We start from the raw sequence: 93,901 nt of genomic DNA on the forward strand, positions 1-93,901 counted from the left end.
GCTTTATTACCGCTCTCGGCAACTTCTACCGTAACATTCCAGTCCTTTAGCATTTTGGTAACCATAAACTGGTTAATCATGTTATCCTCGGCAACTAAAACGCGTACGTTTACAAAGGGGGCAAGTTTTTTATCGGTCTTAGGCGTTTTTTCTTCGGTTTTTGTTTTTGTTTTTGATACGCCAAACCAATTGGTAAAGTTAAATATAGTACCCTTGCCAACTTTGCTGCTTACGGTAAGGTCGCCGCCTTTTAGTTCTACCAGTTTTTTAACGATGGTTAAGCCAAGGCCTGTTCCGCCATATTTAACGGCGGTATCCTCTTCTGCCTGCTCAAACGATTCAAATATTTTTGATAGCCTGTCTGTAGCGATCCCTATACCTGTATCTTCCACGCTAAACTTCAGCTTAACCTTATCATTCAGTTTTTGCATTACAGATACCGTTAGCTTTACGTGCCCATGATCGGTAAACTTAATAGCGTTGCTCAGTAAGTTCATCAGGATCTGGTTAATACGTAACGAATCTACCTGTAAACTCTCGGGCACATCGTTATCTATCTCCAGTAAAAACTCAATATCTTTTTCGTCGGCATTAAATTTTAACAAGCCAAATACCGAGTTTACAATGCCACGCAAGTTATTTGGTGTGCGCACAATACTAAACTTACCGGCCTCTATTTTAGAAATATCCAACACATCGTTTATCACCCCCAATAATGAGCGCGATGATGTATCCAGCATATCTAACAGGTTGCCCTGTTGTTCGTTTATAGTCGTTTTACGCATCAGGTTGCTAAGGCCTATAATGCCATTAACCGGTGTGCGCAATTCATGGCTCATATTAGCCAAAAATGTTTCTTTCACTTTTTTACCGTACTCGGCAAGTTCTTTAGACTTGATCAGCTGCTGCTGGTAACTCTTTTGAGGTGAGCTATCGCTAATATTAATGAAAATAGTTTTACCACGGAAAGATGCGCGGCACTCCACCCAGATCACCCTTTTATCAAACGTGTTAAATTGAAACTCAAATACAGAGAAACTGAGGTTATCCTTAATTATATCGCCCAGTTTTTTTCGCAGGTCGGCGCGGTCGGCTTCCACCGCAAGGTCAACAATGCTGGTACCAAACACCTCGGTTTGTTTAAAGCCCAATATGGCTTCGACAGCGGGGTTAATAGTTTTAACACGTAAGCTATCGGCATCAACAGAACAAATGATATCCGCACTGTTTTTTACAACCAGCGCAAAATTTTGCAATTCGTCGTTTTTTTGTTTTATCTCTTCCTGGTGGCGGGCAAGGGTTACAAAAGCATCAACCTTAGCTGATGTAATGTACGGGTCAAGCGGTTTAAACAAGTAATCTACCGCACCGGCGCCAAATCCTTTAACAGCATATTTAGCTTCTTTAGATATGGCGGTAACAAAAATCACCATGATATCTTTAGTACGAGGGTTTGATTTTAGCATTTCTACCAGTTCAAAGCCGTCCATTTCGGGCATTTGAACGTCAACGAGTGCTATGGAAATATTATTATCCCATGCAATTTTGAGGGCCTCATTGGGTGAAGTTGTGCTAAATAACCGGATATCGGTACGTGTCAGCAACGCTTCAAGGGCAATGATATTTTCCTCTCTGTCATCAACAATAAGGATATTAATGGGGGTCATCTAATTATCAATAAGTGAGGTCAATTTATATTTTCGAGCAGTTCAAAAATCTCTTCTGTACGTAAAATATATTCTGCGGCGTTTATGTCAATTGCCGATTGCGGCATTTCTGCCATTTCAGCTTCCTGCGGGTTTTGGGCTATTGTTAATGCACCGTTCTGGCGCAATTTTAAAAGTCCTTCTGCCCCATCCTGGTTAGCTCCTGAAAATAAAACAGCGGTAACGCGCTCTTTATAAACCTCGGCAACACTCTCAAAAGTTACGTCGATTGATGGCTTTGAGTACCATACAGCTTCAGATACATCAAGGCTAAAAAAGCCCCCATATTCTACGAGGGAGTGGTAATTTGCCGGGGCGATATATATCGTATTCCCTTGTATTGGCTCCTTGTCACTAATTTCCCTCAACAACATACGGCTATTTTCTGCGAATAGTTTTTCTATTTCACTAAAAAAATTCTTTTTCCTGTGGATGATGATGATAACCGTTTTATCAAAATTTTCGGGCAGTAATTTCACCAATTTAAACAGCAACTTAAACGAACCCGCCGAGCCTCCCAAAAGCAGTATTTTGGATTGCGCCCAACGTTGTTTTATATTATAGTCAAGAGCCAATTTTTTGGTATATATTTTCTTTTTGGTTGATCACCTTGAATTTTTTTCGGAAAACATCAGAGCGGATAGTTTCTTTATTACCCAGACAAAGGTAACCTAAAGGGCAAAGGCTTTTGTAAAACAGGTCTAATATTTTATACTGAAGCTCGGTTTCGAAGTAAATGAATACGTTACGGCACGATATCATCTGGAACTCGTTAAAACCGGTATCTGATATTAAGTTGTGTACCGAGAATAGCGTATTCTGCTTTAACTCGCTGTGGATAGCGGCAGCATCATACATAATCGTAAAATGATCTGTAAGAGAACCCGGCAGGCCTGTAAACAGGTAATTTTCTGAATAGCTTTTTATTTTACGCAGGCTGTAAATACCTTTTCGTGCTTCGTTTAAAACTTCGGTATTAATATCTGTACCGTAAATGAATGATTTTTTAGCCAGCTTTTCCTCGTTCAACAAAATGGCCAGTGAATAAACCTCTTCGCCGGATGAACAACCCGCGCACCATACCTTTACATGCTGATAGGTTGACAGGTATGGCATCACCTGGGTTTTAAGCGCCTTGTAAAACGCAGGGTCGCGAAACATCTCGGTAACGTTAACCGTAATTTCTTCTAAAAATTGCTGGAAAAAGCTATGGTCGTTGATAAGTACATGCTTCAGGTCGTAAAAATCGAGCTTTTTAAGCATCATTATCCGGCCCAGGCGGCGCTTAAAAGACGCCTCGGTATAATCGCTAAAATCAAACCCGTGGATCTTTTTTACAATATCTATCAGTTCGTTTAGCTGTTCTCCGGTAATCGCGTCTTTAGTAACCAGTCCCTTCATAATTAGTTGTCAAGCCACATCTGCATTAATGCAATTAACCTGTCAATGTCAACCGGTTTTGTAATGTAATCATTAGCACCGGCCGCTATACATTTTTCGCGGTCATCTTTCATCGCTTTTGCGGTTAGGGCTATAACAGGGAGTTTTGCCCATTTGTTTTGCTTGCGTATATGCCTCGTAGCTTCGTAACCATCCATTTTTGGCATCATGATGTCCATCAATACTATATCGATGCCGGCATCTTCTTCCAGTTTAGCTATGGCTTCTTCCCCATCGTTGGCTATTACAACATTAAGGTCATAACTTTCTAAGGCGCTGCTTAAAGCAAAAATATTTCGCATATCGTCATCAACCACCAATACCTTTTTGCCTTTTATACTGTCTTTACCGTTAGCGGTGGTGGTTTTTGCCTTGCCCATGCTTAGATTTGGCGCGGCGTTACCGCTCTCGCTTATCTTGTTCAGGAACAGGTTTACCTCGTCTATCAACCTGTCTGAAGATTTGCTGGTTTTAACCACCATCGCGTTAGCATACTGCATCAACCTGTTTACCGAGTTTTTATCAAGCTCCATAGCGGTGTTAATGATTACCGGCAGGGCGGCAAATTTGTCTATCTCTTTGATCTTATCTAAAAGGTCAAGCCCTGATATATCCGGCAGGTTAAGGTCAAGTATCACACACTGGTACTCGTTTTCATGTAACATCCTAAAGGCCGATTCGCCATCAAAGGCCTGGTCTACGGTGATGCCCTGGCTTTGCATCAGATCTTTAAGCGCCTGGCTTTGCGCCTTGTGATCTTCCACCAATAATATCTGGGTGAACTTGGTACCGCTATTAGCCATAATATCGCCAAACAGTTTATCCAATGTTTCTGTATTTACCGGTTTTTTAAGGAAGCTGATGGCGCCTTCTTTACGCACGCGATTGGCAGCGGCTTCGCCGGCACTCATCAGGTGCACCGGGATGTGCAGCGTTGCTTCGTCCTGTTTCAATTCTTTTAAGATCTGCCAGCCATCTTTACCCGGCAGCATAATATCCAATATTACCGCATCCGGTTGTTGTTCTTTAATGATCTCGACGGCGTTTGTACCCTCGCTAACCATTACAGATTTAAAGCCATGGTCGCGGGCGTAATCCTGCAGGATGATCGCGAAGTTTTTATCATCCTCTACAATTACCACAAACGGCTCGTGGTTCGGGTCGGCTGATTTTGTAACTACAGTATCAAAAAAGTTTTTGGTTGGGCTGTAGCTTTCTACTGTTGGCAGCGCCGCCTCTGCATTTTCTACGTGCTTTGCCTCAAACGGAAGGATCAGCGTAAACTCGCTACCCTCACCCGGCGTGCTGCTCAGGGTAATGTTACCACCCAACAAGCTTGCCAGTTCGCGGCTGATAGAAAGGCCTAAACCTGTACCGCCATATTTACGACTTGTTGAGCCATCGGCCTGTTGGAACGCTTCGAAGATGATCTTCTGTTTATCGGCAGGGATACCAATGCCCGAATCTTTAATTACAAAACCGATGGTGTTTTCGCGCGGGCCGGCAACAGCGTTTATGCTGATGGTACCATGCTCGGGCGTAAATTTAAACGCGTTTGATAACAGGTTTTTAATAACCTGCTCTGTTCTTACCTTATCGGTATAAATAGTGGCAGGTACGCCTGTTAGGTTTGTGGTAAAGTTTATCTTTTTATTGCTTGCAACCTCGGCAAATAACGATTGCACATCACTCAGAATATCAGAGATCTTAGTATTCTCATTCTGCATATCCAGCTTGCCAGATTCTATTTTAGAAAGGTCCAGGATATCATTGATTAGCGTAAGCAAGTCGTTACCGGCATTGAAAATTACGCTGGCGTATTTTATCTGATCTTCTGACAGGGTTAGTGGTTTGTTATCTTTCAAAATTCTGGCCAACACCAAAATACTGTTTAGCGGGGTGCGCAATTCGTGGCTCATGTTAGCCAAAAACTCAGATTTGTACCTGCCGGTAGTTTCCAGCTCGCTGGCTTTAATGGTTATCGACTGGCGGGCCTCTTCAATGGCCTGGTTCTTCTCTTCCAGCAAACTGGCTTTCTCTTCCAGCTCGGCGTTAATGGTGCGCAGTTCTTCCTGCTGTACGCGAAGCTCCTCTTCTGATGCCTGCAACATTTCTGTTTTGTTCATCAACTCTTCGTTGGTAACGCGCATTTCTTCTTGCTGTGCTTCCAGTTCTTCGGCTTGCTGCTGGGTTTCCTCGAACAAGTCATGCATAATGGTGCGCGCCTGTGAGGTGTTAACAGCAATACCAATATCGTTTGCAACCAGTAAAATATAATCCTTAACCTGCTCGGGCACCTGGTCGCGGAAACCAAGCTCGAGCACGCCTTTTAATTTTTTATCAAAGAAGAACGGAACGATAAACGTTTCGATCAATTCGTCCTGCAAAATAGATGTGCCTAATTGCAACTTATCATTTAGCTTACCTTTCACCAAAGCCGATTTACCATCCTTAGCGGCCTGGCCTATCCAACCTTCGGAAATGCGGATAGATTGTTTTAACGCTGATGGGTCGCTGAACGCGTATGAGGCATACAATTCAAGTTTCTCTTGGTTATCATCAAACAGGTAAACGGTACCTGTAAGGGCTTTAGCGTATTTACTAAGTTCCGTCAATATATTTTCTGACAGTTCTTTCTCGCTTTGCTGGCCCTGCATCTTCTCGTTTATGACACCACTACCGGTAAGCAGCCAATTTTTTATCTCGTTTTCGGTAAGTACTTTTCCCAGTTCGATATTGGCTACACGTACTTCTTCCTCCACCTTTTTCTGACGGGCAAAGGTAGACTGGATGTAGTAAAACATGACCACTACGATGAGTATGAAGACCATACAGCCAATAACAATAACAATAATGGCTCGCTCTGATGCTCTATCTGAATCAGCCTTACGCTGTTCAAGTAATGATGTTTCTGTTTCTACAACCTTTTTATTTAAATCCCTGATGCTATCCATGTTGCCTTTACCATTCAAAAACATATGGTTGGCAACCATATAATCCAGCCCTTTTGCTTCGCGGGTTGCCACATTGGTTTTAAGGATAACCAGTTGGCGGTTAACAATCGTTTTAAGGGAGTCTATACGTCTAACCTGCGTAGGATTATCTACAATGAGGGCTGATAGCTGACTTAATGATTCGGTTATTTTCGGTATGGCGTCGTTGTAAGGATCAAGGAAAGCTTTGTTTGCGGTTGCACCGTAACCGCGCATCCCTGTTTCGCCGTCAACTAAGTATTGCAATAAGTTATTAGTAGTTTTGATCACTTTTTGGGTATGATTAACCCAAACGGTATCATCTTCCAACTGCTTTATACTGGTGAAAGAAAGTACACCAACCACTATAACAAGTATTATAGAAAAAGCAAAACCTGCTAATACCTGGTTACGAAATGAAAACTTAAACATAGCGTGAGATAAGATTTTTTGTGATACAAATATGTTTAAAAATATTTGCAGGTAAAATACTATAAACTAATAAACTTACAGGTAGTAATGCGCTTATTTCCCTTGGTTGTAAACACGTTTTTTAGAGGCTAAAACCCCTAAAACAGATAACACCGGGCCGGCAAACAAGACGTACCAACCCCATTTAAAAGCAATTTGCCTGTTAAAGAAACCCTCGATACCTTTAAACGGGATAAAGCTAAAACTTGCTTTAACCTTAAGCAAAGCGGCAACATATAATAATGCTACTAATAATAAGGATGCCCAGGCGGCAATACGGGTAACCTTAGTTTGAATTAGCACCGTACACAACATGCCGATAACGCCTACCAGCATAATCACCATACCGTAGGGTTGGTTTAATTTGTAAACATTCATATTAAACAGGTGAAACGGGCGCAGCATAGGGCAAAAGGTTGCCGCAATTAGTATAACAAACCCTAATAAGGTGATAAGTGACGCGGGGCGCATAGTACGTTATTGTTTTTTGATCTCCATTTTATCGGCAAAGTGGGCGCAATAATCGCGCAGGTCTTCTACGATGTTTTTTTCGCCGGTGGCGCGTAGAAAGGTATCGCCCATGGTTTGCAGGGTTTCGTAGAAGTATCTTTTCATCTCATCTACAGGCATATCCTTAGTCCAAAGGTCTATCTTCAAGGTGTTTTGGTAGCTTTTGTCCCATAGGGAAAGCATCATGGCTTGTACAGGCAGGGCCTCTTTGGTTTGAGAATCGGTAGATTCCCACAATATGGTTTCGGGGATATTATTATCGTCTAGCTGTATGGTTAGCTTTATTTCGGCAGTCTTCATTTAAAGTATTATTTAACAAGGAAAAATATAATGAGCACCAAAGTTATAAAGCTTAACTCTACAATCCATAGTTTTTTGGTCTCTGAGAAGAAATTACGGAAAATTATATCCAACAATGACACAACTATGCCAAACAGGATAAATATAAGGCCGATGGTGCCGCTCCAGTGCTCGTAAGGGCTACCGGTAATTTTAGCGCCATTAATAAAAATATATCCCGACAAGATGAATAATGCCGCAGTAGCAAAATTTAGCGGACTGATCCTGAATTTTGCCCGGTTAGTATCGTTTCTTTTTTGCAGATCGTTGAACTCCGCCATATGTTTTCGCTGGTTTCTTGTTAGCACTGTTAGGTTGTCGTTTCGCTTTTTCAGCGTCAAATTTCTTATGCTGGTTCAGCGTTTTTTTCTCGTGGAAAGCACCTTTAAAATCTGGGTCTTCCTTACGCTTTTGCATATCAATCTCGCGGGCCTGGTCCTGGCGCTCCGCGTAAGGGGTTTCCTCTATAAAAACGCCCTCGGGAATCTTATGCACCGGGATGGTTTGGCGGATTAGCTGCTGAATTTTGGTGACGTAATACTCTTCTGACGGCACAGCAAACGTAATTGCCACACCCGAGTTGTATGCCCTGCCTGTACGGCCAATGCGGTGTACGTAATCTTCAATTACCACCGGCACATCAAAGTTTATTACGTGACTTACATCGCTCACGTCAATACCGCGCGATGCCACATCGGTAGCAACCAGTATCTTCACCTCATCATTCTTGAACGAATTGATAGAGTTGATCCTTGTATTTTGCCCTTTGTTGGCATGCAGCACTTTTACTTCCTTTTCGCCAAACTTGCGGAGCAGGAATTTGAAAACATCCTCGGCAGCTACGCGGGTTTTACAAAATATCATCAGCTTTTTAATATCGCCCTCTTTATCTAACAGGGTTTTAAGCAGGTTTATTTTAGTTTTAACGTTGGGTACGTGGTACAATTGCTGATCTACCGTTTCGGCTGTGGTAGCCTGTGGGGTAACCTCGATAACGGTAGGGAACTCCAGGAAGTTATGCGAAAGTTCCTGGATCTTCTCAGACATGGTGGCCGAGAAAAGCAGGTTTTGGCGTTTAACGGGTACTACCTCTAAAATACGGTTTATCTGCGGCATAAAGCCCATATCCATCATTTTATCGGCCTCGTCCAACACCAAAGTATTAATAGTTTTGGTAACGATGTGACCCGCTATGTAGGTGTCCAGAAAACGGCCGGGAGTTGCCACAATAATATCAACACCCTTTTTAAGGTTCTCAATCTGTGTTTTTGGGCCGATGCCTCCGTAAAGCACCACAACCCTGAGGTCGGTATTTGCTGCAAATGCACGGATGTTCTCTTCTATCTGCATAGCCAACTCGCGGGTTGGCGATACAATTAACGCGCGCGGGCTTTCGCCCTGGGCGTATTTAAGCTTCATTAAAATAGGCAGCACATAAGCCGCGGTTTTACCCGTACCCGTTTGAGCGATACCCATAACATCCTGCCCGTTCATTATTGGCGGGATGGCCTTTTGTTGGATAGGCGTAGCTTCGGTATAACCGGCATCGGCAACAGCATTCAGTATCTGCCGGTTAAATTTAAAATCTTCAAAAGTTACAGCCATAGCCGCAAAGATAAGGTTTTCAAATTAGTCGGGGGTCGGAAGTCCGAAAGTCAGGAAGAAAGCCTGCTTTATCCACAAAAGCATTCAACGATACATTTACCTGTATCATCCGCACCCATTCCTGCGTATAAAGTGCCGGAGGTATATCTTCGCACACTATTAACTGTACAACATGAAAAAACTCTTACTTACTGCTATTATTTCAGTTCTTTTTTTCGGCACTGTAAACGCGCAAATTGGCAAAGGCCACAAATTTATTGGTGGCAGCTTTAACTTTAGTTATGACGAAGATGGCACCTCGCAGAATTACAACTTCGACAGTGGTGTTACCCAGTACTACAACTACAAGATCACCAACTTTAACATCAGCCCCGAGTTCGGCTTTTTTATCGGTGATAAATGGGCTATCGGCATCCAGCCAGGCTACTCAAGGGTATCAGGCACCGAAACTTCAAATTTTTACTCGGCTACCACACCTGCCAGCAATTACAGCTACACCAGTAAGTACCATACTGATATTGTTGGCTTGGCCGTTAACCTGCGTTACTACTGCATGATCAGCGAAAAAGTTGGCTTCTATCCGCAAATGGGCGTGAGCACATCACACGTGGCAAACGATTTTAATAACGGGCACTTTGCCGCATACGCCGGCCCTAACGTGGTTTTTTTCCCGTCACCAAAAGTTGGTTTAAACATGGGTTTCGGTAACATCAGCTACCAGTACAATTATTTAAGCCATGGCGGTTTCTTAAACGCCAGCTTAAACAACAACTTCAACTTTGGGGTAAATTATTACTTCGGACATTAGGGAGAATCAAGATATAATAGTCAAGAATCAAGACATAATTTCATCTTGATTCTGACTTTTTGCTTAATTGTCTTGACTCATAGGGCTTGACTCTTGATTTCTACAACTTGATCTTGTCTTGTTTCCTGCCTCTTGATTCTAACATCCTAACTCTTGTTTCTTCAAAAAAACTATATTTGCCTTTATGGCTACGATCCTCATTAAAAACGCGACGATAGTAAACGAAGGAAAGCAAACCCAGGCCGACCTTCTCATTAAAGACGGTTTTATTGAAAAGATAGACGGGCAGATCAATTCGCCAGCAGATAAAGAGATCAACGCCGAAGGCCTGCACCTTTTCCCGGGTTGTATTGACGACCAGGTACACTTCCGCGAGCCGGGGCTAACGCAAAAAGGTAATATCGCGTCAGAATCTCGCGCGGCGGTAGCGGGTGGCATAACTTCTTTTATGGAGATGCCCAACACCGTGCCCAATACGCTTAACCAACAATTACTGCAAGACAAGTACGATATGGCGGCCAAATCGTCACCGGCCAATTACTCATTTTTTATGGGCGCATCAAACGACAACCTCGACGAAGTTTTGCGTACCGATGCCAAAAACGTTTGTGGTGTAAAGGTTTTTATGGGATCATCAACCGGGAACATGCTGGTAGATAACCCCACCACGCTGGAGCACCTTTTCGCGCAGTCGCCCATGCTGATAGCCACCCACTGCGAGGACGAAGCCACTATCAAAAGCAACCTGGAGCATTACAAACAATTACTTGGCGAGAATATCCCGGTGAGGCTGCACCCAAAGATCCGCAGTGCCGAGGCTTGTTACCTGTCCTCATCAATGGCGGTGGATCTGGCTAAAAAACACAACACCCGCCTGCATATACTGCATATCTCAACCGCTAAAGAAACACACCTGTTTAGTAACGATATCCCATTGGTTGATAAGCGCATAACCGCTGAAGCCTGCATCCACCATTTATGGTTTACCGATGCAGATTACGAAACAAAAGGCAACCTAATTAAATGGAACCCGGCTGTTAAAACTGAAGCCGACCGAGACGAAATTTTGAAGGCCGTTTTAGATGGCCGCATAGATGTAATAGCAACTGACCACGCGCCGCATACCATCGAAGAAAAATCGCAAGTTTACCTACAAGCGCCGAGTGGCGGCCCTTTGGTGCAGCATGCCCTACCCGCCATGCTGGAGCTTTATCACCACGGTAAAATATCTTTAGCGCAAATAGCCGAGAAAATGGCGCATAACGTGGCAACCATCTTCCAGATAGAGAAACGTGGTTTTATCCGCGAAGGCTACTGGGCCGATCTGGCATTGGTAAACCTGAACAGCCCATGGCAGGTGAATAAAAGCAACATCTTGTACAAATGTGGCTGGTCGCCGTTTGAGGGGAATACGTTTAAGGCCAAAGTGGTGAGCACAATAGTATCAGGAAATTTAGTTTACGAGAACGGCAACCTTTTAAACGAGAAAAGCGGGCAAAGAATGACCTTTACCCGCTAATATTATCCAATATCTTTTGTCATCCCGAGCGATAGCGAAGGATCTATTATGCAGCAGACGAGTCTGCGATTAGATGCTTCACATACGTTCAGCATGACAAAAGTGATTGTTAATCTACCGCCACATAAACCTTAGCTTCAATATCTTCAAAAGCTTTATCAGCAGTATCGTATACATCAAAATCCACAGTGTAGGTTCGTTGCAGGTCCGATTGCCAGATATACTGCCAGGTCTCACCAATATTTGCCGGGAACTTACCTGCAGGGGTAAATAACGCATACTTAGCAGCCGGGATGGCCTTACCTACAAACCCTTCGGGAAGGTATTCTATCGATGTAACTTTACACCCTAAAATAGCAGTATAGTAGTCATTATGGTCGCTTTCGTAATCGGTGTAAACACAGTACAATTCGCTACCTTCTTTGTCTTCCAGTTTATCGGCAAAGCTGCCCTGGGTAAATTGCTGCCAAAGGGCGCCAATGTCCTGTCCGGCTTGGCCGTCCTTATTAATTGTACGGATGCTGATGCCCGCAACGTAAAACATGGCCAGATTTGTTGTTTCGTAGTTCATGGGTAGGTGTTATAATTATTTCTCTATCAACTTCTTCAAACCATCAAACATCATTCGCCAGTTGTTTTCTGAGTGCTCTTTTGATGCCTCGTCTTTAATATTATCCTGGGTGATGGTGAGGATGGTAATATCGCCTTTTTCATCCAGTTCGTAGCTAACATCGGCATAATTTTCGGGTTTGTCTTCGGTACCGGCCATGCTGCTCCAGTAGCTGTACCTTACATATTTACCGGCGACTATCTCTTTAATAACGCCCTTATCTTCGTAACTTTTGCCATCCCACTCGCCACTCCAGGTAATCGGGCTGCCCTCCTGCCAGTCGGATTTTTGTACTGTGCCGAAAAAGTATTGCTTTACCAATTCGGGGTCTGTCAAGCCTTTCCAAACCTCAGCAGCAAGGGCTTTAAACTCAATTTTGGTTGTTAATTTTAGTTTGCTCATGATATGTAAATTTAGATGTGTGTAGTGTCTGTTAATTCTCCGCGGATCATTGCCGATTTTATTAGTTCAAAATCGTGCCCCGGTATCTCAAAAAAGCCGAATCTGAATTTAAAGCCCCATGCCTTCTTATTTTCTATAAATTGTAAATGTGGTATCAACGGATCGATAGACGCTTCGGTGCATTTATAAAAATGCACATCGCGGCGGTAGGGCACAAGATCTTCACTCATTTTATGCTGATAGATCTCGACATTTTTCACCTGCCCTATTGCTGTAAAAGCCTGTAGCGGCTCTTTACCGCTATAGGTTTGCTTCGGCGAATAAAATATCACCCAGTCATCGGGGGTTATTTTTTTGAGCGGAGCTTCTTTACCGTGATTGGCCTGCATAAACCCGCCTTCGACACCGCGGGCTATATGATCTTTTGAAGCAACGGCTATCCAATATTTTTGTGGCATAACGTGATGGCTATCTACTTATAATTACAATTATTTTGCCACAAAGAAACGCGGGAGATTGACAACAGTATGTCAGCAGGGGAAAAGAATTCACTATTTTACTCACCCCGACACCGCTTCGCTGGTCGACCCTCTCTGCTGCGCAAAGAGGGTGAAAAGAAAAATGGCGCTTAACCCTCTTCCGCGTAGCAAAGAGAGGGTGGTCGAGCGAAGCAATGACCGGGTGAGTAAACAGACAGTCTAACAGGTTTACATCGACATAGGCACCGCATTTCGCTTCATAATACCTTCGGCTACTTCAACAACCTTATCCTTTATCTTCTGCGGACTGATGATCTCGGCATGGTCGCCAAACATCATAAACCAACGTACAAACCCTTCTACCGAGGTGGTCAGGAAGGTCATTTCGGTGTAGTTAGTGGTATGTTTTTCAGAAACAAAGCCATGGTAAAAACGCTGCTCGTTTATAAAATTGGTAATGCTGCTGTTAACCTTAATTACGATGGTTTCCAGGTGATGTTCTGATGCGGTTTGGGCAAGGTAATCCTTCAATTTTGGGTGGCTGCCTTTAAAGGTATTGTCGGTTTCCTGGATCTCTTGTATTCTGTCGAGCCTGAAATCGCGGTAATCGTTACGCATGCGGCAGTAGGCTATCAGGTGCCAGTAGCTATCCAGGTAAAAGATCCCGATGGGCTCGATATGCCTGTTAGTTTTTGTTTGGGTGTAACCTGCTGTATAATCAATACAAAGCACCTTTTTAGCGGCAATACCATTTAAAATGGTTTGGATATGGTTGTTGTTATTTACCCTGCGCTGGGTTTGGCTTTTAAGCACCTCTATGCTGCCATCCATACCTTCCAACAGGTCCTTTTCGGTTGTTTTAAGTATGGCCCGTATCTTATCCATTGCAGAACGGTGCTGGGCAGTGGTTGATGCATCAGTCATTTTCTCTACAAACTTTTCGGCAGTTAAAAAAGCGGTGGCTTCTTCCTTGGTAAACATAATGGGTGGCAGGCGGTAACCATCTACCAATGAGTAACCTACCCCGGCCTCGCCAATGATAGGTACGCCGGCTTCTTCCAATGACCGCACATCGCGGTAAACTGTGCGCAGGCTGATATCAAACCGCGCCGCGATATCGCTGGCTTTAACAATACGGCGGGTTTGCAGTTGTATTAATATGGCAGAGATACGGTCGATGCGGTTCATAACCACAAAATAAGCAAAAACAAAGTACCTTAGCATAAATGTTAGTTAAATATGGCAGCAGAACCCGAAGATAAGATCATCACCCTGGAGCAATATTACGACCCTATGCTGGCGCACATTATGCGTACCAAACTGGAAGATAACGGCATACCCTGTTTTATTGCCGATGACAATATCATATCGGCCAACCCGGTTTTTAACAACGCCGTGGGTGGCATCAAACTAAAAATATTTGAACGCGACCTGCAACGCAGCCGCGAAATTTTAGCTCAAGGTGGCGACCTGCACGACCAAGACCATTTTGAGATAGACGATGAAACACACTCCCCCGTTATTTGCCCCTATTGCGGATCGAGCAACGTGCGCTTCGGCCCGGCTACCGAGCGTAAGGCACACTGGCTGGTGGCTTTGGTATCGGCCCTATTGGCGGTGCTGCCATTTTATGCCCGCAGGGCATGGCATTGCTTCAATTGCCAAAGGGATTTTGAATAGAGCATTCGGGAATACAATTATGTAAGTACAATTGTATCAAAGCTGATACATTTATACTTATTATTACCCTATCATTATATTTATCGTCATGTACAATCGTCGCAAATTTATCAAGTTAACCGCTGTAACGGCTTCGTTAGCAACGTTATCAAAATATGCTCCAGCTAAAGCTGTTACCATCGCTACCGGCGATAGGCTGCCAATTGTGATATCTACCTGGGATTTTGGTATTGCAGCTAATAAAGAAGCGTGGAAAACGCTTGAGAAAGGCGGCCGTGCGCTTGATGCTGTAGAAGCCGGTGTAAAGATCCCCGAAGCGGATATGAAAAACCATACCGTAGGCCGTGCAGGTTATCCGGATCGCGACGGACGGGTTACGCTGGATGCCTGTATTATGGATGAGTTTGGCAACTGCGGCTCGGTTGCAGCTATGGAACACATCGCCCACCCTATTGCCGTTGCCCGTTTGGTGATGGAAAAAACCCCGCATGTAATGCTGGTTGGCGATGGCGCTACCCAGTTTGCGGTTGAGCAGGGCATCAAAAAAGAAAAACTACTTACCCCCGAATCTGAAAAGGCCTGGAAAAAATGGCTGGTAACAGCTAAATACTCGCCTAAGATGAATATAGAGAATGAGCAGCACCGCCCCGGTGGCAAATACAACCACGATACCATTGGTATGCTAGCTATTGATGCTAAAGGCAACATCAGCGGTGCTTGTACCACCAGCGGTATGGCGTTTAAACTACACGGACGTGTTGGAGACAGCCCGATAATTGGTGCCGGTTTATTTGTTGATAATGAAGTTGGCGGCGCTACATCTACGGGGGTTGGCGAAGAGGTGATCCGTAACGTGGGCAGCTTTTTAGTTGTCGAACTGATGCGCCAGGGGTATTCGCCCGAGGATGCGTGTAAAGAGGCTGTGCACCGCATCATCAAAAAGAAACCGGAGACCGCTAAAGAGATTCAGGTGGGCTTCCTGGCTATCAACAAAAAAGGCGAATACGGTGCTTACGCGATACAGGAAGGCTTTAGCTTTGCCGTGTGCGATGCCAACAAACAAGACTTGCTGATACCCGGCAAAAGCTTTTATAAAGACGACAAAAAATAAACTATAATATCTATAAAACATATTTAAATAATACGTGGTTTCTGTAAATACAACCTACTCCGCTATATGAGCCATAAGCCTTCACCTGTAACACTTGAAGTTTGCGCCAATTCGGTAACCTCGGCTATTGCCGCGCAGGAAGGTGGCGCCATAAGGGTTGAGCTTTGCGAGAACCTTGCCGAAGGCGGTACCACGCCGTCATACGGCCAAATGCTGTTGGCCCGTAAACACCTCCATATAAAACTTTACGTACTCATCCGGCCGCGCCGGGGCGACTTCCTCTACACTGATCTGGAATTTGAAGTGATGCAGGCCGATATCCGCAACTGCATAGAAGCTGGTTGCGATGGCGTGGTGATTGGCATGCTTAGGGCCGATGGAAGCATTGATGTAGAACGCTGTACCGAACTGGTGCGCCTTGCCCGCCAATGGGGCCTGGGGGTTACCTTTCACCGTGCTTTTGATATGTGCGCCGATCAGTACGCTGCCCTTGAGCAGATCATCGAGATGGGTTGCGAACGTATCCTTACTTCGGGCGGCAAAAGTACTGCTATGGAAGGCTCTAATATAATATTGCACCTGATAGAAAAAGCTGCAGGCCGTATCACCATTATGCCCGGCAGCGGCATTACCGAAAACAATGTTGCCGACCTGGTGCATTTCACCAGTGCAACCGAGGTGCATTCATCTGCCCGTATCAATTATGAAGGTGGCATGCAATACAAAAATGACCATATCCTCCTCACCGGCGGCATCACCGATGAATATAGTTTAGATGTTACGAGTGCCGATAAGGTTAAAGCGATATTGGAAGCGGCGAATGGATAAATAATTTAGTGATTTAGTGAATCACTATTTGTCATCCCGAGCGATAGCGAAGGATCTAATTTACATCATGCTTATCAGCTAATATATACCTCATTAAATTCAGTATTAATCATTCAAATCGGTGTAATCAAACAAATTAAAATATCGCCACCGGCAACACCAACTCAATCCTGTTATGTCCGCTGCCGCCAAACAGGTCGGGGTCTAATAAGTAACTGTATCGTATGCCAAACGTTATGTCTGCCTGGTTAAACCACTTGGTATCGAAGAAAATTGCCCCACCTGCCGATCTGAAGTTTGTATTCAAAGGCCTGCCGTCTAATAAAAAATTAGAATCGGTCGCGTGCATATGATCATAAAAGATATTGCCGCGCAGGCGCAGAATATAAAGCAGGTTAGCTACGCCACCGTCCGGATAAGCTATCGGGAAATGGTAACTTGCACAAAACTTGTTCATGTTATCGAGGTTCTCGGTACTGTAACCGTACGCGAAAGGGAAATCATTAGAAAAACCAATGCCATTATTTTGCCCGCGGTGCTGGTATGCCCCGGTTAGAACCAAACTGTGGTTAGGGGCTAACCCCGGAAAATAAAGTGCACCCGTTGTCAATATCTGGTTTGATTCCCTGCCGGTAAGTGATTTTTTATAGCTGATGTTGATGTTCTGCGCAAAACGTGGGTTGATATTTTGTTTTGCCCGTTGGGTTTGGTTGCTGAAGCGCAGCGTGTTGCTCAGATAGGTGTAGTAACTATCCTTAAACAAACTACGGAAAGCCTCCTGGAAAATGTTGCGGCTATAATAAAAACTGCTGCTAACCGATAGCGACGTTGAGTTTTTACCAGCCGAGAGGTTCAGCGGTACCTGTAAGCCCCCGTGAATGTCAGTTTCGTTGTAGTAAATGCTGTTGCCTTTGTAAAACCCGCGGCGATCAAAGGTGTAATCGGCACCAACAAGCAGGTATGGAAATAGGGCGCCGTACGCGGCATCATAACCTATCCGTTTGTAGCCTTCATCCCGGTTATAGCTAAAGGTCAGCTGCGAATCAAATGTATTAAGCACATTATTACCCACCAATTGGATGGAGTAATTAGGATCATCAAAACTTGGGAAGATGCTATGAAAATTAAATAACCCATGCAATTTGCTGTAATTACTTACGGGTAGCAAATCGGGCTTAATAGAAGCTACAAAATTAGCCGCGCTATCGTTTTTTAGCGCGCTGATATTCATATCCGGCAAGGCCGAAAACGCTTGCGTGTTATTTACTGGTGATAGCCCTACATCGGCACGGTTAGCTTGCTGCAAATGATAACCCGAAGCGGTAAAGCCAGTCCAAGCTATTTTATTTTGGCTGACGGCAGATTGGTAATAACCTATAGAACCACCTATTGCAGGGGCACTTACCTCCAACAATTGATTTGTGCCGATGTTAAGTGCAAACAATTTATCGTTAACGCCCGATGTTTTGGTGAAGTACACCACATCGCCCTGCACCTGCGGGAAAGCTATCGGCTCGAAACTAAAGGGTAGTAAATATGTCGTAGAATCCGACTTTATATCAATCAGCGCAAGCGACATTTCGCCCTTGAAATTGCGCACAGCCGAGATCAGTTTGTCATCACCATAAAATTTGGGATAGGTGTAAAATAGGCCAGCCGTGTTTGGCAATTCGGAAATCAATTTACCACTCTCTTTTAACAAATGCAACGTACTCCTTCCCGTCGACGCCACATCAACAGCTACAATCATTTTACCATCTGCACTGTATGCGGGCGAAAAATATTTTGTTTTGCGTGTGATACGGTTCTCCTTGCCGGTTTGCACATCAAGCACCATCAGCTCGTTATAATTGCGGTAACCCCAGCGCAGATCCGGGCGGTATGCGGCGTAGATAACCTTGCCATCGTGGTAACTAAAAAAATTATCGGTGTTGATGCTTTGCGTGGCAATCACCTTTTCCCGGTTACCCGTGCGGATAACAAACTTAGGGATGTGGTTATAGGTGGTCCGCAGATAAATAATGGTACTATCGTTCACATACGCCGGAAATTCCTCGTCGGCTATAAAATGTTGGCGTTTTGCTTTGGGATCGTTATCCTTTACATCGTTTTTATAAACCTGTTTAAAATGGTTAAAGGCCGCATTCCTGAAAGTTTTATAATCGACACCCGCATGCTTTTTAATCGCGCCTTGCAATGGGTAAAAACCCGTATTAAATGCAGCCGCATCGTGCGTTACACCGCGCCAAAAATCGTTTCCGTATTTCTCGCGGCCATAGGCAACAATCATATAACCAAGCGGGTAATGGTTGGGGGTATAATCCAGGTAAGAACCGTTCCGGAGTTTCATCCAGCTATAATCTTTACCGGCAGCCCATAAGGCGCGGAAGCCGTTAAAAAAGTAAGGCAACCGCCCCCTGCCCTGTCGGCTCACCAGCGTTTCGTTATAAACGGCGTCGCCTTCAAAAAACCAATCGGGAACTGATAAAGCGTTGCCTAACGCCTGCCCGCCTTCACCAAACAGGATGCTCAGGCCTTTTGACAGGCCTACATTAAAATTATTGTATTGCTGCACGTGCCTAAACTCGTGAATAGCCAATTGCTCGGGCCATGGCAGGCTGCCTACATCAAAACTGTTTTGCCCGGGCGTTAGGTAAAACTCGCTGCGGAACGGCGCTAAACCCACATAAGCATTTGATATAGTAGTTTGGTTTTGCAGAACAATGCTTACCTGCCTTTGCTTAAAGCCAATGGTTGGTTGTATACTGCGGTTCATTTGTGCAATGGTTTGTGCCACACGCTGCGCTACCGAATCCATTCCCTGCGAATAAATTACCCGCGCCACCGGGGATTTCACCTGTTTCCAGTTGATAGACGGCGGGTTACCACCAAATTGCTGAGCTTTTGCAAGTGTGGCGGTGAATAATAACAGGGGAAGAAGCAGGTGTTTAAACATTGGGCATGAAAATAGCGATTTTGTCTGAAACTCGAATTAAACGAATTTGGTGAATTAACAGAATTTGAAGCCCTTTAGTTCGGCAAATTCGTTAATTATTATAATTCGGGATAAGACAATTGTAAATCCGAAATCCAAATGACACTCCATCCCCTAAAACTGAGTACATTTGCGCTTTGTGATATATTACCATGGCTAAAGTTTCTATCAACCTGGCAACGGGTTCCATACAAAAAGAAGATATTATTGTAGGCATCGACCTGGGTACAACCAATTCCTTGGTGGCCTTTATAGATCCCGATAAAGACCCAAAGGTTATTAATGATACCGGCAAGGGCGTTTTAGTGCCCTCTGTAGTCCATTTTGGCGCCATGGGCGATATCACCGTTGGTAACGAAGCCAAAGAATATTTGATAACCGACCCGCAGAACACCGTGTTTTCTGTTAAGCGTTTGCTGGGCCGCTCTTATGCTGATGTAAAAAACTACCAGGACTTTTTCTCTTACAAGATCATCGACGACGATAGCGAGAACCTGGTGAAAATTAAGGTTGGCGATAAATTTTACAACCCTATCGAGCTTTCGGGCCTGATATTGAAAGAACTTAAAGAACGTGCCGAGCATGCGCTTAAAACCCCTGTAACCCGCGCGGTGATAACCGTGCCTGCCTATTTTAATGATTCGCAGCGCCAGGCAACCCGAGATGCAGGTAAACTTGCCGGGCTGGACGTTTTACGTATTGTGAACGAGCCCACCGCCGCGAGCCTGGCTTACGGCATTGGGCTTGATCCTGAAGAAACCAAAACCATTGCAGTGTATGATTTGGGCGGCGGAACATTTGACGTATCTATCCTGCAAATTCAAAACGGCATCTTTGAGGTGCTGGCCACCAATGGAGATACCTTTTTGGGTGGTGATGATTTTGACCGCGCCATTGCCGATTACTGGATAGAAAAAAATAACATAGATAAAACCGAACTGGCCAATAACCGCGAACTTACGCAAGAGCTTCGCCTGAAAGCCGAGGAAGCTAAAAAAGCATTTGCTCACCAAAGCATTTTTAACGAAAAGATAGGTGACATTTGGTGCACTATTGACCGTAATACCTTTGAGGAACTGATATTGCCTAAAGTACAGCAAACCATTACCGCCTGCCAAAACGCGTTGAAAGACGCTAAACTTACCACTATCGATATCGATGAAGTGGTGATGGTTGGCGGCAGTACACGTACGGCCTTAGTTAAAAAGATGGTGGCTGAATTTTTCGGCCGCCCGGTGCATGATGGCATTAACCCTGATGAGGTGGTTGCCCTTGGTGCCGCCATACAGGCCGATGTTTTAGCCGGTAACCGCAGCGATATTTTACTGCTGGATGTTACCCCGCTATCGCTTGGTATCGAAACCATGGGTGGCTTGATGGATACCATTATTCCCCGCAACTCGAAGATCCCGACCAAAGCAGGCCGGCAATACACTACATCCAAAGATGGCCAGGTGAATATGAAGATCGCTGTTTATCAGGGCGAGCGCGACCTGATCAGCGAGAACCGCAAACTGGCCGAGTTTGAATTGAAGGGCATCCCATCGATGCCGGCTGGTTTCCCTAAGGTGGATATCAACTTTATACTGAATGCCGATGGCATCCTCAAGATCCAGGCTATTGAACTGCGCAGCGGTGTAAAGCAAGAAGTGGAAGTAAAACCGGCCTACGGCATTACCGATGACCTGGTTGAGCAAATGCTGATGGACAGCATCACCCATGCCAAAGACGACGTAAGCGCCCGTATGCTGATAGAAGCCAAAACCGAAGCGGAACAAATAGTGTACGTGGTAGAGAATTTCCTTAAAAAGAACGGGCAACTTTTAAATACTGAGGAAGTAACTGAAACACACATCCAGTTAGAAGCCGTTAAAGCCGCCTTAAGCACGGGCGATAAAGACCTTATACACAGCAAAATAGATGAGCTTAATAATTTTACCCGCCCCTTTGCCGAACGCGTAATGGATGTTGCCATTGCTACCGCGATGAAGGGAAAAAGTATAGAGTAGATCATATACGTGTCATTGCTGCGATAGCATGGGAATGACACGTATTTTTATTCCTCAGATTATTCCAAACTCATTGCCATAAAATGCGTTATTTGTGCAATCTAATCATCAGCACTTGAAAAATATTCTACGCATAGCGGTTTGCCTTACAATGGCCGCATCAACTTTCTCCGCATTTGCACAAACCACTCAACAGGATAGTACTTTAAAACCGGCCACACTGGATAGCGCCCGTTACGATTCGTTGGTCGCCCGTTTAGCCAATGGCGATAAAACAGGTAAATGGCCTGTCAAAAAATCGCCATATCCTAAGGCAGGGGCAATATTGCCTTTCTACCGTGTGGTGGCTTACTATGGCAACATGTACTCGAAAAAGATGGGCGTACTTGGCGAGTATGAGCCACCAGTGATGCGCAGCAAATTATTGGCCGAAGTGAAAGCCTGGGAAGCCGCCGACCCAAAAACACCTGTAAAACCCGCCCTGCATTATATATGTGTTACGGCACAGGCGGATGCAGGACGCGATGGTTTACATAACCTGCGAATGCCCTTTAGTCAGATAGATAAGGCTATCGAAATGGCAAAACCTATCAACGCGCTTGTTTTTCTGGATATCCAGGTTGGCTTTAGCACGGTAGAAACCGAGTTGCCTAAGTTAGAGAAATACCTGAAGATGCCTAACGTACACTTCGGCATCGACCCTGAATTTTCTATGAAGGAAGGTAGCGTACCAGGCAAACGCATAGGTACCTTTGACGCCAAAGACATTAACTACGTTACCAATTACCTGAGCGGTCTTTGTAAAAAATATAACCTGCCGCCAAAGATCTTTGTGGTACACCGCTTTACAAAGCGCATGGTAACCAATTATCAGGACATCAAGCTGAACCAAAACGTACAGTTTGTGATGGATATGGATGGCTGGGGAGGCCCCGATCTTAAAAAAGGCACTTACAAATATTTCGTAGCAGGCGAACCTGTGCAGTTTACCGGATTTAAATTATTTTACAAGAACGATATTAAGAACGCCCCAAAACGAATGATGACGCCTAAAGAGGTGCTTAGCTTAAAGCCCGCTCCTATTTATATCCAGTACCAATAGATTTTTTATATTTGGCTTATGCCACCTGCTTTATCGCCATACCAGCTGCTTAAACTATATGTTACCGGCAACATGCAGGTAAGCGACGAGCAACTGGCTATATTTTGCAGCAAGTTTAGGCAGAAGACAATCACACGGAACGAGATTTTACTGCATGCGGGTGATGTTAACCCTTACTTGTACTTCGTAAATTCGGGTTGCCTGCGGGTTTTCATGCTGGATGTAAACGGCAAAGAATCTACCCGTTTCCTGGTTACCGAAGGCAGGTTTGGCACCGCATTCCCGAGTTTTAATTTGCAGGAACCTTCGCTGGCAGTCATACAAAGCACCGAACCAGGCGAGGTGCTATATATCAGCCATCGCGATTTTAACGATCTGCTGGATAACTTTCCCGGTTGGGAGCATGTTTACCGTTTAGGCCTCGAAAAGGATTATATCGCCTCCATCAAACGGATAGAAAGCTTGATAACTATGGATGCCACACAACGATACAAGTTATTATTGCAAACCAACCCTACGCTTATTCAAAGGCTGCCATCAAAAATTATTGCCGACTACCTCGGCATTTCGCAGGAAACGCTGAGCCGCTTAAAATCAAAAAAGTGAATTATTGACATTTGTCAATAAGCCTCAGGTTTTAAATAGGTTGCTTTGTATATCAAACCAAACACATGAAGCTAAAGCACATCTTATTCCTCATAGTCCTGTTACCTATAACAGCCTTCGGCCAAATTATAATAGGCGAGCAAACCTTTAAATATAACGATACTGTACGCAAGCGGCCGCTAACCACCGAAATTTGGTACCCTACCACCGATAAAAGTAAAGCAGCCAAATTAAAAGAGGGTTTTCCATTTGTCCACGATCCTACCGTTAGGGATGCAAAATTGCCTGTTGCCAAACACCCGCTCATCATGATCTCGCATGGCACAGGTGGTGGCCGCCTCACTATGGAATGGCTGGCAGATATATTGGTGAAGCAAGGCTTTGTTGTAGCGGCTGTAGACCACTGGGGCAATACCCACGATAACAAAATTGCCATTGAGTTTGTAACGCCCTGGCAACGTGCGCAGGATATATCTTTTGTGCTAACCCAACTATTAGCAAACCCCGTGCTGAATAAAGTGATAGACAAGCAACGTATAGGCGCGGCGGGCTTTTCTATCGGCGGCTATACGATTATTGCTTTGGCCGGTGCAAAAATAGACTTAAAGGCAATGGAAGATTTCACCCAAACCCCGGATGGTGCTAAAGAGATCACCATCCCCGAATTCCCTAACCTGATCAATACATTGGACGATGCCGCTATTCAAAGTTCGTTTGATAACAGCCCGCCATTAAAAGACAAACGCATAAAGGCGGTATTTGCTATGTGCCCGGCTGTTGGGCAGGGGTTTATAAAGGCAAGTCAGTTTAGGGATGTAGGCATTCCCCTATATATTGTTGGCGCGCAAAGCGACAGCATAGCGCCTGTTAAAACCAATGCCATGCATTATCATAAACTGATGCCAAGATCAAAATTATATATAGTACCTGGCAGGGCGGCGCACTACGTATTCCTGAACGAAGCCCTTGGCGAACTAAAACAAAACGGCGGTATGATATTTAACGATGGCCCAGGGGTTGATCGCCATGCTATACATGAGCAGGTTGGCGGGATAGCTGCTAAGTTTTTTAAGAACAGTTTGAAGTAGACAGCTAATACTTTTACACTCCATTTGGCTAACGAAGAAAAAAACATAAAAAAAGCCCCGATTTCGGGGCTTTTTTTAGTTGAACAGATCTGTTACAGATTGTCTATTTCTTCCTGCTCTTTTAGGGCAGTTATGTTGTTTTTATCGCTATACTCGTCGGTTTGGTTTGCAAAATCTTCAAGGATGCTTGCAATAGTGTCAAGGTTATCAGCAATACGCTGGTGCATATCGGGCAGGTCTTTTTCTATGCGTTTGTTGCCAAGGTCAATATTGTCTACCTCTATTTTAGCGATCTTTTGTATCAACGCCTGGTTACTGTTTTTTAAGTCTTCTAATTCATGGACGATTTTTTCCATCAATTCAAATTTTCTGATCTTATCCATAGGTATCTTTATTTATATAAACTGTACATAGCCATAACAGTGCCAAAGTATATTTATTTTGGATTTATCGATTATAACTAATAACTTAGTTATATGAAATCTATCTTCTCCCTTATACTCAATTTTGCCGTTTCCACAGCGTGTTTTGCGCAGCAAACAACTAAGCCTGATGACGCCTTGCTATTAGATTATTATCAAAACCAACGCTTTGCCGAGGCGGCAGACTACCTGAAGAAAACGTACACCGAACCAGTAAACAGTACAAAAGCATTGGGGCAACTGGCCTATACATCAAACATGGCCGGGCGTTTGGCAGATGCCGAAGCATATTACCAGCGCATTTATAATATCGATTCCACCAATACCGCTGTATTGCATAGCCTGGGTAGTTTAAACCTGCGCCGCGGCAACAATGCCAAAGCCGAGCTTTATTACAAACGCATTATAGCGCACGATACCACTAACTTTATTGTGTACAAGCAACTGGCTACCATCAGCCACGATAAAAATGATATAACGTCATATATCTTGTACCTGCAAAGGGCAAATCAGCTTAACCCTGCCGAAGCAGATGTAGCATCAGACCTGAGCGATCTATACATCAGTATGAAATTTACCCCGCAGGCCGAGAAAGTATTGACCACCGCTATAACTGCCGACCCGGAAAATATCGTATTGCTAAACAGCCTCATGAAGTTGCAATACTCCCAAAAGAAATGGCCCGAAACGGTTAACACTTGCCTAAAGCTGGTCAACTATGGTAATATATCCGGCCAGGTACTTACTAAGCTTGGCGTGGCTTATTACAATACCAAAAACTATGAATGCAGCATCTCTACCTTTATGAGTATGGACGAGATTGCCCGCAACGAAACCAGTTTTTACTACACCGGCTTAGGCTACAAAGCGGTTAAGGACCAAAACATGGCTATATTTTACCTGCAAAAAGCCATTACCGAAGGCATTTCGCCAAACACGGGCGCTTATTATGGCGAAGTGGCGGATAGTAACGAAAAATTAAAAAGGTTTAAAAAAGCGATAACAGCCTACCAAAAAAGCCTGGAGTTTGATGAATCGCCCATGATCTACTATTCGTTGGCAAATGTATACGATACCAACCTAAAGGATAAGAAGAGTGCGATAAAATATTACAAGAAGTATCTGGCAGGCAAACCCCCTGTAGATAAACAAAAGGGCTTTATAGATTATTCCAAAAGCAGAGTGGCGGTTTTGAGTCGTTAGCGGTTCATCAATCTTGCAACGTACTTACCAATAATATCAAACTCCAAATTTACCACGGAGCCCTCGCGTACGTTGTGCAGGTTGGTATGCTCATAGGTGTACGGTATAATGGCTACCGAAAAATAATTAGGGCCCGAGTTTATAACCGTTAGGCTGATGCCGTTAACACAGATGGAGCCTTTTTCTACCGTTACATTCCCTACTGATGGGTCATACTCAAAAGTGTATTCCCAGCTGCCATCAAGCTCTGTAAATTTGGTACAGGTGGCAGTTTGGTCTACATGGCCTTGTACAATGTGGCCATCAAGTCGGGCGTTCATTTGCATGCAGCGCTCCAGGTTTACAGGTTCACCTACTTTTAGGTGGCCAATGCTGGTTTTGCTCAATGTTTCCGCTATTGCGGTAACGGTGTGCGTATCGTCGGTCAACCCAACCACGGTTAAACAAACACCATTATGCGCTACCGACTGATCTATCTTTAACTCATTAACAATGCCCGATTGCACGGTGATGTGCAGGTTGCCCTGATCGTGGCGTAGATCGGTTACTTTACCTAAGGTTTCTATTATTCCTGTAAACATGCTGCAAAAGTAATGTTTTTTGGATGTGCCAAGTGTTAGCGCAGCTTACATAAATTTAAAGCGGATAGCTTTGGGGCTATCCGCTTTAAATTTATGTAAGCTGCGTATTACTCAATGGTAATAGCCCGCTAACTTTTTTGCCGTTATGCACACCGGTGGTAGCAGGTAAAGTTGATTTAGTGTTTTGGCCCGCTAAGTTTACAATTGATCTTTAAAGATTATTAGCTATAGAAGCAGCTATTTTTTTATCGTTATTGGTATCAAGTACGGTAGCTTTGTTTCTTTTTGGCAAGCCGAATAAAACTATAATGTTAGTGCTAATAGCAACAATCCGGCTACCGATTAAATTTTTTGTGGACATTTTTGGATTGTGATAAGTTTGTTAATTATCACAAAAGCACTTCATTCATAATATTTATACAACTTTATTTCGTTTTCATATATGAGGCGATTGAAATTCAGCACATGATTGAGGATTAATTTATGGCCATTAAAATTAAAATTTGCGCATTACTTAAAACGGCTTTGTAGTTCCACCCGTTTATTGCGCAGGTCCTTCCCTCCTTCCATTACAGATTTTAGGTTGGCGAGGTAAAACGTCCACGCTACTTGGCATTGCACCAGCAAGTTTTTTTCGGGGTCATTTTCCTGCGGGATGCCGGTTTGTTCCAGTTCTATAATGGTTAAGCCATTGCGGGTACTAAAGTTCACGGCAACCACGCTATCGCCGGTAAAGGTAAATTTGATCTCATCCTGCCCGTTGGCTTCTAATATACTTCCTTGTTGCATCACATCGTTACCATAGCCATGCCAGTACCAGATGTAGGTGTCTTCCTTTAAAATTTGCTCGTCGTTACCCCTTAGGCGCTGCGGAACGGTAAAGAAGTCCGCTTTGCGCAGAAACCATTTTTCAAGCCCGGCGGGTGTGCTCCAGGCAAGGTATAGGCTTCGCAGGTCTACATTAAAATCGCCACAAAGTTTAAATTTGGTCCAGCGGGTGTCTTCCATAATAACAAAGGTTTACATACGGGGATTGTATTACATAAAACTAACCATAATACTTTGTGTTTTGCTAATTTGCCATTAAAACTAATTTATGCTGAAGCAAAGCGCGGGGATCTTATTATACAGGTTAACAGACGGGGTATTACAGGTTTTTTTGGTGCACCCAGGCGGGCCGTACTTCCGCAAAAAAGATGACGGTGCGTGGTCTGTTCCCAAAGGCGAATTTAGCGACGATGAGGAACCCCTCGCCGCAGCCCAACGCGAATTTGAGGAGGAAGTAGGCAAAACCATCACCGGCAATTTTATCAAACTACAACCGGTTAAGCAAAAAAGCGGCAAGGTGGTACACGCCTGGGCAGTAGAGGGCGAAATAGACCATACCAACATTACCAGCAACACCTTCGAAATTGAGTGGCCGCCAAAATCCGGCAAGCGCGCCAGCTTCCCGGAGATTGACCGTGCCGGTTGGTTCACTATCGATGAAGCTAAAGTAAAGATGATACCGGGACAGGTGGGAATGATAGAAGAGTTGGAGGAATTGCTCTGAACCGGGGTTAGGCGGATTAGTTCGAAAATCTCCCCTGCCGGGGGAGATTTAGAGGGCTATTTCCTATTTCGAACCCAATTACTTTCCGCGGCAACAGCTGTTTCTGCAACGGATACTTTTTTGCCGGCAAGCAATTTCTCCATTACCAAAGCCGCTATAAGCGCTTCGGTTTCGTTGCCGGTCTCCAGCGACTCGGGGGTGAAATAATTTTTAACGAAGTGGGTATCGAAATTACCGGAGGTGAATGCCTCGTGGCCCATCACAAACCTGCCAAACGGCAATGTTGTGGTGATACCGGTGATGATGTATTCATCGATAGCGCGAATCATGCGTTCTATGGCCTCGGTACGGTCTTTACCATAGGTGATCAGCTTGGCAATCATCGGGTCGTAATAAATGGGGATCTCCATACCTTGCTCAAAGCCATCATCAACCCTAACGCCGGGACCTTTTGGGGTTATATAGGTTTGCAGCGTGCCAATATCCGGCAGGAAATTATTTGCCGGGTCTTCGGCATATACACGCAACTCAAGCGCGTGGCCTTGTATTTTCAGGTCTTCCTGTTTAAAGCTGAGAGCTTCGCCACGTGCTACTCGGATCTGTTCTTTCACCAGGTCGATTCCGGTTATCAGTTCGGTAACCGGGTGCTCTACCTGCAGGCGGGTGTTCATCTCCAGGAAAAAGAAATCGAGCTTATCATCCAAAATAAATTCAACAGTGCCGGCGCCGGTATAATTAACAGAGCGGGCAACGTCGACGGCGCATTTGCCCATCGCTTCGCGGATCTCTGGCGTAAGTACAAAAGACGGCGCTTCTTCTACCACCTTCTGGTGACGGCGTTGCACCGAGCAATCCCGCTCGAACAGGTGCACAATATTGCCATGCGTATCCCCCAATACCTGGATCTCGATATGGCGGGGCGACGAAACATAGCGTTCTATAAAAACAGCACCATCGCCAAAGGCCGAAATAGCTTCGGACACGGCAAGGCCCATTTGTTCTTCAAAATCTTCCGGGGTTTCTACAATGCGCATCCCCTTACCACCACCACCGGCAGCGGCCTTGATCAGAATAGGGAAACCAACCTCCACCGCGCGAAGCTTGGCCTCAGGCACATCGGTAATGGCTTCTTCGGTGCCGGGCACCATGGGGATGTTATATTTTAACGCGGCAGCTTTGGCGGATAGTTTATTACCCATCACCTCCATAGCCTCTGGCGATGGGCCGATCAAGATCAAACCCGCCTCGCGTACCTGCCTTGCAAACGCGGCATTTTCGCTCAAAAAACCATAACCCGGGTGGATGCCTTGCGCACCTGTTTGTTTACAGGCGGCTATAATTTTATCGCCAACAAGATACGATTGACTGGATGGTGCTTCGCCGATAAACACGGCCTCGTCGGCATAACGCACATGGAGCGCATTACGGTCGGCCTCAGAATATACGGCTACTGTTTTGATGCCCATTTCACGGGCCGAACGCATTACACGCAGCGCGATCTCGCCACGGTTTGCTACCAGGATTTTTTGCATAGGTAACAAATGTAACGGATTAACTGTAAAAAAGAAATGCCATTTTAATCGGCCTAAAAACAGCTTAAATGTTCACGTTCACGGCCGTGAACACGATGATAAATTTGCAATTAACTAATAATCAGATTTTTATAAAATACGGCTACTGACAAAATCATACCACCATAACTTTCATTTAAAAAAAACTTGCCGTTAGCAAGTAAAAAAACCGCATACGGTAGCCAGCATGGCGGCTTGTTGGTGACAACACCAACAAGGGCAGAATTTAACTATTGCAAAACCGCGCCACTATTTTTTAAATTGTAAATTTATAAGATTGACATGCGAAGATTAAACAGGTTGGGCACCCGCTACTATATGTTCCTTCTCAATCTTCTTCTGCAATTCTAAGATAGCACCAATAAGCGCTTCGGGCCTTGGTGGGCAGCCTTGTACGTAAACATCAACCGGGATAACCCTGTCAACGCCTTTTACCACATGGTAACCGTGCTGCCAGTATGGGCCGCCACAATTGGAGCATGACCCCATCGAGATCACATATTTAGGTTCGGGCATTTGCTCGTACAGGCGTTTGATGCGCTCTGCCATTTTAAAGGTAACCGTACCTGCAATAATGATAACATCCGATTGCCTTGCCGACGGCCTGGGGAATACCCCAAACCTATCCAGGTCATAAGTAGATGCCATAGCGCCCATCATTTCTATCGCGCAGCAGGCAATCCCAAAACTTAAGGGCCACAATGATGATAGCCTTGCCCAGTTAAGCAGGTCATCCATTTTGGTGATCACAATGCCACCGGCTTCGTTGGTCAGGTCAGGCGTCATTGGCTGGTTTTTTAAATGATGGTTTAAACATAGGCTTCCGCACTTCCTGTGTGATGGTATCGGCAGAGCCGGCAACCGGAGCAGCTATAGCGGCGGCTACAGGATGTATCTCTAAACTAAATTCCCTCACCTTGAAATTGCCTTGCTGTGTGTTTAGGTCGTCATATAATGCTTTCGGGATGCGAGTGTCTGTTTGCGGCAGGGCGGCGTTTGGTTTTATCCAGTCGAGGTCGCCTTTTATCCATACGTAAGCCAGGCCCAATATCAAAATCCCTAAAAAGATGAACATTTCTATCAGCGAGATCCATCCCCATCGGGCATCAATAGCAATAATTTCGCGGTTACCAAAAACCGTTGCCCAGGGGAAAACAAATACCATCTCCACATCAAACAGCAAGAAAACCAGCGCGATAACGTAAAAACGCGAGTTGAAAGGCAACCAGGCATTGCCGGTTGGTTCTTCGCCACATTCGTAAGTAGTTAGCTTTTCGTAATTGGGGTTGCGCGGCGCTAAAAGGCGGTTCACAAAAAACAATCCACCAATTGCAACAACGCCTACAATTAAAAAGATAAGTATCTTTCCAAATTCTGATATTTGCGCAACATCATCCATGACAGCAAATTTAACAAAACAATCAACTTTTGACGCTATAATTATTGGCGGCGGCGCCTGCGGGCTTATGTGCGCGGTACAAGCCGGCTTTTTAGGCAAGCAAACATTGGTATTAGAGAAGAACGATAAAGTAGGCGCCAAGATATTGATAAGCGGCGGCGGCAGGTGCAATTACACTAATTTGTACGCCACTCATAAACAGTTCATATCTAATAACGAGCATTTTAGCCGCTCGGCCCTGGCGCAGTGGACGGTTGACGATACCGTGAACTTTTTTGAAAGCTACGGCATCGAAGGAAAAGAAAAAACGCTTGGGCAGCTCTTCCCGGTGAGCGATAAGGCTAAGGATGTGGTAAATGTTTTTACAAACTTGTGTAACGACCTGGGCCAGGAGATCTGGTGTGATACGGAAGTGACGGCCGTTGAGCAAATTAATGAAGGTTTTAATGTTACGATCATCCGTGGTGATCAACAGCAGGTTTTATTTGCTCCTAAAGTGGTTATTGCCAGTGGCGGCCTGCCAATCCAAAAAATGGGCGCTACGGATTTTGGTCTGCGCGTAGCGCGTAAGTTTGAAATGCAGGTTACCGAAACCTCCCCTGCCCTGGTGCCACTCACCATTACCGGTAAAGACCAGCCCTGGTACGAGCAGCTATCTGGCAACAGTATATTTTGCCGCGTGTGGAACGACAGGGCAAGCTTTGAAGAAAATATCCTATTTACACATTGGGGCTTAAGCGGCCCGGCCATTTTGCAGATCTCATCGTACTGGAAACCCGGCGAACATATATACATCGACCTGCTGCCCGGCAAGGATATTATTGAACTCATCCTACAGGAACGCGAGCAAAACGGCAGGAAGATGCTGCTGGCTTATTTATCTAACCTGTTTACCCGCAAGTTTGCCGAGGCTTTGGTAGATTATATCCCTGCGGATAAAAACCTGGCATCCCTTACCAAAACCGAACTGGAAGACATCAGCATACTACTGCACGAGTTTAAGGTAAAGCCTGCAGGCACCAAAGGTTACGATAAAGCCGAGGTTATGACGGGCGGCGTTGACACTAACGAACTATCATCCAAAACCCTCGAAAGCAAAAAAGTACCGGGCATGTTCTTCGGCGGCGAATGTGTGGATGTTACAGGTTGGCTGGGTGGCTACAACTTTCAGTGGGCTTGGGCAAGTGGGTTTGTAATAGCGCAGAATATTTAGCTTGACGATTAACCACAAAGAACGCGGGGGTGAAAACCACCGGTTACAATGGTTTTTCATTAGGAAGGGCAGTTGTAAGTTTTGGACCTGTGGATGTTCATTTCTTTTCTCTCAAAAGAAACGAACCAAAGAAAAGTCGCGGCCGCGCCACCTTCTGTGAAGGTTAGTGCTTTAGCAGTGCCTGTACTAACCGAATGTGACAATGCCGCATTAGATGGTGCCGTCAGACCCGTCTGGCTCAATTATAAAATTAAAATTTTGTAATCGTTTTATACAGTACTACGGAAGGTGAGTATTAAAGAGCGGTGGGCCGACAAAAAACCGTGGCCGATGGGTAAAGGCCTGTGCGGAGAAGGATTTTTTTGTCTTGATTTTTGTATTACTTTGTCTTGATACAAAGTAATAGCTTTCCACGGCGAATGAGCGGACTAACGTTGATTTAAAACACATCAGCACATAAGACCTCAGCACATTCATTACACCTCTTAAGATTGCAACCTGGTATACGTTGCAAGTGCTCCTTAACGGCACTGTGTAGTAAGAGATTACTTCTTACTTGGTAATGAGGCAATTAAGAGAGGCTTAACCACAACCTACATTATCTACCGGGTTTATCCTCATACCCTGTCCCAAAGTGCATATTGATAAACAAGAAAGGCCGCTAAGAAATCTTAGCGGCCTTTTGATTATAATTTTGTGCCCTTTGTGGTTAAAAAACCAAACCTTATGGTTTCTTTTCTGGGGCAGGTGTTTGTGCTGGCGGCGTGCCTTGTGCAGGCGCGGTTCCTGGTGCAGGCGCCCATGCTGGCTGGCCCGGTGCCGGTGGTGTACCCGGGCGTGGCTGGCGTGGCAGTTCTGATGCCCTTACCACTTCCGGGTGCGATACACCACGGTGGCAGCTATAGCAGTTAATGCTGCTTTCCATTATCCTGTCGGTGCTATCTTTTCCCGCGTGAAAATATTTTTTGTTGATGTCCTGCGTCATTTTATACATTTCGCGGGCCATATCTTTTTCGGGTTTACCGTCTGCAGCAAAATCCATTTTCTTGGTATCCTCGTTACGTACATGGCAAAAGCTACAGCGCGCTCCTAAGGCGTGTTCCCACTCTTCCATCACTTTGTGCATTTCTTCGCCAGTAATATCTTTGGGTAAAACTTTAAGGTTCTTGAACTTCTCTTCGGCAGGTTTTTTTGTGGCAGGTACCATCGCCATAAAAGCTACGGCAGATAAAAGCCCTATAGTTACTATTAATTTTCTGTTGATTGTCATAATTGTGTAAGCGTATGTTTAAACTTCTAATCTAAGTCAATAAATCTGATCCTGCAACATGCCACAATAATATTACCTACCTAATTTAAGAAGGTTCTATCATTTCCATGCTTAGCTCCCAAAGCCTGTCGCGTCCAACATCATTTGTTGCTTCGGCAGATGTATTCGCAGGCCGACTGCTTTTAAAATACTTACCGCTTTGGGCATCAATTCGGGTAGCCAATGCCAGGTAAATAGTGGTTTGCGCGCCGTTCTCTGCCGAGATCATAAATGGCCGCGCTAACGACATCAACAACTTGCCCATACCGCTAAGCCCCGTGCCAAAGCCGGTATTTACCAGCCCCGGGTGCAAGGCAAAAGCACTTATCCCCTTTGTACCATATTTAATAGCCAATGACCGCGTAAAGTATATATTAAATAGTTTGGCGGTACCGTAAGCCTTCCACGCCGAGTATGGCCGCTTGGTCCACTGCAGATCGTTAAAGTTTGGTTTAGCCATGCGGTGCGCTTCAGAACTTACATTAATAATGCGCGCCTGTCCTTTTTCTAACAACGGCAAAAGGCACTGCACCAGTAAAAAATGCGCAAGATGGTTTACCGCGAAGGTCATTTCAAAACCGTCTTTACTTTCTTCACGTTCGGCAAAAATGCCGCCCGCGTTATTGATCAATATGTTTATTGATAGCAGGCTGCTTTTTAAGATCCCGGCTGCATTTCGCACGCTATGCAGATCGGCAAGGTCGCACGGTACTATATAAATATTCCGGTTTTTTGTGGCCGATATAATTTCTTGCTTTAATTGCTCGCCTCTTTCGGTATCGCGTACCAAAAGGTATAGCGCGTGGTCTTTTTTGGCCAGCGCCAAAGCGGTTTCCCTACCGATGCCGGATGTTGCGCCGGTTATAACAGTGGTGGTGATTGGCATAATAAATAATTTTGTATTAAGTACGATTGGTACCCAAATCTAACATAATTTGGCTCACCGGGAAACGGCTGCTTAGCCAACCATTGGGGTCTTAAAACGATAAGTTTTCAAACACAGTATTACGCCAAAAAATTTTGCACAAATATTTTTGTTAAATTCTGTTAATAATCAAGTTTCTTGGTCACTAAATAGGCTGATAGTTATTATCCTTCACAAAAAACGTTTTAAACGATTTAGCGTAAAAGCTATAATCATTGGCCTGCATATATCGGTACAACTCAGATGTAAGGAAAAAGTCGGGGTCGGGCTCACTTTCAATAAGCACGATATTGGGGCGGTATTTACTCCAATCGTTAGATCTTAGGATGTTAAAGTCAAAGCCTTCCGCATCTATTGACATAAAATCTATAACCGTGTTAGTCGGCATATATTTATCAAGAATATTCAACAGCGTATCTGTTTCAATATCTATCATCTTTTCTACACGATGTCCTTTAGCAACAAGGGTATCGGCGTGGCTTTTTAGCAGTGTATTTAATGCACCTTCTTTAAATATATAAAAAGGTAGCCTTTCCTTTTTATCAGAAACGGGTATTTCTAAATTTATATCAAGCGGACGCAATTGTTTAAATATCGCCATACTACCGGGCATCGCGTCAACATTAATACCCCGCCAACCTTTTTTATAAAACTTATAAGTGTTTGAAAAACGTAACGGATGATGCGCGCCAATATCAATAAAAAAGCCGTTTGCCTTATCGTGAAATATACGGTTTAAAATAGCATCCTCCCCTTCCTGCGAATAACACTCATTTAAAAATTCGCTTGGCCTTTCGTATTTAAGCCACTTGCGAAGTACTGTTCTTAATCCCATAGCTGGTAAAAATAGTTTTATTTTAATGAAACTATTCGCAATATTCTTCAAGATTCAGTACGAGAAATAACTTGTTAAATTCTGTTAATTAATTTGCATCATTACGAAATAGTCGTATATTTACGAAATAATCGTAGATAGCAATGGAGAAATTATCACAACAAGAGGAAGAAGCCATGCAGGCCGTATGGCAGGCGGGCACGGGATTCATAAAAGACTTTTTGGACCAGATGGCCGAGCCTAAGCCTCCCTACACCACCCTCGCTTCAACCATAAAAAACCTGGAACGTAAAGGTTTTGTAACCGGCGAAAAACTGGGCAACTCGTTCCGCTATACCCCGGCCATCGTTGAAGAAGAGTATAAAAAACGTTTCATGAGCGGCTTTGTGAGCGACTATTTCAAAAACTCTTATAAAGACCTGGTTACCTTTTTCGCCAACGAAAAAAAGATCAGCGCCAGCGAGTTAAAAGAAATCCTTAACCTGATAGAAAAACCTAAATCTTAATATCATGCCTGCTTTATTCGAATTTCTGTTTAAAGTGAACATAGCCCTGCTGCTATTTTGCGCGGGCTATTACCTGGTGCTTCGCCACCTTACCTTTTACACGCTTAACCGGGTGTACCTGATGGTTGCCATACTGTTTGCAACCCTTTACCCAAAAATTGACCTGAGCGATTTTGCCCAGCGCCACGAAACCCTTACCAAACCGGTACAAACCGTGATACTAAATTGGCAGGCACCGGCACAGAGCCTGATAAAGCCTTTAACCCAACCTAATTATTGGGCCTGGGCTACGGTTATCTTTTGGGCGGGGGCTATCTTCTTAGCCTTCAGGCTGATGATGCAGTTATTCTCGTTATTTCAATTGCACCGCAGATCTAAGTCGGCAACCATTCATGAGCATGATGTAAGGTTGATACAGGGCGAAGCGGCACCATTTTCCTTTTGGAGGAGCATCTATGTAAACCCCGCCAACCACACCCCTGCCGATTTGAAAGCCATATTGCTGCACGAGCAGGTACATGTTAACGGCTGGCATACCATAGATATTTTGCTTGCCGAACTTAGCAGCATTTTCTACTGGTTTAACCCCGGCATCTGGCTGATGAAAAAGGCAGTACGCGAAAACATCGAGTTTATTACCGACAGGAAGATCCTGAACAAGGGCTTCGACAGTAAAACCTATCAATACAGCCTGGTGAACGTGAGTTTTAACGCCAACACCACGCCGGGGATCGTAAACCACTTTAATATTTCAACCATTAAAAAACGTATAATCATGATGAACGCAAAAAGATCTTCGAGGTTTACATTAACGCGTTACGCGTTTGTTGTACCTGCCGTTATTGCATTGCTATTGGTATTTACGCTGTCGAAAGCGGAGATAGCAAAACCCATTACCCACAAAATTGCCTTGGCTATGAAACCGCTAACCCTGGCTATTACACAAGCAACCCAAACTACTTTAGCTTTTGCTGATACTACTCCTGTTAAAAAGAAGGCTCCCTTTGTAACTAAAGCTGATACCATTAAAATAAAACAAAACTTTGCCTTTACTTACGATACTAAACCTGATACAGGCAGAAAGCAAGCCTTTTCGATAAGCTTAGACAAGAGCCACTCTATCGACTCGATGAACGTAGTGTTGAACGGCAAAAAGGTTGATAACACGATATTCTATAAAGTTGACCCCGGCACCATCACCAGCATTAACATCATGGGGCAAAATGATTTGAATAACCTAACAGGAAATAAAAGCATTTTCAATTTTGACAATAAACGGAACGTAATATTTGTAACCACTAAAGACTCGGAAGCAGGCAAAGCATTCGCCGAAAAACTAAACATCAACCGAGTTGATAAGATCAGGCTAAATGGAGTAACCAAAGACCCTAAAAACCTTACCCTTAAAGAAGTTGAAACGATAAATTTATTAGATGGAGTAAAAGGTAAGGTGACTAATGTAAGGATAGTTGCACATGGCAACGCATCAACTATCCCGGCAGACGAGATAAAAGAGATCGTGTTAGACTCGGGAATTGTGCGTGTAAGTTACCCGGCCAAAGGCGTTGCAGGTGTTGAGTACATGTTGCGTAAAGCTGTGGACCCCGTAATTATTGTACAAGGCAAGCCTACATCATTTTCAGCCACCGGGACTTATACTGATGCATCGGCTGTAAAAGAGGTGGTGGTAACAGGTTACGGCACAAAGAACAGAGTGGCAAATATAATTACTGATTATCCAAGGACAACCATGTTAAGACTTGGTAGTATGGACCGCATATCCGACAAGTTAATTGTGATTGACGATAAAATAGCAAGCGAAAAAGAATTGAAAAAATTATCGGCTTTTGATATTGACCGCATGAGCACCAGCAATAGCACCGATACGGTTAAGAAATACGGCGATAAAGCCAAATATGGTGTGGTTTATATCTACACCAAAAAAGGGAAACAATAATAAGATCAGTTAAATTGTTAACCTATTTTAAGGTTGATCGGGCCGAGCCTGGTCAACCTTTTTTTGTCTATTTTGTCATCCTGAGCGATAGCGAAGGATCTATTATTGAACTCTGCAATCGTTTACAGGGCGTAGCGTCAGATGCTTCACTATCGTTCAGCATGACAAACTTTTATTAAATGTTGTTTAACTCGCTTCAGCAAGCTTTTCTTTCTCCAATATCTCTAATAAAGCTCTTTCTGCCCTGTTTAATTCAGACGATTTTACATCCTTATCCTCATCAAGTTCCCGGATATACTTAAATATAGAACCTTCTTCGTAGCTTTTTATAACAGTTGGGTGCACGTAATATTTTTTGCACACTGTCCGGGTATTACCCAGGTTAATGGCTACCTCATCCAGCACGCTTACGATCTTCTTTTTACATTCGGATATCGTATCAAATTCCCCGGCTTCCTTAAAGGCATACAACGCGCTCACGCTGCCCGCCCAGGTACGGAAATCTTTAGCGGTGAAGTCCTCGCCCGTAATTTGTTTCAAATAGGTATTGATATCCCCGGAACCTATGGTGCAGTGGGTATTATCATCATTATAATATTGAAACAACTCCTTGCCGGGGATGTCCCGGCATTGCTTAACCAGTTTCGCAAGCTTTTTACTTTGCAAGGCAATTTTATGCATCACCCCTTTTTTGCCCTTAAACTCAAACTTCATCTGGTTACCTTCTATCTTCACGTGCTTATCCATCAGGGTGGTTAAACCAAAGGAACCGTAAAGTTTTTTGTATGATTCGTTTCCTACACGGATGCTGGTGAGTTCCATCAGGCGCACCACAAGGGCAACTACTTTTTCATGATCGAGCTTAGGGCGGGCAAGGTCTTTATCAATTTGCTCGCGAATAGCAGGCAAGTGCGATGCAAAAGTTTGCAGGCGGTGATATTTAGATTGATTGCGGATCTTGTTCCAATGCGCATGGTAACGGTATTGCTTGCGCCCTGCGGCATCTGTGCCTGTAAATTGCAGGTGCCCGTTGTCATATGGCGAGATCCACACATTGGTGTAAGCCGGTGGGATAACCAGTTTATTGAACCGCTCTGCCAACTCCTTATCCTTTACCGTTTTGCCGTCGGCATCAAGATACGACCAGCCCTTGCCACTTTTTTTGCGGGTATAGCCGGGGGTAGAATCTGAAACATAGCGCAGGCCTACCGCCTTAGCAGTAGATTTTGGGTCGCGGCCGATTTTTTCGAGTTTTTTTACGAGGCGGTTCATGTGTAAGATACAACATGAGTTTAATGGATAAGTTTTAAGTTGAATCACTTGAGAAATTATTAGTTACAATACCTCTCAATCAATCTACTTAGACGCCCATTTCTGATCGCGATTTTAGCGAAAAAATTAAATAAAGGCTCCGCTACCTTTTTAAATCCTACCATTTTTGAATTGCTTAAGTAAACAAATAGCACCAGGTCTAAAAAAGATTTTGGTGTCCCGGCATTGCTTGCAAAGCCGTCTTCAGCAAGCCCCTTTAATATAAAAAGGGCGTTCTCGAAGTTCTTGTTGCCCGGATCAATAGTGACGGTTATAACACATTCTTCATCAGAAACATTGTGATAATAGTGTTTTTCGCCCTCTTCTATGGTCGCGATATCCCCGATGTTCAAATGTAGAACGTTTTTACCTTTTCCAACTTCCAGCGTACCCTTTAAAACTTCAAACGTTTCTGAAAACAACGTATGGTAATGCCAGGGAGTTTTTTCGTCCGGTAAAATATTCAATTCCAGCTTACTTTGTTTGTGGCTGTTTACAGAACTGATTAATTTAATTAATCCCTGGTTTTTCATAAGGTTGCTTTTTTGGGTTTGGTTGCCAATAAAATAATCCCAAATACGGCGCAGATGACGATAGCGATAATATGTGGCATGGCTTGAATAACACCGTTGTAGCTTTTGCTAAGCACAACAAGCATATCGTTTACAGGAATTATAGTGCCGGCTAATAATGTCACCCCAACGGCCCGCCTTTGCTTCATCAAAACAAAAGCGCACAAAAGCAGCCCGGAAAATACATCCCTGATACCTTTAGTGTAGTGAAGGGAATAATCGCCATGTGCGCTAAAATGAATGCCGAATCCGGCTGTTGCCGCTTCGGGAGATAAAAAGAACCGGACTCCCAGGAAAATCATTCCCAGCCCTAATAAAAATGCCATCGCGTAAGAAACTTTTGTTGTCATGATATTTTGTTTTAAATATTGAAACAAAATTACCGTGGCTGCAACAAGCGTTCATGCACCTGGGTTAACAAATTTAAAGCTGAGTGAAAATTCTTTTACGGATACGGCTAAGCGATTGCGGCTTAACACCCACAAATGATGCGATATGGTATTGTGACACCCTTTGCAGGATGTCGGCATGATTACTTAAAAACCGCTCGTAGCGTATTTCGGGGGTTTCTGTATGTAATGAGTCGATATCTTTTAGCAATTGTAAAAAAACTGATTCAATGGCAAGCCTGCCAAAACGTTCCCCTTCATTAACGTTGGCATATAATGATTGCAGGCCGGCATGCGATATCACTAAAATGACACTATCTTCTAAAGCCTGGATGATTTTGGAAGATGGTTCCTGCGGGAGGAAGCTTTCGTAATTACATACAAAATTATTTTCTTGCGAAAAGGCGTATGTTTTCTCCTCCCCATCATGATTGATGTAGTAACGTAGCAACCCCTTTGTAACATAGCCTACATGTTTGCAAACCCGCCCTTCCTCTAAAAAAAAGTCGCCTTTCTTATACAACTTTTCCTTAAACAAAGATTTTACCATGTCAATCTCTGCCGGGCTAAGCGCTATCAGCTGTTGCATGTTAAAAAGTAAACTATCTATCATTTCCGGGAGTATGTTGAATCGGTGTTAAATAGAATCAGGCTTCATCAGATATTTAGCAGTGTTGCCGGGGCCGAAACCGTACCCATTTTACAATTACAACTTTAGATTATAATCCTTTCATAACATCTACCACGTACTCTACCCCTTCGGCCTGCACATCCAAATGCGTTACAAAACGGATGCGGTGGGTATCGGTGCTGCTTGCTTTAATGCCTTTGTCGGCAAGTTTAGCAAGGATAGCGGCAGCGGGTTCAACGGTATCAAATAAAACAATGTTAGTTTCCACAGGCATAACGTTGGTTACCCAGGTACATTTGGCAAGTTCCTGGCCTAAGATGCGGGCGTGGGCATGGTCTATCTTTAAACGCTCCACGTGGTGATCTAAGGCATAGATCCCTGCCGCGGCAAGGAAACCGGCCTGGCGCATTCCGCCACCCAAAACTTTACGGATGCGGCGGGCGTACTTGATCGTCGCTTTATCGGCCAGCAGAACAGAGCCAACCGGCGCGCCCAATCCCTTTGACAGGCATACGGAGATACCATCGAAATGCTTCCCATAATCAATAGCTTTATCGCCCGTATGGGCAAGGGCATTAAAAACGCGGGCTCCATCAAGGTGTAGTTTTAAGCCTCGTTGCTTGCATAGTTCGGCAATTGGGCTGATATGATTAAGCGTGTAGCAACTGCCACCGCCTTTGTTAACAGTATTTTCTAACACCACCAGGCTGGTGTGCGGATAATGTATATTCTCGTCGTTGATCTCCGGCGCTATCATCTCTGCGGTTATTATACCCCGGTAACCGTTCAGCAACCTGGTTGATACACCCGAATTGAAGGCGATGCCCCCTCCCTCGTAACGGTAAACGTGCGCGGTTTGGTCGGCAATCAGTTCATCGAGTGGCTGGGTAAAACATTTAATGGCTATCTGGTTGGTCATGGTGCCCGACGGGCAGTAAATGGCGGCTTCCATCCCAAACATTTCTGCAGCTTTTTGCTCCAGGGCGTTCACTGTTTCGTCCTCGCCAAACACATCGTCGCCAACTTTGGCGCCCCACATGGCCTCAAGCATCCCCGGGGTTGGTTTAGTTACGGTATCGCTGCGCAGATCAACTGTTATCATGTCAAAAAATGGTTTATATTTGGTTTCAAATCTAAACCATTTATGAAGAAAATTTTACTCCTGCTTTGTATTTTAAGCATTACAATTTCGGCAAACGCGCAATTATTTGGCAAGCACTATAGCGAAGGCTTTTATTACGACTTTATCGGCGTAAAGCATACCGGGCTTATTTCGTGGTCGCCGCCCCAAAAATCCATATTTGGCGGCAAGGGCGATAATATTTATTTTAAAACTGATAAAGCAGCGGATAGGATAAAATTAAAAAACACTGAGTTTAAGGCATTCGCCATGAAAAACGATAGCGCCATGATGGATAGCTTTTTTGTAACTACAAACAAGGAATTTGAAAAAGCGCCGTTCTTACACGTTTTATTAAATGGCGACGTTAAGATATACAGTTTTACAATGGTATCATCAAACGGCGGAGGTATGACGCCGGGTGCGGGTGGGTTAATGTATATGACCCCAACGTATTCGGGCACTGATAATAAATACTATTATGGCACAGACCCTGATCATGTGACAAGATTGGAAAAAAAGAACTTTATAGAAGTTATGAGCCAGGCCCTTGCCAGCAAAGCATACGTTGTTAAAAAAGTTCAGGATAAAACTTTTAAAATAGGTAAGCTAAAAGAACTGTTGTATTTCTACAGAACAGACAATTATCCAAAATCGATGTTGGATTAATTAAACAGAACAATGCGCAAAACAATACTTATCCTCCTAATGCTTGCAGGCTCGTTCACTGCCAACGCGCAGGGCCCTAACCGCGAATGGTACGAGGGCAGGATTTACCATACCAATGGCGAGATCTTCGATGGGCTTATCTCCTGGGTTCCACCGCACAAAGGCGAATACGAGGATGGCGACATGGTACTTTACCGCAGGGATGAAATGGCCGAAACTATTCCCGTTCCCTATTACAAAGTGAACGCTTTTATTATGGGTGACGACAGCATCGTGGTATCACATAACGTATTGTTTAAAAACAGCCCGTTTATGACGGTGGTATTAGATAATCCCACCAAACTTTACACCAATAAGGTAACCAGGAACGGTTTCCCGCTGATGATTAACACAGGCGGTTTTACCGGCAGCTTCGGCATGGGTGTTGGCTTAGGCACATCGGTTGGCGGCGGCGTAAAAACTATATATTACTATGGCAAAACGCCAGATAAGGTAACAAAGTTAGAGAAGAAACAATTTGTTGAGGTGATGAGCGACCTGATGGCCGACAAACCGGAGGTGGTGGCTAAAATTAAAGATAAAACTTTTCGTTATGGTGATATGCAGGACCTGGTAACTTATTACCTAACCGGGCAAATGCCAAAAAGATCATATGACAACTAAGTATAAAAAGCATTTATTTTCGGCAGCGTTTATGGCGCTGTTTATATTATTATCAGGCCAAAAAGCAAGCGCGCAAAAATGGTTGCCCGGCTATTTTGTTGACGTTAAGGGTGTAAAAACAAATGGCTACATCCATCCCAACCCGGGCGGCCGCGGCCCTATTGCCGATGAGGGTTTTATTGAATTTAAGGACGAGGAACATTCCACAGCCTATTACCTCAGCACCAGCGATCTGCAAGCCTTTGTTGCGGGCAGGGACAGCTTTGTGGTAGCCCATGCCCCCGGTAACGAAACCTGGGCAAAAAAGGAATTTGACTTTGTGCGCGTAGCTGTAGACGAGCCTATAAAAATTTATGCTACCCGCGGCGCAGGCAGTGGCGGCGGCGGTGGCAAAAAAGTGCAGGTTGCGCCATCTGTTGGTTTTGGTACAGGTACTTACGGCACATCATACGGCGGTGGCGTGGGTATTAGCATTGGCGGCAATGGCGGCGGTGGCAATAAAGGCAAATTATATTATTACTATGGCAGCAGTACAGCCAGTATGCAACACCTTACCAACGCGAATTTCATAGATGTAATGAGCGAGGTGATGGGCGACGAGCCCGAGGTGGTAGACCAAATAAAAGCCAACCATTACGGTATTGGCAATATTGAAAAACTTATCGTTTATTTTAACAAGGTTAAGGCATCTCACCGGTAAACATTGGTCTTCCTTATTTCTTTAAAACTTTTAAGAATGTTGTGTGTCCTTAGTAAATAAATTAACCCCGCATAATGCCCGATATAAAGCCGACCCCTGAAAAACCTTCAAAAGAACTCACCTATATTGAAAAAGTATGGCATACCGTTGCCATTGTAGCCCTGCTTGTAGTAGCCATATTAATTGCCCGCGTTGCCTTTAATGTAATACTGATGATATTGGCAGGAGCGCTAATATCTGTTTACTTCCACGGCCTTGGCGATATGATAGAGCGCAAAACCAAATGGAACCGTAAGGTTTGCATGGCAATTTCTGTTGGTGGCTCTTTCCTGCTACTGGTTACGCTGCTGTGGTTCATGGGCACCACCATACAGGGCCAGATAGCTATTTTAAATGAAAGCCTCCCCGAAACCATCAATAACTTTAAGGCAAAGCTTGGCGGCAGCCCGCTTGGTTCTAAAGTGTTAGAGTACTTTAACGATGATGGCAACAGCGATAAAATGTTTACTACCGCGCGTAGTTTTTTCAGTACCAGCTTTGGGGTATTAGGTAACATTTACATCATCATGTTCCTGGGGCTCTTCTTTTCTACGCATCCATCGCTTTATAAAGACGGTATCATCAAACTGTTCCCCGGGAAAAACAAGCCCATGGCAAAAAAAGTTATCGACCGTATTAGCCAGGCTTTAAAAGGATGGTTAAAGGGCATGATGCTTTCTATGGTGCTGATATTTATTATGATAAGCACAGGCTTAACCGTTATTGGCATCCCGGTGGCGCTTGTACTTGCCTTGTTAACGGGCCTTTTGAAGCTTATACCAAACTTTGGCTCGCTGGTTGCAATGATACCCGGCGTACTGCTCGCTTTAACCCAGGACCTTAATACCGCCATCATCGTGGCTTTGCTTTACATTGTATCGCAAACCATTGTAAGTAATATTGTTACGCCGCTTATACAGAAAAAGATGATCAATATCCCGCCTGCCTTAACCATCATTAGCCAGGTACTAATGGGCGTCCTGTCCGGTGTATTGGGTATAATCTTGGCCGTTCCACTCCTTTCCATCATCATTATTTTAGTAGATGAGATCTACGTCAAAAAAATAAATCCCGAGGAACCGGATAACAACGAAGTAGGCAGAAAAACGGTAAATAGCGACTGATAGATTAGTTAGCAAATATTCTAAAAGAAAAAGGCCTGTGCATCAAAATTGACATACAGGCCTTTTTACTTTTAACTTAAACTTTGACTTATTGCCCCTGCGCCAGGGTATAACCAATTTTACCGTCAAACTTCATCAGGAACTCAACAGAGCAAACTTTAAAGTCATCAGAAAGGTCGGCAGCGATAAGCAGGATCTCTTTCTGGGTGATCTCGGTACCGTCCTTCTTTTCAAAACGGATGCGGTATTCGTTCACCAACTCGGTAAATATAGAGCCGGTTGGCCATACCTGCGTACCACGGTTAGAGATCATCACCAACTGGAAGTTATCCGTTTGTTTGCGTTTTGCAAGCTCGGCAAGTTCGTTTGGCTGTTTGCTCGATTCTACAAAAACATCCACGCCTACCATTTCTTCGGTAGTGGCTGCTTTGGTAACGGTTAATTTATTTTTTAGGGGATGATCGTGGTTTGCTTTCACTTCCATATCTGGCTGGCCAATAACCGCCCCTATCGCCGGGATGTGGCCAAGGTTAGCGATAACGGCATCAGCAAAAGTTTCTGTATTGGCAGCTTCGGTAGCTTTGTCACCAAAATCACCGGTGTGTATGCCTTGTTCAAGCGTGTATAGTAACGAGTTTTCGATATTGGCAGCGGCGGTGGTAAAACCTAAATAACGCAGCATCAATATACCCGATAGCAATAACGCAGTAGGGTTTGCAATACCACGACCAGCAATATCCGGCGCGGTACCGTGTACAGCCTCAAAAATGGAAATATTATCGCCAATGTTTGCAGATGGTGCAAAACCAAGGCCGCCAACCAAGCCGGCACAAAGGTCAGATACGATATCGCCCTGTAAGTTGGTTAAAACGATAGCCTGGAATATCTCCGGGCGCGAAACCAGTTTCATACAAAGATCATCCACAATAATATCAGATGATTCGATATCTGGGTATTCGCGTGCTATTTCATAAAACGTTTCCAGGAACAAGCCGTCTGTTAGTTTCATGATGTTGGCCTTGTGGCCGCAAGCCAGTTTGGTATAACCTTTACGGCGCGCCATTTCAAAAGCGTAACGGATAACCTGGGCCGAGCCCGGGCGGGTAATGATACGGCGGCCAACAGCAACGTCGTTGGTCAGCAAGTGCTCGATGCCCCCGTAAGTATCTTCAATATTTTCGCGAACGATGGTAAGGTTAATGGGGATGCCTGCTTTAGAGAAAACGGTATCAACACCGTTAAGCGAACGGAAATCGCGCTGGTTAGCATAAGTATTCCACACCTTGCGGGCGGTAACGTTGATGCTTTTTACGCCTTTACCTTTTGGGGTTTCCATAGGGCCTTTAAACAGCAGACCTAAACGCTCAATGGTTTCTTTTGCCTGTGCGGTCATCCCGGTGGAGTGGCCTGCATCAAAGTAAGATTTGCCCATTTCTACATACTCATAATCGAGCTGTACGTTTGCGGCTTCAAATATGCGGAGCACGGCGGCCATAATTTCGGGGCCTATACCGTCACCTTTTGCTACTGCTATTTTGGTTTTCATGGATGATAATATGTGGTGTGTAAAAACGCTGCAAAGGTAGGCTTTTTAGGCCTATCTGTAAAGGTTTTAACAGTTATTGTGATGTAATTGTGACGATAAAAACAGTAAATAGAAAGCTTATTTTAAGATTTTCGTCAAGAAATAATTCTTCAACCGCTATTTAAAAGATTTAGGTAAATTTGTAGCCTATACATGAAAGCATTTTACGGCGATTTAAAATTAGGGATATTAGGCGGCGGCCAGCTTGGGCGCATGCTGATACAGCAGGCAATAAATTATAACGTTACCGTTAAGGTATTAGACCCCGACCGTGAGGCCCCCTGCCGCCGGCTTTGCAACGAGTTTGTTGTGGGTTCGCTTAGCGATTATGAAACCGTTTACAACTTTGGTAAAAAGGTTGACCTGCTTACCATTGAGATAGAAAAGGTTAACGTTGACGCTTTAGAACAACTGGAAAAAGAGGGTATTGCTGTTTACCCGCAATCGCGCATTATCCGATTGATCCAGGATAAAGGCCTGCAAAAGCAATTCTTTAAAGAGAACGACATCCCAACGGCCGAGTTCCAGGTGATCTCATCGCCCGAGCAATTGAAGACAAGCCATATCCCATTCCCATATATCCAAAAGTTACGCCGCGATGGTTACGACGGCAAAGGCGTTTACCGCGTTAACAACGAAAGTTCATTGGCCAATGCCTTTACCGAACCAAGCCTTATAGAGCGCCTCGTAGATTTTGAAAAAGAGATAGGCGTAATAGTGGCCCGTAACGAAAGCGGCGAAGTTAAAACCTTCCCGCTCGTAGAAATGGAGTTTAACCCCGAAGCTAACCTCGTTGAGTTTTTGATCTCGCCCTCTACCCTGCCTTTCGAGGTACAAATGGAAGCCGAGAACATTGCCAAACGCATTGCCGAAACGCTAAACATAGTAGGCATCCTGGCTGTAGAGATGTTCCTGACCAAAGACGGGCAGATGTTGGTGAATGAACTTGCCCCGCGCCCGCATAACAGCGGCCACCAAAGCATCGAGGGCAACGTAGTATCCCAATTTGAACAGCACCTGCGCGCCATTTTTGACCAGCCACTGGGCGATACTGCCTGCCTTAGCAACGCCATTATGGTAAATATTTTAGGCGAAGCCGGCCACGAGGGCCCTGCTGTTTACCAGGGAATAGAGAAAATCCTAAAATGCGCCGGCGTGTACGTACACCTTTACGGCAAGGCATTAACAAAACCGTTCCGTAAAATGGGGCACGTTACGATAATAGACAGTGACAGGGAAAAAGCGATTGAAAAAGCACGTTATGTGCAGCAGACGCTGAAGGTAGTAAGTTAGAAAGTTAATGGTTGATGGTTCATAGTTCATGACAAAAAAATAAACAAGGTTAATGGCATTTAGATTTGAAGACCTGCAAGTTTGGCAAAAAGCTATGGACTTAGATGAACGAATAAACCAGCTGAGTAAAACATTTCCTAAAGACGAAGTCTATGTTTTAACTTCGCAAATCAAAAGAGCGGCCGACTCCGTTGTTTTAAATATTGCCGAAGGGTCTACCGGCCAGAGTAAAGCTGTGTTCAAATTGTTCCTAAACTACTCTCTTCGCTCTGCTATTGAAGTAGTTAGCTGCTTGTTTATAGCTAAAAGAAGGATATATTTAGACGACACATCTTTTCAAGATTTTTATACCGATTATGAAGTGCTCGTCAAAATGATAACCGCACTTCGAAACTCATTATAATTTTTACTATGAACCATCAACCATCAACTATAACCGCTCTTCAACCAAAAATCGCCATTATAATGGGCAGCAAGTCAGATCTACACATTATGCAAGATGCTGCGGATGTTTTGAAAGAACTGGATGTAGAATACGAAATAACTGTTGTATCGGCACATCGCACGCCCGACAGGATGTTTAGCTACGCCCGTGCTGCTGCAGATCGTGGTATTAAGGTAATTATTGCCGGTGCCGGCGGTGCGGCGCATTTGCCGGGGATGGTGGCATCATTAACGCACTTGCCTGTTATTGGCGTACCCGTAAAATCAAGCAATTCTATCGATGGCTGGGATTCTATCCTGAGCATTCTGCAAATGCCAAACGGCATCCCGGTGGCAACGGTAGCCTTAAACGCTGCGAAAAACGCAGGGATCCTGGCCGCGCAAATTTTATCTACTGCTGATGAATACCTTGTTACTAACCTTATCGCCTATAAAGAAAAATTAAAACAAGTAGTTGAGGCTTCGGCGGCCGAGATGGAAGGAAAATAAAGTTTCTTCAAATGAAACTATTTACGGCGATACAGCGTATCTTTAAATAACAACCAACATATTAAATAAAAAAATCATGGGAGCACCAGAAATTATTTTGATCATCATTGCCATATTGTTATTATTTGGCGGTAAAAAAATACCTCAATTAATGCGTGGCCTTGGCGAAGGCATGAAATCTTTTAAAGATGCCAAGGGCGATGCTGAAACTACTACAGCAACTAAAGAATAAACTTAATTCTATATAATAAAAAAGCCTGCAACTAAATTAGTTGCAGGCTTTTTCGTGATTTTATATTCCACGGTTAGTTCAGCATTGGGTTCTCGGGAAAGTTGGCGATATGCGCGTAACGTTGACCAAGGCTTATAACCACCTCTTTCCAAAGGTTATGCTCGTTGTTGCTGAATATCGCGTCGGCTTCAAATTTGTTGGCTACTATCCAAGCATCCTCGCGCAGTTCGTCGTCTAACTGGTTAGGCGTCCATCCCGAGTATCCTGTAAAAAACTTGATCTCATTTTCGGTTAACTGGTAATTGGTTATCAGTTGTTTGATCTGCTCAAAATCGCCTCCCCAGTAAATACCATCCCAGATCTCTATCCCGCCGTCAATTTTTTCGGGGCATCGGTGAATATAATGCAGGGTATTTTCGGCAACAGGGCCGCCCATATATACGGGGATCTCTGAATAGGAAACGTCAGGCAAAATATCGCCCAGCAGCATTTCTGTTTGATGGTTCAATATAAAACCCATTGCACCCGCCTCAGAGTATTCGGTAAGCAGGATAACCGACCGTTTAAAGTTAGGGTCGGGCATAAATGGTTCAGATATTAATAAACGGCCTGCAGCCGCCGCAATGGGACTTAACATAGGTTATGAATTTAAATAAATAACACTTAATGTAAAAATATGTTCGTTAGTTAATAAAATGAACCGTGTAGCTGTATGTACGGTATAATTAATTTGTAAGTTTGCGATAATGGATCAGAAAGATATAGAAAATTTAAGGCAGGACTACGCCGCGGCATCGTTAAACGAAACCGACGTAAATGCCGACCCCATCCGCCAATTTGATAAATGGTTTAACGAAGCCATTAATTACAAAGTGCACGAGCCAAACGCCATGACTTTGGCTACCGCTACATTGGATGGCCGCCCAAGCGCCCGGATAGTTTTATTGAAAGGCTTTAGCGATGATGGCTTTAAGTTTTACACCAACTACCTGAGCCGTAAAGGTAAAGAGATAGCCAAAAACCCGCTTGGTGCCCTTATTTTCCACTGGGGAGATATGGAACGCCAGATAAGGATTGAGGGCACTATTGAAAAGTTGGATAAGAATTATTCTGAAAAATACTTTCACACACGCCCTAAGTTAAGCCAGATAGGTGCAGCCGCATCGCCGCAAAGCCAGGAAATTAATGGCCGCGAAGAACTGGAACAAAAAATGGCAGCTTTAGAATTAGAGTACGCCGATGGCGATGTGCCAAAACCATCGTACTGGGGCGGCTATGTACTAAGACCACGCCTGATAGAGTTTTGGCAGGGCCGACGCAGTCGCCTGCACGATAGGATAGTTTACAAGAAAACCGATAATAAAAACTGGAAGATTGTTCGCCTGGCGCCATGAGTTTTGACGATATTAAATTATTGCTTACCCAAAAGTTTGGCGAGGATGTAATTACCGGCGAAGAACGCACCAGCCTGCAACCCGCCCTGCTCATTAACCCCGAGCGTATTGTTGAGGTTTGTTTGGAACTGCGCAATAATCCCAAAACTTATTTTGATTTCCTTTCCTGCCTTACCGGGATGGACTATGGTGCAGAAGCCGGCCGTTTTGGTGTGGTTTACCACCTGTCGTCAATCCCCTACCATTTGCAGTTAACGCTTAAGATAAGCAAGGAGAATGACCGCAGCCCGGATAATCTACCATCATTCCCAAGCATAGTCTCCGTTTACCGCACTGCCGATTGGCACGAGCGCGAAGCTTATGACCTGGTAGGGGTATTTTTTGAAAACCACCCGGATCTGCGCAGAATTTTACTACCCGATGATTGGGAAGGATATCCGTTGAGGAAAGATTATACCGCCGTAGAATACTACAAAGGTATTAAGATAGACTACCCCGTACAGCCCAACGATAAAGGTTTACACTTTGAATACCGGCAGCCGGGGCCAAAAAATCCGTTATATAATGAGGCAGTTGAACGTTATCATAAAAAGATAGCCGATGCCGCTGTGGAAGACATGGTGCTTAACATGGGGCCGCAGCATCCGTCTACACACGGGGTTTTGCGGTTGGAGCTAATTACCGATGGTGAGATAGTTAAGGAGGTTATCCCGCATATTGGTTACCTGCACCGTTGTTTTGAAAAGCACGCAGAGTCACTTACTTACCAGCAAACCATCCCCTTTACCGACAGGTTGGATTACCTGGCATCTATGAACAACAGCCACGCCTGGGTAATGGGTGTAGAGAAAATGCTGGGCATCGATAAAGACATCCCCAAACGCATCGAATACATCCGCGTGCTGGTTTGCGAACTTAACCGCATTGCATCGCACCTGATAGCTATTGGCACATATGGCATTGATATTGGCGCCTTCACCCCTTTCCTGTGGTGTTTCCGCGACCGCGAGCATATCATGGGCATGCTGGAATGGGCTTCGGGCTCGCGCATGCTGTATAACTATATCTGGGTTGGTGGTTTATTTTATGACTTGCCTGTGGGCTTTGAAGAGCGATGCCGCGAGTTTGTTGACTACTTTAAACCAAAAATGGTTGAGCTTAACCAGCTCTTGACAGATAACCAAATTTTTATTAGCCGCACCGCTAACGTTGGCGTGTTGCCCATGGATGTGGCCATTAACTTTGGTTGCAGCGGCCCGGTATTGCGTGGTTCTGGTTTAAAATATGACCTGCGCCGCATAGATAATTACTCCGTTTACCCCGAACTGGATTTTGACATCCCGGTAGGTAAAGGCCTGATGGGCACCACCGGCGATTGCTGGGACCGATACAAAGTACGTGTAGACGAGATCCAGGAGTCATTGAAGATAATTGAACAATGCATAAACCGCCTGCAAAACGAATTAAAACGCACCCCGGATTTTGACCCGCGTGCAAAGCTGCCGCGTAAGCTTACCCCAAAAGTGCAGGATTATTACGCCCGCTGTGAAGGCGCCAAAGGCGAACTTGGTTTCTACTTTGTGCACAGTAATGAGCGTTCAGAGATCCCCTTCCGTGGTAAAGTACGCGGCCCAAGTTTCAATAACCTATCCGTACTGCCCGAGTTAGGCAAAAACGTAATGATAGCAGACCTGATAGCCATCATCGGTTCGCTTGATTTTGTGCTTGGTGAGGTAGACCGGTAAAGAGATCTGACTTACTATTTACCTTTCATCCAAGAAAGCGCCGCTATGATTTTCGCGTCTTTACTTAGATCCGTAAAATTATCACCGGCAATCACTTCCTTGTCAGGCGGTACATTTTTATAATAGATCTTTCCATTCCTATCTGCCTCGGCTGCCTGCGCCATTATGAATTCAACACCATACATACTAAAACTTTCATTAGCTGTTGTATAACCTGCGGTGGTATCGCCAATAATACAGGCATTTTTTTGCCCCTTAAAAGTAATTGCCGTTGCCTCGCCAGAACTTGCTGTATATGGTGACGTTAGTACCGCTATTTTAATTTTCGGATTTACTTTGCAAATGGCCTTAATAGAGCAAACCTTAATTGTATCCGAATATATGCTGGTATCCTTCACCAGCCACGATTCATTTTTAGATGCATCGGGATAGATAAAAGTGCCAAGCTTACCCTTGCTTACCAGGTTACCCACACCCAATATCATTGGCCACATGTTACCGCCCGTGTTTAACCTCAGATCGATAATTATCCCTTTAAGCTTGGCCGGGTTAAGTTTGGAGAGAGAATCCTGGATCTGGGCGGCAATTATTTGTGTTTCGCCTTGCTTGGTGGGGTTGTTACCCGGTATCAGTATATAGCCGTAGCCATTAGCCAGCATAGCAGTCTCGACGTGCGGCGTACCTTTCTTAAATACTGCCGGCATAGCTTCAATTATACTTTTTGCGCCCATGCTTTTCGCGCGGACAGAATCATTTAATTTATTCCAATCCGTATTTCCCCTGTATATCGAATTTTTTTTGGCGTAAGATAATGCTGTATCTATCAGTTTACGGGCGCTGTCTGCCCCGGTTAAAGGCTGTTGTGCAACGCTTAAAAATGGTAATGCCAGCAGGCAAGCGAGTAGTTTAAGTTTCATATAGCGATGGAAATATAACCGTGTTTAAAATAAGACGCGTATGTGAATTATTAGTTACTTATAACTCACAAAAAAAGGGAAGCAATTTCTCGCCTCCCTTTTGGATATATTAATTGTTGATTTTTATTGGTTGTAAACCTTAACGCTGAACACGTAATTACGCAACTTTTTAATTTGCTGGGTACGGCTTAGATTAGCTAAAGTATTTTTGGTGTTAAGCGTAAGCGATTTGTTTAACGAATCGGCAGGGATGCTTTGGATGGCTTTAAGCAGGTAGGTTGATTTTACCGCGAACGCCACACCCGATGTTTGGGTTTGCTTGCCATTAATAACACCAATGATGTTACCCTTCTGATCAATTAAAGGACCACCACTGTTACCGGGGTTAACCGGGATAAACAATTCGTATTCGGTAGTATCGCCGTGGAAACCTGTGCCTGCGGTTAATGCGCCGGGACCAAATTTAAGTTCATCACCAGGGTAACCTAAAGTATAAACGGCTTCGCCCAAATCGCTTTTAGCTTTTTTGAAGCTATAAGGTACAGTACCAAGGTTTTTAAAGGCGGCATCGTTTATCTGCAAAATAGCTACATCATACAACGGATCGGTATAAACAACCTTGGTATGGAACGATTCGCCGTCAACATTTTGCACGTAAACAGAATCGGCGCCGTTAACCACATGGTTATTGGTTACAATATAACCGTTACCCGTAAGCGCGAAACCTGTACCCCTAAACTTAGCAGAAATAGCCGGCCCGGTTGATTTACCCGATTTGATGATATCGTCTGTTTTATCGCCCAGCTTACGTTGCTCTTTTTTAACACGTTCAACCTCTTGCTTCAATTGTTGAAAACGAGGGTCGCGGTTGCTTAGGTCGCCGGTAATGTAAAGTACCAGCAATACCGAAAATATAGCGATAGACGCCGCCACCGAGAACTTAGAGTGGTGGTTACGCCACATTTGCACCACCCACGACGGATGCGCCATTAGGTCTTCCTTCAGCGTGTGTACATCAATCTCATCATGGATCTCGTCTAAACGGATTTGCAGGCTTAAACGGTCGTTATATTGCTTTAATAATGATGTAAACTCTTTGTGCTCTGCAATTTTAGCGTCTATAGTTGCATCCTTTTTACGCAATGCATCAAATTGGTTGCGCTCATCAGCAGGCATTTCGCCGCTCAAGTAGCGCTCAATCATTTCTAAAAGTTGGTTATCTTTCATTCTCTTTACCCCTTTTATTATTATTGCTGAAAAAATAATTTCTTCAGCCTTTGCAGGCATTTGTATTTCTGCGTTTTCGCGTTATCGGCGTTTGTGTAGCCAAACCGCTCGCATATATCCTGCATGCTGCGGTTGTGCATATAAAAATCTTCCATAATGGTCTTGCAGGGTTCGCCAAGTAACTTTAAAGCGTCGCCCATTTTATTGAGCTGCATATCGCGTTCCTCGTGTTTATCCACCTCGTCTTCAACCGCCAAATACTCCTGGAAATCTTTAATGTCCCCACCGTATTTGTTTAGTTGTTTAAGCCGCTTGAGCCATAATCGCCTGCATATCGAATATATGTAGGTTTTTAACTTGCTGCTCAGCTCAAAATCGCCCCGCTTAACCTTATTGTAAAGAACTATTATAGCTTCCTGGTAAATATCCTTAGCCTCATCCTCGTCGCCATTATTATTAATAACGAGTTGTAACACCATAGGGAAATAAGCCAGGTATAACTTTTTCAAAACACTGTCGGAGTTGTTTAAGATCCCAATGATCACTTCACTATCCGTCGGCATTTCCACATTTAACTGATTATTCACTACTTAATACTTTTTATAATGAATTGTAACCCAACAATTTGATTTATTTTTTTATGCCGTGCCGATGCTGCACAGCCAGATTCAGGCAAAGCGCAATATCGGTAAATAATTGATAGGATAACGCGGCATTAATTTTGAGTTTGATAGTAAACGAACAAAAACTATACAAGTATGAAAAACTCAGTAAAATTTTGCCTTGGTGCATTATTGGTAGCCGGAAGCCTCAACGCATGTAAAAGCGGTAACTCCACCCGCGTGCCTGATAGCACACGGGTAGATTCGGCAAAGATAGATACCAACGCGGGTAAAAACGGCTCGCCTAATTCAATCGACACCGGTATAGATAAATCAGGATCGGGTGGTACCGATACCGTTAAAAAAGACGGCTCTAATTAGCAGCCAAAAACGAAACCCGCACCTTAACCGGTAGCTGGTTTTGTTTTTATTGGGTTACCTTTTGGGCTTTTTGCTATTAATACTTACAAAACAATAAACTCAATAACATGAAAAATTCAATCAAGATCACATTCTTAGCATTAGCTATCGCGTTTACTGCCGCATCTTGCGAAAGCAAAAAACCAACCGATGGTGTTGACACCTCAAAAAACGACACCGTTGTTAATGTAGATTCAACCGTAAGTAAAGACACCGTTGTTAAAGGTGCTGATACCGTTAAAGTTGATACCACAAAAAAATAATTTATTTTATTGGGTTACCTTTTTTGGATAGCGGTATTAACAACCAATAAGAATAAAATACACACATTAATAAAACACAAAACATGAAAAATTCATTCAAAATCGCATTCTTAGCTTTAGCTATCGCTGTTTCTGCTGTTGCTTGTAAAGGTAAAGGTTCTGCTGATTCAGCTTCTGATACCAGCAAAAACGATACTACTGTTGTAGTTGATTCAACTGTGAAAAAAGATACTACTGTTGTAGTTGACACCACTAAAAAAGATACTACTAAAAAATAATTTAACCTAACAGGTTAAATAGTAAAGAGTTACATCGTAATTTTTTAAGTTTTTTAAGTTTTTTAAGGGTAACCCGCATTTTTTTTTTAAAAAGTGGGTTACCTTTTTTTGTTTTTGGTATTAACTAACGAAAAACTATTAAATCACTTAAAAAACAAAACGATGAAAAATTCATTCAAAATCGCTTTCTTGGCATTAGCTATCGCTGTTTCTGCAGCTGCTTGTAAAGGTTCTGGTTCTTCTGCTGCTACAGATTCAGCTAAAATGGATTCAGCTAAAATGGATTCAGCTTCAACTGTTGATTCAGCTGCTAAAATGGATACCGCTAAAATGGATTCAGCTAAAATGGACACTGCAAAAAAAATGTAATATCTTTTTTGTTAAGAAAAACGCCCCTGCTTATTGCAAGGGCGTTTTTTTATGTCTTATACTTTCGTTTCCAAAACATTCGCCTGTGTAATTGTTTAATGTGGAAACACCCTGTACATGAAATACGCCCAATGGAATAACCTTAACAACGACGAAAAAAAGAGCACGCACTGGAGGCACCACCCCCGCATCCGTATTGCTACCATCTTCAGTATTTTATTTGCCCTGGTATTTATTGTATTTATGCTGCGCGTACTACAAAACCGCAGGGTGCATGTAAACCGCAAGCCCAACGCTAAAGAAGCATTTGCCATAGCCAAGGTTTTTGTGAACGACAGGCTAAAACAGTCCGGTACGGCAAACTTTCCCAAAAATGATTTTGAATCGAAGATCGATACGGCTAACAACCATTACAGCATATCATCTACTGTTGATGCACAGGATAGTACCGGCCATATTGTAAAAACAGCCTGGCAGGTAAATTTAGCCTACACGGGCGGCGATTGGGCCGATCGTAAAAGCTGGAAACTCGAAGACGTTAAAATTGACAAATAGAAAAGGTGCCCAATTGGGCACCTTTTCTATTTGTTTGCCCTTGTTCATTATCAAACTGATGCAGGGCTGTAACCCGGCTTAAGATTTACGTCTAAAAGCGGAAATAAGCCAAATAATAAGTAATACAACTATAACGATACCAATAATGGCCGTATAAGCACCGGCTTTAAAAATACCGCCGATAACAGAGCATCCGCTAAATGCAAACACTGCAAATGCGAGTAATAATAAGTGAAGTTTTTTCATGGTAGATTATCGTAAAGATTTATGATGAAAATCATATTACAACAATCAAACCATTTATTACAACAACATATTTGAGTCAGATTCCTCCGCCTCTGTATTGTCGCTTGGTAAAAATTGTACTGCAATCAATACAATAAAAATAGCCAAAAGGCTCATTGGTACAAGGGCTTCAACAGCAACTAATAATAGTTCCATAGCAATTATTGGGGGGATAATAAAAAACTAAAAAAAAATTTGTCGCCTGCTCAAAAGGCTGTCGTTCATAATGGTTTCCTAATCTAAAAATTGTTTTTTAATAAATTCAATAAATGTTAATAAGTTAATAAATTTTATTAAACACGCCATTGATATACTCCTGTTTGCTCTAAATTAACATTCAGCTAAATATTTCGTCACGATGTGTAAATTCACCGCAACATGAAAAACCCGCTCGTTAGCCTAAAAAACGTATCTATAAAGATTGCCACACTACAATTATTTAAAAATTTAAATTTTGAACTTAACCACGGCGAAAACTGGGCTTTCGTTGGTAAAAGTGGCTCGGGCAAGAGCGTTGTACTGCAAACCATTGCCGGTAACACGGGTATAAACAGTGGCAGCATCATCTATAATTTCATGGATGATATACACAAACAAATTAGCGGCGATACGCTGCTTACGTTCCATCAATTTATTGCGTTTACCGGGGCAAAGCACCACTTTAAAACGCTGTCCAACACGTCCGATTTTTATTATCAGCAACGCTATAACTCGTCCGACTCGGAAGATACCCTTACCGTGCGCCAATACCTGCAAACGGTAAAGGTAAATCAGCATAAACCCGCTTACTGGACATTTGACAAGACAGTTATCGCGTTAAACCTAACCGCCCTTCTTGATAAGCAAACCATTAAACTATCTAACGGCGAAACCAAACGGTTAATGATAGCCGCCGCCCTGCTTAAAAACCCGCTGATACTGCTATTAGATAACCCCATGACCGGGCTGGATGTGGAAACCCGCAGATCATTCAATACTTTACTTAACGAGGCATCAGCATCGGGCATAAGCATAATTATGGCTACATCGGCATTCGAGATCCCGGATTGTATCACCCATGTAGCGGTTTTGCACAATGGCGCAATCAGCCAAAGCGTTATAAGGCAGGAGTTTGAACAGACCAGGCCGCAGTCCGCAGAAAAAGCGGTGGTTGATACTGGCGCGCTTAAACAATTATTAGCGAACCACAACACAAGCCATCATTACAACCAAATTGTAACTATGGCCGATGTGCATATCCAATACGGCGACAAAACCATTCTGAACAATGTAAACTGGAAAATAAACCCCGGCGAACGCTGGGCTTTGCTTGGGCCAAACGGCGCGGGGAAATCTACGTTACTGAGTCTTATTAATGGCGATAACCCGCAAGCCTACGCCAACAACATTATCCTGTTTGATAAAAAGCGCGGCACGGGCGAAAGCATCTGGGATATTAAAAGTAAGATCGGTTTTGTATCGCCCGAACTTTACCAGTACTTCCCGATGGATAACTCTTGCCTGCAGGTGATAGAAAGCGGTTTTTGCGATACGCTTGGCCTGTTCCGCCCAAGTGTAAAATCACGCGCTGACTTGGCGCTCAACTGGATGAAAGCTTTAGAGATAGATAAATACGCGCGCCAACTACTTAAGAACATCCCCGCCAGCGCGCAGCGCCTGTGCCTGCTTGCCCGCGCGTTGATCAAAAACCCCGCACTGCTTATATTTGATGAACCTTGCCAGGGATTGGACGACCATCAGCAGCGGCATTTTAAAAGCGTGGTAGATGCCATTTGCAGCATCAGTAATGTAACGTTCATATATGTTACCCACTACCAGCACGAGATACCGGATAGCGTGGACAGGGTTTTGAGATTGGATAAGGGTGAAGTGGTTGGCAGTTAAGTTTGGCTATTGTCAACCCAATAACACCTTTCCGCTTTTACTTTTCGCCTTTACCCTCCCACTACGTATATTTGTACATGAATACAGCCGAACTGTTGCAGCGTGCTTTAGCTTTTGATTTTTTGAGCATTGATGAAGGGGTTTACCTTTATAACAATGCCTCTACGGCCGACTTGATGTACGTAGCCAACGAACTGCGTAAAATTCAGGTGCCGCATGGCAAAGTTACCTGGCAGATAGACCGCAACGTTAACACCACCAACGTTTGTATCGCTAACTGTAAGTTCTGTAATTTCTTCCGTCGCCCGGGGCACGATGATGCTTACATCACCGATATCGAGACCTATAAAACAAAGATCGAAGAAACCTTCCGCCTTGGCGGCGACCAGCTTTTATTGCAGGGCGGCCACCACCCCGATCTGGGCCTTCAGTTTTATACCGATCTGTTCCGTGAGTTGAAGCAACTTTACCCTAAGCTTAAACTACACTCGTTAGGCCCGCCCGAAATTGCCCACGTGGCTAAATTGGAAAGCATGAGCCATTACGATGTGTTGAAGGCAATGAAAGAGTCGGGCTTAGATTCGCTGCCGGGTGCAGGTGCCGAGATCCTGAATGACCGTGTACGTCGCCTCATCTCTAAAGGTAAGTGTGGCGGCCGGGAATGGCTGGACGTAATGCGTGCAGCACATCAGCTTAACCTGCCAACATCGGCCACCATGATGTTTGGCCATATCGAAACCATTGAGGAACGCTTTGAGCATCTGGTATGGATTCGCGAGGTACAGTCAGAGAAGCCGGAAGGTAATCACGGTTTTGTGGCGTTCATTCCATGGCCTTTCCAGGATGACGGCACTTTATTAAAAAAAGTACGCGGTATAACCAACAACGTTACCGGCGACGAATATATCCGCATGATAGCCCTTAGCCGTATTATGCTGCCGAATGTTAAAAACATCCAGGCATCGTGGTTAACGGTTGGTAAGCAGGTGGCGCAACTTTGCCTGCATGCCGGCGCTAACGATTTTGGGTCGATAATGATCGAGGAGAACGTGGTATCTGCCGCGGGCGCACCGCACCGTTTCACAGCTAAAGGCATTCAGGATTCTATCAAAGAAGCGGGCTTTGAACCACAGTTGCGCACCCAAAAATACGACTGGCGCGACGTACCTGCCGAAATTGAAGAGCAAGTTATAGATTATTAAGAGAGAGATTTAAGAAGACAAGAATCAGGAGTCAAGAGATTTGTTTCACGCCTTATCCACGAGGTCATTGACATATTTTGCGCGTTAGCGATAGCAGCGTAAAGCCCGGAGCGTAGCGAGGACTTGCAGCGGATAGCGCGGGCCGCAGGCAACGCCATAACTAAGTTTACTGGTACATTTGCAAATCACTAATTCAGCCATTCACCAAATTACTAATTGAATATATTTGCACCCCATGGATAACACCGAGCAATATATCGAAGCGTTAATTTTTGCATCAGAGCAGGGGATCCGGACCGAAGAGATCATTTATTGCCTGCAAGCTTCTTTTGAGCACGATTACACCGCCGATGAGGTTACCAAAAAAATAGACACCATCACCCAGAAATATCTGGACGATGCCTTCGCTATCCAGGTGGTGAAGATCAATAAGGCTTACCAGTTTCTTACCAAAAAGAAATACCATGCGGCCATCAGCTTGCTGCAATTGCAACGCTCAAAGAAAAAACTGAGCCAGGCCGCGCTGGAAACCCTTGCCATTATCGCCTACAAACAACCCGTTACCAAAACAGATGTGGAGCAGATCCGCGGGGTAAACTGCGATTATTCAATCCAGAAACTATTGGAAAAGGAACTTATAGCCATCACCGGGAAGTCGGAGAGTGTGGGGAAACCTATCCTTTACGGCACCAGCGGTTTGTTTATGGATTATTTTGGCATAAACGACATTAGCGAACTGCCAAAACTAAAGGAAATTAACGACGGTAGCACCACCATTGGCGAGCAAACCGAATAATGTGAAAAATGATTTTAATTAAGAATGATTTTAATTATTTTTACTCATAAATAATGCTGAATATAGCGGAACAAAAAATGACTAAACAATCGGTTTAACAGATATAAATTTTAACGAATAAACATTTATTAAAATGGCAACTCCAAAAAAACCTTTGACTACCTCTACCAAAAAGATCAACGACGACGAGGATGATGATTTTGATGATGAAGATCCAAAACCGGGTAAAAAGGCAGAAGACGAAGATGAGGACTTTGACGAAGACACCCCGCTGGATGATGACCTGGGTAGCTTTGACACAAGTTATGACCCTTACGACGAGGAAGACGACGACTAATATTATATAGTCGGCAAACGATATATTTACAAGCATTCGGCCCGCGCTGGATGCTTTTTTTGTAACCGCCAAACCCACATTTCCCCCAACCGGATGAAGCTTACCGAAGTTAAAAGCAAGGCTGATAAAACCGCATTTTTGGATGTGGCGCGTATCATCTATAAAGGTGATGCGAACTGGGTGTGCCCGCTGCATAATGATATCGAGGCGGTATTTAACCCCGCTAAGAACAATTTCCATAATCATGGCAAGGCAACCCGTTGGATTTTACGGGATGATACAGGGCAACTGATTGGCCGGATAGCGGCATTTATAAATAACGAAAAAGCTTACCAATACGAGCAACCCACCGGTGGCTGCGGCTTTTTTGAGTGTGTGGATGATAAACAGGCCGCCTTTCTATTGTTCGACACCGCTAAAAGCTGGCTTCAGCAAAGCGGCATGCAAGCCATGGATGGCCCCATCAACTTTGGTGAGAACGATAACTTTTGGGGGTTGCTGGTAGAGGGTTTTACTCCCCCATCTTACGGGATGAATTATAACCCCCGGTATTACAGGGAGTTCTTTGATGGTTACGGTTTTACCACCCAGTACGAGCAGATCACCAATCACCTAAATGTGCACAAGCCGTTTTCGGAACGGTTCACAAAAATTGCCAATTGGGTTATCCAAAAACCCGGCTACAGCTTTGAGCATTTTAAAACATCACAAATAGAAAAATTCGGGGCCGATTTTATAGAGATTTATAACGATGCCTGGCAGGGCTTTGAAAAATTTGTACCGATAACGCATTCTACAATATTGGAGAGCTTTGAGAAAATGAAGGCGATTATGGATGAGCGGTTGATATGGTTTGCCTACGTAAACGGCGAGCCGGCATCATTCATTGTAATATTGCCCGATGCTAACCAAATGATAAAACCATTGAATGGCAAACTTAATTTATGGGCGAAACTGACGTTTTTATACCGCAAGTGGAAAGGCGTATCGCGGATGAGGGCCATTGTAATGGGCACCAAACAAAAGTACCAGAAACATGGTCTTGAATCTTGCTTGTTCATCAAACTGAAAGAATACGTGCTACCCCTAAAGCAATACGATGAACTGGAATTATCGTGGGTGGGCGATTTTAACGAGAAAATGATTGCCATCCACACCGCTGTAGGTGCAACATTTGGCAAAAAGCATTTAACTATGCGTTATAAATTTAATAAGCCCGAACAATCATCCGGGCTTATTAATTGATATTTTTAGGCGGTAGCTACTTTTTTATGGCGCAGTTCCTCAAAAAGCTCAATAACCTTTTTCTGTAGGTCTATCACCTCAGTTTCGCGGTCCATCAACTTCTTGTTAACGTTCTCCAGCTCGCTGGCAATTTGTTTATCCTGCTCTACTTCGTTATAAGTAAGCAACTGAACTACAGACATTTCGAACAAAACCGAGATCTGCTCAAGGCGAGAAAGGTTTATATCGGTGATCCCGGTTTCAATTTTGGAGAATGCAGGGATAGAGATGTCTAAACGTTTAGCAACTTCTTCCTGGCTCCACCCTTTTTGGTGGCGTAATAACCGGATCTTTTTTCCAAGTGTCTTCATATATAAACTTTAATTAGGTAAGGTTTCGCAATAGTTAATAAAGTTACAATTTTTTTCAATAACAAACTAACAATCAGCAAATTTATAGTAAATTATTTTTAAGTTCTACTAAATTTATACCTCCAAAATTACCTGAACTCATCATCAGCAGACTGCTATTGGCAATGTCCTGGCCTTCCAGGTATGTAAGTAATTCTGCCGGTTGGTTAAAAAACAGCAAATCGGCATTAGCAAAGGCACTTTTTACAGCCTCGGCCGGGTATGGTTCTATCTTTTTTTGTTCAAATGTTTTACGGTCGATAAATACGATAGCCTTGTCGGCCTTGTTCATCGTACCGGCATATTCGTTCAAAAAATCTTTATTTAAGCTGCTAAATGTATGCAATTCTATGCATGCAATCAATTGCCTGTCAGGAAATTGTGCCTTTACCGCATCTATAGTAGCCGTTAGCTTGGATGGCGAATGCGCAAAATCTTTAAAGATGGTGGCATTGTCACTTTTGCCTACTACCTCCAGCCTGCGGGCCGCGCCTTTAAAGGTGGTTATGTGGTGGTAAAAATCGGCCGTAGTAATATCCAACGCCTCGCACACTAAACGGGCGGCCTGCATGTTAAGCAGGTTATGCTGTCCAAATACTTCAAGCGCATAGGTTTTACCTGCGGATGTAATGCTGGTTATACCGTTATCTATTGTGTATTTGGGTAAATTATACGGTATTTTAGGTACGGATACATCAAGGCCTTTCACCATGGCATTCAATACATCGTCGGTTTCGCTGTAGATAAGCCTGCCGTTTGGTTGGATAGTTTCCGCGAAGATCCTGAACTGATCGATATAATTATCAAACGTAGGGAACACATTGATATGATCCCAGGCGATACCGCTTATCACCCCGATATCCGCTTTGTAAATATGGAATTTGGGTCGCCTGTCTATTGGCGAAGCGAGGTACTCGTCGCCCTCGATAATGATCACCGGGGCATCATGTGTAAGGCCAACCATGGTTTCAAAACCTTCCAGCTGTGCGCCTACCAGGTAATCAAACTTTTTACCGGCTTCCTGCAATACGTGCAGTATCATACTGGTAATGGTGGTTTTACCATGGCTGCCGCCAATTACAACGCGCAGTTTGTCTTTAGATTGCTCGTAGATATAATCTGGATACGAATAGATCTTAACTCCAAGTTCCTGTGCTTTTAGCAGTTCGGGATTATCTATCCGGGCGTGCATCCCAAGTATAACGGCGTCAAGGTCGGTGGTTATCTTTCCGGCATCCCATCCCTCCCGCGCGGGCAAAATACCATATTTACCCAGGCGCGAAGCCGAGGGCTCGAACAGTACATCATCAGAACCTGTAACGTTAAATCCTTTTTTATGAAGAGCGATGGCAAGGTTGTGCATGGCGCTTCCCCCTATCGCTATAAAATGTACCCTCATTAATAAATATTAGTGTAGCAATTATGCGACAAATTAACACAAAAACAGCTGGTACAGCAAATTAATTTACTCATTGTGTCATTTCAATAATAAAACTGGCACTGTCGAATTCTTAGCCAGGCGTTGCGATATGCTGCTATGCAATATCGACTGCAAAAAACTATAATTATGCGGTAATGCGATCAACATTTGTGCTTTTTGCTATTTAGCAAAATCAAGTATTCCTGATAGGATATCGGCATGGTTCTCGTAAAAATATTTAGGCTTAAATACTTTAAGCATATCATGCAAGGCGCTTTCTTCGGCAAGCTGCTGCGGATCTTTGCCCGTATGTTTACCTTCGGTATCAATATTTAAAACCAATAATTTAATTGCCTGCTTACCCAATAGTTTATTCAAAAACGCCATTGGGATATTCTCTTTTACCTTTTTGAAGTCGCAGGCTATAACGGCTTCGTTTATCAGTTGGTAACGGTAATCTGGTGGGACCACAATAACCGGTGCCGGGCTTAGTTTAGATATTTTTATCACGTGGTCGCCAATGCCGGGGGTATTATCCCTAACAGTACTGTTGCCAATACTGCCTAATATCACCAGGTCAACGTCTTGCTCATCCACAACATCTACCACCGCGCGCAACAAATGCGACCGGTTTAACCTCGTTACAATCTCAACACCATCACGTACAAATTTGCTTAGGCTGTGCTTCAGCTTGCCCAATTGAAGGATGCGGTCTTTGGCTTCCTCTTCTATTTCATCCTCACGCATCATCACCATATCCGGGTTGGGCAGCATGGTTTCGTAAGGCGATATGTAATAGGCGTTCATTAAAATTATGGTAGTCACGCTACTTTGCTGACTTAATTGGGCGGCGAAATTAGCGGCGTTGAAAGCGGCGTCAGAAAAATCGACAGGTACGAGATAGGTTTTCATATTGACGAGCTTAAATACCTTGATCGGGATGGTCTAAAGGTTAGTATAAAACAAATTTAGGCGGTAAATATTGTTGCTTTGTCACGATGGGTTCATAAATAAATTATGTTTACCATATTCCTTGCTTTAACAAATCATACATGTACATTTGTACTGTAATAAAAAACATTACAATTAATTATGAACGGAAGGTTCCCAATAGCTATGCATATTATGACGTTGCTTTGCGCATCGGATGAAGTGCTATCGTCCGACTATATGGCGGGGAGCATAAACGTGAACCCGGTTTTGGTGCGTAAGGAACTGAGCAACCTTATCAAACACCAGTTGATCAGTAGCCAGCAAGGAAAAAATGGCGGGTACAAGTTAAGCAAAGCGGGCACTGCTATAAGCCTTGCAAGCATATACGAGGCTGTAAAGCCCGATGCCATATTAGGCCAGGCTAAAAACCAGCCTAACCCCGCCTGCCCTATTGGCAAGCAAATAAATACACATTTAAAAGATCTGGATAATGAGATAGAACAAACCATGTTAAATAAACTGGGCAACACTAACCTGGCTGAGTTTTGCAAAAAATTCGATTAAAAAAATTTATATAAAACTGTAACAAATTTAATTACATATAAAACAACACAATATGAAAATAGCAATAATAGGCGCAACGGGTTTTGTTGGCGCAGAATTAGTAAAAGAAGGTGTACTACGCGGATATGAGATAACCGCCATTGCGCGCCACACCGATAAGGTAGAAAAAGCAGCAGGCGTAACAGCTGTAGCGGCAGATGTAAGCGATGTTGATGCGTTGGCTTCGGTATTATCCGGACATGATGCGGTGGTAAACTCTTTTAACGCCGGGTGGACCAACCCTAACTTATATAACGATTTCTTGAAGGGATCGAGAGATATACAGGCGGCTACCAAAAAGGCGGGCGTTAAACGCTTTTTAACCATTGGTGGTGCAGGCAGTTTGTTTATTGATGGGAAACAACTGGTAGATGGCCCGCATTTCCCGAAAGAATATTATCCCGGTGCCAGCGCAGCGCGTGATTATCTGACCGAATTGCGTAACGAAAACGAGTTAGACTGGACTTTCCTGAGCCCTGCCATTAACCTCCACCCCGGCGAGCGTACCGGCACCTTCCGTTTAGGTACCGAAAGCCCCGTGTTTGATGCAGATGGTAAAAACGACATTTCTACAGCCGATTTGGCCGTGGCGATATTTAACGAATTGGAGAACAACCAGTACGTTAAGGCAAGGTTTACGGTAGGATATTAATAATTTGTAACTAAATTGATTTAAATGATTACACTGATAATCGGTGTAATCATTTATAATCCACTCAACTAATAAATTTAGCTGCTACCCACTCTTTATCTTTTTTGTGGGTGATGTATTTGAGATTGTATTTCGCTGCTTCCTGTGTGATAATATCAAGATCGGGATCTTTATAAAAACCGCTGAAATAGATCTCGCCACCTGGTTTTAGAGTTTCTGCATATCGGGCCATTTGGTCTAAGAGGACATTGCGGTTGATGTTTGCCAGGATAATATCGTATTGCTCATCAGGGATAGCTTCTTTTGAACCGCAAAGGGCTTTAATATTGTTGATATTGTTCAGCGCCGAGTTCTCTATGGTGCTATCGTAACAAACCACATCATAATCTATAGCGGTAATATCTGTTGCACCAAGTTTGGCGGCAAGGATAGCGAGGATGCCCGTACCGCAACCCATATCCAACACCTTTTTGCCGACAAAATCGTTCTCCAGCATTAGTCCCATCATCATGGCGGTGGTTTGGTGATGACCTGTACCAAAAGCCATTTTAGGGTCTATTACGATCTCGTAAGGGAACTCCGGCTTCGGCTCGTGGAACGTGGCGCGTACAAAAACCTGGTCGCTTATCTGTATTGGCTCAAAGTTACTTTCCCAAACCTCGTTCCAATTCTTTTGCGGGATAAGCGTTATCTCATAACTAAAATCGAACATCTCCCGATAGATCTCCAGCGTATCATCAACCAGTTCCTGGTTAAAATCATCAACAGGGATATAGGCCTTAAAGCCCAGGTCGACCTCTTCAAAAGTATCAAAGCCAATTTCGCCCAAAGCATCTATTAACAGGTCCTGCTGATAATCCTCGGTAGTAATGGTAGTGAAGAGTAATTCGTAATAATTCATGAAGATAGTATGAAATATTGAGTATCAAGTAGCAAGACTAAACCGGCATCTTGATACCTGATACTTGTTACTCGATACTAAAATATTAATTGAAAGCTTTAACGATATCCGTAAAATCACGTGATTTTAAGGATGCGCCGCCGATAAGGCCGCCATCGATGTCTGCGCAAGCAAACAATTCCGCAGCATTTTTTGGGTTACAGCTACCGCCGTAAAGGATGGTGGTATCATCAGCAACCTGCTGGCCGTATTTTGCAGCAAGTTCTGCACGGATAAACGCGTGGATCGCCTGTGCCTGGTCTGATGTTGCTGTAACACCTGTACCAATTGCCCAAACCGGCTCGTATGCCAAAACTATTTGGCCAAATTTGTCGGCATCTAAATGGAATACACCTTCTGCCAACTGGCTTTTAATGATGTCGAAATGCTCATTAGCTTCGCGCTGCTGTAAGGTTTCGCCGATGCAGAAAATTGGTTTTAAACCATTAGCCAAAGCAGTATCGGTTTTTTTACCTAACAATTCGTTGCTTTCGCCAAAGTACTGGCGGCGTTCCGAGTGGCCTAAAATAACATATTCGGCACCGGTAGATTTTACTTGTTTTGCAGACACCTCGCCTGTGTAAGCACCGCTTTCGGCTTGATGCGCATTTTGCGCGCCAACAGCTACGTTTGTATAGCCTTTGGTTAACTGAGCCAAACTATGCAGGTGAATAAAAGGACTGCAAACTACAACTTGCTGGTTGCCGGTAGCTTCGTCTTTAACCATGTTTGTTACTTCAGAAAATAGCGCTAAGCCTTCGCTGTAATCAAGGTTCATTTTCCAGTTTCCGGCTACAATTTTTTTTCTCATTTCTATATTATTTATTGATTTTAAGATTATTATGATTATGCTAATATAAAGGTCAGTTAATTATTGCCCTCTATAAACCTTTGTTAACTCGTACACCTCGGTAAGTATCGCCTTCTCGGCATCGTCAAATTTGCGGTGCGGGCGGCGGGCAATTACCCGGCCGGTAGTTTCCATCATTTTATCAAAGCCATACTCCACAAAGCCATCGGCCCCACCCCATGAAAAATCGGGGATGTAGTTTGGCGGATAACCTCCACCAAAAACATTTGCGTTTACACCAACCACCGTGCCTGTGTTAAACATGGTGTTGATACCGCTTTTGGCATGATCGGCCATAATGAGGCCGCAAAATTGCAGGCCTGTTGGGCGCATGCTTTGCGTAGGGTAATCCCAAAGCTTAACTTCGCTGTAGTTATTTTTAAGGTTAGAGTTGTTGGTATCGGCACCCAGGTTGCACCACTCGCCTACCACAGCATTGCCCAGGTAGCCTTCGTGCCCTTTTGAAGAGTAGCCCCAAACCACGGCATTGTTCACCTCGCCACCTATGCGGCAGTAAGGGCCAATGGTAGTAGCGCCATAAATTTTGGTGCCCATTTTTATTTGCGAGTACTCGCATAAAGCAAACGGACCGCGTACGTTAGTACCTTCCCAAACCTCGGTATTAGCGGCTAAATAAATAGGGCCATTAATAGTACTGAAGGTACAACATTCGGCCTGCGCGCCTTCTTCTGCAAAGAAATCGTCGCCAATAATGGTATTGGTAGTACTCAGTTTGGCGCTCTTGCGGCCTTTGGTGAGCAGTTTAAAATCCTTGCGGATCTCGGTATCATTTTTACGAAAGATATCCTCGGGATGGGTTATCACCACTAACTCTTGGGTATAAACCGTTTCGTTTGAATATTTACCGTAAGGGTCAAAATTATCAGCGTAAACATCTTTCAGTTTTACGGCGATCAGTTTGTCGCGGTACCTTAAGGCCTCGCCACTATTTAAATTATTTATAGCTTCTACCACAGCCTCATCCGGGCAAACAGCGCCGTTGATGAAAATATTATCATCCTGGATATTGAGCGGAAACTTGGCCTGCAAGTAAGCTTCGGTACGGAAAGAAAATTCGGAGTTTAAGTATTTAGCCCATTTTTCGGCGATGGTAAGGATCCCTATTCGCAGATCGGCAACCGGGCGGGTGTATGTTAACGGCAGAAGGGTATTACGAGCGTCGTCGTCAAATAGAATGATTGCCATGTGCCAAAAATAAAAAAAGTCCCCCGTTTTGCGGGGAACTTGTAAATATTTATTAAAAAATATCGATTACCTGTTGTAACGGGTACGGAACTTGTCTATACGGCCGGCGGTATCAACTAACTTCATTTTACCTGTGTAGAACGGGTGTGAAGTGTGTGAAATTTCTAATTTGATCAATGGATATTCGTTGCCATCTTCCCATTTAACGGTTTCACGGCTTTCGATACATGATTTGGTTATGAAAGAGTAGTCGTTTGACATGTCTTTAAAAACAACTAACCTATAGTTTGATGGATGCAGATCTTTTTTCATTGCTTATTGTATACTTTTCTTTCTTATAAAAGAGGTGCAAATATACAAATACTTTTTAAAAGTAGAAACAGTGCTGTAAAAAGTTTTTAACACCGTGTTAAGAGATTGTATTTGCAAAAGCTTTCAAGATCAATATTCGGTTGCGCCGATATCAAAAGCTCCCTCCAATGGGTGTTTTTTGCTATAATAATCTACAGTAACCTTATAAAACAACGCGTTCGCACCGGCATTAATAAGCGGCGATGAGGGTTGAAGATGAAAATCATCCCCATTATAATTTACGAATTTAAGGGCGGTTACGTCGTTACCTATATAATTATTTGAGGCAGTAAGTTTTACGCTGCTGCTTATTTTGTGTATTGCAACGCCCGAACCCGGTTTTATAATAACGTTATTGATTACCGTATTCATGGGGATAGACTCTGAATTTAACCGTATACCATCTAATTTAGTGTTAATGATGGTATTGTTAATAAACTTAAAATTTGGCCCGGGCGTATATCTCGAATCCGCGAAAATACCATGCTCGCCAGAATTTAAAATAATGTTATTAAACAACAGGTTGTCCCCTAAACCGAGTACAATAATGCCGTTACCCGGCGCTTCTTCAACCAAATTATTATTACATCTGCCGCCGGTACCTTCCCCTAACTGGATGCCGTTGTCCTGCCCGTTTGCAAAGGGGGATAAACCGGGCCATCTGATCACGTTTTTATAAACATAGCAGCCGGCAATTGCGCTGCCAACCTGGATGCCTTCGCAACCGGTAGAGTCGATGCGGTTACTGTAGATCTTAACATTTACAACATCGTGTGGTAAAACCTTACCGCATGCCAGTGCCCAACCATCCGCGTAAAAAGAGTTACCTATATAAAAGCCCTCGCCGCCTGTTTTATGGATATAGTTATTATGCAATACAAGATTACTCATAGTAAAGTGGCCCCGCTGCGTTGCTATATCGCACGTGGGGTCGGTTTTAGCCATGATACCGGCAAAGCCACTGTTGCGCACTTCAACATTCGCTATTTCAAAGTCGCTGCTCAGATCGTCCATCGTCATGCCGATGTTGCCCCCATCAATGGCAATCCCATAATTAATGCCCGGCGTGCCGTTGCCCATTATCTTAAAGTACTGGCAATTTTGGGTTTTAAAGCCGTAAGATGCGGTTGCAGAAGTAGTAAGAATAGCCCGCCCACCTTTGTTGATGATGATAATAGGATCAGCTTCGGTACCTTTAATATTTTTAAGCAGTAAGGCACCTCTTGTGCCGGCGGGGATATAAATTGTAGTGCCGGGATCGATATCCGTACCGTCAACAAACCACTCGTTAGGCTGCACGGTATAAGTGCCATCTTCATCAAGAGCCTGGGTGCTCATTTTGGCATTTAACTTTGCGCCTGCAATAGCGCTGGCGGGTTTTTCAATGGCACCCTTGGTACACATGGCGAAGGACGATATTACCAGCATGCCGGCTACACAATGTGCAAAGTAACTTTTCGTCATAAATTAAGTAGGGGTTAATTTATTTAGTACAACGATATAAGTTATTTGCAATCAGCTTATTCCGTTTCCTAATACAGGTATTTATACGGTACGTTGTTCGTTACGGTTACCACTATTAGTTGTAAATTAATAAATATGCAGCTAACACGCGTAAATACCCGGTAATTTAAGAAAAACGATAATTTGAATGGAAATGGCGTATTAGTACTCGGTAGCGCCAATTTCATACGCAGCACCGGATGGCCGCGCTTCGCCGTAATAATCCGAGGTTACACCGTAAGCAGATGTATTTGCGCCGGCATTAATAAGCGGGGATGACGACTGCAGACGAAAATCACCGGTGGTGTAATTGACAAATTTAAGAGTGGTAATATCGGTACCTGTAAAGTTGTTTGATGCCGTAAGTTTAACGGAGTTGCTTTTACGGTGGATAGCCACACCCGTGCCAGATTTAACAATAACATTATTGATAACGGTGTGCATGGGGATGGTCTCCGAGTTTATCTTGATGCCATCTGCAGCAGATGAAATGATGGTATTATTTACAAACTGGTAACCCGGGCCCGGCGTGTAACGCGAGTCGGCAAAGATCCCGTTCTCGCCCGAGTTGATGATGATATTATTGTACAATTTATTATCGCCCAACCCCAGCAGGATAATGCCGTTACCCGGCGCATTGGCGATCATATTATTAAAGCATTTACCGCCTGTGCCCTCCCCTAACTGGATGCCGTTATTTTGCCCGTTTGCAAATGGCGACCGACCAGGATAACGTACCGTATTATTATAAACCTGGCAGCCGGAGGTAGCACCACCTACCTGGATGCCCTCGCAACCGGTAGAATCAACCTCGTTGTTATAAACTTTAACGTTTACTACATCGTGCGGTAAAACCCTGCCGCAGGCAATGGATATCCCATCGGCATAAAAAGAATTACCAATATAAAGCCCTTCGCCGCCTGTTTTGTGGATATAGTTATCATGTACCGATACGTTGCGCATGGTAAACCGCCCGCGCTGGGTAGCCGCATCGCATGATGGATCTGTTTTAGCCATAATGCCCGCGAAGCCGCAATTTTGCACCTCCACATTAGCTATTTCAAAATCGCTGCTTAGGTCGTCCATCGTTATGCCGATGTTGCCGCCGTTTACATCAAAACCATATTTAATGCCTGCGGTACCGTTCCCTAATATTTTTATATACTGGCAATTTTGAGTTTTAAACGCGTAGGATGCCGTAGTAGCCACCGAGAAAGTCACCCTGCCCCCTTTGTTCACAATAATGATAGGGTTTGCAGCATTCCCTTTAAAATTTTTAAGCAATAGGGCTCCCCTTGTGCCCGCCGGGATACAGATAACCGAGCCCGCCGCGAACGTAGAACCGTCAATTGACCAATCCGATGTTTTTACAGTGTAAGAGCAGGTAAGGTTTGTTGTGGGTGTATTTTGAGTTGGAATTCCGTTATTTTGCGCCGGGTTTGCAGGGTTCGTTGCAGGAGTAGTATCCGCAGGCTTTACCGCCTTAGCCACATCTTTTGAACACATCACAAAAGATAAAACCACCATCACACCTGCCATCCAGCTCAACAAATATCTCTTCATGTTCAAATTAAATGCAGGATTAATCAGGCTATTATACGTTGGTTTTGGGGTTTTGTTATTGCGGAGGGTTAAAATGGACAATGCTGTTATTTTAATGGCTAATAATTTACTCACCCCCGACTTCGCTACGCTTGTCACCCCTCTCTGCTGCGCAAAGAGGGGAACTTACTGAAAAAAAGCTTCACCGTTTATCAGATAATAAAATGAACACTGCCAACTATCCCCTCTCCTGGCACAACTCTATCAAAACCCCGTTAGTCCCCTTTGGATGTACAAAGCAAACCAGTTTATTATCTGCGCCTTGTTTTGGTACGTCATTCAGCAACGTAAACCCTTCGGCTTTAAGACGGGCCATTTCGGCAATAATATCGGTTACATCAAAGGCGATGTGGTGCATGCCTTCGCCGCGTTTTGCTATGAATTTGGCAATCGGACTCTCCGGGTTGGTGGCCTCCAGCAGTTCTATTTTATTAGGGCCTGCCTGCAAAAAGGCCGTTAACACGCCTTCGGTAGCTACATCCTCTGTCTTATAAACAGTTGTGTTAAACAGTTTTTCATAGATATCCCCGGCCAACTTAACACTGTTTACCGCGATGCCGATATGCTCTATTTTGTTCATTTAGTGAATTTGTATTTTACTGAATTAGTTATTTGGAGGGTATTATTTAGGTATTGGTGGCGGCATTACCTTTTAGCTTTCACCTTTCGCCATTTACCTCTCCCCTTACCATGTCCAAATATTGTAAATAAATGGCAGGTAAATGCAATATATAGCGGCATACAGATGTAAAAGTAAAACTTTGCGTATATTTGTCTTGTTAATTTTTAATCATGAATATCCCAATTTATTTAGATAATAACGCTACAACACCTATGGACCCAAGGGTGCTTGAGGCTATGCTACCCTATTTTAACGAAAAGTTTGGTAACGCGGCAAGCCGTAACCATCCGTTTGGCTGGGTAGCTGAAGAAGGCGTTGATTATGCACGCGAGCAGGTTGCAAAACTTATTGGTGCTACAGAGAAAGAGATCATCTTTACATCGGGCGCTACCGAGTCTGACAACCTGGCCATCAAAGGCGTGTTTGAAATGTATAAAGAAAAAGGCAACCACATTATTACCGCGGTTACCGAACATAAAGCAGTATTAGACGCCTGCAAACACGTTGAAAAACTTGGCGGCAAGGTTACTTACCTTGCTGTGAAAGAAGACGGACTTGTTGACCTTGAAGTTTTAGAAGCCGCCATGACCAGCGAAACCATCCTGGTATCTATCATGTACGGTAACAACGAGATTGGTGTTATACAACCCGTTAAAGAAATTGCTGCCATTGCACACAAATATGGCGCCTTATTTATGACCGATGCTACACAGGCTGTGGGTAAAATACCTGTTGATGTAATTGCAGACGGTATCGACCTTTTGGCGTTATCGGCACATAAAATGTACGGCCCTAAAGGTGTTGGTGCTTTATACGTACGCCGTAAAGGCCCGCGTGTTAAAGTTACCGCGCAGATGGACGGTGGCGGTCACGAACGTGGTATGCGTTCTGGCACGTTGAACGTACCGGGTATTGTTGGCTTGGGTAAAGCTTGCGAAATTGCAGGTTTAGAAATGGAAAGCGAAGCTATCCGTTTATCGGGCTTACGCGATAGATTAGAAAGCGCGTTAACTGTGCTGGAAGAAAGCTACGTGAATGGTAATGTGGAACACCGCTTACCGCATGTTGCCAATATTTCTTTCAAATACGTTGAGGGCGAAGGTTTGATGATGGCCATGAAAGATCTGGCGGTATCATCAGGCTCGGCTTGTACATCGGCATCGTTAGAGCCATCTTACGTTTTAAAAAGCTTAGGATTATCTGATGACCTTGCACACTCTTCAATTCGTTTCGGCCTTGGCCGTTTCACTACCCAGGAAGAAGTTGACTATGCGGTAGAAGTAACCAAAACAGCGGTTACCAACCTGCGCAACATGTCGCCGCTTTGGGAAATGTTTAAAGAAGGCATCGACCTTGACTCGATTGAGTGGGCAGAACACTAATTTAATTTGAAGATGTGGTAATTTGGAAATTTGAAAATTACCTTCATCCTTAAACAATGTTATAGATTTGATTTGAAAGCATTTTCAAATCATCAAATTTTCAAATTCATAAATAAATAAAGCTATGGCTTATTCAGATAAAGTAATTGACCATTATACTAACCCCCGCAATGTGGGCACGTTAGATAAAAGCAGCCACAAAGTTGGTACCGGCCTTGTTGGTGCACCTGAGTGTGGCGACGTTATGCGTTTGCAGATCCAGGTTGATGAAAACAACATCATCACCGATGCTAAATTCAAAACCTTTGGTTGCGGCTCGGCAATCGCTTCTTCATCTTTAGCTACAGAATGGTTAAAAGGTAAAAGCGTTGACGATGCCATGAAGATCGACAATATGGATATCGTAGAAGAGCTTGCTCTTCCTCCGGTAAAAATCCACTGCTCGGTTTTAGCAGAAGACGCTATAAAAGCAGCCATCAACGATTTCCGCGTTAAAAACGGCATGGAACCAATCTTATTGGAAAAATCACATCACTAATTAATAGTAGCGAGTATCAAGTAGTTAGTATCAGCACTTTGGTATTAACTTTGAATAAAATCTTGATACTTGATACTAATTACTTGATACTACTACAATGGTAACTGTAACCGATAAAGCAAAAGCTAAAATAGATAACCTGATGCACGGTAGCGGCCTTGATGCCTCTTACTTTTTGCGGGTATCTGTACAGGGCGGCGGCTGTTCTGGTTTATCTTATAACCTCGATTTTGATAACGAGGAGAAAAAGGGCGACCAGTTTTTTGAGGACCGCGGTGTACGCTTCGCCCTTGATATGAAATCGTTTTTATACCTGGCCGGTACCGAGCTTGATTTTAGCGACGGACTGAACGGTAAAGGCTTTAATTTCCACAACCCAAATGCCACGCGCACATGCGGTTGCGGCGAAAGCTTCTCAGTATAATAATATTTTGTTAACCGATATATAGAAAAGGTTGATTACATTTAGGTAATCAACCTTTTTTGTTTTTAGGCTATGGAAAACAAATCACTTGTCATACTGGGCAGCAACCGCAAAAACAGCCTCACTGAGTCGATTACCCGGAAGGCTTTAGGCCAAATGGAGTTTGATATGATCGACCTGCTCGACCATAAAATAGCCCATTACAATTACGACGGTCACTACCCCACCAACGATGAATTTGAGGCCGTCATTAACAAAGCCCTCCCTTACGACAATATCATTTTTGCGACCCCCGTTTACTGGTACAGCATGAGCGGTGTAATGAAGGTATTCTTCGACAGGCTTACCGACCTGATCACTATTAAAAAAGACCTTGGCCGCGGCCTCAGGGGCAAATCGGCCTCCATGATAGCCGTCGGTGCCGACCCAACCATTCCCGATGGATTCGAGGTCCCGTTCAAACATACCGCCGCTTACCTGGGCATCCAGTATAAAGGCTGTGCTTATCATGCTACTGAACCGAGAAAGGTTTGAAACCATGCTTTTCAGGCCGTTTTTGAGTCGACAAAATGTGGTGTCTCACCCTGTCCCACGCTGTACCGTTTTTCTCACGTAAACACAGTTGCTGAGATTTGTTTAAAACACTATAAATAAATTACTTATCAGTAAACACGTGAAGCAACTATCCACTAAAAGGCACGAGGATGAATTTTACAATCGATTGATTAACAAAGTGTTCCGCTTTATAAAAATGTGTATGTCATAAATAGTGGGACACCCTGGCATTTTGGGTGCTTGCCGATGTTATTTTGCCATTTTTAATTAAATGTAAAATAATTAGCTTTGTTAGGTATAAACCTGATATATAAACTTGATGAACATCGTTGCTGAGCAATCTACCATACCGGAACTGATCCGTAATATTGTTGCGAACATACATCCCGAAGACCATACGTTCCTGATCCATAAGGTGAAAGATGCCTGGGTAGAGATCTCCTACAAAGAGGCCATCGAGAAGATCGACGCCATATCTGCCTGGTTCCTCGATATCGGCATCAAAAAAGGCGACAGGCTTGCCCTGGTCATCGAGAATGGCCCCGACTATGTTTACTACGACCAGGCCCTGCAGCAGATTGGCGCGGTAAATACGTCTATCTACCCAACCCTATCCGAAGCCGATATTGAATACATCCTGAACGACTCTGAAGCGCGTACCATTATTGCCGGTAACCCGTTCCTGTTCCGCAAGGTGTTAAAGATCGCTAACAACTGCAAATCGCTTATCCGTATTATCCCGGCATTCGAAGGTTTCGAAAAGTTTAGTGATGCCGTGCAGTTGAACGCGGGCGTTGTTAGCCTTAAACAGGTTATTGAAGAAGGATTGACCCTGGTTGATGGTAAACGTTCGGCCATTAATGCCGCCCGCGAAGCAATATTGCCTACCGACCTTTCTTGTCTGATCTATACATCGGGCACCACAGGTACGCCAAAAGGTGTGATGCTAACCCACCATAACCTTACCGAAAACTGTAAGGTTAGCCTGTACCAGATCCCTATTATTACAAAGGACGATATGTTCCTGTCGTTCCTACCGCTATCCCATGTATTTGAGCGTACGGCAACGTATTACATCTGTATGAACAAGGGCGCTACCATCGCCTTCGCGCAAAGCCTGGAGCTTTTGGCGAAGAATATGGCAGAAGTTAAGCCAACCGTTATGTGCTGCGTACCGCGATTACTGGAACGCATCCACGACCGCGCCATGAAGAACGGCCTTGCCGCCGGCGGTATCAAAACCAAGATCTTTACCTGGGCGTTAAAAATTGGTCAGGCATACCGCCTGGCTAATGAGTCGGGCAAAAAACCGGGCATCATCCTTAGTACCGAGCAAAAGCTGGCAAATAAATTGGTGTTCAGTAAAATCAAGGAGAAAACAGGTGGCCGCTTAAAGGTATTGCTCTCGGGTGGTGGCGCTTTGCCTAAAAACGTAGGTGAGTTTTTTGGCAATATCGATATCAAATTACTGGAGGGTTTTGGGTTGACAGAAACCTCACCAATAATGTCGATAACCGAAGATAACCGCATTATTTATGGTACCGTAGGCCGCATTATCCCCGGCATTGAGGTGGGGATCCAAAACGTTGATAACAAACACATCTATACCAAACAAACGTACGACAACTTTAATCCAAATTTAGAAACAGAGGAAGGCGAGATCATTGTGCGCGGGCATTGCGTGATGAAGGGCTACTGGAAAAAACCCGAAGAGACCGCCGCGGTTATCGATGCTGATGGCTGGTTCCATACCGGCGATATTGGCCGCTTTTATCGTGGCAACTTGCAAATTACCGACAGGTTGAAGAACATGCTGGTAAATGCATATGGCAAAAACGTTTACCCTACCCCGGTAGAGAACACCTACTTAAAAAGCCCTAAAATTGAACAGGTTTTTTTAATTGGCGATAAGCGCGAATACATCACCGCCATATTGGTACCCGGCCGCGAAACCCTTCAGGAAACCTTTAAAATGGGCGATGATTTTTTTGAGAAAACCGACCTGTTTATAGAAGATAAAGAGATCATCGACTGGATAAACCAGGATGTAAAAAAACTATCTAACGAACTTGCCAAATTCGAGCGGATCAAAAACTTTAAATTGAAACGCACTCCGTTTAGCATGGAAGCAGGCGAAATAACCCCTACCCTTAAAGCAAAACGCAAAGTAATTGAGAAGAAATATGCCGAGGCCATTGACGATCTGTACACGGGCGTAGAAGATGCCGAGTAGTAACAGGATGAGCAGATGCTAAAGGAATTTCTTTCGGTGTACAATTATCCTGAATTGGACCAGGAACGTCCTTTTCAAAGCAAGTTAATACTACTGTTGAAAATTTACGGGGTTATTTTTCTGTTTAACTTCCTAACTGCACCTATCGCGTACGGTGCCGATTACTTTGTAACGCACCTGCTTCATTTTAAAAGCATCAGCAAACAGTATCACGATTTGATGCTGAAACTGTTTGCAAAATACGGGTATTTTAAAGCCGTGTTTTACATCTGCATAGTTGCGCCTCTTATCGAAGAAAGCATTTTCCGGCTGCCACTTAGTTTTAAAAGGCAGCATATTGCCGTGGCTTTCGCGTTTGCCATAATGCTGCTTGCCCGCCTTATTCCCGGCTTGGCTACTCAAAATTTAACAATAAATATCATTTCAAGGCTCGCCTTATTCGGACTGGGATTTTTTGCGATAAACAACTTTGCCCCGGCCATAAAAACACCGGGTAAAAGGTTTCAAACCATTTTAATTATAACATCCATCGTAGTGTTTGGGCTGGTACACATTTCCAATTACATGCCATTGCAATGGCCGATACTGATCATATACCCGCTCTATGTGATTCCACAATTATTTATGGGCTGGGCGTTAACCTACATTAGGTTTAAGAACGGTTACTTTTGGGGGATGGGTTTGCACGCGCTTATCAACAGCGTATCCATGTTGATATATACCATTTTTGTGGTGAACAAACATTATTAGTTCACTTTCCTGGGAGTAAACTTCCAAAAATCCTTGAGCAGATCTGGGTTACCTGTTCCTACATAGCCAACGCCGTCTATAGCAAAACTCACCATATCATAACGGCTCAAACCGGGGAAATTGGTGCTTTTAACCCACTTATCTGTAACGGTATCGTACTTAAACCAATCGTCGGCAGTGTTGGTTAGGGTCGAGCCAAAGCCTAAAAAAGCAATAGTGCCGATGGCAAACTGCCCCGTAAACGCCCTCGCTTCGCCGGGGAAATTGGCTTTTGCATTCCATTTATTTACAGCAGGGTCATATTCCCAAAAATCCTGTTTGGCTATATTGGGGGATGCGCCACCTAAACCTGCATAACCCTTACCGTTAGCCGAAAAAGCAGCTACACCAAAAGCCCCGCTGCCGGGGTAATCTGCAACGCGCGTCCACTTATCCGCGGCAGCGTCATATTTCCAAAAATCTTTATAATTAATATCGTAGGCATTATTGGTACCAAGGCCCATATAACCGCTTCCATTTATCTCAAAGGCGATCACATTCTCGCGCCGGCCCCCGGCAAAATCTGCTTTGCGGGTCCATTTATCAACAGTAGGGTCGTACTCCCAAAAATCGTTGTTTTGGGGTGTCTCATCACCGGGAACGGCTACGCGCTGCCCAAAACCCGTACCTACATAGGCTTTTCCATTAATGGCAAATCCGCGTACATATTCGCCCGCCTGGCCTGGGTAATCAGCCTTTTTTGTCCACTTGTCGGTTTTAGGGTCGTACTCCCAAAGGTCGTTCAACAACTCGGAGTAAAAGCCTTTTTCGGCATTGCCACCTAACAAATACCCCTTGCTGCCAATGGCAAAACCGAATGCACGTACCCTTCCCACTCCCGCAAAATCGTTAAGCGGGGCCCATAAACCCGGCAACCCATTGGTTGAATTGGGCACAAAAGGTTTTTCTTTTTTGCAGGAGAACAGGCTTAGCGAAACTAAGAGCAGTATAATGGATTTTTTAAACATACAATTGGCGATACGTAAATATATCATTTACATTTTACAATGTATACCAAATACTTACACCTAATTGATACGTTTTGAAGCGAGTAGCAGCTGCTTGCTATTTATTAAGCAGTTGCTGGAAAAGATCAATAAACTCACCAACATGCCGGCCATCTGCAAGGCCATGATGAACAGTAACAGATACCGGCATCAGCTTTTTGCCGTCAACCCCGGTTACTTTACCTAACGATACCTTGGGCATGCTATCCTTAAAAGAAAAGCTACGGGCGTGGGTTAGCCCGGTAAAACTAATCCAGGGGATGGCTGATACGTGTAGCACATTATACACCATCCTTAGTTCCAATCCTGCTGTGTTTTTTACACGTTCCAGCTCCTTTTGGGCATCGGTAACAAACTCGGTTAAGTCTGGCTTGTAATCTATGTACGAAAATCCGAACGTAGTATCCGGCTTTGCAACGGTGGTTGAGCAATTAATGGTATCGTACAAATAGATCTCATTGTCCTCCACCCGGTATTTAAAAGCTTCTATTTTGTTGGCCGCTTCTAAAATGGCATGCAGGTAGTACAGAAAAAAAGAAACGCCCTGCGCCTTTGCTGTTTGATAAGCTATGGTTACATCCACATTTACCGTAGCGCCAAAAAGTGGCTCTTCGAAACTGTTAAAAAAATCGAAATGCGCTTTACGGTACCAGTTTTCCAGGTCTATCTTCGTTTTCATGCTATTACAGGTACGCTAAAATATCTTTAATGTTTTCGGCGCTTTTAAAACGTTCGTTATCTATACTATGTTCAATTTGCTCGTGCGCCCAGGTAATATGGTAAGGTACGTGCACAGCATGGCCGCCAATATTTAGCACAGGCATAATATCGCTTTTAAGCGAGTTGCCCACCATCAGCAATTCATCGGGTTGGATATCCAGATGTTTTATCAGTTTCAGGTAATTGGCATCATCTTTCTCGCTCATGATCTCGATGTGGTGAAAATATGGGTTCAGGCCAGATTTTTTGAGTTTGCGTTCCTGGTCAAGCAGGTCGCCTTTAGTAGCTACCACCAGGCGATATTTGCTTTTTAGCTTTTCAAGCACCTCTTCCACGCCATCCAATAACTCGATGGGCTGGTTAAGCATCTGCTTACCCAGTTCGATGATTTGGTTTACCACATCGATGCTCAATGTATTTTGGGTGATCTTCATGGCGGCCTCTATCATGGAGAGGATGAAGCCCTTTATGCCGTAGCCGTAAAGGCCAAGGTTATCAATTTCTATTTTTAAAAGTTCGCGCTGTAGTTCGTGTTCTGATGCGTATTGCTGCAGCAGGATGCAAAACTGTTCTTCGGTTTGCCTGAAATAGGGTTCGTTCACCCAAAGCGTATCATCGGCATCAAACGCGATAACTTTAACATTCATGCGGCAAAGATATTAATTAGTGATTTAGTGAATGATTGATTTAGTGATTTTGTTGATTTCCTGTTATGGTGAGTTTGTCGAACCAATAAGGCGGTGGTTATATTTTCGGCATGCCCGGACTGACTACAATGCAACTTATCATTTCGCGATCTTACTCACCCGGTCATTGCTTCGCACGACCACCCTCTCTACGCGATAAGAGGGTAAAACACCTTTTATACCCTCTTATTCGGAAAGGGTTTCTTTTCACCATCTTTGCGCAGCAGAGAGGGTCGGCCGGCGCAGCGTAGCCGCGGTGAGTAAAATATAAGCCCCATCTCCCATATCTCACCTAAAAATCCTATTTTTGCAGCCTTAATAAATACCCTTTTATAATATGAGTATTGCACTATCCGAACAGGAGATCATACGTCGCGAATCGTTACAAAAATTACGCGAGCTGGGCATAAACCCCTATCCTGCCGAAGCTTATGATGTGACCGCGTGGGCACAGGACATTAATGACAATTTTGAAGCTACCCCGGATAAGTATAAACAGGTTACCATAGCCGGCCGTATCATGACGCGCCGTATTATGGGCAGCGCTTCTTTTTTTGAGGTTCAGGACAGTACCGGTCGCGTACAGATCTATATCAAACGTGATGATGTTTGCCCCGACGAGGATAAAACCCTCTACAATATCGTATTTAAAAAGCTATTGGATATAGGCGATTACGTGGGCATCAAAGGCTACGTTTTCCTGACCCAAACCGGCGAGATCTCGGTTCATACCCAGGAATTAACCGTTCTTTCCAAGTCGCTTAAACCACTGCCTGTTGTTAAACGCGAAGACGATGGCACCATCCACGATGGTTTTACGGATCCTGAGATGCGTTACCGCCAGCGTTACGTGGATTTGACCGTTAACCCAGGCTATAAAAATATTTTCATTAACCGCTCTAAAGTAATTAGCAGCATGCGTAATTACTTTAACGGCCAGGGATGGATGGAGGTTGAAACCCCTATCCTGCAGCCTATTCACGGTGGCGCTGCTGCCCGCCCGTTCAATACGCATCACAACACTTTGGATATGCCGCTTTACCTGCGCATAGCCAACGAGCTTTACCTGAAACGCCTAATAGTTGCGGGTTTTGATGGCGTGTACGAGTTTGGCAAGATGTTCCGTAATGAGGGCATGGATCGTACCCATAACCCGGAGTTTACCATGATGGAAATTTATGTAGCTTATAAAGATTATATCTGGATGATGGCTATGGTTGAAGATTGTTTAGAAACTGTTGCCAAAGCCGTAAACGGTATACCTGTAGTACAGGTAGGCCAAAACGAAATAAACTTTGCAGGCCCGTACGAGAAATTATCGATGTATGATTCTATCCTGAAATATACAGGTGTTGATGTTTCTGCCATGAACGAAGACGACCTGCGTAAAGCATGTGCCGATCTTACCATTGAGGTAGATGCCAGCATGGGTAAAGGCAAACTGATAGATGAGATCTTTAGCGCGAAGGTGGAGCATAACCTGATCCAACCGACTTATATTACAGATTACCCGGTAGAAATGAGCCCGCTTGCTAAAAAACATCGTACTAAAGAAGGCTTGGTAGAACGTTTTGAGTTATTTGTAAACGGAAAAGAAATTGGCAATGCCTACTCTGAGCTGAATGACCCGATTGATCAGCGCGAACGTTTAGAAGAGCAATTAATATTGGCCGGCCGTGGCGATGATGAAGCTATGGCGATGGACGACGACTTTTTACGCGCCCTGGAATACGGTATGCCCCCAACATCGGGCCTTGGTATCGGTATAGACCGTTTGGTGATGCTGATGACCAACCAAAGTACCATACAGGAGGTGTTATTTTTCCCGCAGATGCGCCTTGAGAAAAAAGCTAAAGTAGCATCTGCCGATGATTTTGTAAACGCCGGCGTACCTGCCGAGTGGGTACCCGTATTAAATAAAATGGGTTTCAACACCGTTGAAGAACTAAAGGCAGGCAACCCCAATAAGGTATTTAACGACCTTGGCGGCATGCGTAAAAAAATGAAACTGGAAATAGCTATGCCGGTAAAAGAAACGGTTATGGCCTGGTTTGAATAGATAGAATAATATTTATAATGGTAGAGCCGCGAAGTATCGCGGCTCTTTTTGTTTGTTATAAAACTTTAACGCATACAAGGCCGGATCTTACAGGAAAGCAACCTCTAATTATAACAATTTACTCTGCCTGCTGCAAATGTTTCAAATGGTGGCGCTATTTTGTCAGTACATGTAAAAACAGAAAGCCTTGATTATAAGACAGATAAGGTTGTTCATGGGCGTTCACGGCCGTGAACGTGAACATTCCTCGGAGATCAAGGTCGATTTATAACGCATTACGGGCGTTTTTAGGTCGTTGCTTACCTGGTCTAAAATAGAGTAGAAAATCAGGGATCATTCTCTGCTACAACCTCCATTCCTTAACAAAAAGATAAAGAGAATAACACTTTCAATTAATAGTAGATGTTGAATTTTATATCCAGACACCTTATAATTGATTGTTATGACAAATTCTATCCTTGAAATAACCGAAAGTGAATACCTTATAAAACTAAACAGGAGTAATTTCGACCTGTCGTTTATACGCAGCCTGCTTAAAATGGTGGAGGTATCAAAGCCTTCCAAAGTAAAACAGGAAGAAAGCGGATTCGATTTCCCGGTAATGCACATCACCGACAGGCACATCGCCCCAAATCAAAACCACTCTTCAGAGCCTGATTATTTCAGCAACCTCGACGAGAAATAAAAGGTAATTATTCTTTCTTAGAACTTCTGACGGAAACCGCCGCGTATTACCTGCTGCTTATCCATCTGCGCCATTTGGCCCTTCATCATCTTTATCTGGTCGGCAAGTAGTTTGTTCTTGTCTTCCTTAGCCGCTTCTTTCAGGTAAATTTCCGCTTCGCGTTTGTTGCGTTTCGCCATGGCTATGCCCGCAAGGCTCAATTTAGCTAACGCGATATTGTGCGACATGCCCATACCCAGTTGCAGGGCTTTCTTAAAGTATTTTTCTGATTTTAATGGCGCTGTGCGCGATTCTATCAAGCCGATAAGCAGGTTGTAATAACCGTGCTGGCTCTTGTAAAGTTGTTTTTCGTAATCGGTGATCTTTGCAAGTGCGGCCTCTGCTTTAACAGAGTTCTCTTTACGCAGGTAAAATTGCGCAAGCAACATGTTTTCGTTAAAAAAGAAAGTAAGCAAGGCAATGCCACCCAATAAAAATAAGGTTATTCCCCAGCCCCAAAAACCGAATGCGCATAGCGTAACACCCGCACCCATTATAACACAAGCAATAATTAACCTAACTATATTCGACATAATTTGTATTAGTATAAAAACAGTGTGCAAATATCGTTATTTGTAAGCTAAATAAAACATCAGTTAGTAATATTTATGGCCGGAGAATTAGAACCATCGTGGAAAAAAAACTTAAGCGCGGAATTGGAAAAACCCTACATGCATGATCTTAAAAACTTCCTGAAAGCAGAAAAAGATGCGGGCCACATAACCTACCCGCGTAATGCCGATATTTTCAACGCTTTTAACATCACCCCGTTTGATGATGTTAAGGTTGTGATACTGGGGCAAGACCCTTATCATGGCGCCAACCAGGCGCATGGACTGTCGTTCTCCGTACAAAAGGGTGTGACGCCACCGCCATCATTAAAAAACATTTATAAGGAACTGGCAACGGATATCCCAGGCTTTACCATCCCCCAAACCGGCGACCTTACCAAATGGGCACAGCAAGGTGTACTATTGTTAAACGCCACGTTAACGGTTAGGGCGGCAACAGCAGGCTCGCACCAAAAAAAGGGTTGGGAGAAGTTTACAGATGCTGCCATCAAAATCCTGTCCGACGAGAAAAAGGGAATTGTGTTTATCCTGTGGGGAGCCTACGCGCAATCTAAAGCGGTACTAATTAATCCGAATAACAATCACCTCGTTATCAAATCAACCCATCCCTCGCCCCTGGCGGTAAGCCACGGCGGCTTCTTCGGATCTAAGCCATTCTCTAAAACGAATGAGTTTTTGAAGAAAGAGGGTAAAATGGAGATTGATTGGCAATTGTAGATGTGCAGATTTCAAATGTGCAGATATGCAGATGAGAATGAATGTGCAGACGCCTGAAAACAAAAAATGTGCAAATGGTGCTTTTCTGAAGCTCATTTGCACATTCGCAGATTTGCATATCTGCACATCCTCTTAGTATTCCAAAGGCACTATTGGTTCTTTTTTGCTGGTGCTCATGATCATCATGGTTTGGAAAGTTTTAACCACGGTGATACGGCTGATCTTCTCCATAATAAGCTGTTCGTACGATTTGATGTCGCGCACGTAAACTTTTAATAAAAAGTCGCACTGCCCGGTAACGTGGTGGCACTCGGTAACTTCTTTAATGCTTTGTATCTCGTCTAAAAACGTTTGGATGGTGTTCTTCTGATGAAAATCAAGCGAGATCTGGATAAAAGTTTTGATGCCTAAACCGAGTTTTTCCTCGTCGACAAGGGCATGGTAGCTTTTTATAAACTGCGCGTTTTCCAGTTTGCGCACACGCTCTAAAGTTGGCGCGGGCGATAAGCCTATTTCATTCGACAGCTGCAAATTGGTGATGCGTCCGTTTTCCTGTAAAATCTTAAGTATCTGTAGGTCTATTTTGTCTAATTCTTGAGCCATGGTACGTGCAAATATAAAGCATTCTATATCCCACAAAATATAATTTTTTTAAAAACTATTTCAACAAAACATATTATATATTTATTTGTATTTTTAGACGGGTCTAAAAATTTAATTAGATTTGCTTAAATGTACACACTAACCGAAGAGAACTATCTTAAAGCCATTTACAAGCTATCGCTGGTAGCCGAAAATGTGAGCACCAACCGAATCGCGGCCGAACTAACTACCAAAGCATCGTCGGTAACGGACATGCTGCGGAAGCTTGCCGAGAAACTTTTGATCAATTATACCCGTTATCAGGGCGTCAGTTTAACGAAAACCGGCGAAAAGGTGGCGATAAATATCATTCGCAGGCACCGCCTTTGGGAATACTTTTTGGTAGAGAAGCTACATTTTAAATGGGATGAAGTGCACGAAATGGCCGAAGAAATGGAGCATATCTCCTCGACAGAGCTGATTGACCGATTGGACGAATTTATGGGCTTTCCCACCCGCGATCCGCATGGCGACCCGATACCTGATAGCCAGGGCAACTTTAAACAAAACGACCTTAAACCAATTTCGGCTGTTGATGTTAATGCATGCGGGATCATATCCGGCGTTAGGGACCACTCCTCAGCATTTTTACAATACCTGGAGAAGCAAAGCCTAACCATCGGCAAAAAAATAACGGTGAAAGAGATCATCACCTATGATAATACGGTAATACTACAAATGGACAATAAAGATTTACAAATAAGCCGCGATGTGGCTAATAACCTGCTAATAGCCTTATGACCACTCAAAAGCACGATAGCCACTCGTTAGGCAATGTACACAACACCGTAACTACCGAAAATAAGACCGGCTGGCGCAAGCTGCTATCCTTTTTAGGCCCCGCCTACCTGGTAAGCGTTGGCTATATGGACCCCGGCAACTGGGCAACCGACCTTGCCGCCGGCAGCCAGTTCGGCTATAAACTCATCTGGGTTTTACTACTTTCCAACCTGATAGCCCTGCTGCTGCAAAACCTTGCCGTAAGGTTAGGTATTGTACGGGGCTTGGACTTAGCCCAGGCATCTAAACAAACCTACCCTCGCTTTGTAAACTTTTGCTTATATATATTAGCCCAAATAGCCATCATAGCCTGTGATCTTGCCGAGATCATTGGTATGGCTATAGGTTTGAACCTGTTATTCGGCTTGCCGCTAATTTGGGGGGTATCTATTACTTTGCTTGATACTTTGCTGCTGCTATTCCTGCTTAACAAAGGCATGCGCAAGCTGGAAGGCTTCATTATCTCGTTGATATTCATCGTAGGCTTCGCGTTTTTATTGCAGATGTTTATTGTGCAGCCAAACGTTATCGATATTGCAAAAGGCTTTATGCCTACCAAGCTGAACAGCACATCGCTGTATTTGGCTATTGGTATTATTGGTGCTACGGTGATGCCGCACAACCTTTATCTGCATTCGTCGCTGGTGCAAACCCGAAAGATAGACCGCAGCGAGGAGGGCATTAAAACCGCCATCCGCTATAATTTTTGGGATACCACTATCGCGTTAAACCTTGCTTTTTTTGTGAACGCGGCTATATTAATATTGGCGGCAAGCGCGTTTTTCGGTCGCGGGTTTCATGAGGTTGCGGAGATCCAGGACGCGCATAAATTATTGACCAATATTTTCGGTAAGCTCGCTCCTGCCCTGTTCGCTATTGCGCTAATAGCCGCCGGGCAAAGCTCTACCGTTACAGGCACCCTTGCCGGGCAGATCATCATGGAAGGGCACCTAAACTTACGCATAGCCCCATGGCTGCGCCGTTTGCTTACGCGATTACTGGCTATAATTCCCGCGTTCTTTACTATCCTTCATTTCGGCGAGGCCGGGCTTGGCAAGTTATTAATACTAAGCCAGGTGGTACTCAGTTTACAACTGGGTTTCGCAATTATCCCGCTTATCCACTTTACATCCGATAAAAAACGCATGGGCAACTTTGCCACCAGCGTACCTTTAAAAATACTTGCTTGGGTGTTTGCCACACTGATAGTCGGGCTAAATGTAAGGCTTGTGATACAGGAGATTGAAACGTGGGCGGCAGGGAGTCCGGGGTCAGCAAATTTAGTCCACTTTGTTATATCGCCTATCGCGGTGGCTATCGGTTTACTGTTGGTCTACGTATTCCTGCGCCCGCTGCTTTACAAACATACCGATCAACCAATATATGTACCACACGGCATCGCGGCAGCGTTAGATAATTTAGAAGCCGTAAGTTATAACCAGATTGGCGTTACCATCGATTTTTCGAAGAACGACCAGGATACCATTCGCCATGCTTTGATGCAGGGTGGTAAAAAGGCGCATTACAACCTCATCCATGTGGTAGAAACCGCCGGGGCGCGCTACTATGGCAAGCAGGTGATGGACAGCGAAACCCAAAGCGATGTAGATAATTTGGAGAAATACGTAGACGCTCTGGTCAAACTTGGCTACAAAACCGAAGCTAAGATTGGTTACGGCAGCGCTGCGTCTTCCATAGCGCAGATTGTTAAAGAAACCAAAATAGATTTTGTTGTGATGGGCTCGCATGGGCACAAAGCTTTGAAGGACCTGATTTTTGGCACTACTGTTGATTCGGTAAGGCACAAGGTTAACGTACCGGTGCTGGTAGTGAAACCTCAAAAAAAGAGTTAAGACATGTAGATTCAGGAATCAAGACCGTTAATGAACGAAGAGTGCTCAGACCCCTTGGGGTTTTAAGATGCTTTGATTCCTGACGCTTTCTCTTGATTGCTATAATTAATCGCATATTTGCAGCGTAATGGAGCAGAACTTATACATCAAAAATAAAAAGGCATACTTTGAATACCATATACTGGATAAGTACACCGCCGGCATCCAACTTTTAGGTACCGAAATCAAATCGATCCGCGAAGGTAAGGCCAACGTGAATGATGCATTTTGTACTTTTATTGGTAATCAACTATACGTACGCAACCTGCATATTTCCGAATATTCGATGGGTTCGTTTTACAACCACGAAGCCAAACGAGACCGCATTCTGCTGCTCAATAAAAAGGAACTTAAAAAACTGCTAACCCGCGGCGAAGAAAAAGGCCTGACCATTGTACCCCTTGCCCTATTCATCAGCGAACGTGGTTTCGCCAAGCTTGAAATTGGCCTTGCCCAGGGTAAAAAGACCTTCGACAAACGTGAAACCATGAAAGAGCGCGATACCAAGATTGAAATGGACAGGGCGATGAAGAGGTAGTTGGCAGTTGGCAGTTGGCAGTTGGCAGTTGGCAAAAATAAATAGTTTACATACCATGCAAACTGCGAACTAATCACAGCAAACTGAACCTACCACGCCCTATCACCCACCAACGGCACAAACCTAAATGTGTCCAATACATGCCGTTCGTAGTCATGCTCGGCGGTTTTTAATACGGTTACCATCTTTTGTGATTTTTCGTCCCCTACGGGGATAACGAGGATGCCGCCAATTTTGAGTTGTTTCAATAATATTTCGGGCACGGTTGGGGCGCCTGCAGTTACAATGATCTTATCGTAAGGTGCATCTTCCGCAATACCCATCGAGCCATCGCCTAAGAAAAATTTAGGTTTATAGCCCATGTAGGGTAATACCTGTATAGTGCGTTCGTAAAGCTTTTCCTGGCGCTCTATGGTGAAAACCTTAGCGCCAACTACCATTAACACGCAGGTTTGATAGCCACAACCCGTGCCAATCTCAAGCACTTTATCGCCTTTTTGAATGTGTAATAGTTCGGTTTGATAAGCTACCGTGTATGGCTGCGAGATGGTTTGCCCGGCCCCTATCGGGAAAGCGATATCTTTGTAGGCCTGGTTCCAGAAAGTTTCATCGAAAAAATAGTGGCGGGGTACTTTACCAATGGCATGCAGCACCCTTTCGTCTTCGATACCTTTCTTGCTCAGTATCTCTACCAGTCGTTTCCTTGCCCCTTGCTCGCGGTAATTATCAATAAATTTGTACGCCATTACATAACAAAGTTATACAAAAAGCCGGCAATTTGCCGGCTTCGTGCGTCGCTTTATAATAAGGCTTTGGTTGTTAACCAGTAATGTTTTAAACATGGGCGGTTACCACCAACCGTGTACATTATATACGGTTGTACGCGGCTGTGCAGCACAGGCGACAGTTACATCGCGGGCGGCATATAAACCTATTTAGTGCTAGGTACAATACATGTCCCCGTTTAATACAACGATCTAATTTATTCCTAATAGGGATCAACATCGGGTTGTACGATGCTGCCTTTGCTCAGTTTGGTGGTTTGGAACTGCGTAATCACCTCCCTCATGATGGCCTTTGCCTTTACAATAGAGATGGTATCGCGCTCGAACTTGAGCATAATGGATTTGATGTAGAAATTGCGGATTCGGTTGATGAGCGGGGCCTCGGGGCCTATTACACGATTTCCAAAATGCTTGCGCAATTCGTTAGCCATGTACTCGGCCTGGTTGTATAATACCTGCGGGTCGCGGTGCTTAATAGCCATGCTGATGATGCGATAGTAGGGCGGATATTTAAAGCTTTTCCGCTCCTCCATTTCAGTAAAGTAGAGGTCGTTATAATCATTCCCGATCACCTGTTTTATAACCCGGTGATTGGGATCATAAGTTTGGATCACTACCTTGCCCTGTTTGCCCCGTCGCCCTGCCCTGCCGCTTACCTGGGCAAGCATCTGGTAGCTACGCTCATTAGCGCGGTAATCTGGGTATTTGAGCAGGCTATCCGCGTTGATGATCCCTATAACGGTAACATCGGCAAAATCCAAACCCTTGGCAACCATTTGGGTACCAATAAGCACATCTATTTTTTTCTCTTCCAGATTATTAAGGATGGTTTGCAGGGAGTTGCGCGACCGTGTGGTGTCCAGGTCCATCCGTGCCAGGCGCAGGCCGGGCATCAGGACAGATAGCTCGTCCTCCACCTTCTCGGTACCAAAACCTTTGTATTCTAAATGGGTAGAGCCGCATGCCGGGCAAATGGTTGCTGTATCTTCTTTATAACCGCAATAGTGGCAATGCAGCTTGTGGGTATGCTTATGGTAGGTTAGGCTAACATCGCAGTTGATACATTTTGGGGTGTAAGCGCAGATCTTGCACATCAGTACCGGCGCGTAACCACGGCGGTTCTGGAACAGTATTACTTGCTCTTTATTATCGATAGCCAGCTGTATATCCTGCATCAGCACACTGCTAAAGTGCGATTGCATGGTTTTGCGCTTGGTTTCTTCGGTGATGCTCACTACTTCTATAAGGGGTAATTTTACACCGCCGTACCGTTCCATCAGTTCAACCAAGCCGTATTTATGCACACGTGCATTATAATAGGTCTCGAACGATGGCGTGGCCGAACCAAGCAACACCTTCCCTTTATACATATTAGCCAGGTAGATGGCCGCGTCGCGGGCGTTATAGCGTGGGGCCGGGTCGAATTGTTTGTAGGACGTTTCGTGCTCTTCGTCCACAATCAACAAACCCAGATCGTTAAACGGCAAAAAGACGGATGAGCGTGCACCAAGGATTACCTTGTACTCGCCGTTCAGCACCTTTTGCCAAACCTCCACCCGCTCATTATCATTAAAGCGCGAGTGGTAAACACCAATAGTGCCACCAAAGTACACCCGCAGGCGTTCAATGATGTGGGTTGTTAAGGCAATCTCCGGCAGCAGGTAAAGCACCTGCCTGCCGCTGGCCATCATATCTTCTATCAGCTTAATGTAGATCTGCGTTTTACCGGACGAGGTTACACCATGCAGCAATACCACATCCTTTTCTAACAATTGCTCTTTAGTTTGGGCAAGGGCAACCTCTTGCGCGGGGCTGAGTATAAAATTACTCAGTTGGTCTTCGTCCTCGTCATACCCCAGGCGGCTTACGTTGCGTTCCTCGGCAATAAAAACGTCTTTCTCTATCAGCGATTTAATGCTGGAATCGCCGCTTCCGCTTTCTTCTATCAGTTCGTTTTTTGAAACCTGCTTTTGCTGGCGCGATAATTTGATAAAGGCCAACACCGCATCCGCCTGTTTTGGGGCGCGTTTTTCGAGAATGGTAAACAGTTCTCTTAAAGCGTTCTGGTTATGGTAATCAGGGTTGAGGGTTAAGTAAACGCGCTTGCGGGGTTTGTACCGCTCGCTCACTTCTTCCGATATGGTAATGATATTTTTTTCGAAAAGCGTTTTCAGGATGGGCATCACCGTTTTTTGCCCCAGCAGTTTGGCTATATCGCTAATCGTTAGCTCGGGTTGGATCTCCAGCGCCTCAGTGATCAGGAACTCTTTATCGTTAAGAGAGGCCTTATCATACTCAAAATCTTTATTGAGCATAATTTTAGTTTCGCTGGCCAGCTTTAGTGCCGATGGAAGGGCAGCGTTCATCACCTCGCCATCGTTACACATGTAATATTCGGCTATCCATTTCCAAAACTGTAACTGGCGCGGGGTAACCACGGGCTGCTCATCCAATATATCTATGATGTACTTGGCTTCGTACTTTTCGGGCGCGTGTTCCGTTATATTGGCTACAACGGCGGTATATAATTTGCTTTTACCAAACTGCACAACCACGCGCTTGCCAACAACAACGGCGTTGTTAAGTTCGTAAGGTACGCGGTATGTGTAATTGATGCTTATGGCCAACGGTAAAACCACTTCAACAAAAAGCGTTTCACGGGAAGCCTGTAAACCATCGGCAAATTCTAACATCGTTTATTTGTTTCTGAAAGCAGCGAAAGCCAAAAATATCCATCCTATGATGAACAGTAAACCACCTATTGGTGTAATTGGGCCCAGCACCGCCAGTCCCGGCATATTCAACAGATCGCGGCAGGCTAATAAATATAACGAGCCCGAGAACAGGATGATACCCAAGGTGAACAGGTAATAGGTGCTTACAATTACCTTGTTTTTAAAACGGGTAAAGGTGGACAGGAACAGCAACGCAAACACATGGTAAAACTGGTATTGTACGGCGGTTTGCCAAACTTCCAGCTGGCGGGCAGATAGGGAAGCCTTTAAGGAGTGGGCGCCAAAGGCACCGGCAACAACGGCCAATGCACCCAGTATAGATGCTGTAATTATGATTTGTTTGTTCATGCAGATATAAAAGGCTAAGTTAACCAAATGTGGTGAAAGGTGAAAGGTGAAAGGTGAAAGGTGAAAGGTGAAAGGCGAAAGGTGAAAGGTGAAAGGTGAAAGGTGAAAGGTGAAAGGTGAAAGGTGAAAGGTGAAAGGTGAAAGGTGAAAGGTGAAAGGTGAAAGGTGAAA

101 protein-coding genes and 1 pseudogene (1 of these 102 cut by a window edge) are annotated in these 93,901 nt (G+C 44.1%); 49 read left to right on the top strand and 53 right to left on the bottom strand.

Annotated features, from left to right (window positions below):
• From ABIB39_RS15460 to ABIB39_RS15495, 8 genes are all read right to left on the bottom strand, one after another.
• Positions 1-1,667, bottom strand: the 5' portion of a protein-coding gene (locus tag ABIB39_RS15460) for a hybrid sensor histidine kinase/response regulator (RefSeq protein WP_354431064.1). 286 nt of this gene lie to the left of the window's left edge; the window shows 1,667 of its 1,953 coding nt (coding positions 1-1,667); its start codon is at positions 1,665-1,667; its stop codon lies off the left edge, out of view.
• 20 nt (positions 1,668-1,687) lie between these two features.
• On the bottom strand, positions 1,688-2,281 hold the full coding sequence (locus ABIB39_RS15465) for a chemotaxis protein CheB (RefSeq protein ID WP_354431065.1): 594 nt from the start codon (positions 2,279-2,281) through the stop codon (positions 1,688-1,690).
• The gene (locus ABIB39_RS15470) at positions 2,271-3,107 is read right to left on the bottom strand and encodes a CheR family methyltransferase (protein ID WP_354431066.1); all 837 of its coding nucleotides are present in this window, start codon (positions 3,105-3,107) and stop codon (positions 2,271-2,273) included. The genes ABIB39_RS15465 and ABIB39_RS15470 overlap by 11 nt, the downstream gene beginning before the upstream one ends.
• A 2-nt stretch (positions 3,108-3,109) precedes the next feature.
• The gene (locus ABIB39_RS15475; protein WP_354431067.1) at positions 3,110-6,550 is read right to left on the bottom strand and encodes a response regulator; all 3,441 of its coding nucleotides are present in this window, start codon (positions 6,548-6,550) and stop codon (positions 3,110-3,112) included.
• A gap of 93 nt (positions 6,551-6,643) precedes the next feature.
• Entirely contained in the window at positions 6,644-7,060 is a 417-nt protein-coding gene (locus ABIB39_RS15480; RefSeq protein WP_354431068.1) for a hypothetical protein, read from the bottom strand.
• A gap of 6 nt (positions 7,061-7,066) precedes the next feature.
• Positions 7,067-7,399 carry a gliding motility protein GldC gene (gene gldC / locus ABIB39_RS15485; RefSeq protein ID WP_354431069.1) on the bottom strand — a complete coding sequence of 111 codons (333 nt, stop codon included), beginning with the start codon at positions 7,397-7,399 and terminating at the stop codon, positions 7,067-7,069.
• An 8-nt stretch (positions 7,400-7,407) separates the two neighbouring features.
• Positions 7,408-7,719, bottom strand: a complete 312-nt coding sequence (locus ABIB39_RS15490) for a hypothetical protein (protein ID WP_354431070.1) — start codon at positions 7,717-7,719, stop codon at positions 7,408-7,410.
• Positions 7,679-9,043 carry a DEAD/DEAH box helicase gene (locus tag ABIB39_RS15495; protein WP_354431071.1) on the bottom strand — a complete coding sequence of 455 codons (1,365 nt, stop codon included), beginning with the start codon at positions 9,041-9,043 and terminating at the stop codon, positions 7,679-7,681. Before ABIB39_RS15495 ends, ABIB39_RS15490 begins: the two co-directional genes overlap by 41 nt.
• A 172-nt stretch (positions 9,044-9,215) precedes the next feature.
• Here ABIB39_RS15495 and ABIB39_RS15500 point away from each other — a divergent pair, with 172 nt between their 5' ends.
• The gene (locus ABIB39_RS15500) at positions 9,216-9,851 is read left to right on the top strand and encodes a hypothetical protein (RefSeq protein WP_354431072.1); all 636 of its coding nucleotides are present in this window, start codon (positions 9,216-9,218) and stop codon (positions 9,849-9,851) included.
• 184 nt (positions 9,852-10,035) lie between these two features.
• Positions 10,036-11,370, top strand: coding sequence for a dihydroorotase (locus ABIB39_RS15505; protein WP_354431073.1), 1,335 nt, complete (start codon positions 10,036-10,038; stop codon positions 11,368-11,370).
• 109 nt (positions 11,371-11,479) lie between these two features.
• Here ABIB39_RS15505 and ABIB39_RS15510 read toward each other — a convergent pair whose 3' ends face one another.
• The 4 genes from ABIB39_RS15510 to ABIB39_RS15525 form a co-directional block, all read right to left on the bottom strand.
• Positions 11,480-11,941: a GyrI-like domain-containing protein gene (locus tag ABIB39_RS15510; RefSeq protein ID WP_354431074.1), complete on the bottom strand. Its 462-nt coding sequence runs from the start codon at positions 11,939-11,941 to the stop codon at positions 11,480-11,482.
• A 15-nt stretch (positions 11,942-11,956) separates the two neighbouring features.
• Complete coding sequence (locus ABIB39_RS15515) at positions 11,957-12,382, bottom strand: SRPBCC family protein (RefSeq protein ID WP_354431075.1); 426 nt, start codon at positions 12,380-12,382, stop codon at positions 11,957-11,959.
• An 11-nt stretch (positions 12,383-12,393) separates the two neighbouring features.
• Positions 12,394-12,840 carry an EVE domain-containing protein gene (locus tag ABIB39_RS15520; RefSeq protein ID WP_354431076.1) on the bottom strand — a complete coding sequence of 149 codons (447 nt, stop codon included), beginning with the start codon at positions 12,838-12,840 and terminating at the stop codon, positions 12,394-12,396.
• Positions 12,841-13,089: 249 nt separating this feature from the next.
• Complete coding sequence (locus tag ABIB39_RS15525; RefSeq protein WP_354431077.1) at positions 13,090-14,085, bottom strand: helix-turn-helix transcriptional regulator; 996 nt, start codon at positions 14,083-14,085, stop codon at positions 13,090-13,092.
• A gap of 15 nt (positions 14,086-14,100) precedes the next feature.
• Here ABIB39_RS15525 and ABIB39_RS15530 point away from each other — a divergent pair, with 15 nt between their 5' ends.
• The 3 genes from ABIB39_RS15530 to ABIB39_RS15540 all read left to right on the top strand — a co-directional run bounded on the left by ABIB39_RS15530 (position 14,101) and on the right by ABIB39_RS15540 (position 16,480).
• A complete protein-coding gene (locus tag ABIB39_RS15530; protein ID WP_354431078.1) occupies positions 14,101-14,541 on the top strand; it encodes a putative signal transducing protein in 441 nt (146 codons plus the stop codon).
• An 88-nt stretch (positions 14,542-14,629) separates the two neighbouring features.
• A complete protein-coding gene (locus ABIB39_RS15535) occupies positions 14,630-15,652 on the top strand; it encodes a glycosylasparaginase (protein ID WP_354431079.1) in 1,023 nt (340 codons plus the stop codon).
• Positions 15,653-15,718: 66 nt separating this feature from the next.
• Positions 15,719-16,480, top strand: coding sequence for a copper homeostasis protein CutC (locus ABIB39_RS15540; RefSeq protein ID WP_354431080.1), 762 nt, complete (start codon positions 15,719-15,721; stop codon positions 16,478-16,480).
• 136 nt (positions 16,481-16,616) lie between these two features.
• Here the strand turns inward: ABIB39_RS15540 and ABIB39_RS15545 are convergent, their stop codons facing one another.
• Positions 16,617-19,436, bottom strand: coding sequence for a TolB family protein (locus tag ABIB39_RS15545; RefSeq protein WP_354431081.1), 2,820 nt, complete (start codon positions 19,434-19,436; stop codon positions 16,617-16,619).
• Between the two features lie 191 nt (positions 19,437-19,627).
• Between ABIB39_RS15545 and hscA the strand changes: the two genes are divergently transcribed.
• From hscA to ABIB39_RS15565, 4 genes are all read left to right on the top strand, one after another.
• Complete coding sequence (gene hscA, locus ABIB39_RS15550; RefSeq protein WP_354431082.1) at positions 19,628-21,484, top strand: Fe-S protein assembly chaperone HscA; 1,857 nt, start codon at positions 19,628-19,630, stop codon at positions 21,482-21,484.
• Between the two features lie 115 nt (positions 21,485-21,599).
• Complete coding sequence (locus ABIB39_RS15555; protein ID WP_354431083.1) at positions 21,600-22,586, top strand: hypothetical protein; 987 nt, start codon at positions 21,600-21,602, stop codon at positions 22,584-22,586.
• Between the two features lie 18 nt (positions 22,587-22,604).
• A complete protein-coding gene (locus ABIB39_RS15560) occupies positions 22,605-23,192 on the top strand; it encodes a Crp/Fnr family transcriptional regulator (protein ID WP_354431084.1) in 588 nt (195 codons plus the stop codon).
• Positions 23,193-23,257: 65 nt separating this feature from the next.
• Positions 23,258-24,280 (top strand): alpha/beta hydrolase family protein, encoded by a 1,023-nt coding sequence (locus ABIB39_RS15565; RefSeq protein ID WP_354431085.1) that lies wholly within the window; start codon positions 23,258-23,260, stop codon positions 24,278-24,280.
• A 92-nt stretch (positions 24,281-24,372) separates the two neighbouring features.
• On the opposite strand, the gene ABIB39_RS15570 is transcribed toward ABIB39_RS15565, so the two are convergent.
• Positions 24,373-24,663, bottom strand: a complete 291-nt coding sequence (locus tag ABIB39_RS15570; RefSeq protein ID WP_354431086.1) for a hypothetical protein — start codon at positions 24,661-24,663, stop codon at positions 24,373-24,375.
• Positions 24,664-24,756: 93 nt separating this feature from the next.
• On the opposite strand from ABIB39_RS15570, the gene ABIB39_RS15575 reads away from it, so the two are divergent.
• Positions 24,757-25,905 carry a tetratricopeptide repeat protein gene (locus ABIB39_RS15575; RefSeq protein ID WP_354431087.1) on the top strand — a complete coding sequence of 383 codons (1,149 nt, stop codon included), beginning with the start codon at positions 24,757-24,759 and terminating at the stop codon, positions 25,903-25,905.
• Here the strand turns inward: ABIB39_RS15575 and ABIB39_RS15580 are convergent.
• The 3 genes from ABIB39_RS15580 to ABIB39_RS15590 all read right to left on the bottom strand — a co-directional run bounded on the left by ABIB39_RS15580 (position 25,902) and on the right by ABIB39_RS15590 (position 27,494).
• Complete coding sequence (locus tag ABIB39_RS15580; RefSeq protein ID WP_354431088.1) at positions 25,902-26,486, bottom strand: riboflavin synthase; 585 nt, start codon at positions 26,484-26,486, stop codon at positions 25,902-25,904. The two genes, ABIB39_RS15575 and ABIB39_RS15580, sit on opposite strands and share 4 nt — an antisense overlap.
• A 211-nt stretch (positions 26,487-26,697) precedes the next feature.
• Positions 26,698-26,847: a hypothetical protein gene (locus ABIB39_RS15585; protein WP_354431089.1), complete on the bottom strand. Its 150-nt coding sequence runs from the start codon at positions 26,845-26,847 to the stop codon at positions 26,698-26,700.
• Between the two features lie 149 nt (positions 26,848-26,996).
• Positions 26,997-27,494: an SRPBCC family protein gene (locus ABIB39_RS15590; RefSeq protein WP_354431090.1), complete on the bottom strand. Its 498-nt coding sequence runs from the start codon at positions 27,492-27,494 to the stop codon at positions 26,997-26,999.
• Positions 27,495-27,582: 88 nt separating this feature from the next.
• Here ABIB39_RS15590 and ABIB39_RS15595 point away from each other — a divergent pair, with 88 nt between their 5' ends.
• Positions 27,583-28,038 carry an NUDIX hydrolase gene (locus ABIB39_RS15595; RefSeq protein WP_354431091.1) on the top strand — a complete coding sequence of 152 codons (456 nt, stop codon included), beginning with the start codon at positions 27,583-27,585 and terminating at the stop codon, positions 28,036-28,038.
• 56 nt (positions 28,039-28,094) lie between these two features.
• Here the strand turns inward: ABIB39_RS15595 and accC are convergent, their stop codons facing one another.
• The 3 genes from accC to ABIB39_RS15610 all read right to left on the bottom strand — a co-directional run bounded on the left by accC (position 28,095) and on the right by ABIB39_RS15610 (position 31,008).
• Positions 28,095-29,570 carry an acetyl-CoA carboxylase biotin carboxylase subunit gene (gene accC / locus ABIB39_RS15600; RefSeq protein WP_354431092.1) on the bottom strand — a complete coding sequence of 492 codons (1,476 nt, stop codon included), beginning with the start codon at positions 29,568-29,570 and terminating at the stop codon, positions 28,095-28,097.
• A 330-nt stretch (positions 29,571-29,900) separates the two neighbouring features.
• The gene (locus ABIB39_RS15605) at positions 29,901-30,395 is read right to left on the bottom strand and encodes an NADH-quinone oxidoreductase subunit B (protein ID WP_354431093.1); all 495 of its coding nucleotides are present in this window, start codon (positions 30,393-30,395) and stop codon (positions 29,901-29,903) included.
• Entirely contained in the window at positions 30,385-31,008 is a 624-nt protein-coding gene (locus ABIB39_RS15610) for an NADH-quinone oxidoreductase subunit A (protein ID WP_354431094.1), read from the bottom strand. The genes ABIB39_RS15605 and ABIB39_RS15610 overlap by 11 nt, the downstream gene beginning before the upstream one ends.
• Between ABIB39_RS15610 and ABIB39_RS15615 the strand changes: the two genes are divergently transcribed.
• Complete coding sequence (locus ABIB39_RS15615) at positions 31,007-32,221, top strand: BaiN/RdsA family NAD(P)/FAD-dependent oxidoreductase (protein WP_354431095.1); 1,215 nt, start codon at positions 31,007-31,009, stop codon at positions 32,219-32,221. The genes ABIB39_RS15610 and ABIB39_RS15615 overlap by 2 nt on opposite strands.
• Positions 32,222-32,945: 724 nt before the next feature.
• Here the strand turns inward: ABIB39_RS15615 and ABIB39_RS15620 are convergent.
• The 3 genes from ABIB39_RS15620 to ABIB39_RS15630 all read right to left on the bottom strand — a co-directional run bounded on the left by ABIB39_RS15620 (position 32,946) and on the right by ABIB39_RS15630 (position 35,290).
• On the bottom strand, positions 32,946-33,491 hold the full coding sequence (locus ABIB39_RS15620) for a c-type cytochrome (protein WP_354431096.1): 546 nt from the start codon (positions 33,489-33,491) through the stop codon (positions 32,946-32,948).
• An 85-nt stretch (positions 33,492-33,576) separates the two neighbouring features.
• Positions 33,577-34,416, bottom strand: coding sequence for an SDR family oxidoreductase (locus ABIB39_RS15625; protein ID WP_354431097.1), 840 nt, complete (start codon positions 34,414-34,416; stop codon positions 33,577-33,579).
• A 184-nt stretch (positions 34,417-34,600) separates the two neighbouring features.
• Positions 34,601-35,290, bottom strand: a complete 690-nt coding sequence (locus tag ABIB39_RS15630; RefSeq protein WP_354431098.1) for an FkbM family methyltransferase — start codon at positions 35,288-35,290, stop codon at positions 34,601-34,603.
• A gap of 143 nt (positions 35,291-35,433) precedes the next feature.
• Here ABIB39_RS15630 and ABIB39_RS15635 point away from each other — a divergent pair, with 143 nt between their 5' ends.
• Together ABIB39_RS15635 and ABIB39_RS15640 are read left to right on the top strand one after the other, a co-directional pair.
• Complete coding sequence (locus ABIB39_RS15635) at positions 35,434-35,796, top strand: BlaI/MecI/CopY family transcriptional regulator (protein ID WP_354431099.1); 363 nt, start codon at positions 35,434-35,436, stop codon at positions 35,794-35,796.
• Positions 35,797-35,800: 4 nt separating this feature from the next.
• Positions 35,801-37,753 carry a M56 family metallopeptidase gene (locus tag ABIB39_RS15640; protein WP_354431100.1) on the top strand — a complete coding sequence of 651 codons (1,953 nt, stop codon included), beginning with the start codon at positions 35,801-35,803 and terminating at the stop codon, positions 37,751-37,753.
• Between the two features lie 186 nt (positions 37,754-37,939).
• Here ABIB39_RS15640 and ABIB39_RS15645 read toward each other — a convergent pair whose 3' ends face one another.
• The 5 genes from ABIB39_RS15645 to ABIB39_RS15665 all read right to left on the bottom strand — a co-directional run bounded on the left by ABIB39_RS15645 (position 37,940) and on the right by ABIB39_RS15665 (position 41,758).
• Positions 37,940-39,025 (bottom strand): DNA topoisomerase IB, encoded by a 1,086-nt coding sequence (locus ABIB39_RS15645; RefSeq protein WP_354431101.1) that lies wholly within the window; start codon positions 39,023-39,025, stop codon positions 37,940-37,942.
• Between the two features lie 59 nt (positions 39,026-39,084).
• Positions 39,085-39,597, bottom strand: a complete 513-nt coding sequence (locus tag ABIB39_RS15650) for a cupin domain-containing protein (protein WP_354431102.1) — start codon at positions 39,595-39,597, stop codon at positions 39,085-39,087.
• On the bottom strand, positions 39,594-39,986 hold the full coding sequence (locus ABIB39_RS15655; RefSeq protein ID WP_354431103.1) for a DUF4267 domain-containing protein: 393 nt from the start codon (positions 39,984-39,986) through the stop codon (positions 39,594-39,596). Before ABIB39_RS15655 ends, ABIB39_RS15650 begins: the two co-directional genes overlap by 4 nt.
• Positions 39,987-40,059: 73 nt before the next feature.
• Complete coding sequence (locus ABIB39_RS15660) at positions 40,060-40,638, bottom strand: Crp/Fnr family transcriptional regulator (RefSeq protein WP_354431104.1); 579 nt, start codon at positions 40,636-40,638, stop codon at positions 40,060-40,062.
• A 106-nt stretch (positions 40,639-40,744) separates the two neighbouring features.
• The gene (locus ABIB39_RS15665; RefSeq protein WP_354431105.1) at positions 40,745-41,758 is read right to left on the bottom strand and encodes a threonine aldolase family protein; all 1,014 of its coding nucleotides are present in this window, start codon (positions 41,756-41,758) and stop codon (positions 40,745-40,747) included.
• A 42-nt stretch (positions 41,759-41,800) separates the two neighbouring features.
• Here ABIB39_RS15665 and ABIB39_RS15670 point away from each other — a divergent pair, with 42 nt between their 5' ends.
• The 4 genes from ABIB39_RS15670 to ABIB39_RS15685 all read left to right on the top strand — a co-directional run bounded on the left by ABIB39_RS15670 (position 41,801) and on the right by ABIB39_RS15685 (position 44,971).
• The gene (locus ABIB39_RS15670) at positions 41,801-42,445 is read left to right on the top strand and encodes a hypothetical protein (RefSeq protein WP_354431106.1); all 645 of its coding nucleotides are present in this window, start codon (positions 41,801-41,803) and stop codon (positions 42,443-42,445) included.
• A gap of 12 nt (positions 42,446-42,457) precedes the next feature.
• Positions 42,458-43,108 (top strand): hypothetical protein, encoded by a 651-nt coding sequence (locus ABIB39_RS15675; protein WP_354431107.1) that lies wholly within the window; start codon positions 42,458-42,460, stop codon positions 43,106-43,108.
• Positions 43,098-43,808 carry a hypothetical protein gene (locus tag ABIB39_RS15680; protein ID WP_354431108.1) on the top strand — a complete coding sequence of 237 codons (711 nt, stop codon included), beginning with the start codon at positions 43,098-43,100 and terminating at the stop codon, positions 43,806-43,808. The genes ABIB39_RS15675 and ABIB39_RS15680 overlap by 11 nt, the downstream gene beginning before the upstream one ends.
• Before the next feature lie 74 nt (positions 43,809-43,882).
• On the top strand, positions 43,883-44,971 hold the full coding sequence (locus ABIB39_RS15685) for an AI-2E family transporter (RefSeq protein ID WP_354431109.1): 1,089 nt from the start codon (positions 43,883-43,885) through the stop codon (positions 44,969-44,971).
• A gap of 88 nt (positions 44,972-45,059) precedes the next feature.
• Here ABIB39_RS15685 and ABIB39_RS15690 read toward each other — a convergent pair whose 3' ends face one another.
• Positions 45,060-46,517 (bottom strand): NADP-dependent isocitrate dehydrogenase, encoded by a 1,458-nt coding sequence (locus tag ABIB39_RS15690; RefSeq protein WP_354431110.1) that lies wholly within the window; start codon positions 46,515-46,517, stop codon positions 45,060-45,062.
• Between the two features lie 192 nt (positions 46,518-46,709).
• Between ABIB39_RS15690 and ABIB39_RS15695 the strand changes: the two genes are divergently transcribed.
• The 4 genes from ABIB39_RS15695 to tatA all read left to right on the top strand — a co-directional run bounded on the left by ABIB39_RS15695 (position 46,710) and on the right by tatA (position 49,014).
• Entirely contained in the window at positions 46,710-47,849 is a 1,140-nt protein-coding gene (locus ABIB39_RS15695) for a 5-(carboxyamino)imidazole ribonucleotide synthase (RefSeq protein ID WP_354431111.1), read from the top strand.
• Positions 47,850-47,901: 52 nt separating this feature from the next.
• The gene (locus ABIB39_RS15700) at positions 47,902-48,252 is read left to right on the top strand and encodes a four helix bundle protein (protein WP_354431112.1); all 351 of its coding nucleotides are present in this window, start codon (positions 47,902-47,904) and stop codon (positions 48,250-48,252) included.
• A gap of 8 nt (positions 48,253-48,260) precedes the next feature.
• The gene (purE, locus tag ABIB39_RS15705; RefSeq protein WP_354431113.1) at positions 48,261-48,782 is read left to right on the top strand and encodes a 5-(carboxyamino)imidazole ribonucleotide mutase; all 522 of its coding nucleotides are present in this window, start codon (positions 48,261-48,263) and stop codon (positions 48,780-48,782) included.
• Between the two features lie 76 nt (positions 48,783-48,858).
• Positions 48,859-49,014, top strand: a complete 156-nt coding sequence (tatA, locus tag ABIB39_RS15710; protein WP_252757359.1) for a twin-arginine translocase TatA/TatE family subunit — start codon at positions 48,859-48,861, stop codon at positions 49,012-49,014.
• 73 nt (positions 49,015-49,087) lie between these two features.
• On the opposite strand, the gene ABIB39_RS15715 is transcribed toward tatA, so the two are convergent.
• Entirely contained in the window at positions 49,088-49,651 is a 564-nt protein-coding gene (locus ABIB39_RS15715; protein ID WP_354431114.1) for a YqgE/AlgH family protein, read from the bottom strand.
• Positions 49,652-49,760: 109 nt separating this feature from the next.
• Between ABIB39_RS15715 and pdxH the strand changes: the two genes are divergently transcribed.
• The 3 genes and pseudogenes from pdxH (at position 49,761) to ABIB39_RS15730 (ending at position 52,153) form a co-directional block, all read left to right on the top strand.
• On the top strand, positions 49,761-50,408 hold the full coding sequence (pdxH, locus tag ABIB39_RS15720; protein WP_354431115.1) for a pyridoxamine 5'-phosphate oxidase: 648 nt from the start codon (positions 49,761-49,763) through the stop codon (positions 50,406-50,408).
• Positions 50,405-50,863 (top strand): annotated as a pseudogene (locus ABIB39_RS15725) (NADH-quinone oxidoreductase subunit C); the annotation flags it as partial. The gene pdxH and the pseudogene ABIB39_RS15725, both read left to right, overlap by 4 nt.
• A 162-nt stretch (positions 50,864-51,025) precedes the next feature.
• Positions 51,026-52,153, top strand: a complete 1,128-nt coding sequence (locus tag ABIB39_RS15730; RefSeq protein WP_354431166.1) for an NADH-quinone oxidoreductase subunit D — start codon at positions 51,026-51,028, stop codon at positions 52,151-52,153.
• A gap of 14 nt (positions 52,154-52,167) precedes the next feature.
• On the opposite strand, the gene ABIB39_RS15735 is transcribed toward ABIB39_RS15730, so the two are convergent.
• The 3 genes from ABIB39_RS15735 to ABIB39_RS15745 all read right to left on the bottom strand — a co-directional run bounded on the left by ABIB39_RS15735 (position 52,168) and on the right by ABIB39_RS15745 (position 54,860).
• A complete protein-coding gene (locus ABIB39_RS15735; protein WP_354431116.1) occupies positions 52,168-53,070 on the bottom strand; it encodes a S41 family peptidase in 903 nt (300 codons plus the stop codon).
• A gap of 123 nt (positions 53,071-53,193) precedes the next feature.
• On the bottom strand, positions 53,194-54,297 hold the full coding sequence (locus ABIB39_RS15740; protein ID WP_354431117.1) for a S1C family serine protease: 1,104 nt from the start codon (positions 54,295-54,297) through the stop codon (positions 53,194-53,196).
• A 20-nt stretch (positions 54,298-54,317) separates the two neighbouring features.
• Positions 54,318-54,860: an RNA polymerase sigma factor gene (locus ABIB39_RS15745; protein WP_502916207.1), complete on the bottom strand. Its 543-nt coding sequence runs from the start codon at positions 54,858-54,860 to the stop codon at positions 54,318-54,320.
• A gap of 195 nt (positions 54,861-55,055) precedes the next feature.
• Between ABIB39_RS15745 and ABIB39_RS15750 the strand changes: the two genes are divergently transcribed.
• The 5 genes from ABIB39_RS15750 (at position 55,056) to ABIB39_RS15770 (ending at position 56,784) form a co-directional block, all read left to right on the top strand.
• Positions 55,056-55,280: a hypothetical protein gene (locus ABIB39_RS15750; protein WP_354431119.1), complete on the top strand. Its 225-nt coding sequence runs from the start codon at positions 55,056-55,058 to the stop codon at positions 55,278-55,280.
• 107 nt (positions 55,281-55,387) lie between these two features.
• Positions 55,388-55,582: a hypothetical protein gene (locus tag ABIB39_RS15755; protein WP_354431120.1), complete on the top strand. Its 195-nt coding sequence runs from the start codon at positions 55,388-55,390 to the stop codon at positions 55,580-55,582.
• A gap of 83 nt (positions 55,583-55,665) precedes the next feature.
• Complete coding sequence (locus ABIB39_RS15760; protein WP_354431121.1) at positions 55,666-55,860, top strand: hypothetical protein; 195 nt, start codon at positions 55,666-55,668, stop codon at positions 55,858-55,860.
• A 162-nt stretch (positions 55,861-56,022) separates the two neighbouring features.
• Positions 56,023-56,229: a hypothetical protein gene (locus ABIB39_RS15765; protein WP_354431122.1), complete on the top strand. Its 207-nt coding sequence runs from the start codon at positions 56,023-56,025 to the stop codon at positions 56,227-56,229.
• 117 nt (positions 56,230-56,346) lie between these two features.
• On the top strand, positions 56,347-56,784 hold the full coding sequence (locus ABIB39_RS15770) for a hypothetical protein (protein ID WP_354431123.1): 438 nt from the start codon (positions 56,347-56,349) through the stop codon (positions 56,782-56,784).
• A 78-nt stretch (positions 56,785-56,862) separates the two neighbouring features.
• Here the strand turns inward: ABIB39_RS15770 and ABIB39_RS15775 are convergent, their stop codons facing one another.
• Together ABIB39_RS15775 and ABIB39_RS15780 are read right to left on the bottom strand one after the other, a co-directional pair.
• Entirely contained in the window at positions 56,863-57,030 is a 168-nt protein-coding gene (locus ABIB39_RS15775; protein WP_354431124.1) for a hypothetical protein, read from the bottom strand.
• A gap of 57 nt (positions 57,031-57,087) precedes the next feature.
• Positions 57,088-57,225 (bottom strand): hypothetical protein, encoded by a 138-nt coding sequence (locus ABIB39_RS15780; RefSeq protein ID WP_354431125.1) that lies wholly within the window; start codon positions 57,223-57,225, stop codon positions 57,088-57,090.
• 222 nt (positions 57,226-57,447) lie between these two features.
• On the opposite strand from ABIB39_RS15780, the gene ABIB39_RS15785 reads away from it, so the two are divergent.
• The 5 genes from ABIB39_RS15785 to ABIB39_RS15805 all read left to right on the top strand — a co-directional run bounded on the left by ABIB39_RS15785 (position 57,448) and on the right by ABIB39_RS15805 (position 62,533).
• Positions 57,448-58,953, top strand: a complete 1,506-nt coding sequence (locus tag ABIB39_RS15785) for an ATP-binding cassette domain-containing protein (RefSeq protein ID WP_354431126.1) — start codon at positions 57,448-57,450, stop codon at positions 58,951-58,953.
• A 77-nt stretch (positions 58,954-59,030) separates the two neighbouring features.
• Complete coding sequence (mqnC, locus tag ABIB39_RS15790) at positions 59,031-60,155, top strand: cyclic dehypoxanthinyl futalosine synthase (RefSeq protein ID WP_354431127.1); 1,125 nt, start codon at positions 59,031-59,033, stop codon at positions 60,153-60,155.
• 235 nt (positions 60,156-60,390) lie between these two features.
• On the top strand, positions 60,391-60,951 hold the full coding sequence (gene scpB / locus ABIB39_RS15795; protein WP_354431128.1) for an SMC-Scp complex subunit ScpB: 561 nt from the start codon (positions 60,391-60,393) through the stop codon (positions 60,949-60,951).
• Positions 60,952-61,084: 133 nt separating this feature from the next.
• On the top strand, positions 61,085-61,288 hold the full coding sequence (locus tag ABIB39_RS15800) for a hypothetical protein (RefSeq protein ID WP_354431129.1): 204 nt from the start codon (positions 61,085-61,087) through the stop codon (positions 61,286-61,288).
• Between the two features lie 93 nt (positions 61,289-61,381).
• On the top strand, positions 61,382-62,533 hold the full coding sequence (locus ABIB39_RS15805; protein ID WP_354431130.1) for a GNAT family N-acetyltransferase: 1,152 nt from the start codon (positions 61,382-61,384) through the stop codon (positions 62,531-62,533).
• A gap of 5 nt (positions 62,534-62,538) precedes the next feature.
• On the opposite strand, the gene ABIB39_RS15810 is transcribed toward ABIB39_RS15805, so the two are convergent.
• From ABIB39_RS15810 to ABIB39_RS15820, 3 genes are all read right to left on the bottom strand, one after another.
• On the bottom strand, positions 62,539-62,883 hold the full coding sequence (locus ABIB39_RS15810; RefSeq protein WP_354431131.1) for a helix-turn-helix domain-containing protein: 345 nt from the start codon (positions 62,881-62,883) through the stop codon (positions 62,539-62,541).
• A gap of 82 nt (positions 62,884-62,965) precedes the next feature.
• Entirely contained in the window at positions 62,966-64,321 is a 1,356-nt protein-coding gene (locus ABIB39_RS15815; protein ID WP_354431132.1) for a UDP-N-acetylmuramate--L-alanine ligase, read from the bottom strand.
• A gap of 201 nt (positions 64,322-64,522) precedes the next feature.
• A complete protein-coding gene (locus tag ABIB39_RS15820; RefSeq protein WP_354431133.1) occupies positions 64,523-65,254 on the bottom strand; it encodes a universal stress protein in 732 nt (243 codons plus the stop codon).
• A 180-nt stretch (positions 65,255-65,434) separates the two neighbouring features.
• Between ABIB39_RS15820 and ABIB39_RS15825 the strand changes: the two genes are divergently transcribed.
• Both ABIB39_RS15825 and ABIB39_RS15830 read left to right on the top strand, forming a co-directional pair.
• Positions 65,435-65,839: an Rrf2 family transcriptional regulator gene (locus ABIB39_RS15825; protein ID WP_354431134.1), complete on the top strand. Its 405-nt coding sequence runs from the start codon at positions 65,435-65,437 to the stop codon at positions 65,837-65,839.
• 52 nt (positions 65,840-65,891) lie between these two features.
• Complete coding sequence (locus ABIB39_RS15830) at positions 65,892-66,530, top strand: NAD(P)-dependent oxidoreductase (protein ID WP_354431135.1); 639 nt, start codon at positions 65,892-65,894, stop codon at positions 66,528-66,530.
• 64 nt (positions 66,531-66,594) lie between these two features.
• On the opposite strand, the gene prmA is transcribed toward ABIB39_RS15830, so the two are convergent.
• From prmA to mce, 7 genes are all read right to left on the bottom strand, one after another.
• Positions 66,595-67,431 carry a 50S ribosomal protein L11 methyltransferase gene (gene prmA / locus ABIB39_RS15835; RefSeq protein WP_354431136.1) on the bottom strand — a complete coding sequence of 279 codons (837 nt, stop codon included), beginning with the start codon at positions 67,429-67,431 and terminating at the stop codon, positions 66,595-66,597.
• Positions 67,432-67,516: 85 nt separating this feature from the next.
• Positions 67,517-68,281: a triose-phosphate isomerase gene (gene tpiA / locus ABIB39_RS15840; protein WP_354431137.1), complete on the bottom strand. Its 765-nt coding sequence runs from the start codon at positions 68,279-68,281 to the stop codon at positions 67,517-67,519.
• A 60-nt stretch (positions 68,282-68,341) separates the two neighbouring features.
• A complete protein-coding gene (locus ABIB39_RS15845; RefSeq protein ID WP_354431138.1) occupies positions 68,342-69,526 on the bottom strand; it encodes a putative sugar nucleotidyl transferase in 1,185 nt (394 codons plus the stop codon).
• Between the two features lie 66 nt (positions 69,527-69,592).
• Positions 69,593-69,838, bottom strand: coding sequence for a type B 50S ribosomal protein L31 (locus ABIB39_RS15850; protein ID WP_252757383.1), 246 nt, complete (start codon positions 69,836-69,838; stop codon positions 69,593-69,595).
• A 129-nt stretch (positions 69,839-69,967) separates the two neighbouring features.
• Positions 69,968-71,341, bottom strand: a complete 1,374-nt coding sequence (locus ABIB39_RS15855; RefSeq protein WP_354431139.1) for a right-handed parallel beta-helix repeat-containing protein — start codon at positions 71,339-71,341, stop codon at positions 69,968-69,970.
• 201 nt (positions 71,342-71,542) lie between these two features.
• Positions 71,543-72,943, bottom strand: a complete 1,401-nt coding sequence (locus ABIB39_RS15860; RefSeq protein ID WP_354431140.1) for a right-handed parallel beta-helix repeat-containing protein — start codon at positions 72,941-72,943, stop codon at positions 71,543-71,545.
• A 217-nt stretch (positions 72,944-73,160) separates the two neighbouring features.
• Positions 73,161-73,562, bottom strand: coding sequence for a methylmalonyl-CoA epimerase (mce, locus tag ABIB39_RS15865; RefSeq protein WP_354431141.1), 402 nt, complete (start codon positions 73,560-73,562; stop codon positions 73,161-73,163).
• Positions 73,563-73,774: 212 nt separating this feature from the next.
• Here mce and ABIB39_RS15870 point away from each other — a divergent pair, with 212 nt between their 5' ends.
• The 6 genes from ABIB39_RS15870 (at position 73,775) to ABIB39_RS15895 (ending at position 79,486) form a co-directional block, all read left to right on the top strand.
• A complete protein-coding gene (locus ABIB39_RS15870; RefSeq protein ID WP_354431142.1) occupies positions 73,775-74,986 on the top strand; it encodes an IscS subfamily cysteine desulfurase in 1,212 nt (403 codons plus the stop codon).
• Between the two features lie 124 nt (positions 74,987-75,110).
• Positions 75,111-75,524 carry a Fe-S cluster assembly scaffold IscU gene (gene iscU / locus ABIB39_RS15875; protein ID WP_354431143.1) on the top strand — a complete coding sequence of 138 codons (414 nt, stop codon included), beginning with the start codon at positions 75,111-75,113 and terminating at the stop codon, positions 75,522-75,524.
• A 97-nt stretch (positions 75,525-75,621) separates the two neighbouring features.
• Positions 75,622-75,948 carry a HesB/IscA family protein gene (locus ABIB39_RS15880; RefSeq protein WP_354431144.1) on the top strand — a complete coding sequence of 109 codons (327 nt, stop codon included), beginning with the start codon at positions 75,622-75,624 and terminating at the stop codon, positions 75,946-75,948.
• Positions 75,949-76,020: 72 nt separating this feature from the next.
• Positions 76,021-76,482 (top strand): flavodoxin family protein, encoded by a 462-nt coding sequence (locus ABIB39_RS15885; RefSeq protein WP_354431145.1) that lies wholly within the window; start codon positions 76,021-76,023, stop codon positions 76,480-76,482.
• Positions 76,483-76,822: 340 nt separating this feature from the next.
• A complete protein-coding gene (locus tag ABIB39_RS15890; protein WP_354431146.1) occupies positions 76,823-78,736 on the top strand; it encodes an AMP-dependent synthetase/ligase in 1,914 nt (637 codons plus the stop codon).
• A 15-nt stretch (positions 78,737-78,751) separates the two neighbouring features.
• Positions 78,752-79,486 carry a CPBP family glutamic-type intramembrane protease gene (locus tag ABIB39_RS15895; protein WP_354431147.1) on the top strand — a complete coding sequence of 245 codons (735 nt, stop codon included), beginning with the start codon at positions 78,752-78,754 and terminating at the stop codon, positions 79,484-79,486.
• On the opposite strand, the gene ABIB39_RS15900 is transcribed toward ABIB39_RS15895, so the two are convergent.
• From ABIB39_RS15900 to ABIB39_RS15910, 3 genes are all read right to left on the bottom strand, one after another.
• A complete protein-coding gene (locus ABIB39_RS15900; RefSeq protein ID WP_354431148.1) occupies positions 79,483-80,520 on the bottom strand; it encodes a Kelch repeat-containing protein in 1,038 nt (345 codons plus the stop codon). The genes ABIB39_RS15895 and ABIB39_RS15900 overlap by 4 nt on opposite strands.
• Before the next feature lie 70 nt (positions 80,521-80,590).
• The gene (locus ABIB39_RS15905; protein WP_354431149.1) at positions 80,591-81,211 is read right to left on the bottom strand and encodes a CatA-like O-acetyltransferase; all 621 of its coding nucleotides are present in this window, start codon (positions 81,209-81,211) and stop codon (positions 80,591-80,593) included.
• Between the two features lie 4 nt (positions 81,212-81,215).
• On the bottom strand, positions 81,216-81,899 hold the full coding sequence (locus ABIB39_RS15910) for an HAD family hydrolase (protein WP_354431150.1): 684 nt from the start codon (positions 81,897-81,899) through the stop codon (positions 81,216-81,218).
• Positions 81,900-82,275: 376 nt separating this feature from the next.
• Between ABIB39_RS15910 and lysS the strand changes: the two genes are divergently transcribed.
• Positions 82,276-83,997: a lysine--tRNA ligase gene (lysS, locus tag ABIB39_RS15915; RefSeq protein ID WP_354431151.1), complete on the top strand. Its 1,722-nt coding sequence runs from the start codon at positions 82,276-82,278 to the stop codon at positions 83,995-83,997.
• 442 nt (positions 83,998-84,439) lie between these two features.
• Positions 84,440-84,682 (top strand): hypothetical protein, encoded by a 243-nt coding sequence (locus ABIB39_RS15920; RefSeq protein ID WP_354431152.1) that lies wholly within the window; start codon positions 84,440-84,442, stop codon positions 84,680-84,682.
• A 17-nt stretch (positions 84,683-84,699) separates the two neighbouring features.
• Here the strand turns inward: ABIB39_RS15920 and ABIB39_RS15925 are convergent, their stop codons facing one another.
• Complete coding sequence (locus tag ABIB39_RS15925) at positions 84,700-85,254, bottom strand: DUF2892 domain-containing protein (protein ID WP_354431153.1); 555 nt, start codon at positions 85,252-85,254, stop codon at positions 84,700-84,702.
• Between the two features lie 75 nt (positions 85,255-85,329).
• On the opposite strand from ABIB39_RS15925, the gene ung reads away from it, so the two are divergent.
• Positions 85,330-86,010 (top strand): uracil-DNA glycosylase, encoded by a 681-nt coding sequence (gene ung, locus ABIB39_RS15930; RefSeq protein WP_354431154.1) that lies wholly within the window; start codon positions 85,330-85,332, stop codon positions 86,008-86,010.
• 132 nt (positions 86,011-86,142) lie between these two features.
• On the opposite strand, the gene ABIB39_RS15935 is transcribed toward ung, so the two are convergent.
• Positions 86,143-86,613, bottom strand: a complete 471-nt coding sequence (locus ABIB39_RS15935; protein WP_121247950.1) for an Lrp/AsnC family transcriptional regulator — start codon at positions 86,611-86,613, stop codon at positions 86,143-86,145.
• A gap of 129 nt (positions 86,614-86,742) precedes the next feature.
• Between ABIB39_RS15935 and ABIB39_RS15940 the strand changes: the two genes are divergently transcribed.
• From ABIB39_RS15940 to smpB, 3 genes are all read left to right on the top strand, one after another.
• Positions 86,743-87,393: a metal-dependent transcriptional regulator gene (locus ABIB39_RS15940; RefSeq protein ID WP_354431155.1), complete on the top strand. Its 651-nt coding sequence runs from the start codon at positions 86,743-86,745 to the stop codon at positions 87,391-87,393.
• Entirely contained in the window at positions 87,390-89,285 is a 1,896-nt protein-coding gene (locus ABIB39_RS15945; protein WP_354431156.1) for an Nramp family divalent metal transporter, read from the top strand. Before ABIB39_RS15940 ends, ABIB39_RS15945 begins: the two co-directional genes overlap by 4 nt.
• A 127-nt stretch (positions 89,286-89,412) precedes the next feature.
• A complete protein-coding gene (gene smpB, locus ABIB39_RS15950) occupies positions 89,413-89,862 on the top strand; it encodes an SsrA-binding protein SmpB (protein WP_252757400.1) in 450 nt (149 codons plus the stop codon).
• An 89-nt stretch (positions 89,863-89,951) separates the two neighbouring features.
• Here smpB and ABIB39_RS15955 read toward each other — a convergent pair whose 3' ends face one another.
• The 3 genes from ABIB39_RS15955 to ABIB39_RS15965 all read right to left on the bottom strand — a co-directional run bounded on the left by ABIB39_RS15955 (position 89,952) and on the right by ABIB39_RS15965 (position 93,730).
• Positions 89,952-90,608: a protein-L-isoaspartate(D-aspartate) O-methyltransferase gene (locus ABIB39_RS15955; RefSeq protein WP_354431157.1), complete on the bottom strand. Its 657-nt coding sequence runs from the start codon at positions 90,606-90,608 to the stop codon at positions 89,952-89,954.
• A 242-nt stretch (positions 90,609-90,850) separates the two neighbouring features.
• Positions 90,851-93,340: a replication restart helicase PriA gene (gene priA / locus ABIB39_RS15960; protein ID WP_354431158.1), complete on the bottom strand. Its 2,490-nt coding sequence runs from the start codon at positions 93,338-93,340 to the stop codon at positions 90,851-90,853.
• A gap of 3 nt (positions 93,341-93,343) precedes the next feature.
• Positions 93,344-93,730 carry a DUF423 domain-containing protein gene (locus tag ABIB39_RS15965; RefSeq protein ID WP_354431159.1) on the bottom strand — a complete coding sequence of 129 codons (387 nt, stop codon included), beginning with the start codon at positions 93,728-93,730 and terminating at the stop codon, positions 93,344-93,346.
• Between the last annotated feature and the right edge of the window lie 171 nt (positions 93,731-93,901).

Origin of the sequence: Mucilaginibacter sp. UYP27, assembly GCF_040547175.1 — a bacterium.
Taxonomy (GTDB): domain Bacteria; phylum Bacteroidota; class Bacteroidia; order Sphingobacteriales; family Sphingobacteriaceae; genus Mucilaginibacter.

Bases quoted from the DNA above. Each gene is read 5' to 3' on its own strand.
- ABIB39_RS15690 (WP_354431110.1), bottom strand. From the start codon at position 46,517: ATGAAAACCAAAATAGCAGTAGCAAAAGGTGACGGTATAGGCCCCGAA.
- ABIB39_RS15735 (WP_354431116.1), bottom strand. From the start codon at position 53,070: ATGAAACTTAAACTACTCGCTTGCCTGCTGGCATTACCATTTTTAAGC.
- ABIB39_RS15955 (WP_354431157.1), bottom strand. From the start codon at position 90,608: ATGGCGTACAAATTTATTGATAATTACCGCGAGCAAGGGGCAAGGAAA.
- ABIB39_RS15775 (WP_354431124.1), bottom strand. From the start codon at position 57,030: ATGAAAAAACTTCACTTATTATTACTCGCATTTGCAGTGTTTGCATTT.
- ABIB39_RS15810 (WP_354431131.1), bottom strand. From the start codon at position 62,883: ATGAAGACACTTGGAAAAAAGATCCGGTTATTACGCCACCAAAAAGGG.
- ABIB39_RS15655 (WP_354431103.1), bottom strand. From the start codon at position 39,986: ATGACAACAAAAGTTTCTTACGCGATGGCATTTTTATTAGGGCTGGGA.
- ABIB39_RS15565 (WP_354431085.1), top strand. From the start codon at position 23,258: ATGAAGCTAAAGCACATCTTATTCCTCATAGTCCTGTTACCTATAACA.
- ABIB39_RS15755 (WP_354431120.1), top strand. From the start codon at position 55,388: ATGAAAAATTCAATCAAGATCACATTCTTAGCATTAGCTATCGCGTTT.
- ABIB39_RS15805 (WP_354431130.1), top strand. From the start codon at position 61,382: ATGAAGCTTACCGAAGTTAAAAGCAAGGCTGATAAAACCGCATTTTTG.
- ABIB39_RS15475 (WP_354431067.1), bottom strand. From the start codon at position 6,550: ATGTTTAAGTTTTCATTTCGTAACCAGGTATTAGCAGGTTTTGCTTTT.
- ABIB39_RS15780 (WP_354431125.1), bottom strand. From the start codon at position 57,225: ATGGAACTATTATTAGTTGCTGTTGAAGCCCTTGTACCAATGAGCCTT.
- ABIB39_RS15685 (WP_354431109.1), top strand. From the start codon at position 43,883: ATGCCCGATATAAAGCCGACCCCTGAAAAACCTTCAAAAGAACTCACC.
- ABIB39_RS15620 (WP_354431096.1), bottom strand. From the start codon at position 33,491: ATGACAATCAACAGAAAATTAATAGTAACTATAGGGCTTTTATCTGCC.
- ABIB39_RS15750 (WP_354431119.1), top strand. From the start codon at position 55,056: ATGAAAAACTCAGTAAAATTTTGCCTTGGTGCATTATTGGTAGCCGGA.
- ABIB39_RS15940 (WP_354431155.1), top strand. From the start codon at position 86,743: ATGTACACACTAACCGAAGAGAACTATCTTAAAGCCATTTACAAGCTA.
- lysS (WP_354431151.1), top strand. From the start codon at position 82,276: ATGAGTATTGCACTATCCGAACAGGAGATCATACGTCGCGAATCGTTA.
- ABIB39_RS15785 (WP_354431126.1), top strand. From the start codon at position 57,448: ATGAAAAACCCGCTCGTTAGCCTAAAAAACGTATCTATAAAGATTGCC.
- ABIB39_RS15760 (WP_354431121.1), top strand. From the start codon at position 55,666: ATGAAAAATTCATTCAAAATCGCATTCTTAGCTTTAGCTATCGCTGTT.
- ABIB39_RS15730 (WP_354431166.1), top strand. From the start codon at position 51,026: ATGGTGCTTAACATGGGGCCGCAGCATCCGTCTACACACGGGGTTTTG.
- ABIB39_RS15640 (WP_354431100.1), top strand. From the start codon at position 35,801: ATGCCTGCTTTATTCGAATTTCTGTTTAAAGTGAACATAGCCCTGCTG.
- ABIB39_RS15825 (WP_354431134.1), top strand. From the start codon at position 65,435: ATGAACGGAAGGTTCCCAATAGCTATGCATATTATGACGTTGCTTTGC.
- ABIB39_RS15535 (WP_354431079.1), top strand. From the start codon at position 14,630: ATGTACAATCGTCGCAAATTTATCAAGTTAACCGCTGTAACGGCTTCG.
- ABIB39_RS15850 (WP_252757383.1), bottom strand. From the start codon at position 69,838: ATGAAAAAAGATCTGCATCCATCAAACTATAGGTTAGTTGTTTTTAAA.
- accC (WP_354431092.1), bottom strand. From the start codon at position 29,570: ATGCAAAAAATCCTGGTAGCAAACCGTGGCGAGATCGCGCTGCGTGTA.
- ABIB39_RS15900 (WP_354431148.1), bottom strand. From the start codon at position 80,520: ATGATATATTTACGTATCGCCAATTGTATGTTTAAAAAATCCATTATA.
- ABIB39_RS15540 (WP_354431080.1), top strand. From the start codon at position 15,719: ATGAGCCATAAGCCTTCACCTGTAACACTTGAAGTTTGCGCCAATTCG.
- iscU (WP_354431143.1), top strand. From the start codon at position 75,111: ATGGCTTATTCAGATAAAGTAATTGACCATTATACTAACCCCCGCAAT.
- ABIB39_RS15880 (WP_354431144.1), top strand. From the start codon at position 75,622: ATGGTAACTGTAACCGATAAAGCAAAAGCTAAAATAGATAACCTGATG.
- ABIB39_RS15890 (WP_354431146.1), top strand. From the start codon at position 76,823: ATGAACATCGTTGCTGAGCAATCTACCATACCGGAACTGATCCGTAAT.
- ABIB39_RS15650 (WP_354431102.1), bottom strand. From the start codon at position 39,597: ATGAAAAACCAGGGATTAATTAAATTAATCAGTTCTGTAAACAGCCAC.
- ABIB39_RS15965 (WP_354431159.1), bottom strand. From the start codon at position 93,730: ATGAACAAACAAATCATAATTACAGCATCTATACTGGGTGCATTGGCC.
- ABIB39_RS15630 (WP_354431098.1), bottom strand. From the start codon at position 35,290: ATGGGATTAAGAACAGTACTTCGCAAGTGGCTTAAATACGAAAGGCCA.
- ABIB39_RS15925 (WP_354431153.1), bottom strand. From the start codon at position 85,254: ATGTCGAATATAGTTAGGTTAATTATTGCTTGTGTTATAATGGGTGCG.
- ABIB39_RS15820 (WP_354431133.1), bottom strand. From the start codon at position 65,254: ATGAAAACCTATCTCGTACCTGTCGATTTTTCTGACGCCGCTTTCAAC.
- ung (WP_354431154.1), top strand. From the start codon at position 85,330: ATGGCCGGAGAATTAGAACCATCGTGGAAAAAAAACTTAAGCGCGGAA.
- ABIB39_RS15815 (WP_354431132.1), bottom strand. From the start codon at position 64,321: ATGAGGGTACATTTTATAGCGATAGGGGGAAGCGCCATGCACAACCTT.
- ABIB39_RS15800 (WP_354431129.1), top strand. From the start codon at position 61,085: ATGGCAACTCCAAAAAAACCTTTGACTACCTCTACCAAAAAGATCAAC.
- ABIB39_RS15700 (WP_354431112.1), top strand. From the start codon at position 47,902: ATGGCATTTAGATTTGAAGACCTGCAAGTTTGGCAAAAAGCTATGGAC.
- ABIB39_RS15675 (WP_354431107.1), top strand. From the start codon at position 42,458: ATGCGCAAAACAATACTTATCCTCCTAATGCTTGCAGGCTCGTTCACT.
- ABIB39_RS15920 (WP_354431152.1), top strand. From the start codon at position 84,440: ATGACAAATTCTATCCTTGAAATAACCGAAAGTGAATACCTTATAAAA.
- pdxH (WP_354431115.1), top strand. From the start codon at position 49,761: ATGGATCAGAAAGATATAGAAAATTTAAGGCAGGACTACGCCGCGGCA.
- ABIB39_RS15935 (WP_121247950.1), bottom strand. From the start codon at position 86,613: ATGGCTCAAGAATTAGACAAAATAGACCTACAGATACTTAAGATTTTA.
- ABIB39_RS15860 (WP_354431140.1), bottom strand. From the start codon at position 72,943: ATGAAGAGATATTTGTTGAGCTGGATGGCAGGTGTGATGGTGGTTTTA.
- ABIB39_RS15885 (WP_354431145.1), top strand. From the start codon at position 76,021: ATGGAAAACAAATCACTTGTCATACTGGGCAGCAACCGCAAAAACAGC.
- ABIB39_RS15495 (WP_354431071.1), bottom strand. From the start codon at position 9,043: ATGGCTGTAACTTTTGAAGATTTTAAATTTAACCGGCAGATACTGAAT.
- ABIB39_RS15595 (WP_354431091.1), top strand. From the start codon at position 27,583: ATGCTGAAGCAAAGCGCGGGGATCTTATTATACAGGTTAACAGACGGG.
- ABIB39_RS15575 (WP_354431087.1), top strand. From the start codon at position 24,757: ATGAAATCTATCTTCTCCCTTATACTCAATTTTGCCGTTTCCACAGCG.
- smpB (WP_252757400.1), top strand. From the start codon at position 89,413: ATGGAGCAGAACTTATACATCAAAAATAAAAAGGCATACTTTGAATAC.
- ABIB39_RS15870 (WP_354431142.1), top strand. From the start codon at position 73,775: ATGAATATCCCAATTTATTTAGATAATAACGCTACAACACCTATGGAC.
- ABIB39_RS15490 (WP_354431070.1), bottom strand. From the start codon at position 7,719: ATGGCGGAGTTCAACGATCTGCAAAAAAGAAACGATACTAACCGGGCA.
- tatA (WP_252757359.1), top strand. From the start codon at position 48,859: ATGGGAGCACCAGAAATTATTTTGATCATCATTGCCATATTGTTATTA.
- ABIB39_RS15585 (WP_354431089.1), bottom strand. From the start codon at position 26,847: ATGTCCACAAAAAATTTAATCGGTAGCCGGATTGTTGCTATTAGCACT.
- ABIB39_RS15695 (WP_354431111.1), top strand. From the start codon at position 46,710: ATGAAAGCATTTTACGGCGATTTAAAATTAGGGATATTAGGCGGCGGC.
- ABIB39_RS15945 (WP_354431156.1), top strand. From the start codon at position 87,390: ATGACCACTCAAAAGCACGATAGCCACTCGTTAGGCAATGTACACAAC.
- ABIB39_RS15715 (WP_354431114.1), bottom strand. From the start codon at position 49,651: ATGTTAAGTCCCATTGCGGCGGCTGCAGGCCGTTTATTAATATCTGAA.
- ABIB39_RS15680 (WP_354431108.1), top strand. From the start codon at position 43,098: ATGACAACTAAGTATAAAAAGCATTTATTTTCGGCAGCGTTTATGGCG.
- ABIB39_RS15830 (WP_354431135.1), top strand. From the start codon at position 65,892: ATGAAAATAGCAATAATAGGCGCAACGGGTTTTGTTGGCGCAGAATTA.
- ABIB39_RS15560 (WP_354431084.1), top strand. From the start codon at position 22,605: ATGCCACCTGCTTTATCGCCATACCAGCTGCTTAAACTATATGTTACC.
- ABIB39_RS15570 (WP_354431086.1), bottom strand. From the start codon at position 24,663: ATGGATAAGATCAGAAAATTTGAATTGATGGAAAAAATCGTCCATGAA.
- purE (WP_354431113.1), top strand. From the start codon at position 48,261: ATGAACCATCAACCATCAACTATAACCGCTCTTCAACCAAAAATCGCC.
- ABIB39_RS15635 (WP_354431099.1), top strand. From the start codon at position 35,434: ATGGAGAAATTATCACAACAAGAGGAAGAAGCCATGCAGGCCGTATGG.
- ABIB39_RS15845 (WP_354431138.1), bottom strand. From the start codon at position 69,526: ATGGCAATCATTCTATTTGACGACGACGCTCGTAATACCCTTCTGCCG.
- ABIB39_RS15670 (WP_354431106.1), top strand. From the start codon at position 41,801: ATGAAGAAAATTTTACTCCTGCTTTGTATTTTAAGCATTACAATTTCG.
- scpB (WP_354431128.1), top strand. From the start codon at position 60,391: ATGGATAACACCGAGCAATATATCGAAGCGTTAATTTTTGCATCAGAG.
- ABIB39_RS15740 (WP_354431117.1), bottom strand. From the start codon at position 54,297: ATGAAAGATAACCAACTTTTAGAAATGATTGAGCGCTACTTGAGCGGC.
- ABIB39_RS15605 (WP_354431093.1), bottom strand. From the start codon at position 30,395: ATGACGCCTGACCTGACCAACGAAGCCGGTGGCATTGTGATCACCAAA.
- priA (WP_354431158.1), bottom strand. From the start codon at position 93,340: ATGTTAGAATTTGCCGATGGTTTACAGGCTTCCCGTGAAACGCTTTTT.
- ABIB39_RS15580 (WP_354431088.1), bottom strand. From the start codon at position 26,486: ATGTTTACAGGAATAATAGAAACCTTAGGTAAAGTAACCGATCTACGC.
- ABIB39_RS15645 (WP_354431101.1), bottom strand. From the start codon at position 39,025: ATGAACCGCCTCGTAAAAAAACTCGAAAAAATCGGCCGCGACCCAAAA.
- prmA (WP_354431136.1), bottom strand. From the start codon at position 67,431: ATGAATTATTACGAATTACTCTTCACTACCATTACTACCGAGGATTAT.
- ABIB39_RS15745 (WP_502916207.1), bottom strand. From the start codon at position 54,860: ATGCCGACGGATAGTGAAGTGATCATTGGGATCTTAAACAACTCCGAC.
- ABIB39_RS15895 (WP_354431147.1), top strand. From the start codon at position 78,752: ATGCTAAAGGAATTTCTTTCGGTGTACAATTATCCTGAATTGGACCAG.
- ABIB39_RS15505 (WP_354431073.1), top strand. From the start codon at position 10,036: ATGGCTACGATCCTCATTAAAAACGCGACGATAGTAAACGAAGGAAAG.
- ABIB39_RS15500 (WP_354431072.1), top strand. From the start codon at position 9,216: ATGAAAAAACTCTTACTTACTGCTATTATTTCAGTTCTTTTTTTCGGC.
- ABIB39_RS15905 (WP_354431149.1), bottom strand. From the start codon at position 81,211: ATGAAAACGAAGATAGACCTGGAAAACTGGTACCGTAAAGCGCATTTC.
- ABIB39_RS15625 (WP_354431097.1), bottom strand. From the start codon at position 34,416: ATGCCAATCACCACCACTGTTATAACCGGCGCAACATCCGGCATCGGT.
- ABIB39_RS15765 (WP_354431122.1), top strand. From the start codon at position 56,023: ATGAAAAATTCATTCAAAATCGCTTTCTTGGCATTAGCTATCGCTGTT.
- hscA (WP_354431082.1), top strand. From the start codon at position 19,628: ATGGCTAAAGTTTCTATCAACCTGGCAACGGGTTCCATACAAAAAGAA.
- ABIB39_RS15510 (WP_354431074.1), bottom strand. From the start codon at position 11,941: ATGAACTACGAAACAACAAATCTGGCCATGTTTTACGTTGCGGGCATC.
- mqnC (WP_354431127.1), top strand. From the start codon at position 59,031: ATGAATACAGCCGAACTGTTGCAGCGTGCTTTAGCTTTTGATTTTTTG.
- ABIB39_RS15660 (WP_354431104.1), bottom strand. From the start codon at position 40,638: ATGATAGATAGTTTACTTTTTAACATGCAACAGCTGATAGCGCTTAGC.
- ABIB39_RS15770 (WP_354431123.1), top strand. From the start codon at position 56,347: ATGAAATACGCCCAATGGAATAACCTTAACAACGACGAAAAAAAGAGC.
- ABIB39_RS15590 (WP_354431090.1), bottom strand. From the start codon at position 27,494: ATGGAAGACACCCGCTGGACCAAATTTAAACTTTGTGGCGATTTTAAT.
- gldC (WP_354431069.1), bottom strand. From the start codon at position 7,399: ATGAAGACTGCCGAAATAAAGCTAACCATACAGCTAGACGATAATAAT.
- ABIB39_RS15480 (WP_354431068.1), bottom strand. From the start codon at position 7,060: ATGCGCCCCGCGTCACTTATCACCTTATTAGGGTTTGTTATACTAATT.
- ABIB39_RS15910 (WP_354431150.1), bottom strand. From the start codon at position 81,899: ATGAATGTTAAAGTTATCGCGTTTGATGCCGATGATACGCTTTGGGTG.
- ABIB39_RS15470 (WP_354431066.1), bottom strand. From the start codon at position 3,107: ATGAAGGGACTGGTTACTAAAGACGCGATTACCGGAGAACAGCTAAAC.
- ABIB39_RS15525 (WP_354431077.1), bottom strand. From the start codon at position 14,085: ATGCTAAGGTACTTTGTTTTTGCTTATTTTGTGGTTATGAACCGCATC.
- ABIB39_RS15530 (WP_354431078.1), top strand. From the start codon at position 14,101: ATGGCAGCAGAACCCGAAGATAAGATCATCACCCTGGAGCAATATTAC.
- ABIB39_RS15855 (WP_354431139.1), bottom strand. From the start codon at position 71,341: ATGACGAAAAGTTACTTTGCACATTGTGTAGCCGGCATGCTGGTAATA.
- ABIB39_RS15545 (WP_354431081.1), bottom strand. From the start codon at position 19,436: ATGTTTAAACACCTGCTTCTTCCCCTGTTATTATTCACCGCCACACTT.
- ABIB39_RS15515 (WP_354431075.1), bottom strand. From the start codon at position 12,382: ATGAGCAAACTAAAATTAACAACCAAAATTGAGTTTAAAGCCCTTGCT.
- ABIB39_RS15615 (WP_354431095.1), top strand. From the start codon at position 31,007: ATGACAGCAAATTTAACAAAACAATCAACTTTTGACGCTATAATTATT.
- ABIB39_RS15665 (WP_354431105.1), bottom strand. From the start codon at position 41,758: ATGATAACAGTTGATCTGCGCAGCGATACCGTAACTAAACCAACCCCG.
- ABIB39_RS15520 (WP_354431076.1), bottom strand. From the start codon at position 12,840: ATGCCACAAAAATATTGGATAGCCGTTGCTTCAAAAGATCATATAGCC.
- tpiA (WP_354431137.1), bottom strand. From the start codon at position 68,281: ATGAGAAAAAAAATTGTAGCCGGAAACTGGAAAATGAACCTTGATTAC.
- ABIB39_RS15610 (WP_354431094.1), bottom strand. From the start codon at position 31,008: ATGGATGATGTTGCGCAAATATCAGAATTTGGAAAGATACTTATCTTT.
- mce (WP_354431141.1), bottom strand. From the start codon at position 73,562: ATGAACAAAATAGAGCATATCGGCATCGCGGTAAACAGTGTTAAGTTG.